This window comes from Streptomyces sp. NPDC057743, from assembly GCF_042798755.1.
Classification (GTDB): domain Bacteria; phylum Actinomycetota; class Actinomycetes; order Streptomycetales; family Streptomycetaceae; genus Streptomyces.
In genome coordinates this window covers 1-110,020 of record NZ_JBHVJX010000023.1, presented here as the reverse complement: position 1 = coordinate 110,020, position 110,020 = coordinate 1, and the positions used below count along the sequence as shown (strand labels likewise).

General features: G+C 72.6%; 104 protein-coding genes (1 of these 104 cut by a window edge). 53 read left to right on the top strand and 51 right to left on the bottom strand.

The genetic code is table 11. The features are described 5' to 3' along the window. The 4 genes from ACFVFQ_RS25680 to fxsA form a co-directional block, all read left to right on the top strand. Nucleotides 1-1,172 carry the 3' portion of an amidohydrolase gene (locus ACFVFQ_RS25680; protein WP_383420043.1) on the top strand. 466 nt of this gene lie to the left of the window's left edge, so 1,172 of the gene's 1,638 nt are visible here — the last part of the coding sequence; the start codon falls outside the window, past its left edge; its stop codon occupies nt 1,170-1,172. A 510-nt stretch (nt 1,173-1,682) separates the two neighbouring features. Then, nucleotides 1,683-3,335 carry an apolipoprotein N-acyltransferase gene (gene lnt, locus ACFVFQ_RS25675; RefSeq protein ID WP_383420041.1) on the top strand — a complete coding sequence of 551 codons (1,653 nt, stop codon included), beginning with the start codon at nt 1,683-1,685 and terminating at the stop codon, nt 3,333-3,335. Continuing rightward, nucleotides 3,332-4,087, top strand: coding sequence for a polyprenol monophosphomannose synthase (locus ACFVFQ_RS25670; protein WP_383420039.1), 756 nt, complete (start codon nt 3,332-3,334; stop codon nt 4,085-4,087). Before lnt ends, ACFVFQ_RS25670 begins: the two co-directional genes overlap by 4 nt. A 34-nt stretch (nt 4,088-4,121) precedes the next feature. Beyond that, nucleotides 4,122-4,691 carry an FxsA family membrane protein gene (fxsA, locus tag ACFVFQ_RS25665; protein WP_383420037.1) on the top strand — a complete coding sequence of 190 codons (570 nt, stop codon included), beginning with the start codon at nt 4,122-4,124 and terminating at the stop codon, nt 4,689-4,691. A 143-nt stretch (nt 4,692-4,834) separates the two neighbouring features. Here the strand turns inward: fxsA and ACFVFQ_RS25660 are convergent, their stop codons facing one another. Continuing rightward, entirely contained in the window at nt 4,835-5,212 is a 378-nt protein-coding gene (locus ACFVFQ_RS25660; protein ID WP_006601711.1) for an RNA polymerase-binding protein RbpA, read from the bottom strand. Nucleotides 5,213-6,061: 849 nt separating this feature from the next. On the opposite strand from ACFVFQ_RS25660, the gene ACFVFQ_RS25655 reads away from it, so the two are divergent. Next, complete coding sequence (locus ACFVFQ_RS25655) at nt 6,062-7,147, top strand: PP2C family protein-serine/threonine phosphatase (protein ID WP_383420035.1); 1,086 nt, start codon at nt 6,062-6,064, stop codon at nt 7,145-7,147. Nucleotides 7,148-7,287: 140 nt separating this feature from the next. Beyond that, entirely contained in the window at nt 7,288-7,443 is a 156-nt protein-coding gene (locus ACFVFQ_RS25650) for a hypothetical protein (protein WP_383420033.1), read from the top strand. Between the two features lie 39 nt (nt 7,444-7,482). Here ACFVFQ_RS25650 and ACFVFQ_RS25645 read toward each other — a convergent pair whose 3' ends face one another. Next, nucleotides 7,483-8,274 carry a glycerophosphodiester phosphodiesterase gene (locus ACFVFQ_RS25645; RefSeq protein WP_383420084.1) on the bottom strand — a complete coding sequence of 264 codons (792 nt, stop codon included), beginning with the start codon at nt 8,272-8,274 and terminating at the stop codon, nt 7,483-7,485. Nucleotides 8,275-8,286: 12 nt separating this feature from the next. Then, on the bottom strand, nt 8,287-8,877 hold the full coding sequence (locus ACFVFQ_RS25640) for a YitT family protein (protein WP_383420082.1): 591 nt from the start codon (nt 8,875-8,877) through the stop codon (nt 8,287-8,289). A 194-nt stretch (nt 8,878-9,071) separates the two neighbouring features. Here ACFVFQ_RS25640 and ACFVFQ_RS25635 point away from each other — a divergent pair, with 194 nt between their 5' ends. Then, nucleotides 9,072-10,577, top strand: a complete 1,506-nt coding sequence (locus ACFVFQ_RS25635; RefSeq protein WP_383420031.1) for a PLP-dependent aminotransferase family protein — start codon at nt 9,072-9,074, stop codon at nt 10,575-10,577. A 91-nt stretch (nt 10,578-10,668) separates the two neighbouring features. Here ACFVFQ_RS25635 and ACFVFQ_RS25630 read toward each other — a convergent pair whose 3' ends face one another. Both ACFVFQ_RS25630 and ACFVFQ_RS25625 read right to left on the bottom strand, forming a co-directional pair. Further along, nucleotides 10,669-12,309, bottom strand: a complete 1,641-nt coding sequence (locus tag ACFVFQ_RS25630) for a hypothetical protein (protein ID WP_383420029.1) — start codon at nt 12,307-12,309, stop codon at nt 10,669-10,671. 189 nt (nt 12,310-12,498) lie between these two features. Next, entirely contained in the window at nt 12,499-12,693 is a 195-nt protein-coding gene (locus ACFVFQ_RS25625; RefSeq protein WP_016576341.1) for a hypothetical protein, read from the bottom strand. Nucleotides 12,694-12,890: 197 nt separating this feature from the next. On the opposite strand from ACFVFQ_RS25625, the gene ACFVFQ_RS25620 reads away from it, so the two are divergent. Continuing rightward, a complete protein-coding gene (locus ACFVFQ_RS25620; RefSeq protein WP_383420026.1) occupies nt 12,891-13,352 on the top strand; it encodes a YchJ family protein in 462 nt (153 codons plus the stop codon). A 4-nt stretch (nt 13,353-13,356) separates the two neighbouring features. On the opposite strand, the gene ACFVFQ_RS25615 is transcribed toward ACFVFQ_RS25620, so the two are convergent. Both ACFVFQ_RS25615 and ACFVFQ_RS25610 read right to left on the bottom strand, forming a co-directional pair. After that, nucleotides 13,357-13,767: an RNA-binding S4 domain-containing protein gene (locus tag ACFVFQ_RS25615; protein ID WP_383420024.1), complete on the bottom strand. Its 411-nt coding sequence runs from the start codon at nt 13,765-13,767 to the stop codon at nt 13,357-13,359. 63 nt (nt 13,768-13,830) lie between these two features. Next, entirely contained in the window at nt 13,831-14,853 is a 1,023-nt protein-coding gene (locus tag ACFVFQ_RS25610) for a Ku protein (RefSeq protein WP_383420022.1), read from the bottom strand. 31 nt (nt 14,854-14,884) lie between these two features. Between ACFVFQ_RS25610 and ligD the strand changes: the two genes are divergently transcribed. The 3 genes from ligD to ACFVFQ_RS25595 all read left to right on the top strand — a co-directional run bounded on the left by ligD (nt 14,885) and on the right by ACFVFQ_RS25595 (nt 17,958). After that, on the top strand, nt 14,885-15,796 hold the full coding sequence (ligD, locus tag ACFVFQ_RS25605; RefSeq protein ID WP_383420020.1) for a non-homologous end-joining DNA ligase: 912 nt from the start codon (nt 14,885-14,887) through the stop codon (nt 15,794-15,796). Nucleotides 15,797-16,240: 444 nt separating this feature from the next. Next, entirely contained in the window at nt 16,241-17,461 is a 1,221-nt protein-coding gene (locus ACFVFQ_RS25600) for a D-alanyl-D-alanine carboxypeptidase family protein (RefSeq protein ID WP_383420018.1), read from the top strand. Nucleotides 17,462-17,745: 284 nt separating this feature from the next. Continuing rightward, nucleotides 17,746-17,958 (top strand): cold-shock protein, encoded by a 213-nt coding sequence (locus ACFVFQ_RS25595; RefSeq protein WP_221910256.1) that lies wholly within the window; start codon nt 17,746-17,748, stop codon nt 17,956-17,958. Between the two features lie 71 nt (nt 17,959-18,029). On the opposite strand, the gene ACFVFQ_RS25590 is transcribed toward ACFVFQ_RS25595, so the two are convergent. From ACFVFQ_RS25590 to ACFVFQ_RS25580, 3 genes are all read right to left on the bottom strand, one after another. After that, on the bottom strand, nt 18,030-18,605 hold the full coding sequence (locus ACFVFQ_RS25590; RefSeq protein ID WP_383420016.1) for a GNAT family N-acetyltransferase: 576 nt from the start codon (nt 18,603-18,605) through the stop codon (nt 18,030-18,032). Nucleotides 18,606-18,666: 61 nt separating this feature from the next. Further along, nucleotides 18,667-18,861: an antitoxin gene (locus ACFVFQ_RS25585; RefSeq protein WP_274912002.1), complete on the bottom strand. Its 195-nt coding sequence runs from the start codon at nt 18,859-18,861 to the stop codon at nt 18,667-18,669. A gap of 63 nt (nt 18,862-18,924) precedes the next feature. Beyond that, on the bottom strand, nt 18,925-19,950 hold the full coding sequence (locus tag ACFVFQ_RS25580) for an alpha/beta hydrolase (protein WP_383420014.1): 1,026 nt from the start codon (nt 19,948-19,950) through the stop codon (nt 18,925-18,927). Between the two features lie 153 nt (nt 19,951-20,103). On the opposite strand from ACFVFQ_RS25580, the gene ACFVFQ_RS25575 reads away from it, so the two are divergent. Beyond that, a complete protein-coding gene (locus tag ACFVFQ_RS25575; protein WP_383420012.1) occupies nt 20,104-20,409 on the top strand; it encodes a hypothetical protein in 306 nt (101 codons plus the stop codon). 15 nt (nt 20,410-20,424) lie between these two features. Here ACFVFQ_RS25575 and ACFVFQ_RS25570 read toward each other — a convergent pair whose 3' ends face one another. From ACFVFQ_RS25570 to ACFVFQ_RS25550, 5 genes are all read right to left on the bottom strand, one after another. Then, on the bottom strand, nt 20,425-23,487 hold the full coding sequence (locus ACFVFQ_RS25570) for an alpha-mannosidase (RefSeq protein WP_383420010.1): 3,063 nt from the start codon (nt 23,485-23,487) through the stop codon (nt 20,425-20,427). A 63-nt stretch (nt 23,488-23,550) separates the two neighbouring features. Then, nucleotides 23,551-24,828, bottom strand: a complete 1,278-nt coding sequence (locus ACFVFQ_RS25565) for a glycosyl hydrolase (protein WP_383420008.1) — start codon at nt 24,826-24,828, stop codon at nt 23,551-23,553. Nucleotides 24,829-24,860: 32 nt separating this feature from the next. Further along, nucleotides 24,861-25,721, bottom strand: coding sequence for a carbohydrate ABC transporter permease (locus tag ACFVFQ_RS25560; RefSeq protein ID WP_383420006.1), 861 nt, complete (start codon nt 25,719-25,721; stop codon nt 24,861-24,863). After that, a complete protein-coding gene (locus ACFVFQ_RS25555) occupies nt 25,718-26,653 on the bottom strand; it encodes a carbohydrate ABC transporter permease (RefSeq protein ID WP_383420004.1) in 936 nt (311 codons plus the stop codon). The genes ACFVFQ_RS25560 and ACFVFQ_RS25555 overlap by 4 nt, the downstream gene beginning before the upstream one ends. Before the next feature lie 8 nt (nt 26,654-26,661). Beyond that, nucleotides 26,662-27,957: an ABC transporter substrate-binding protein gene (locus ACFVFQ_RS25550; protein ID WP_383420002.1), complete on the bottom strand. Its 1,296-nt coding sequence runs from the start codon at nt 27,955-27,957 to the stop codon at nt 26,662-26,664. A 274-nt stretch (nt 27,958-28,231) separates the two neighbouring features. Here ACFVFQ_RS25550 and ACFVFQ_RS25545 point away from each other — a divergent pair, with 274 nt between their 5' ends. Next, on the top strand, nt 28,232-29,317 hold the full coding sequence (locus tag ACFVFQ_RS25545) for a LacI family DNA-binding transcriptional regulator (RefSeq protein WP_383420000.1): 1,086 nt from the start codon (nt 28,232-28,234) through the stop codon (nt 29,315-29,317). A gap of 165 nt (nt 29,318-29,482) precedes the next feature. On the opposite strand, the gene ACFVFQ_RS25540 is transcribed toward ACFVFQ_RS25545, so the two are convergent. From ACFVFQ_RS25540 to ACFVFQ_RS25530, 3 genes are all read right to left on the bottom strand, one after another. Next, nucleotides 29,483-29,932, bottom strand: a complete 450-nt coding sequence (locus tag ACFVFQ_RS25540; protein WP_383419998.1) for a spore-associated protein A — start codon at nt 29,930-29,932, stop codon at nt 29,483-29,485. Between the two features lie 128 nt (nt 29,933-30,060). Further along, entirely contained in the window at nt 30,061-30,936 is an 876-nt protein-coding gene (locus ACFVFQ_RS25535; RefSeq protein ID WP_383419996.1) for a lysozyme, read from the bottom strand. A gap of 335 nt (nt 30,937-31,271) precedes the next feature. Further along, nucleotides 31,272-31,928, bottom strand: coding sequence for a transglycosylase SLT domain-containing protein (locus ACFVFQ_RS25530; RefSeq protein WP_383419994.1), 657 nt, complete (start codon nt 31,926-31,928; stop codon nt 31,272-31,274). 554 nt (nt 31,929-32,482) lie between these two features. Here ACFVFQ_RS25530 and ACFVFQ_RS25525 point away from each other — a divergent pair. Continuing rightward, nucleotides 32,483-32,698, top strand: a complete 216-nt coding sequence (locus tag ACFVFQ_RS25525; protein WP_383419992.1) for a hypothetical protein — start codon at nt 32,483-32,485, stop codon at nt 32,696-32,698. A gap of 129 nt (nt 32,699-32,827) precedes the next feature. On the opposite strand, the gene ACFVFQ_RS25520 is transcribed toward ACFVFQ_RS25525, so the two are convergent. The 5 genes from ACFVFQ_RS25520 to ACFVFQ_RS25500 form a co-directional block, all read right to left on the bottom strand. After that, complete coding sequence (locus tag ACFVFQ_RS25520) at nt 32,828-33,520, bottom strand: transglycosylase SLT domain-containing protein (protein ID WP_383420080.1); 693 nt, start codon at nt 33,518-33,520, stop codon at nt 32,828-32,830. Between the two features lie 447 nt (nt 33,521-33,967). Continuing rightward, entirely contained in the window at nt 33,968-34,861 is an 894-nt protein-coding gene (locus tag ACFVFQ_RS25515; protein ID WP_383419990.1) for an alpha/beta fold hydrolase, read from the bottom strand. Nucleotides 34,862-34,915: 54 nt separating this feature from the next. Then, nucleotides 34,916-36,157, bottom strand: a complete 1,242-nt coding sequence (locus tag ACFVFQ_RS25510) for a beta-ketoacyl-[acyl-carrier-protein] synthase family protein (RefSeq protein WP_383419988.1) — start codon at nt 36,155-36,157, stop codon at nt 34,916-34,918. Continuing rightward, nucleotides 36,154-36,387, bottom strand: coding sequence for an acyl carrier protein (locus tag ACFVFQ_RS25505; protein ID WP_383419986.1), 234 nt, complete (start codon nt 36,385-36,387; stop codon nt 36,154-36,156). The genes ACFVFQ_RS25510 and ACFVFQ_RS25505 overlap by 4 nt, the downstream gene beginning before the upstream one ends. A 299-nt stretch (nt 36,388-36,686) precedes the next feature. After that, complete coding sequence (locus ACFVFQ_RS25500) at nt 36,687-37,202, bottom strand: MarR family winged helix-turn-helix transcriptional regulator (RefSeq protein WP_383419984.1); 516 nt, start codon at nt 37,200-37,202, stop codon at nt 36,687-36,689. 110 nt (nt 37,203-37,312) lie between these two features. Here ACFVFQ_RS25500 and ACFVFQ_RS25495 point away from each other — a divergent pair, with 110 nt between their 5' ends. The 4 genes from ACFVFQ_RS25495 to ACFVFQ_RS25480 all read left to right on the top strand — a co-directional run bounded on the left by ACFVFQ_RS25495 (nt 37,313) and on the right by ACFVFQ_RS25480 (nt 40,223). Then, nucleotides 37,313-37,723, top strand: a complete 411-nt coding sequence (locus ACFVFQ_RS25495) for an organic hydroperoxide resistance protein (protein WP_383419982.1) — start codon at nt 37,313-37,315, stop codon at nt 37,721-37,723. Nucleotides 37,724-37,862: 139 nt separating this feature from the next. After that, nucleotides 37,863-39,227, top strand: coding sequence for a PP2C family protein-serine/threonine phosphatase (locus ACFVFQ_RS25490; RefSeq protein WP_383419980.1), 1,365 nt, complete (start codon nt 37,863-37,865; stop codon nt 39,225-39,227). Between the two features lie 481 nt (nt 39,228-39,708). Then, complete coding sequence (locus ACFVFQ_RS25485) at nt 39,709-39,996, top strand: DUF6400 family protein (protein ID WP_383419977.1); 288 nt, start codon at nt 39,709-39,711, stop codon at nt 39,994-39,996. A gap of 2 nt (nt 39,997-39,998) precedes the next feature. After that, nucleotides 39,999-40,223, top strand: a complete 225-nt coding sequence (locus ACFVFQ_RS25480) for a hypothetical protein (protein ID WP_383419975.1) — start codon at nt 39,999-40,001, stop codon at nt 40,221-40,223. Between the two features lie 49 nt (nt 40,224-40,272). On the opposite strand, the gene ACFVFQ_RS25475 is transcribed toward ACFVFQ_RS25480, so the two are convergent. After that, on the bottom strand, nt 40,273-41,283 hold the full coding sequence (locus ACFVFQ_RS25475) for a S41 family peptidase (RefSeq protein ID WP_383419972.1): 1,011 nt from the start codon (nt 41,281-41,283) through the stop codon (nt 40,273-40,275). A gap of 352 nt (nt 41,284-41,635) precedes the next feature. Between ACFVFQ_RS25475 and ACFVFQ_RS25470 the strand changes: the two genes are divergently transcribed. The 3 genes from ACFVFQ_RS25470 to ACFVFQ_RS25460 all read left to right on the top strand — a co-directional run bounded on the left by ACFVFQ_RS25470 (nt 41,636) and on the right by ACFVFQ_RS25460 (nt 44,521). Further along, nucleotides 41,636-42,505: a hypothetical protein gene (locus ACFVFQ_RS25470; RefSeq protein ID WP_383419969.1), complete on the top strand. Its 870-nt coding sequence runs from the start codon at nt 41,636-41,638 to the stop codon at nt 42,503-42,505. Between the two features lie 417 nt (nt 42,506-42,922). After that, the gene (locus tag ACFVFQ_RS25465; protein ID WP_383419967.1) at nt 42,923-43,672 is read left to right on the top strand and encodes a hypothetical protein; all 750 of its coding nucleotides are present in this window, start codon (nt 42,923-42,925) and stop codon (nt 43,670-43,672) included. A 162-nt stretch (nt 43,673-43,834) separates the two neighbouring features. Next, the gene (locus ACFVFQ_RS25460; RefSeq protein ID WP_383419965.1) at nt 43,835-44,521 is read left to right on the top strand and encodes a pyridoxamine 5'-phosphate oxidase family protein; all 687 of its coding nucleotides are present in this window, start codon (nt 43,835-43,837) and stop codon (nt 44,519-44,521) included. A gap of 189 nt (nt 44,522-44,710) precedes the next feature. On the opposite strand, the gene ACFVFQ_RS25455 is transcribed toward ACFVFQ_RS25460, so the two are convergent. Then, on the bottom strand, nt 44,711-45,412 hold the full coding sequence (locus tag ACFVFQ_RS25455) for a TVP38/TMEM64 family protein (protein ID WP_383419963.1): 702 nt from the start codon (nt 45,410-45,412) through the stop codon (nt 44,711-44,713). Nucleotides 45,413-45,633: 221 nt separating this feature from the next. Between ACFVFQ_RS25455 and ACFVFQ_RS25450 the strand changes: the two genes are divergently transcribed. From ACFVFQ_RS25450 to ACFVFQ_RS25435, 4 genes are all read left to right on the top strand, one after another. Further along, nucleotides 45,634-45,867 carry a hypothetical protein gene (locus ACFVFQ_RS25450; protein ID WP_383419961.1) on the top strand — a complete coding sequence of 78 codons (234 nt, stop codon included), beginning with the start codon at nt 45,634-45,636 and terminating at the stop codon, nt 45,865-45,867. A gap of 107 nt (nt 45,868-45,974) precedes the next feature. Then, a complete protein-coding gene (gene tuf / locus ACFVFQ_RS25445; RefSeq protein WP_383419959.1) occupies nt 45,975-47,150 on the top strand; it encodes an elongation factor Tu in 1,176 nt (391 codons plus the stop codon). Nucleotides 47,151-47,565: 415 nt separating this feature from the next. After that, nucleotides 47,566-48,417, top strand: coding sequence for a patatin-like phospholipase family protein (locus tag ACFVFQ_RS25440; RefSeq protein ID WP_383419957.1), 852 nt, complete (start codon nt 47,566-47,568; stop codon nt 48,415-48,417). Between the two features lie 537 nt (nt 48,418-48,954). Further along, nucleotides 48,955-49,788, top strand: a complete 834-nt coding sequence (locus ACFVFQ_RS25435) for a spermidine synthase (protein WP_383420078.1) — start codon at nt 48,955-48,957, stop codon at nt 49,786-49,788. A 415-nt stretch (nt 49,789-50,203) separates the two neighbouring features. Here the strand turns inward: ACFVFQ_RS25435 and ACFVFQ_RS25430 are convergent, their stop codons facing one another. After that, nucleotides 50,204-51,520 carry an MFS transporter gene (locus tag ACFVFQ_RS25430; RefSeq protein ID WP_383419955.1) on the bottom strand — a complete coding sequence of 439 codons (1,317 nt, stop codon included), beginning with the start codon at nt 51,518-51,520 and terminating at the stop codon, nt 50,204-50,206. A gap of 290 nt (nt 51,521-51,810) precedes the next feature. Between ACFVFQ_RS25430 and ACFVFQ_RS25425 the strand changes: the two genes are divergently transcribed. Both ACFVFQ_RS25425 and ACFVFQ_RS25420 read left to right on the top strand, forming a co-directional pair. After that, a complete protein-coding gene (locus ACFVFQ_RS25425) occupies nt 51,811-52,278 on the top strand; it encodes a DUF4442 domain-containing protein (RefSeq protein WP_383419953.1) in 468 nt (155 codons plus the stop codon). 330 nt (nt 52,279-52,608) lie between these two features. Then, the gene (locus ACFVFQ_RS25420) at nt 52,609-53,271 is read left to right on the top strand and encodes a DedA family protein (protein WP_383419951.1); all 663 of its coding nucleotides are present in this window, start codon (nt 52,609-52,611) and stop codon (nt 53,269-53,271) included. Between the two features lie 129 nt (nt 53,272-53,400). Here the strand turns inward: ACFVFQ_RS25420 and ACFVFQ_RS25415 are convergent, their stop codons facing one another. Then, complete coding sequence (locus ACFVFQ_RS25415; protein ID WP_383419949.1) at nt 53,401-53,610, bottom strand: hypothetical protein; 210 nt, start codon at nt 53,608-53,610, stop codon at nt 53,401-53,403. A 107-nt stretch (nt 53,611-53,717) separates the two neighbouring features. Beyond that, nucleotides 53,718-55,652, bottom strand: a complete 1,935-nt coding sequence (locus ACFVFQ_RS25410; protein ID WP_383419947.1) for an ATP-binding protein — start codon at nt 55,650-55,652, stop codon at nt 53,718-53,720. A 297-nt stretch (nt 55,653-55,949) separates the two neighbouring features. Here ACFVFQ_RS25410 and ACFVFQ_RS25405 point away from each other — a divergent pair, with 297 nt between their 5' ends. The 8 genes from ACFVFQ_RS25405 (at nt 55,950) to ACFVFQ_RS25370 (ending at nt 63,748) form a co-directional block, all read left to right on the top strand. Then, complete coding sequence (locus tag ACFVFQ_RS25405) at nt 55,950-56,963, top strand: alpha/beta hydrolase (protein ID WP_383419945.1); 1,014 nt, start codon at nt 55,950-55,952, stop codon at nt 56,961-56,963. Nucleotides 56,964-57,638: 675 nt separating this feature from the next. Beyond that, nucleotides 57,639-58,847, top strand: a complete 1,209-nt coding sequence (locus tag ACFVFQ_RS25400; RefSeq protein WP_383419943.1) for an ATP-binding protein — start codon at nt 57,639-57,641, stop codon at nt 58,845-58,847. Next, the gene (locus ACFVFQ_RS25395; protein ID WP_383419941.1) at nt 58,844-59,257 is read left to right on the top strand and encodes a roadblock/LC7 domain-containing protein; all 414 of its coding nucleotides are present in this window, start codon (nt 58,844-58,846) and stop codon (nt 59,255-59,257) included. The genes ACFVFQ_RS25400 and ACFVFQ_RS25395 overlap by 4 nt, the downstream gene beginning before the upstream one ends. Then, entirely contained in the window at nt 59,254-59,634 is a 381-nt protein-coding gene (locus tag ACFVFQ_RS25390) for a DUF742 domain-containing protein (protein ID WP_383419939.1), read from the top strand. Before ACFVFQ_RS25395 ends, ACFVFQ_RS25390 begins: the two co-directional genes overlap by 4 nt. After that, nucleotides 59,609-60,199, top strand: coding sequence for an ATP/GTP-binding protein (locus ACFVFQ_RS25385; RefSeq protein WP_383419936.1), 591 nt, complete (start codon nt 59,609-59,611; stop codon nt 60,197-60,199). Before ACFVFQ_RS25390 ends, ACFVFQ_RS25385 begins: the two co-directional genes overlap by 26 nt. 10 nt (nt 60,200-60,209) lie before the next feature. After that, nucleotides 60,210-61,574, top strand: a complete 1,365-nt coding sequence (locus ACFVFQ_RS25380; protein ID WP_383419934.1) for a cytochrome P450 — start codon at nt 60,210-60,212, stop codon at nt 61,572-61,574. A 223-nt stretch (nt 61,575-61,797) separates the two neighbouring features. Beyond that, on the top strand, nt 61,798-62,937 hold the full coding sequence (locus ACFVFQ_RS25375) for a cytochrome P450 (protein ID WP_383419932.1): 1,140 nt from the start codon (nt 61,798-61,800) through the stop codon (nt 62,935-62,937). Between the two features lie 46 nt (nt 62,938-62,983). Next, on the top strand, nt 62,984-63,748 hold the full coding sequence (locus ACFVFQ_RS25370; RefSeq protein WP_383419930.1) for an enoyl-CoA hydratase/isomerase family protein: 765 nt from the start codon (nt 62,984-62,986) through the stop codon (nt 63,746-63,748). An 81-nt stretch (nt 63,749-63,829) separates the two neighbouring features. On the opposite strand, the gene ACFVFQ_RS25365 is transcribed toward ACFVFQ_RS25370, so the two are convergent. Next, entirely contained in the window at nt 63,830-64,405 is a 576-nt protein-coding gene (locus ACFVFQ_RS25365) for a gamma carbonic anhydrase family protein (RefSeq protein WP_383419928.1), read from the bottom strand. 142 nt (nt 64,406-64,547) lie between these two features. Between ACFVFQ_RS25365 and ACFVFQ_RS25360 the strand changes: the two genes are divergently transcribed. Both ACFVFQ_RS25360 and ACFVFQ_RS25355 read left to right on the top strand, forming a co-directional pair. Next, entirely contained in the window at nt 64,548-65,291 is a 744-nt protein-coding gene (locus ACFVFQ_RS25360) for an acyltransferase (RefSeq protein ID WP_383419925.1), read from the top strand. Between the two features lie 60 nt (nt 65,292-65,351). Further along, on the top strand, nt 65,352-65,909 hold the full coding sequence (locus tag ACFVFQ_RS25355) for a YbaK/EbsC family protein (protein ID WP_383419921.1): 558 nt from the start codon (nt 65,352-65,354) through the stop codon (nt 65,907-65,909). A 13-nt stretch (nt 65,910-65,922) separates the two neighbouring features. On the opposite strand, the gene ACFVFQ_RS25350 is transcribed toward ACFVFQ_RS25355, so the two are convergent. The 3 genes from ACFVFQ_RS25350 to ACFVFQ_RS25340 are packed head-to-tail and all read right to left on the bottom strand — an operon-like array spanning nt 65,923 to nt 67,800. Then, nucleotides 65,923-66,438, bottom strand: a complete 516-nt coding sequence (locus tag ACFVFQ_RS25350; protein ID WP_383419919.1) for a GNAT family N-acetyltransferase — start codon at nt 66,436-66,438, stop codon at nt 65,923-65,925. 25 nt (nt 66,439-66,463) lie between these two features. Continuing rightward, on the bottom strand, nt 66,464-66,871 hold the full coding sequence (locus tag ACFVFQ_RS25345; protein ID WP_383419917.1) for a CoA-binding protein: 408 nt from the start codon (nt 66,869-66,871) through the stop codon (nt 66,464-66,466). 50 nt (nt 66,872-66,921) lie between these two features. Beyond that, nucleotides 66,922-67,800: a helix-turn-helix domain-containing protein gene (locus ACFVFQ_RS25340; protein ID WP_383419915.1), complete on the bottom strand. Its 879-nt coding sequence runs from the start codon at nt 67,798-67,800 to the stop codon at nt 66,922-66,924. Nucleotides 67,801-68,023: 223 nt separating this feature from the next. Here ACFVFQ_RS25340 and ACFVFQ_RS25335 point away from each other — a divergent pair, with 223 nt between their 5' ends. Then, nucleotides 68,024-69,412: an MFS transporter gene (locus ACFVFQ_RS25335; protein ID WP_383419913.1), complete on the top strand. Its 1,389-nt coding sequence runs from the start codon at nt 68,024-68,026 to the stop codon at nt 69,410-69,412. A gap of 322 nt (nt 69,413-69,734) precedes the next feature. On the opposite strand, the gene ACFVFQ_RS25330 is transcribed toward ACFVFQ_RS25335, so the two are convergent. Next, nucleotides 69,735-70,559 (bottom strand): SDR family oxidoreductase, encoded by an 825-nt coding sequence (locus tag ACFVFQ_RS25330; RefSeq protein WP_383419911.1) that lies wholly within the window; start codon nt 70,557-70,559, stop codon nt 69,735-69,737. A gap of 134 nt (nt 70,560-70,693) precedes the next feature. Beyond that, nucleotides 70,694-71,458 carry a type VII secretion system-associated protein gene (locus ACFVFQ_RS25325; protein WP_383419909.1) on the bottom strand — a complete coding sequence of 255 codons (765 nt, stop codon included), beginning with the start codon at nt 71,456-71,458 and terminating at the stop codon, nt 70,694-70,696. Nucleotides 71,459-71,695: 237 nt separating this feature from the next. Here ACFVFQ_RS25325 and ACFVFQ_RS25320 point away from each other — a divergent pair, with 237 nt between their 5' ends. Both ACFVFQ_RS25320 and ACFVFQ_RS25315 read left to right on the top strand, forming a co-directional pair. Next, a complete protein-coding gene (locus ACFVFQ_RS25320; protein WP_383419907.1) occupies nt 71,696-72,322 on the top strand; it encodes a YigZ family protein in 627 nt (208 codons plus the stop codon). 163 nt (nt 72,323-72,485) lie between these two features. Next, the gene (locus ACFVFQ_RS25315; RefSeq protein ID WP_383419905.1) at nt 72,486-73,955 is read left to right on the top strand and encodes an APC family permease; all 1,470 of its coding nucleotides are present in this window, start codon (nt 72,486-72,488) and stop codon (nt 73,953-73,955) included. Nucleotides 73,956-74,014: 59 nt separating this feature from the next. Here the strand turns inward: ACFVFQ_RS25315 and ACFVFQ_RS25310 are convergent, their stop codons facing one another. Both ACFVFQ_RS25310 and ACFVFQ_RS25305 read right to left on the bottom strand, forming a co-directional pair. Then, nucleotides 74,015-76,420 (bottom strand): glycoside hydrolase family 65 protein, encoded by a 2,406-nt coding sequence (locus ACFVFQ_RS25310; protein ID WP_383419903.1) that lies wholly within the window; start codon nt 76,418-76,420, stop codon nt 74,015-74,017. Continuing rightward, complete coding sequence (locus ACFVFQ_RS25305; protein WP_383420076.1) at nt 76,417-77,181, bottom strand: HAD family hydrolase; 765 nt, start codon at nt 77,179-77,181, stop codon at nt 76,417-76,419. The genes ACFVFQ_RS25310 and ACFVFQ_RS25305 overlap by 4 nt, the downstream gene beginning before the upstream one ends. Before the next feature lie 235 nt (nt 77,182-77,416). Between ACFVFQ_RS25305 and ACFVFQ_RS25300 the strand changes: the two genes are divergently transcribed. Beyond that, complete coding sequence (locus ACFVFQ_RS25300; protein ID WP_383419901.1) at nt 77,417-78,283, top strand: universal stress protein; 867 nt, start codon at nt 77,417-77,419, stop codon at nt 78,281-78,283. Nucleotides 78,284-78,296: 13 nt separating this feature from the next. Here the strand turns inward: ACFVFQ_RS25300 and ACFVFQ_RS25295 are convergent, their stop codons facing one another. The 3 genes from ACFVFQ_RS25295 to ACFVFQ_RS25285 form a co-directional block, all read right to left on the bottom strand. Continuing rightward, entirely contained in the window at nt 78,297-79,658 is a 1,362-nt protein-coding gene (locus ACFVFQ_RS25295) for a nicotinate phosphoribosyltransferase (protein WP_383419899.1), read from the bottom strand. A 62-nt stretch (nt 79,659-79,720) separates the two neighbouring features. Continuing rightward, nucleotides 79,721-80,020: a DUF1876 domain-containing protein gene (locus ACFVFQ_RS25290; RefSeq protein ID WP_383419896.1), complete on the bottom strand. Its 300-nt coding sequence runs from the start codon at nt 80,018-80,020 to the stop codon at nt 79,721-79,723. Nucleotides 80,021-80,143: 123 nt separating this feature from the next. Then, the gene (locus tag ACFVFQ_RS25285; RefSeq protein ID WP_383419891.1) at nt 80,144-81,013 is read right to left on the bottom strand and encodes a universal stress protein; all 870 of its coding nucleotides are present in this window, start codon (nt 81,011-81,013) and stop codon (nt 80,144-80,146) included. 272 nt (nt 81,014-81,285) lie between these two features. Between ACFVFQ_RS25285 and ACFVFQ_RS25280 the strand changes: the two genes are divergently transcribed. After that, nucleotides 81,286-82,551, top strand: a complete 1,266-nt coding sequence (locus ACFVFQ_RS25280; protein ID WP_383419889.1) for an alpha/beta fold hydrolase — start codon at nt 81,286-81,288, stop codon at nt 82,549-82,551. Nucleotides 82,552-82,648: 97 nt separating this feature from the next. On the opposite strand, the gene ACFVFQ_RS25275 is transcribed toward ACFVFQ_RS25280, so the two are convergent. Next, nucleotides 82,649-83,809: a lactate 2-monooxygenase gene (locus ACFVFQ_RS25275; protein WP_383419887.1), complete on the bottom strand. Its 1,161-nt coding sequence runs from the start codon at nt 83,807-83,809 to the stop codon at nt 82,649-82,651. A 137-nt stretch (nt 83,810-83,946) separates the two neighbouring features. On the opposite strand from ACFVFQ_RS25275, the gene ACFVFQ_RS25270 reads away from it, so the two are divergent. Continuing rightward, nucleotides 83,947-84,990 (top strand): Lrp/AsnC family transcriptional regulator, encoded by a 1,044-nt coding sequence (locus ACFVFQ_RS25270; protein WP_383419885.1) that lies wholly within the window; start codon nt 83,947-83,949, stop codon nt 84,988-84,990. A 188-nt stretch (nt 84,991-85,178) separates the two neighbouring features. After that, complete coding sequence (locus tag ACFVFQ_RS25265) at nt 85,179-86,087, top strand: hypothetical protein (protein ID WP_383420074.1); 909 nt, start codon at nt 85,179-85,181, stop codon at nt 86,085-86,087. Between the two features lie 88 nt (nt 86,088-86,175). Here ACFVFQ_RS25265 and ACFVFQ_RS25260 read toward each other — a convergent pair whose 3' ends face one another. Both ACFVFQ_RS25260 and ACFVFQ_RS25255 read right to left on the bottom strand, forming a co-directional pair. Next, on the bottom strand, nt 86,176-87,891 hold the full coding sequence (locus ACFVFQ_RS25260) for a BCCT family transporter (RefSeq protein ID WP_383419883.1): 1,716 nt from the start codon (nt 87,889-87,891) through the stop codon (nt 86,176-86,178). A gap of 123 nt (nt 87,892-88,014) precedes the next feature. Continuing rightward, complete coding sequence (locus ACFVFQ_RS25255; RefSeq protein ID WP_383419881.1) at nt 88,015-88,170, bottom strand: hypothetical protein; 156 nt, start codon at nt 88,168-88,170, stop codon at nt 88,015-88,017. A 145-nt stretch (nt 88,171-88,315) separates the two neighbouring features. Between ACFVFQ_RS25255 and ACFVFQ_RS25250 the strand changes: the two genes are divergently transcribed. Further along, a complete protein-coding gene (locus tag ACFVFQ_RS25250; RefSeq protein ID WP_383419879.1) occupies nt 88,316-88,849 on the top strand; it encodes a GNAT family N-acetyltransferase in 534 nt (177 codons plus the stop codon). Nucleotides 88,850-88,944: 95 nt separating this feature from the next. Here the strand turns inward: ACFVFQ_RS25250 and ispG are convergent, their stop codons facing one another. Both ispG and ACFVFQ_RS25240 read right to left on the bottom strand, forming a co-directional pair. Continuing rightward, complete coding sequence (gene ispG, locus ACFVFQ_RS25245) at nt 88,945-90,105, bottom strand: flavodoxin-dependent (E)-4-hydroxy-3-methylbut-2-enyl-diphosphate synthase (protein WP_383419877.1); 1,161 nt, start codon at nt 90,103-90,105, stop codon at nt 88,945-88,947. Nucleotides 90,106-90,201: 96 nt separating this feature from the next. After that, complete coding sequence (locus tag ACFVFQ_RS25240) at nt 90,202-91,281, bottom strand: polyprenyl synthetase family protein (protein WP_383419875.1); 1,080 nt, start codon at nt 91,279-91,281, stop codon at nt 90,202-90,204. Nucleotides 91,282-92,248: 967 nt separating this feature from the next. On the opposite strand from ACFVFQ_RS25240, the gene uppS reads away from it, so the two are divergent. From uppS to ACFVFQ_RS25220, 4 genes are all read left to right on the top strand, one after another. Further along, nucleotides 92,249-93,205 (top strand): polyprenyl diphosphate synthase, encoded by a 957-nt coding sequence (gene uppS / locus ACFVFQ_RS25235; RefSeq protein WP_383419873.1) that lies wholly within the window; start codon nt 92,249-92,251, stop codon nt 93,203-93,205. Further along, complete coding sequence (locus ACFVFQ_RS25230) at nt 93,202-94,182, top strand: squalene/phytoene synthase family protein (RefSeq protein ID WP_383419871.1); 981 nt, start codon at nt 93,202-93,204, stop codon at nt 94,180-94,182. The genes uppS and ACFVFQ_RS25230 overlap by 4 nt, the downstream gene beginning before the upstream one ends. Nucleotides 94,183-94,435: 253 nt before the next feature. Next, nucleotides 94,436-95,602 (top strand): exonuclease SbcCD subunit D, encoded by a 1,167-nt coding sequence (locus ACFVFQ_RS25225; RefSeq protein WP_383419869.1) that lies wholly within the window; start codon nt 94,436-94,438, stop codon nt 95,600-95,602. Beyond that, nucleotides 95,599-98,736 (top strand): AAA family ATPase, encoded by a 3,138-nt coding sequence (locus ACFVFQ_RS25220; protein ID WP_383419867.1) that lies wholly within the window; start codon nt 95,599-95,601, stop codon nt 98,734-98,736. The genes ACFVFQ_RS25225 and ACFVFQ_RS25220 overlap by 4 nt, the downstream gene beginning before the upstream one ends. A gap of 26 nt (nt 98,737-98,762) precedes the next feature. Here ACFVFQ_RS25220 and ACFVFQ_RS25215 read toward each other — a convergent pair whose 3' ends face one another. The 4 genes from ACFVFQ_RS25215 to ACFVFQ_RS25200 form a co-directional block, all read right to left on the bottom strand. Then, the gene (locus ACFVFQ_RS25215; RefSeq protein WP_376563775.1) at nt 98,763-99,209 is read right to left on the bottom strand and encodes an Lrp/AsnC family transcriptional regulator; all 447 of its coding nucleotides are present in this window, start codon (nt 99,207-99,209) and stop codon (nt 98,763-98,765) included. A gap of 116 nt (nt 99,210-99,325) precedes the next feature. Next, the gene (locus ACFVFQ_RS25210; RefSeq protein ID WP_383419863.1) at nt 99,326-101,020 is read right to left on the bottom strand and encodes a DUF885 domain-containing protein; all 1,695 of its coding nucleotides are present in this window, start codon (nt 101,018-101,020) and stop codon (nt 99,326-99,328) included. A 70-nt stretch (nt 101,021-101,090) separates the two neighbouring features. Further along, nucleotides 101,091-102,518 carry a GNAT family N-acetyltransferase gene (locus ACFVFQ_RS25205; protein WP_383419860.1) on the bottom strand — a complete coding sequence of 476 codons (1,428 nt, stop codon included), beginning with the start codon at nt 102,516-102,518 and terminating at the stop codon, nt 101,091-101,093. A gap of 83 nt (nt 102,519-102,601) precedes the next feature. After that, a complete protein-coding gene (locus tag ACFVFQ_RS25200; RefSeq protein WP_383419858.1) occupies nt 102,602-104,200 on the bottom strand; it encodes an alkaline phosphatase D family protein in 1,599 nt (532 codons plus the stop codon). 216 nt (nt 104,201-104,416) lie between these two features. On the opposite strand from ACFVFQ_RS25200, the gene ACFVFQ_RS25195 reads away from it, so the two are divergent. Both ACFVFQ_RS25195 and ACFVFQ_RS25190 read left to right on the top strand, forming a co-directional pair. Then, on the top strand, nt 104,417-104,839 hold the full coding sequence (locus ACFVFQ_RS25195) for a VOC family protein (protein WP_383419856.1): 423 nt from the start codon (nt 104,417-104,419) through the stop codon (nt 104,837-104,839). A gap of 57 nt (nt 104,840-104,896) precedes the next feature. Then, on the top strand, nt 104,897-105,820 hold the full coding sequence (locus tag ACFVFQ_RS25190; protein WP_383419854.1) for an RNA polymerase sigma-70 factor: 924 nt from the start codon (nt 104,897-104,899) through the stop codon (nt 105,818-105,820). On the opposite strand, the gene ACFVFQ_RS25185 is transcribed toward ACFVFQ_RS25190, so the two are convergent. Continuing rightward, a complete protein-coding gene (locus tag ACFVFQ_RS25185) occupies nt 105,806-106,468 on the bottom strand; it encodes an aspartate/glutamate racemase family protein (protein WP_383419852.1) in 663 nt (220 codons plus the stop codon). The two genes, ACFVFQ_RS25190 and ACFVFQ_RS25185, sit on opposite strands and share 15 nt — an antisense overlap. Before the next feature lie 380 nt (nt 106,469-106,848). Here ACFVFQ_RS25185 and ACFVFQ_RS25180 point away from each other — a divergent pair, with 380 nt between their 5' ends. Further along, the gene (locus ACFVFQ_RS25180; RefSeq protein WP_383419850.1) at nt 106,849-107,595 is read left to right on the top strand and encodes a GntR family transcriptional regulator; all 747 of its coding nucleotides are present in this window, start codon (nt 106,849-106,851) and stop codon (nt 107,593-107,595) included. Between the two features lie 83 nt (nt 107,596-107,678). On the opposite strand, the gene ACFVFQ_RS25175 is transcribed toward ACFVFQ_RS25180, so the two are convergent. Further along, complete coding sequence (locus tag ACFVFQ_RS25175; RefSeq protein ID WP_383419848.1) at nt 107,679-108,836, bottom strand: ROK family transcriptional regulator; 1,158 nt, start codon at nt 108,834-108,836, stop codon at nt 107,679-107,681. A 172-nt stretch (nt 108,837-109,008) separates the two neighbouring features. Between ACFVFQ_RS25175 and ACFVFQ_RS25170 the strand changes: the two genes are divergently transcribed. Then, nucleotides 109,009-109,605, top strand: coding sequence for a hypothetical protein (locus ACFVFQ_RS25170; RefSeq protein WP_383419846.1), 597 nt, complete (start codon nt 109,009-109,011; stop codon nt 109,603-109,605). Between the two features lie 146 nt (nt 109,606-109,751). Here ACFVFQ_RS25170 and ACFVFQ_RS25165 read toward each other — a convergent pair. Then, on the bottom strand, nt 109,752-110,020 hold a 269-nt coding region (locus ACFVFQ_RS25165; RefSeq protein ID WP_383419844.1), incomplete at its 5' end, for a transposase family protein.

Here is a 110,020-nt window from a genome sequence, read left to right as displayed (position 1 = left end):
TCAGCACCGCCCTGCTCGACCTGGTACCGGGCGTCCGCGAGCAGTCCGGCTTCCACCCCGACGGACCGCTGACCAGCGACGCCCACCACGCCGTACGGGCCGCCGCGTACGCCACCGTCACCCCCGCCCAGCGCGCCGAGGCCCAGGCCGCCGCGCTGGCCCGGGCCGCCTCGCTCGGCATCGGCACCCTCCACGAGTGCGCCGGCCCGCAGATCTCCAGCGAGGACGACTTCACCGCGCTGCTCGCCCGCGCCGCCGAGCAGGACGGCCCGCGCATCATCGGCTACTGGGCCGAACTGATCGCATCCGCAAAGGAAGCCGACCGAATTCGCGAGCTCGGCGCCCACGGCGCCGCCGGCGACCTCTTCGCCGACGGCTCGCTCGGCTCGCACACCGCCCACCTGCACGCCCCCTACGCCGACGCCGACCACACCGGCGCCGCCCACCTCGACGCCGACGCCATCGCCGCCCACGTCGCCGCCTGCACCGAGGCCGGCCTCCAGGCCGGCTTCCACGCCATCGGCGACGCCGCCCTGACCGCCGTCACCGACGGCGTCCGGGCCGCCGCCGACCGCGTCGGCCTGCCCCGCGTCCGCGCCGCCCGACACCGCGTCGAGCACGCCGAGATGCTCACCGACAAGACCATCGCCGCCTTCGCCGACCTCGCCCTGACCGCCTCCGTGCAGCCCGCCTTCGACGCGGCCTGGGGCGGCCCCGACGGCATGTACGCCACCCGCCTCGGCGCCGACCGGGCCGCCGGCCTCAACCCCTACGCCGCCCTCCTCAAGGCCGGCGTCCCGCTCGCCCTCGGCTCCGACAGCCCGGTCACCCCGCTCGACCCCTGGGGCACCGTGCGCGCCGCCGTCTTCCACCGCACCCGCGCCCACGGCATCTCCGCCCGCGCCGCGTTCACCGCCCACACCCGCGGCGGCTGGCGCGCCATCGGCCGCGACGACGCCGGCGTCCTGGTGCCCGGCGCCCCCGCCGACTACGCGGTCTGGCAGACCGGCGAACTGCTCGTCCAGGCCCCCGACGAGCGCGTCGAGCGCTGGTCCACCGACCCCCGCTCCGGCACCCCCGGCCTGCCCGATCTCACCCCCGGCAACGCCCTCCCGCGCTGCCTGCGCACCGTCGTCGGCGGGCGGCTGGTCTTCGACCGGCCGAACGAGTGACATCGCGGGAGCCGGTGGCACCGGACACCGCGCCGCACCGGCTTGCCCTACCTGGGAAGGCTCGGCACTGACCTGGGACGACGCGAAACCGACGCAGAAGTAGCGACTGTTGACAGCAGCCGCCGGTGGGCCGGTAGGTTCGGCCGAGTCCACCACAGGACGTCCGACCGGGACCTCCGCGCAGTCGTCGAACGCAGCTGGGCCATGGGGCGGCGAGCCAACCGGCACACCGCCACTGGGAGCCAGGTCCAGCGCCAGGGCGATGGCTAGGTCGGTCGGCAGGTGCGACCCGGGTGGGGCCCGGCGCTCAGTAGACAACGGCTTTCGGTCGACCCGCAGCCAGCGGGTCCCAGGTCGGCCCGAAGGGCGCCGGGCCCCGATCCGCACCCCCGACGAGGACGGCGCCGCAGGTCGCCCGCCCGTCCCGCTCCGCACACCCCGCACCCGCCCCCGTGGCCCTCCGATGTACGGTCAGCTGACTAACGGACGACCTGTAGGAAGGCCCGCGACGTGCCATCGGGTTCCGAGACAACCGACGCCGCCGCGCCCACCGGCCCGGCGCCGTCCGGCGTGACCGACGCCGGACATCGCCCCGGCCGGGCCCGCCGGCTGGCCGCCCTGGCCCGCCGCGAGGCCCCGCGCACCGCCCTCGCGGCCGCCGCCGGCCTCGCCCTCGGCCTGGCCTTCCCGCCGTACGGCCTGTGGCCGCTGTCGCTGGTGGCGGTGGCCGCGCTGGCGCTGCTGACCCGCGGCCGCCGGGCCCGCCAGGGCGCCTGGACCGGCTTCGCGTTCGGGCTGCCGTTCTTCCTGCTCCTGCTGAAGTGGCTGCATGTGGTCGGCTGGGACGCGGTGGTGGGCCTGTCGATCGCCGAGGCGCTCTTCGTCGTGCTGATGGGGGCGGGGCTGGCGCTCACCTCCCGGCTGCCCGGCTGGCCGCTGTGGGGCGCCTGCCTGTGGGTCGCCCAGGAATGGGCCAGGGACCGGCTGCCGTTCGGCGGCTTCCCCTGGGGCCGGCTGGCCTTCGCCAACACCGGCTCGCCGTTCACCCCGCTCGCCGCGCTCGGCGGCGCCCCGCTGGTGACCTTCGCCGTCGCGCTGGCCGGCGCCCTGCTGGCCGCCGCCGCGGTCGGCCTGTGGGGACTGCGCCGCGGCGCCGGCCAACGCGGAGTAGTCCGGGCGCTGGAGGCGTTCGGACTGGCCGCCGCGATCACCCTCGCCGGCCTGGCGGTCCCGATCCCGACCAAGGCCGACGACACCGTCCGGATCGCCGTCGTCCAGGGCAACGTCCAGCAGGCCGGCATGGACTTCCTGGGCCGCCCCATGAAGATCCTCGACAACCACGCCAGCGCCACCGAGAAGCTGGCCGACGACGTCCGGCACCACCGGGTACCCAAGCCGGACCTGGTCATCTGGCCGGAGAACTCCTCCGACCTGGACCCCTTCCAGTACCCGCAGGCGTACGACCGGATCGACGAGGCGGTCAAGGCGATCGGCGTCCCGGTCCTCGTCGGCGCCCTCATCGACCACCCCACCAAGCCCGGCTACGTCTTCAACGAGGGCATCGTCTGGGACCCCAAGACCGGCCCCGGCGCCTCGTACACCAAGCAACACCCGGTGCCGTTCGGCGAGTACGTGCCCTTCCGGGCCGAGCTCAGCAAGATCATCACGCGCTTCCAGCGGGTGCCCCGCGACTTCTACCCCGGCGACCACACCGGCCTGCTGAAGGTCGGCCCGGCCAAACTGGGCGACGTCATCTGCTTCGAGGTCGCCTACGACGAGATCGTCCACGACACCGTCGGCGCCGGCGCCCGGGCGCTGGTCGTCCAGACCAACAACGCCACCTACGGGCGCACCGGCCAGCCCGAGCAGCAGTTGGCGATGTCCAGGCTCCGGGCCGTCGAGCACGGCCGGGCGGTGGTCACCGCGGCCACCAGCGGCATCAGCGCGGTGGTCGCTCCGGACGGGAGCATTACGCACCAGATTCCCGAATTCACCCAGGGTGTGGTCTCGGCCCGCATCCCTCTGCGCGACGAAACGACGCTTGCCGACCGCGTTGGCGCGGCTCCCGAGTGGGCGCTCGCTATCGTGGGCCTCCTGTCCTGCGGGGCCGCCGTCATCGTCGGCCAGCGCAGGCGAACGAAGGACGAGAAGGGACAGCAGTGACAGACGGTCAGCGGCAGTACGGTCCGCTCGGCAGCACGTTGGTGATCATTCCGACGTACAACGAGGCGGAGAACATCAAGCCGATCGTCTCGCGGGTGCGGTCCTCCGTCCCCGAGGCGCACGTCCTGATCGCGGACGACAACAGCCCCGACGGCACCGGCAAGCTGGCCGATGAGCTGGCCGCCGAGGACGACAAGGTCCACGTCCTGCACCGCAAGGGCAAGGAGGGCCTCGGCGCCGCCTACCTCGCGGGCTTCCACTGGGGCATCGAGAACGGCCACGGCGTGCTGGTCGAGATGGACGCCGACGGCTCCCACCAGCCCGAGGAACTGCCCCGGCTCCTCACCGCCCTCAAGGGTGCCGACCTGGTGCTCGGTTCGCGCTGGGTCCCCGGTGGCCGGGTGGTGAACTGGCCCAAGCACCGCGAGTTCCTCTCCCGCGGCGGCAGCACCTACTCCCGGCTGATGCTGGACGTCCCGATCCGCGACGTCACCGGCGGCTTCCGCGCCTTCCGGGCCGAGACGCTCCAGGGCCTCGGCCTGGACGAGGTCGCGTCCCAGGGCTACTGCTTCCAGGTCGACCTGGCCCGCCGGGCCGTCCAGGCTGGCTACCACGTCGTCGAGGTGCCCATCACCTTCGTCGAACGGGAGTTGGGCGACAGCAAGATGAGCCGCGACATCGTCGTCGAGGCGCTCTGGCGGATCACCTCCTGGGGCGTGGGCTCCAAGGTGAGCAAGATCCGCGGCCGCTGACCCCCTGGTCGGCCCGGCCAGGCACACTGGTGGCATGACGTTCGGAGCCACGCCATCGCCGAATCCCCGCCCGCCCCGCTCGCGCGCCCGCCGGTTCGTCCCGTTGGGCATCGCCGCCTGGATGGTGTTGGAGATCTGGCTGCTGACGGTGGTCGCCGGCGCCACCAACGGCCTGACGGTGTTCCTGCTGCTTCTCGCCGGGGTGCTCGCCGGCGGCGCGGTGATCAAGCGCGCCGGCCGCCGTGCCTGGAAAAACCTCACCGGCGCCCTCCAGACCACCGGCACCCCCGACGCCCCGAGGGAGACCGGCTCCGCAGGCACCGGCAACACCCTCCCGATGATCGGCGGGCTGCTGCTGATCCTGCCCGGCCTGCTCTCGGACGTGCTGGGGCTGCTCTGCCTCTTCCCGCCGACCGGCCGACTGATCCTGCGCCGCGCCGACAAGCTGCTGACCCGCCGCCCCGGCTTCACCGCCGGTTCCTTCGGCGACGCCTACCAGCAGGCCCGCATGCACCGCCCGGACGGCAAGGTCGTCCCGGGCGAGGTGATCCACCCCGACGACCCATCGGCCGCACCCCGCCAGGACCCGCCGCTCACCCGCTGAAACGCCCGTAGGGGGCACCGGACCCGGTGCCCCCTACGGACATTTCTGCCTGTCACGGCAGAGGCAGGCACGGCAAGGGCCGGTGCCACCGTCGGTTGCGGTGGCACCGGCCCTTGCCGCGTGCCGTTGGGCTCGGTCCGCTCTCAGGCGGACTTGCGGTTGGTGTCGCGCGGATGCACGGCGATGTTCATGGTGCCGGAGCGCAGGACTGCCAGCCGCTCGGCCAGCACCTCCTCCAACTCCTCGCGGGTCCGCCGCTCCATGAGCATGTCCCAGTGCGTACGCGCGGGCTTGCCCTTCTTCTCCTCAGGGCCATCCCCATCCACCAGAAGCGAGGGTGCACCGCAAACCTTGCACTCCCACTCCGGCGGAATCTCGGCCTCAACCGAGAACGGCATCTCGAAACGATGTCCGTTCTGGCATGCGTACTCCACCGCCTGGCGCGGGGCCAGGTCGATGCCGCGGTCGGTCTCGTAGCTGGTCACCACGAGGCGCGTGCCGCGGAGAGCTCGCTCACTCATGAATCGTGCCTCCCGGGCTTGTCGCCCACAGGACAGGTGTCGCTGTCGTCGTCATCCGGTCAACGTCCGGTCGGCGGTGAAGATTCCCGTCATCGGGACATACGTCGCCTGCGTCGCCCGTCGTGCCGCCCCTTGTTGTACCCACCAACGCCCGGTTTGTCACATCTGGCAGCAGATGTCACCCAGCGCCTCATGGAGTTGAGCGCGCAGTAACGGTCCGCCTGGTGAGCCAAAGGCGTACACTACCGCCCCGCGCCCCCAACGGCTAAATCCGGTCAGGTATCGGATTCCCGTCCGCCAGGTCCGTAGCGGCTGCGTCCTTGCCGGTGCGGTGTCTTAAGCGCGTCGTACGCGGAAAAATACTCCGCTTCCTTGTCGCGCGGGGGCGGATGGGAGAACAAGGTCAGGGCAATGTCCCGCCATCGTCCGGTGGAGGTCGGCCGCCGCGCGAGCAACGTGCTTTGATCCGGCCCCAGTTCGGCCCTTCCGCGGCGCCCGAGTCGGAACTGGAGTCGGAACCGAAGTGGGGAGGAAGGTCGACACCGCCCCGGTCATTGGTCCCTGCTGGGGGCCGTTATGATCATGGTGCGGCTCCGGCCCCCGGGCGGGAGCGATGCGTCTGTGGTCCAAGGCAAGACGTCCACCAACCGGTGGGAGATGCAGGTGCAAGGCCGGCCAGGCGCTCCATGCAAGGCCCTTCCCTTTCAGGGAGGGGCCTTTTCGCGTCGCGGTTGTTGTCGCCGGCGATGCGCGCACTGTGTCCCGATCTCGCCCCATACGATCGCCACTCGGGAATGAGCCGGCGTTCGTCTGGATTCGGGATCGGGGATGCGGATGGGTCCGTCCACCATGCGTTGGCCCCGGTACGTCTCGTTCATGCCGGCCGCGATGATCGTCGTCGGGGCCCTCTGGAACCTCTTCTCGCCGCGCGAATACTGGGGCGACTACCTGCTGGTCGCGGCCGTGACCGTGGCCGGAGCGCTGCTCTCGTTGCGGCACACGATCGCGGCCGGGGTGGCCATCGTCCTCGTCGAGGCGGGGCTGTTGTTCGTGGGCGGCCATCTCGGCAACGTTGTCGCGTCGGCGATCGAACTGGCCAACCTGGCGTTCACCGCGCTCATCGCCATCGGGGTCAACCGGGTCGTCGCCCGCCACGGGCGCCGGCTGGCGACGGTGCGTTCCGTCGCCGAGGCCGCCCAACGGGCCGTGTTGCCCCCGCCGCCGACGCGGGTCGGCCCGTTGACCGTCGCGGCGGTCTACAAGGCCGCGCAGATCGAGGCGTTGATCGGCGGCGACGCCTACGCGGTGCAGGACACCCCGTACGGCACCCGGCTGCTGATCGCGGACGTGCGGGGCAAGGGGATGGGAGCGATCGGGGCGGTCGCCGCGCTGCTGGGCGCGTTCCGGGTGGAGGTGGACCAGGCGCCCGACCTCGCGGCGTTGGCCGGGCGGCTGGAGCGCGCGTTGCTCAAGGAGGGCGCGTTGCGCGAGGAGGAGGTCCGGACGGAGGGCTTCGTCACGGCGCTGCTCGGCGAGATCCCGCCGGACACCGGCCGGGTGCGGCTGCTGAACTGCGGCCACCCCGCCCCGTATCTCCTCGATGGCGCGGCCGTGTCCGTACTGGAGCCGGCCGATCCGGGGCTTCCCCTGGGCCTGAGCGGCCTCGGCGTGCCACCGGCCGAGCCCGAAACCTGGCCCCTGCCGCCCGGCGGCACGCTCCTGTTGGTGACCGACGGCGTGACGGAGGCCCGGGACCGCACCGGAGCCTTCTACGACCCGGCGCGCGGGCTGAGCGGTCGGGGCCCGTTCCGGCGGCCGGACGAGGTGATCGAGGCCCTCGTCCGCGACGTCGAGCAGTGGACCGGCGGCCCGCGCGACGACGACATGGCGATCCTGGCCGTCACGCGGGGCGACGGCGGGCCGGTTGACTGGTGAGGGTTCGGTGAGGGCATATCAACTTCCCTGTCTTGCTTGACAGTTGTCCGGAGCGGGGTGTGTTGGGGGTGGGGCGGTGGTAACTGATGCGCCCTCACCCCCGCCGGTCCGGTGAGAAGTTGGGAAGTTAGGGTGGCGGGATGTTCCGTCACGATGTCGCGAGGAAGCGGAAGGGGCCGCGCCCGCCGAACGGCGGGCTGTTCTTCTCGGGCGCGGTCGCCATGGCCGCCTGCGTGGGATCGGTCGTCAGGTCGTTCCTGCCGGAGTGGCAGGCGACGGTGGCGGAGCGCCGCTGACGGCCCGACGGGGCCTTGGCGGGCTGGGCGATTCCGCCGCTACTGGTGCCAACACCCCCGCTCCATCAGTACCGTTCGCAGCGTTTCGAGGTCGTCGGTCATGATGCCGTCCACGCCCAGGTCCAGCAGTGCGCGCATCCGGTCGGCGTCGTTGATCGTCCAGACGTGGACCTGCATGCCCAGGGCGTGCGCGGCGCGGAGGAAGAGCGGGTCGACGACGCGGATGCCGGACTGTCGCTCGGGGACCTGGACGCAGACCGCGCTGCGCCGCACCGCCGCACCCAGCAGCCGGTCCAGCGGCAGCGCCCCGCGCCCGTAGGAGCGCAGGCGCAGCCCGGTCACCCCGCGGGTGCCCAGCGAGCTGGCCATCCGGCCGCCGGCCAGTCGCTGCGCCCGGGCCACCCGGGCCTCGGAGAACGAGCCGACGCACACCCGGTCCCAGGCGCCGGTGCGGCGCAGCAGAGCCAGCAGCGGCTCCAGCGCACCCTCCGCCTTGAGGTCGACGTTCCACCGCGCCTCTGGGAACTCCTCCAGCAGCTCCTCGAACAGCGGCAGCGGCTCCTGGCCGGCGACCCGGGCCCGGCGGACCGCCCGCCAGGGGAGGTCCGCGATGGTGCCGCGGGTGTCGGTGACCCGGTCCAGGGTCGCGTCGTGGAAGGCGACCAGGGCGCCGTCGGACGTCGTGTGGACGTCGGTTTCCAGATAGCGGTAGCCGAGGCCCACGGCGCGGCGGAACGCGACGGCAGTGTTCTCCAGGCCGTCCGCGGTGCCGCCCCGGTGGGCGAAGGGCAGCGGGCGGGGGTGGTCGAGGTAGGGATGGCGCAGACGCATCGCAGGGGTCACCTAAGGCAGTATCGCTCCCCTCGGTGACGGCTCGGGGGAGCGGGCCACCACGAGCGACGGCTGCTCGGCCAGCCCCTCGATCGCGAAGCGACGGAGGAAGAACTGCGCCAGCGGCCCGATCGCCAGCGCGTACAGCACGGTGCCGACGCCCACGGAGCCGCCGAGCGCGAAGCCCGCGACCAGGACGGTCAGCTCGATGCAGGTCCGCACCAGCCGGAGCGGGCGACCGGTGCGCAGGTGCAGCCCGGTCATCAGCCCGTCGCGCGGGCCGGCGCCGAAGCGCGCCGAGAGGTAGAGGCCGGTCGCGGTGCCGTTGAGGAGCACCGCGGCCACCAGCAGCGGGATGCGGACGGCCAGCGATCGCACCTCCGGCACGAGACCCAGCGTCGCGTCCATGACGAGCCCGAGGATCACCACGTTCGAGACCGTGCCCAGGCCCGGCCGCTGGCGCAACGGGATCCACAGCAGCAGGATCAGCGCACCGGTGACGATCGTGACGGTGCCGATCGTCAGCCCCGTGTGGCGCGCGATGCCCTGGTTGAGCACGCTCCACGGCTCCAGCCCCAGGCCGGCCCGGACCATCAGCCCCATGCTGACGCCGTACGCCACGAGCCCCACGTAGAGCTGTACGAGCCGGCGCGGTAGGTGCGACCGCCCGACGGCGGACCTCTGGGTGACGGACACGACTCTTCCCCCTTCTGGCAGGATTGGACTGGCGCGTGTCACGATGTGGCATGTCAGGGCTCCGGAAGTAGAGCCAATTCGGGGAAGGTGGACTGATCTTCATGGCCCAGTGGACCTCCGCGGTGGGGGCGCCCCAGCTCGCCCGGCTGCTTCGCTCGCAGGATCCGCGGGCCGCCGAACTCACCGCAAACGGGCGGAAGTTGCCCGCCTACCGCAGCCTCGCCGACGGCGTCCGCCGGCTGGTCCTCGAAGGTCGGGTCCCGGTCGCCGCCCGACTGCCCGCCGAGCGCGAGCTGGCCGCGGCCATCGCCGTCAGCCGCACCACCGTCGCCGCCGCGTACGAGGCACTGCGCGCCGAGGGATTCCTGGAGTCCCGGCGCGGCTCCGGCAGCTGGACCGCCGTCCCGGCCGGCAACCCGCTGCCCACCCGCGGCCTGGAACCGCTCCCGCCGGAGGCCGCCGGCTCGATGATCGACCTCGGCTGCGCCGCCCTGCCGGCCCCCGAGCCCTGGCTCACCCGCTCCGTCCAGGCCGCCATGACCGACCTGCCGCTGTACGCCCACACCCACGGCGACTACCCGGCCGGCCTGCCCGCCCTCCGTCAGGCCCTCGCCGACCGCTACACCGCCCGCGGTATCCCCACGATGCCCGAGCAGATCATGGTGACCACCGGCGCGATGGGCGCCGTCGCCGCGATCTGCCGGCTGTGTACGGGCCCCGGCGAGCGGGTGGCCGTCGACTCGCCCTCGTACGCCAACATCCTCCAACTGATGCGGGACGCCGGCGCCCGGCTCGTCCCGGTCGCCCTCGGCGAGCAGTTGACCGGCTGGGACATTCCGGTCTGGCGACAGGTGATGCGCGACGCCGCGCCGCGGATGGCCTACGTCGTCGCCGACTTCCACAACCCCACCGGCTCCCTCGCCACCGAGGACCAGCGCCGCCGCCTGGTGGACGCCGCTCGCTCGGCCGGCACCCTGCTCGTCGTCGACGAGACGATGACCGAGATCGTGCTCGATCCGGACACCGAACTGCCCCGCCCGGTCTGCGCGTTCGACCCGGCCGGCAGCTCGGTGATCACCGTCGGGTCGGCCAGCAAGGCGTTCTGGGCCGGCATGCGGATCGGCTGGGTGCGGGCCGCGCCCGACATCATCCGCAGCCTGGTCGCCGCCCGCGCCTACTCCGACCTCGGCTCGCCCGTCCTCGAACAGCTCGCCATCGCCTCTCTGTTGGAGACCGGCGGCTGGGAGGAGGCCGTCGCGATCCGCCGAGAGCAGGCCCGGGAGAACCGCGCCGCGATCGTCGAAGCGCTCCACCGCCACCTGCCCGACTGGGAGTTCAGCGTCCCGCGCGGCGGCCTCACGCTCTGGGTCCGCACCGGCGGCCTCTCCGGCTCCCGGATCGCGGAGGCGGGGGAGCGGCTGGGGGTACGGGTGCCGTCCGGCCCGCGGTTCGGCGTCGACGGCGCCTTCGAGGGCTTCGTGCGACTGCCGTTCACGGTCAGTGGCGCCGTCGCCGACGAGGCGATCGTGCGACTGGCGCGGGCCGCCGAGCTGGTGGCCACCGGAGCCCCGATCGAGGCGGAGCCACTGCCGGCGTTCGTGGCCTGAGGAGCGCAAAGCACCGGCACGTTCTGGTCAACTCCGCACGCTTAGCGACAAGTTGACCTTGCGTACAGGTTCTCGAATCGCTGACGTGGCATCAATCCGAGGTCGGGGCTTCCGCGTTACGGCCGCCCACCGGCGTCGCCGCCGGGCCGGGCTTCGCGAAGGACACCGGCCGGGGCGCGGTGGCGGTCCGCTCGGTGGCGTCCGCCGGCACCGTGCGTTCCGGCAGGAGCGCCAGCACGGCCCGGCGGTGCGCCTCGCCGGTGGCGTCGTCGAACGGGTCCGGGGTGGCGGGCACTTGGAGCCGCAGCACCGGGCCGGTGCCCATGCGCGCATAGCCGCGGCCCGGCGGCACCTGGGGCAGCGGCGTGGTGTGCGGCGGCGCGCCGAGCACCGCCTGCACCTCCTCGGCGGTCGCCGGGCCGAGCACGACCCGCGCCTTGGTGTGGGCCCGTACCGGATCCGTCAGCAGCTCCGCGGTCTCGAACTGGTCGGCCACCACCACCGTCACCTGGGCCGCCCGCCCGTGCCGCAGCGGGACCTGGAGCAGTCGCTGGGGATCGTCCTGCCCCTCCACCGCCGCCAGATGGGACAGCGCCGTCAGTCGGTCCGCGATGATCCACAGCGGCCGACGGGCGTCCGCCGGCGCCGGCTGCCCGGCCTGCTGCGCCCGGTTGGTGGCGACCAGTCGGCGCTCGGTCTCGTGCGTCGCCCACTCCAGCGTCGCCAGCGCACCGGCCAGCCCGCTCTCCACGGCCAGCACCCCGCGCCGTCCGGCCAGACACCCGAACTCCCCGGTCCCACCACCGTCGATGACGACCACGTCGCCGTGGCGCAGCGCCTGGATCGCGAGCGAGCGGAGCAGCGTCGTCCCGCCGGCGCCCGGCTGCCCCAGGGCCAGCAGGTGTGGTTCGGTGGACCGCCGGCCGGTGCGCCAGACCACCGGCGGCTCGTCCCGGACCTCGCCCCCGCAGATCACCGGAAGCGTCCGCTGCACCGACTCGGGGTCGGTGAACCCGAGCACCGTCTCGCCCGGCGAGGTCACGAAGCGCTGCGTCGCCAGGTCCGTCGGCAGCGGCCCGAGCGCCGTCATCGTCAACTGGTTGGCCTCCTCGTCCCAGTCGAAGCGGTACTCCCGGCCGCGGCCGGACTTGGCGTGCAGCAACTGCTCGACGCGGACCCGGGAAGCGTCCTCGCCGTCGGGGAAGTACGCCGGGTACGTCAGCCGCAGCCGGGTCGGCCGCCCGCCCTCGTCGAAGGCGTACGCGGTGAACGCCCGCTGCCAGTCCCCGTCGTGGGCGTAGAGCGGGGTGGGGTCGGCGTCGGCGGAGAAGTGCGGCACCAGCGCCTCGTACAGCGCCTGCAGGCGCCCGGTCTCCGCCTCGCTCGGGCCGCTGTCCGCCACGGCCGGCGTCCGGTCCCGGCCGACCCAGGCCGCCACCCCCGTCACCGCGATCACCGCGAGCAGCGGACCGTACGGCACCAGCGCCACGATCAGCACCCCGGCGCCGACGAGGAAGCACAGTGGGCCGCGCCGCTCCCTGGGGGTCGCGGCCCAGCGTTCCCGGCCGGCCGTCACCAGGCGGTGCAGGCCCCGGCTGATGGTGATCAGCGGGTGGAGCACGTCGGTGGCGCCGTCGGCCGCGGTCCGCGCCAGTTCGCGGCCGCGGGCGATCGGGGCACTGCTGGTCAGGGCGTTGCCGGTGAGGATGCGGGGGAGGGGGCGCCGGGCCACGGCTTCTCTCCTGGTGCTCGTAGGGACGGCGGGCCGGCTCGGTGGGGGCGACGAGCCGGGGGATCTCGCGCGGCGCCGCCCGGACGGGACGGGGCGGCCCGTGCGGGCGGTACGCGCGGGCGCCGCGCTGCTGGCGGAGTGGCTAGGGCCTATCCGACCCTGACCCATCGGGGACCCATCGGGCAGGCCCTAGAGCTTGATCCCACCGAGCAGGCTGGCCAGGCTCGCGCCGCCGGCCTTGATGCTGGGCGCGATGGCCGAGCCCGCGAGATAGAAGCCGAAGAGTGCGCAGATTAGCGCGTGGGACAACTTCAGGCCGTCCTTGCGGAAGAAGAGGAAGACGATGACACCGAGCAGGACGACGCCGGAAATGGACAGAATCATGAGGTTCTCTCCTGGGTGTGGGGACGGTCACCGTGAGTTCTTCCAGCCTCACCGCCGGTATCAAGCCAAGAAAAGCTGCAAATGGCGGATTTGTCGGGGAAATCCCTCAAACGGTCCAGTGGCCGCGTGAAACCGGCCCCGCCCCAAGACCACGGCCCGCCGTGCCCGCCGCCCGCCGGACCCGGCACAATCGTGAGGTGTCAAAGCCCAGGAAGCCGTCGAGAACCGTCCCGCAGCGCGGCCGGCGCACGCCGCCCGCGCCGGCCCCCGTCACCGAGGACGCACCCTGCCCGTGCGGCCGCGAGGCGAGCTACGGGGAGTGCTGCGCCCCGTTCCACCAGGGCCAAGCCGCCGCCCCGACGGCCGAGCGCCTGATGCGCTCCCGCTACAGCGCCTTCGCCATCGGCGACTCCGCCTACCTGCTGCGCAGTTGGCACCCGGCGACCCGCCCCACGTCCCTCGAACTCGACCCCGCGCAACGCTGGACCGGCCTGGAAATCCTCGCCACCACCGGCGGCAGCGCCTTCCACCAGGAGGGCACGGTCGCCTTCCGCGCCCACTACGAGGTGCGCGGCCGCGCCGGCGACCAGTACGAGAACAGCCGCTTCGCCCGCCAGGACGGCCACTGGGTCTACGTGGACGCGCTGCCGGACGCCTGACCGCTCAGGGCCGGTCGCCCTCCGGCCCCATGCCGAGCCGGCCGCGCAACTGGTCCAGCTCCCGGCGGTCGCGCTTGGTGGGCCGGCCCGCGCCGCGGTCCCGTACGGCGGTTACCGCGACCGCCTCGCGCGGCGGTGCCGGCGGGCTGTTGTCGACGTAGCACTCGACGGCGACCGGCGCGCCGACCCGCTTGCGCACCAGCCGCTTCACCACCACGATCCGCTCCCGGCCGGCGTGCCGCAGCCGCACCTCGTCGCCGGGCCGCAGGGCGTGGGCGGGCTTGACCCGCTCACCGTTGACGCGCACGTGCCCGGCCCGGCAGGCCGTTGCGGCCGCGGAACGCGTCTTGGTGAGCCGCACCGACCAGATCCAGCTGTCGACCCGGGCGGTGGTCATCCCCTCGTCTGAAGCCATGCTGCGACTCTAGAGGAACGGCGGGCCCGGTCGGTGGGGAGAGCCGCGGCCGGCCGGCGCGGATCAGGTCGCGGTGGTCTTCGACGCCCGCTTCGCCCGCGACGACTTCTTCGCCGCGGTCTTCCCGGAAGTGGCCGAACTGCCGCCCGCCTTACCGGTGTTGGTCTTGCCGGCCTTGCTCGTCGTGCCCTTCCCGCCCGTGGTCGCGCGGCGTGACTCCCCCTTGGCCGCCGCCTTCTTCGCCGGGGCCTTCTTGGTGGCTGTGCCGCGGCCCCGGATCGGGGTGACCGAGGCGGCCTCCCCGTCCGCGTCGGCGCCGCGGGCGGCCCGCACGCTCTTCTCCAGGGCCGCCGTCAGATCGATGACCCGGGCGCCGGGTGCGGTGGTGTCGGGGGCGGTCGGGGCGCCACCCGCCAGCTTGGCCGCGACGAGTTCCTCCACCGCCTCGCGGTAGTCGTCGTGGAGTTCGGCCGGGTCGAGCGTGCCCAGCGAGTCCATCAGCGTCTCGGCCAGCTTCATCTCGTTCTCGCGGATCTTCACGTCCTCCGGCGCGATCCCCTCCGCGGGACGGACCTGGTCCGGCCACAACAGCGCGTGCATCACCAGCGCCCCGTCGTGCGCCCGCAGCATGGCCAGCGTCTCCCGCCCGCGCAGCGCCACCTTGCCGATCGCGACCTTCTCGTGGTGCTCCAGCGCCTCCCGCAGCAAGGTGTACGGCTTGACGGCGGAGGCCCCGTTGGGGCCGAGGTAGTACGCCTTGTCCAACTGGAGCGGGTCGATCTCGGCGGGGTCCACGAACGCGAGGATCGACAGCGTCTTGGCGGTCGGCATCGGCAGCCGGGAGAGGTCCTCGTCGGTGATCGGCACGACGGTGTCGTCGCCGGGCGGCTGATACCCCTTGCCCACCTCCTCGTTCGGCACCTCCTCGCCGTCCAGTTCGCAGACCTTGCGGTACTGGATCGGTGCGCCGTCCGCCTCGTGGATGCGGACGAAGGAGACCGACGCGGTGCGGTCGGTGGCGCTGTAGGTCTTCACCGGGATCGTGACCAGGCCAAACGAAATGGACCCGTTCCAGATGGATCGCATGGTTCGTCCCTTGTGTGGGATTCTCAATGGTATGTCGCCGATCACCGTCGTGGAGGGGCGGCGCCTGACGCTGACCAACCTCGACAAGGTCCTCTATCCCGAGACCGGCACGACCAAGGGTGAGGTGCTGCACTACTGCACCACCACCGCGGACGCGCTGCTCCCACACCTCCACGACCGGCCGGTGTCCTTCCTCCGCTATCCCGACGGGCCCGACGGCCAGCGCTTCTTCACCAAGAACGTGCCACCCGGCGCGCCCCCTTGGGTGGCGAGCTGCGCGGTCCCCCATTCGAGGTCGGGGCCCGCCCGCCAGGTGGTGCTCCAGGACCTCGCCTCGCTGGTCTGGGCGGCCAACCTCGTCGTCGAGCTGCACACCCCGCAGTGGACCTGCGACGCCCCGGGCCTGGCCGACCGGCTCGTCTTCGACCTGGACCCGGGCGCGCCCGCCACCATCGTCGAGTGCTGTGCCGCCGCCCGGTGGCTGCGCGACCGGCTGGCCGCCGACGGCCTCGACGCCTACGCCAAGACCAGCGGCTCCAAGGGGCTGCACCTCGTCGTGCCGGTCGAGCCCACCCCCGCCGACCAGACCACCGCCTACGCCCGGACGCTCGCCGTCGAGGCCGGTGCGGCCCTGGGGGAGCTGGTCACGCACAAGATGGACCGGGCGCTGCGGCCCGGCAGGGTCTTCATCGACTTCTCGCAGAACGCCGCCGCCAAGACCACCGCGGTCGCCTACACCCTGCGCGCCCGCCCCCTCCCGACCGTCTCCACCCCGGTCACCTGGGACGAGGTGGCCAACTGCACCGCGCCCGACCAACTCACCTTCCTCTTCGGCGAGATCGCCGCCCGCCGCGAGCGCTACGGCGACCTCCACGCACCACTGCTCGATCCGTCCAGGGCCCGCCCGGTACCCCGCGGGACCCGGCACCGACACTCCGCGTAGAACGGCAAACGTGGCGACGAGGGTGGACGATGGGCCGCCTCCGTGCCAACGAGCAGGCGCCAATGTGCGGACAGAGCAGGCCAGTTGATCGACACCCCTGCACTCCTCTTCCCTCGCCCGCGGGCTGAACATGGGCCTGTCGCCGGGCGGCGTGGTCCCCAACTCCCGGAAAGCCTGGCCCTGTTGTTGCTCGTAGACAGGGCTGACGGCCCCGGAACCGTTCACCCTGCCGCCCGACCTCGCCCGTGGTGCGTGCCGGGAACCGGGCGTCCGGGCCGTGGTTGACGAGGTGTCGTACCCGATACCGAGGAGGTGTGACCGGTCCGGTCCTGACGGCGTGTGGGACGGCGGTCGGAGTCGTGGGACGGTCCGCTCCGCGCCGCCCCGGAACCGTATGGAGTAGGCCAACCGGCGCGGCGCCCGCGGCGTTCTTAGCGTGGCCACATGTCGACAGCGAGTTGGTCCCCCGTCAGAGCCCTGACCGCAGCGGCCGTCTGCGCCGCGAGCCTGCTGGCCCTGTGTGGCCCGGCGGTTGCCGATGGCCCGTACGGCATCGACGACCTGCGCGGCGCACCGCCGGCCCCGACCGAGAACCTGCTGGACGAGCACGGTGTGCAGTTCCTGCCCAGACGCGGCGTCCCCGAGCCGCCACGGGTGTCGGCGCTGTCCTGGGTCGTCACGGACCTGAGGAGCCACCGGATCCTCGCGGCCAAGGACGCCCACCGGCAACTACCGCCGGCCAGCACCCTCAAGACCCTCTTCGCGTTGACGGTGCTGCCGAAGTTCTCCCAAGGCGCGGTGCGCACCGTCTCCAGTGCCGACCTGGCCGGCATCGAGTCCGGCAGCGCGCTCGCCGGTATCAAGGAGGACATGCCGTACCGCGTGGCGGACCTGTGGCACGGCGTCTTCCTCAGCTCCGGCAGCGACGCGGTGCACGCCCTCGCCGCGATGAACGGCGGCTGGACGAAGACCATCAACGACATGCAGGCGACCGCGGAGCGGCTGGGCGCCCGCGACACCACCGTCGAGTCCGCCGACGGCTTCGACACGCCCGGCCAGTTCTCCTCCGCCTACGACCTCTCCCTCTTCGGCCAGGCCGGGCTCACCAACCGGGACTTCGCCCGCTTCGCCGCCACCAAGACCGCACAGTTCCCGGAGGACGCCGGCCCGGACGGGTACGGCATCCAGAACACCAACCGGCTGCTGGTCGGCTCGCACGGGGTGACCCCCTACGAGGGCCTCATCGGCGTGAAGAACGGCTACACCACGCACGCCGGCAACACCCTGGTCGCCGCCGCCCGACGAGGCGGCCGGACGCTGCTGGTCACCGTCATGAACCCGCAGTCCGGCGCCGAGAACGCGGTCTACGAGGAGACCCGCGCCCTGCTGGACTGGGGGTTCGCCGCCGCGCCCCGTGCCGCCGCGGTCGGCGTGCTGCCGGCTCCGGCCCCCGACCGGCGCGCCCCCGGCACCGAGCGGGCCGCGCACCAGGCATCGGGTACCGCGCTGCACCAGGCGTCGACGACCCGGCCGGCCGGTCACCAGGACGACGTCGTCCTCTTGTCGTTCTCGGCAGTCGGGGTGGTGGCGCTGACCGTGCTGGGCACCGCGCTGTGGTGGCGTCGGCAGCCGGCCGGCCCCGACGGCGGCGGACCGGAGAACTGACGGGCCGTCCAGGTCTCGTACAGATGTCTGATCGGTCGGGGATACGGAGGACCCGGTGTGGCCTTGCCCGGTGAAGCACGACGCGTTTGCCATGGTTTGTGATGACTGGCGGGCCTGGTCGGTGTAGCGTCCTGATCAGCTGTCGTGGTTCCGAAGTGCCGGGCGCCCGTGGAGCATTCACGGGCGTTCTTGCTGTCCGGTACGTCTCCGGACCAGGGCGATCACCTCCGGGTTCCGCGGGGTGCGGGAGCCGATTCGGGCCCATAGAGCGAAGGAGACGCAACATGGCTTCGGGCACGGTCAAATGGTTCAACTCGGAAAAGGGCTTCGGCTTTATCGCGCAGGACGACGGCGGCGCCGACGTCTTCGCGCACTACTCCAACATCGACGCCACCGGCTACCGCGAGCTGCTGGAGGGCCAGAAGGTCACCTTCGAGGTCACCCAGGGTCAGAAGGGTCCGCAGGCGGAGAAGATCCGGGTGCTGGCAACCCCGTGATCGCGGCCCCGCCGCACCTGACGGCGCCCGCCCCCACGCACGGGGGCGGGCGCCGCCGTATGTCGACACGCCTACGGGCGGCGGTCGTTGAGGATCTTCTGGAACAGCCGGTGGTCCCGCCAGGCGCCGTTGATGTGCAGGTACTTCTCGGCCGTGCCGTAGAGGGTGAAGCCGCAGCCGGTCAGCACCCGCTGCGAGGCCACGTTGTCCACCAGGGTGCCGGCCTCCAGCCGGTGCAGGCCCAACTCCCCGTCGGCCGCCGCGCAGACCGCGCGCAGCGCCGCGGCGGCGAGCCCGCGGCGCACCTGACCGGCGTCGATCCAGTAGCCGACGCTGGCGCTGTGCAGCGGCCCGTAGGTGATCCCCGACAGGGTGATCGCGCCCGCCACGTCCGGCTCCGCTGAGGCGTCGTCCGACGCGCGGACTAGGACCCAGAGCGCCAGGCGCCCGGCCGCCTGCTCGGCAAGCTGCGCGCGGAGCCGCTCCACCTGGCCGGTCGGGGTGTAGAACGCCTCGCCGCGGTCCGGTTCGGTGCGGCGGAGGTGTTCGCGGCTGCGCTGGTAGGCCCGGGAGAACCCGGCGGCGTCGGTGAGCTCGGCGGGGCGCATCAGGACATCCGGGGCGAGCCAGGCGGACGTGGTGATCATCCGTTCAGGCTAATCCCGAAGAGTTCCCTTGTCCCCGGCCGAGCGGGGAATTACCGAGCCGTCACTGCGGCGGTTGGTCCGTGTCCCGGTCCGTTCCGCCGAGCTGCTCCTTGAGCTTGTCCTGGGCGGTGTCGATCTGGCCCGAGTACTTGCCCTGGGTCTTCTCGTCGGCGTAGTCGCCGGCCTTGTCGATGCCCTTGCCGGCCTGGTCCTCGTGGCCCTTGAGCATCTGCTTCAGCTTGTCCAGAACGGACATGGAACACCCTCCTCAGCACGGCCCCCCTCGACACCAGCATCGCCCCCGAACGGGCGATCTGCATCAGGAAGAGCTGGGAATCGGGGCCTTGAGCTGGTCGCTGATGAATTTGATGGAGCTGGCGTCCATGCCCTTTTGGTAGTCCCAGGCATTGTGCCGGCCGCCGGGAATCATCTGGAGCGCGGTGTGGATCGGGCCCTTTCCGTACTTCTCCCGGAAACGCTTCACGGGGTTGATGACCGAGGCGCCTTCCTTGGTGCCGGCCTGGAAAGCCAGATAGACGTCGGGCCCGCCCTTCTTCAGCAGCTGCGCCGCCAGCTTCTCCGGATTGTTGGCGTCCTTCTCCTTCTGATGGCCGGCCCACATCGGGGAATCCGGGACGATGTCCGGGCCGCTGGCTATCGCCGCCTTGAACTTCTCCGGGTACTTCAGCACGGACTTCAGGCTCGCGAAGCCACCCGAGGACGAGCCCATGAAGGCCCAGCCGTCGCGGGAGTTGAAGGTGCGGAAATTGTCCTTGACCAGATTGACGACGTCATCGGTCAGCCAGGTCCCCATCTTCGCCTGACCGGGAATGTCACTGCCGTCGTGGTAGCGGGTATCCGGATTCAGCATCGGCATCACCACGAGGAACGGCAGGCTCTTGCCCTCCTCGGTCCATTTGGTGAGGTTCTCCTGCAACTTGATGTCGCCACCGACCCAGTAATTGGTGACGCCGCTCTTGTCCTTCGGGCTGCCCAGGCCGCCCGGCAGGGCTATCAGCACCGGGAAACCGCTCTTGGCGTATTTGGGGTCCTGGTATTCCTTGGGGGCCCACACCCAGACGCTGCCGGTGACTCCGGACTTCGCGCCCTTGAGCGTGGTCCGGGCTATGTGCGTGCCGTCATCGAGGGTGCGGGTGATCCGGAACTCGCTCTTGGGCCCGGTGGGCATGCGGGTGTCCCGGTCGACGGGCTTGGCCGGGGCGGCCGCGCTGCCCGGGGCGCCCGCGTTGAAGTCGACCGGCTTGCCGTTCTCCGAACAGCCGGCGAGAAGGGCGCAGGACGCGACGGCGAGGGCCGTGAGCGCGCGGGCATGGGGGTGTTTCAACGGTGGCTCCGCTACTGGTGGATCACGTGCGAGTGACCATGACGATCAAGTGCAAGTAACCATAAAGAGGTAATTCGGGCGCCGCTGGTTCCGTGGTGCGCCCATCGGCCCGCTCGACGGGCAGCGCCCCCCGGTCCGGCCGAGAATGCAGCGGTGACCGATGAACACCGCGGTGCCGATGACACCGCCCCCCGCGCGGTACCGGGCGACGAGGAGCGACGGCTCGCCAGGAAGGCGCTGGCCGGCCGTGCGCGGGACGCGGCGGATCTGTCGTTGCTGATGGACATGTTGGGGTTGGACCCCGGCCGGGATCCCGACCGGGACCCCGGCCAGGGGGCGGCGCCCGGCCCCGGTCCGCGGCGCGGCGGCCGTGGACGCGCCACCGGCCGGGACCGGCGGCACGGCGCCCGCCGGGACAGCTGCCGCGGCGCCCGCACCCCCTTTGCCGACCCCGGCTAAAAGCCCCGCGCCCGGTCAGCCAGTCGGGTGCCCGTCGGCCGCCCGGCGCAGCCGCAGCGTCACGATCTGGAACGGCCGCAGCGCCATCGTGACCGCGTCGCCCTCCCGCTCCAGGGCCGGACCGTCTTCCGTCGGACGTTCCAGAAGGTCGGTGGCAACCGCCCCGGCCAGCGCGAAACCGGTGGTCAGCGTCGTCCGGGCCCGTCCGCCGCGGGACTCGTGGAGGCGCACCACCACATCGCCGCTGCGGTCGTCGGCCAGCTTGACCGCGGTGACCACCACCGCGTCGTCGTCCACCGCCACCAGCGGCGGCACCGCGCCGGACCCGGTCACCACCCGCTCCGGCAGATTGATCCAGTGCCCCTCGCGCACCGCGTCCCCCAGGGTCGCGCCCGGCACCAGCGCGTAACGGAAGCGGTGGCTGCCCTGGTCCGTCTCCGGGTCCGGGAAGCGCGGGGCGCGCAGCAGGGACAGTCGGACGGTCGTGGTGGTGCCCCGCTCGCCGCCGGCCGTGCCCTCCCGCACGGTGCGGGTCACGTCGTGCCCGTACGTCGCGTCGTTGACCAGCGCCACGCCCCAGTCCGGCTCCGCCGCGTGCACGAACCGGTGCGCGCACGCCTCGAACTTGGCCGCCTCCCAACTGGTGTTGGTGTGCGTCGGCCGGTACAGGTGCCCGAACTGGGTCTCCGCCGCGTACCGCTCGGCGTGCAGGTCCAGGGGGAAGGCGGCCTTGAGGAACTTCTCGGTCTCGTGCCAGTCCACCTCGGTGTCGATGTCCAGCCGCCGCTGCCCGCGCGCCAACGTCAGCGTCTGCACCACCCGCGAGGCGCCGAAGCGCCGGACGACGCGGACGGTCGCGGCCCTTGGGGACGACTCGGCGAGCGCGACCTCGTCCGCGTCGGTCAGGTCGGTGACCACCTCGCGGTAGAACGCGTCCACGTCCCAGGCATCCCACATGTTGGGGAAGTCCGGGTGGAGTTGGAGCAGGTTCGCGGCCGCGCCCGGTGCGACGGCCTCCCGGCCCGCGGTCTCGTCGTACGCGGAGACCACCAGGCCGCGGCCGTCGATCTCGATCCGCAACAGGTCGTTCCGGAGGACGAACCCGCCGCCCGGGCGCGGTCCGGCACCCACCGGGGCACCCTCGACGACCGCGGCGGCCAGCGCGCCCGCCGGCACCCCGCCGCGGGCGTGCGGCGCGGAGTTGGCCACCAACGGGCCCTCGCCGCAGCCGGCGAGGGCCGTCAGCGCCGCGGCGATCAGCTCCTCCAACTCGGCGGCGACGGCGGCGTAGGTACGTTCGGCCTCGCGGTGCACCCAGGCGATGGACGAGCCGGGCAGGATGTCGTGGAACTGGTGCAGCAGCACCGTCTTCCATATCCGGTCCAACTCCTCGTGCGGGTAGGGGAGTCCGGTGGTGACGGCGGCGGTGGCCGACCACAGTTCTGCCTCCCGCAACAGGTGTTCGCTGCGGCGGTTGCCGCGCTTGGTGCGGGCCTGACTGGTGAGCGTCCCGCGGTGCAGTTCGAGATAGAGCTCGCCGACCCATACCGGGGCGGCGGGGTGCTCGGCCTCCGCCCGGGCGAAGAAGTCGGCCGGCTTCTCCCACCGCACCACCGGCGAGCCCTCCAGGCTCCGCAGCCGGCGGGCCTTGGCGACCATCTCGCGGGTGGTGCCCCCGCCGCCGTCGCCCCAACCCGTCGGTGCCAGCGAGTGGCGGGCGGTGCCCTTCTCCTTGAAGTTCCGTGCCGCATGGGCGAGTTCGGCGCCGGAGAGCTGGCAGTTGTAGGTGTCCACCGGCGGGAAGTGGGTGAAGATCCGGGTTCCGTCGATGCCCTCCCAGCGGAACGTGTGGTGCGGGAAGGAGTTCACCTGGCTCCAGGAGATCTTCTGCGTCAGCAGCCACTTCGCCCCGGCCGCCTTGATGATCTGCGGCAGCCCCGCCGCGAAACCGAAGGTGTCCGGCAGCCACGCCTCGTCGTTCTCGACGCCGAACTCCTCCAGGAAGAACCGCTTCCCGTACACGAATTGACGGGCCATCGCCTCCGAGCCAGGCATGTTGGTGTCCGACTCCACCCACATCCCACCCGCCGGAACGAACCGGCCCTCCGCCACCGCCCGCTTGACCTTGGCGTAGACCTCCGGCCGGTGCTCCTTGAGCCAGGCGTACTGCTGTGCCTGCGACATGGTGTAGATGAACTCCGGCTCGTCCGCCAGCAGTGCCGTCATGTTCGCCGTCGTCCGGGCCACCTTCCGTACCGTCTCGCGCAGCGGCCACAGCCACGCCGAGTCGATGTGCGCATGCCCCACCGCGCTGATCCGGTGCGCGGATGCCTGTGCCGGCGCAGCCAACACCTCCCGCAGGTGTCTGCGCGCCTCCGAGGCCGTCGCCCCCACGTCCTGGAGGTCAACGGCGTCCAGCGCCCGGCCCACCGCCCGCAGCACCTCCCACCGCCGCGGCGCGTCCACCGGCAGCTCCGCCATCAACTCGCCCAACACCTCAAGGTCCAGGGCAAGTTCCCACACCTCGGCGTCGAACACCGCCAGGTCCATCCGCGCCAGTCGGTACAGCGGCGCGCTGCCTGCGGTCTCCGGATCGCCCAACGCCGTCGGCTGGAACGGCGGGACGTCGAGGATGACAGGGTTGGACGCGGCCTCCAGGTGCCACTCGACGCGCTCGCCACCGCGCGCCGGCTCCCCGACCCGCACCCACTGGTTGCGCGGATTGAGGCCCTTCACCGGCGTCCCGTCCGGCAGGTACACCAGCGCCTCGCACTGGAAGCCAGGCATCCGCTCGTCGAACCCCAGGTCCAGCACCGCCTCCACGGTCCGCCCCGCCCACGCCTCGGGCACCGCGCCCCGCACCCGGAACCACGTCGTCGCCCACGGCGCACCCCAGGCATCCCCCACCGCGACGGGGGTGTGCGCGGCCCCCAACCCCTCGGTCACGGAGACCGGTTCACCCGGCGCCACCCAGGCAGCCACCTCCAGGGGCACCGACTCCGGGTACACGGCGGGCCGGATGCGTTCATTGAGCACCCGCTTGAGACGGGCTTCGACCAGTGCGCGATCGTCATGCATGGCTTACGGCTCCAGAGGTCGGGAACGGGGCAGGACGGCTGGCCGGGCGGGGCATGGGCGGCCCTAGCGCGAGGGGTGCCCCACCTCCTCGGGAGTGCACACCTCGGTGATCCCACGTGACGTCAAATGGTCGGTATCCGCGGCTAGTTCGGCCAGAACCAGGGCGGGCCGGGCGCCCTGTCCGGCCAGCTCCGCCCAGGCTTCGAAGACCGGGCCGCCGGGCGCGCACACCGACCTGTGCGGCGCCGCCTCGGCGTCCCCGACGTCGACGACCAGCGCGGTGGTGCGCGTCGGCGGCCGGTGCGCGCGGCCCCGCCAGTGCGCCGCACGTTCCGCGAGGGCGCGCCCCACCGGCTTGACCGCGCGCTCCTCGGTGAGCAGGCCCAGCCCGTACTCCAACTCCGGGAAGTCGGCCAGGGACCGCGGGACGTCGTACGCGCACCACCACGTGACGCCCCAAACGCCCTGACAGTCAAGGGCGTTGGTGACGGTCGTGGTGGTGAAGTCGGGCGCGTCAGCCGGGGGGATGTGCGGGGCCGGGGCGCCGACCTCCTGGAGCCAGACCGGGCGTCGCGGGTCCTGCGCCCATGCCTTGGTCAGCTCGATGAGATAGGCGGCGTGCTGCTCGGTGGCGACCCCCTTCGGGCCGTGGCGCTGCGCGGTCCCGTTGAACACCCAGGAGTGCACCGCAGTCATGGCGCCGAGCCGGGCGGCGTGCGCGGGGGTGAAGGGGTGGCCGTCGCGGTACCAGGCGACGTCGTACGCGGCGTGCAGATGCGGGCGGCCCGGTGCGCCGCGCTCGCAGGCAGCCAGCATCCGCTCCAGCCAGGCCGTTGCCTGCGCGCGGGTGATGCGGTCCGGGTCCGGATGCGGGGCGTCCGAGAACTGGTTGATCTCGTTGCCGAGGGTCATGCCGAGGAAGCCCGGCCGGTCGGCGAGCGCGGCGGCCAGCGTCCGCAGGTACTCTTCCTGGCCCGAGAGCACCTCCGGGTCGGTGAAGAGGTTGCGGCGGTGCCAGGTCCGCGTCCAGGCCGGCAGGAAGTCGAAGCTGGACAGATGGCCCTGGAGGCCGTCCACCGCGACGTCCAGCCCCCGCTCGGCCGCCGCGTCCGCCAACTGCACCAACTGCTCCACGGCGCGCGGCCGGATCAGGGTGCGGTTGGGCTGGAACAGTGGCCACAGCGGGAAGACCCGGACGTGGTCCAGGCCGAGGGCGGCGACGGCGTCCAGATCGGCGCGCACCGCGTCCAGGTCGAAGTCCAGCCAGTGGTGGAACCACCCCTGACTGGGCGTGTAGTTGACGCCGAATCGGATCCGGTCGGGCTCCTGGGATACGGGCATCGGTGGTCCTGTCCCTCCGGGTGGGTGTGGGATCAGCCCTTGACGGCGCCCTCGCCGACGCCGCGGAAGAAGTAACGCTGGAGGCAGGCGAACAGCACGATCAACGGGAGGACGGCGATCACCGAACCGGCCGCCACCAGCCGTTGGTTGTCCGCGAAGGTGCCGTGCAGATAGTTCAGCCCGACGGTCAGGGTGAACTTCGACTGGTCGCTGAGCACGATCAACGGCCACAGGAAGTCGTCCCAGGCACCGATGAACGCGAAGACCGCGACCACCGCGAGGGTGCCCCGAACCGACGGCAACGCGATCCGCACGAAGCGCTGCCAGGCATGGGCGCCGTCCACGAACGCCGCCTCCTCGACCTCGTACGGCAGGGCGGCGAAGGCGTTCCGCATCAGCAACACGTTCATCGCGCCGATGCAGCCGGGCAGCACCACCCCGAGCAGCGTGTTGTTCAACTGCAACTGACGCATCGTCACGAACTGGGCGATCATGATGCTTTCGACCGGCACCAGCATCGCCGCGACGAACACCACCACGGCCACCCGCCGACCCCGAAACCGCAACCGGGCCAGCGCATAGCCCGCCAGCGCCGCGCCCACGCAGTTGGTGAGCACATTGGTGGCGGCAACCCTGAGCGAGTTCAGCGCGAACTCCCAGACCGGGATGGTCTGGGCCACCGCGGCGTAGTTGGCGAGCGTGGGGTGGTGCGGCACCAGGCTCGGCGGATAGCGGTAGATGTCCTCGCCCGGCCCCTTGAGCGACGTCGACAACTGCCACAGGAACGGCCCGACCGTCAGCGCCAGCACGGCGAGCAGCAGCAGATAGCGGACCGCCAGCGACCAGCCGCGGCCGCGCCGCCGGCGCCGGTTCCGGTCGACCCCGGCAGTCATCGGTCCTCCCGGCGATTGGCGCGCAACACCAGCAGCATCAGCCCCAGCGTGAGCACGAAGACCACCACCGACAGGGCCGAGGCGTAGCCGATGCGGCCGCTGAGCCCGGTGCCGGCCTGCTGGACGAGCATCACCAGCGTCGTGTCCTCCCCGCCCGGCCCGCCCGTCGCCCCGGCGATCAGATACACCTCGGAGAACACCTTGAACGCATTGACCGCGGACAGCGCGGCCACCAGCACCATCGTCGAGCGCACCGCCGGCACCGTGACGGTCAGGAAGCGCCGCACCGGCCCGGCCCCGTCGACCGCGCACGCCTCGTGGAGCTCCCGCGGCACCTGCGTCAGTGCCGCCAGATAAATGATCATGTAGTAGCCGAGGCCCTTCCAGACCGTCACCGCCATCGCGCTGAGCAGCAACAGCCAGGGATCGCTGAGGAAGCCGGCCCGCCCGAACCCCAGGGCGCCCAACAGGGCGTTGATCAACCCCCGGTCGTCCAGCAGCCACACCCAGATCAGCCCGACCACCACGACCGACGCGACCACCGGGAGGTAGAACGCGGCCCGGAAGAAGGCGATCCCCGGGACGCTCCGCCGTACGAGCAGGGCCAGCAGCAGCGGCAGCACCACCAACGGTGGCACCACGCCCAGGACGTAGAGCACGCTGTTGCGCAATCCCGTCCAGAACATCGGGTCTTGAACCATCTCCCGGTAATTGGTGCCACCGGTGAAGCGCCCGGCTGTCAACGTCCTGGCGTCGGTGAAGGAATTGACCACCGTGCTGACGAACGGATAGAGACTGAATCCGCCCACGGCCAACAACCCGGGAGCCAGGAAGAGCCAGGGGCTGGACGGCAACTGCCTACGAACTCCCTTATCCAGGCCGCGATGCCGAACGCCACCACCCGCCGCGGCCTTCCGTATTCCCCTTCCCATCCCCGGCCTCAGCCGGTCTTCAGCAGGCGGTTGCACTCACCCGCCGCGGAATCCAGCGCCTGCTGCGGCGACTCCTTGCCCTGGAGAGCGCGGGCGACCGCGTTGCGCAGTACCGTCTTCATCTGGTCGCTGAGCAGCACCGGGGTGTAATTCACCGCGCTCTTCAGGGATTTCGCCGCCGCCACCCGTACCCGGGTGGCATCCGTGCCGTCCTCCTTGGTGAAGTACGGATCGTCCAGCGCCCCCGTGTTGCTGGGGAAGACGGTGACCTGTTTGGCGAACGCCATCTGGTGCCGCCGGTCGGTCACGAAGTGCGCGAACGCCACCGCCGCCGGCTTCACCTTGCTCTGTGCGCTCACCATCAGGCCCTGCACATACATGTTGGCCTGGTCGGTGTTGTTGACCGCATCGGTGATCCCGATGTTCTTGTAGAGGCTCGGCGCGTCCCGTTTGAAGTGCGCCAGGTCCAGCGCGCTGCCCGGATTCATCGCCACCGACTGCTGCTCGAACTTCCGCCCCGCCGACTCGGCGACGGCGGTGAGCGCCTGCGAGTCCAGCGCCCCGGCCGCGTACAACTCCTTGTAACCTGTGAGGAGTTGGACGCCTCTGGGCTCGTTGAAGGTGAACGCGGTGCCCTGCGGGTTCATCAGGTGGACGCCGTAGCGGCCGAAGTCCTCGATCGACGGCGTGCTGGCCAACATGGCGATCTTCCGGTCACTGTTGCGGGCCATGGTGAGGGCGTCCGCGAACAGCCGGTCGTAACTGGTCGGCGGTTTCTCCGGATCCAACCCGGCCTTCCGGAAAAGGTCCTTGTTGTAGAACATCGGGCCGGTGTTGAGATACCACGGGAAGGCGTAGACGCCCGACAACCCCGGCATCTCGTTGCTCTTCCAGGCGCCGTCCAGATACTCGCCCCGGTATTTCCCGGCCGCCTTACCGACGTTGAGCGCCAGCCCGGCCTTCGCCAGCGGATAGGCCAGGTCCGGCGACACATTGACCACATCCGGCAGCGTGCCGGCGGCCGCGTCCGCGCTCAACTTCTGCGGATACCCCTCGGCCGGCTGATCGATCCACTTCACCGTGGTGCCCGGGTACTTCTTCTCGAACTCCGCGATGACGCCGTCGAAATACCGCTGAAAACGCGCCTTGAGATTCCACGTCTGGAAGGTGACCTGCCCCGCCACCTTTCCCGACGCACTGTCGGTGCCCCCACCACCGTCCGCGGCACCGCAGCCGGACAGTAAAAGCGCCGAGGAGGCGAGGACCGCGGTGGCGGCGGGTGCCCGACGGGAATGACGATGCATGGCCGGCTCCTTGGCTACGAGTGCTCGGAAGTGCTCGGACCAGATATCTGTCGCAGGTCATCGCGGCGCCGAGACCCGGTTCCCCGCCACGGTTTCCACGGTTCCGGATCGCACCGCGGCCGACGCTACTAATGCGATTTAGTAGGTGTCAACACCCCGGTACCACAAGGCTTTTGAGGAGCACCAACCCGGCCCGCCGAGCATTGTTTGACAGCCCCGGCCGCCCTGATCAGACTGTCGGCACCCCCTGCGGTTCGGCCCCGAGGAGCCCGCGATGACAGCGCCCGGTGAGGCGGCCCGCCGCAAGCCGGCCCGCCGCCCGACGATCAAGGACATCGCCCGGCGCGCCGGCGTCTCCGAGAGCGCGGTCTCCTTCGCCCTCAACGACCGGCCGGGCGTCTCCGACGACACCCGCGCCCGGGTCCGCCGGGTCGCCGACGAACTGGGCTGGCAGGCCAACAGCGCTGCCCGCGCCCTCTCCGGCGAACGCGCCGGCTGCCTGGGCCTGGTGCTGGCCCGCCCGGCCCGCACCCTCGGAGTGGAGTCCTTCTTCCTCCAACTCGTCTCCGGCATCCAGGAAGTGCTCTCCGTCCGACGGACCGCGCTGCTCCTCCAGGTCGTCGAGGACCTCAACACCGAGTGCGCGCTCTACCGACGTTGGTGGGCCGAACGCCGGGTGGACGGCGTGCTCGTCGTCGACCCCCGCACCGACGACCCCCGCCCCGCACTGCTGGCCGCGCTCGGCCTACCCGCCGTCGCCATCGGCGGCCCCGCTCCGGAACCGCCCGAGCCGACCGCCGCCCCCTTGCTCTCCACCGTCTGGGCCGACGACGCCGCGGCCATGGCCCGGATCCTGGACCACCTGCACGGCCTGGGCCACCGCCGCATCGTGCACGTCGCCGGCCTGCCCGAACTCGCCCACACCGCCCGCCGGATCCACTCCCTGCGCACCGAGGCCACCCGCCGCGGCCTCGACGCGACACAGGTCCGCTCGATCACCACCGACTACTCCGACGCGGAGGGCGCCGAGGTCACCCGCCGCCTGCTCGACGCGGCCGCGCCCCCCACCGCGATCGTCTACGACAACGACGTGATGGCGATCGCCGGTGCCTCGGTCGCCGCCCGCCGCGGCATCCCCGTCCCGGGCCGCCTCTCCCTCGTCGCCTGGGACGACTCGCTGCTGTGCCGCGTCGCCCACCCCCCGCTCACCGCGCTGGTCCGCGACACCGCGGGCTTCGGCCGACTCGCCGCCACCGAACTCCTCACCCTCCTCGACGGCGGCCCACCCCGCACAACCGAGGGCGAACTCCCGTACCTGGAACCCCGGGAGAGCACCGGGCCAGCGCCCGGTCCCCACTGACGTCACCTACCGTTGGCGACCGAAGGCACCGCACAGACACCGGCGGGCCGCACCCTGGTCACGCCGGGACTGCGGGACCGTTCCCAGGCCACCGCCTTCACCGACGAAACCGCACGGGTGCGACCCACCGGCCAGCTAATGAACTCCCTTACCCATCCGATCAGTTCAGTGACTGGCCACAATCCCGGGCGCCAGCCGCCCGCAGTTCGAGTCGGTGACGCTCACGTTCACCTTCTCGATCGTCCCGCCCCAGTCCACGCACCGCCCCTTCGCCGCGAGATACACCGGCCCGGCGTACGTGGTGTACTGCCCGCTGTCGACCACCGGTTGCGAACTGTGGTCCGACGGCCCGAGGGCGGCGCGCACCAACACCGGTTTCCCAGGCGCCTTGCGGATCGTCACCACACAGTTCTTGCCGGTCTTCGCGCTGTACGTGAGATACACGGTCCCCTTGCCGGCGACCGGTACGGAATTCACCACGCCGTACCCGCTGCCGCACGCCCCGTTGTACGCGCCGGGTGCCGGCGCGGCCGAGGCGGTGGTGGCCAGGCCCATGGTGGCGACGCCCGCCAGGGCCAGGGCCGCGGAACCGGCGATGAGAGATGAACGCTGCATGGAAAACCCCCGTCAGGTGGTGTCCTTCGCATGGTCGTGCACCGCTGTGATGGATGCACCGTGTTGGACACCGGCCGGACGGGGATGGTTGTACGCGCCTTCCGCCAGTACAGATGTGCCTTTTCGGCTCAGTCGTCGTCCTCGCCGTTGGCCAGCACCTTCAGCCTGCTGAACGGGCCGTTGAACCGGTTGTGGTCGCCGACGGTGTGCCCCGAGGAGGTGTGCTGCCAGATGCTGTGGAACCGCCACCCGGCCGGCAGGCTCCCGACGGACGAGCCGTAGCGCGGGATCCACAGCGGGTTGGTCCGCCCGAACCGACTGGAGTTGCCGGTGCACCGCTTCCACCAGTTCGTCGAGGTGTAGATCACCGCGTCCCGCCCGGTCTCCGCCCGGTAAGCACGCACGAAGTCGGCGATCCAACGGACCATCTCCCCATGGGACTTGCCGTAGCAGGTCGCGCCGTAGGGGTTGTACTCCATGTCGAGCGCGCCCGGCAGCGTCCGGCCGTCCGGGGACCAACCGCCGCCCTGGTGCGCGAAGAACCGTGCCTGGGAGGCGCCGCCGGAGTGGTCCGGCAGCGCGAAGTGGTACGCGCCGTGGATCATGCCGGCGTGGTACGAGCCGCGGTACTGCTGGTTGAAGTAGGGGTTCTTGTAGCTGGTCCCCTCGGTGGCCTTGACGTAGGCGAACCGCACGCCCATCCGTCGCAGCTTCCCCCAGCTGACGTTGCGGTTGTGACTGGAGACATCGACGCCGGCCACGGACTTGTGCGACCAGGCCCCGCGCGGTTCCGAGCCGCCGGCGCGCTCGACGCCCTCGTGCTCGGTGATGGTCGAGCCCATCCAGTCCTGCTCGGGGTGGGCGGGGGTCTTCCCGGCGTCCGGCGTGGCGGTCGCGGTGCCGGGCAGCGTGAGGGGCAGTGCGAGCACGGTGACGAGTGAGACGAGAGAGCCGGTCGCCAGGCGGACCGTACGCCGGGCCGGTGCAGATCTGCGCAAGGGCATCGCGTGCCTCCGAAGGACTTCGGTCGAGTCAGTTCCGGCAGCTTTTGAGCAGGAATCTGCCGATGAAATGACTTATACGCTGAAATGGCAGGTTCCATGGCTCAACAGGCTCGCGGTCCGCCGTCCGGCCGGGCTATCTCACCCGTCTGGGCGGCCTCCGCGGGCCCTTGATGCGGGCGCTGTGGCACATGGACGAGGGTCCCGGCAGTTGCCTGCCGGGACCCTCGTCCGCTCAGCGGCGAACGCGCCATGTCGCCGCTTCGCCAGCTCTCTATCGACCCTGCCGGGTCACCTTGTCGTGCGCGTGGTGCGTCACGTCCCTCGTCGACGGTGGCTCAGTACGCCGAGTTGACGTTGTCGATGGAGCCGTAGCGGTGGGCCGCGTAGTTGGCGGCGGCGGTGATGTTGGCCACCGGGTCGGTGAGCTTATCCGCGGTGCCGGCCACGTGGTAGGTGTCGAACGTGGGCTGGATCACCTGGAGCAGGCCCTTGGAGGGGATGCCGTTCTTGGCGTTGATGTCCCAGCCGTTCTCGGCGTTGGGGTTGCCGCTGGACTCCCGCATGATGTTGCGGTGCAGGCCCTCGTAGCTGCCGGGTATGCCCTTGGACTTCATGATGTCCAGGGACTGGCGGATCCAGCCGTCGAGGTTGTCGGAGTACTTCTTCGGGGTGGACGCGCGGTCGTCGGAGCGGCTGGCGGCCTGCTGGGCGGCGCGGTCCTGCTTGGCGACGGCGGTGACCTTCGCGCTGTCCGCGACGGAGGCGCGGATCGGGCGCTGGGTCGCGCTGTCGGCCTTGGCGGGCATTCCGTTGGCGTTCACCGGCTTGACCGCGGCGGGGGCGTGCGCGGCCGTGCTCGTGGCGTTGCCCGGGGCCGCGGTGACGGCCAGACCCGTGGTGGCGCCGGCGGCGGCCAGAACGGCCACGGCGACCTTGTGGGTACGGGTGATGCGGGTGATTCGGGCAGCGCGGGGCAGGGTGAAACTGGGCATGCGGGGGTGACCTCTTCCAGGTACGGGGAACGGGGAGGCGGCCATCGTTGGCGCGTTCGGACCGGAGGTTCTCGGCCGCGGTGTGCCCTTGGGGGCGGGAGGTGCGGCGCGCTCTCGGTGCGACGAGATCCATGGTTAACGGGCAACCCGACGGGTGGCAATGACCCCCTGTACTACCCCTCTTCGTGAGATGAGGCGCGATGTCCGAAATGCGGTGGTTTTAGGCCGTTGTTTATGGGGCGGGGCCGCCTCGGTGTCGACTAGTGGGCCTCGTACGTGACGTGCGTCGCGTGCCCGGGGTCACCTCCAGGGGGCCTCACGGACCCCCCTTGAACCCCTTGCGAGTTGCCTGGGTCACACCGCGAAGTGCCGTTCGCGGACCCCTACTTCGCGCCCTGTGGAGGGCCGGAAGTGTGGTCGCGGTCACGCGTCCATCGATGCGGCGGCGTCGCTGGTCCGTTCGTAGCAGCCGCCGGGCTGTCGGAAGGCGGCGGGACGGCGGGTCCCCGAGAGTGAGACCACCCACAACCGCCACTCACCGTAGGGAAGTGCTCATGCTCCGTCGCGCTACCGTCGTGCTCGCCGGCCTCGTCACCGCCGGATTCCTCGCCACCGGCGCCGCCGCCGCGGCTCCCGTCGACCATCACCGCGAACACCGCCACCACCACCAACACCGCCTCACGCCCCGGGAGCGCGAGGGGCTCCGCTTCGCCGGGCACGTCCTCGACGTCCTCTTCGGCGGCCCGTCGCGCCGTGACCACATGTACTGATACGCGACAACGGCAATGGCCCTGCCCGCGAAGTGCGGGCAGGGCCATTGCCGTTGGGGTGTGTGCGCGCCGATGCGGCGCGGGTGCCGGCCGGGAGCCGCCTGGGGCGTCCCGGCGCTAACTCATGCCTCAGTAGGCGGAGTTGACGTTGTCGATGGAGCCGTAGCGGTGGGCCGCGTAGTTGGCGGCGGCGGTGATGTTGGCCACCGGGTCGTACAGGTTATGCGGCGTGCCCTTGACGTGGTACGTGTTGAACGTGGGCTGGATCACCTGCAGCAGACCCTTGGAGGGTATGCCGTTGCGGGCGTTGATGTCCCAGTTGTTGATCGCGTACGGGTTGCCGCTGGACTCCCGCATGATGTTGCGGTGCAGGCCGTTGTAGCTGCCGGGGATGCCCTTGGACTTCATGATGTCCAGGGCCTCGCGGATCCAGCCGTCGAGGTTGTTGGTGTACTGCTTCGGCGCGGCGGCCTTCGGCGCCTGCTTGGTGATCTCCTTGCGCTCCGTGGAGCGGTTGGCGGCCTGCTGCGCGGCGTGACCCTGCTTGTCGAGCGAGGTCACCTTCAGGCCGTCCGAGACCGACGCGGTGATCGTCTGCTCCTGGGCCTTGTCCTGACCGGCGTTGTCCTTCGCGACGACCGGCAGGCCGTTGGCGCCGACCGGCTTCACGACGGAGGAGGCGCGCGCGGCGGGGGCGTCAGCGTGGCTCGGGGCCGCCGTCATGGCCAGCGCGGCAGCGCAGCTCGCGGAGGCCACCAGCGCCGCGGAGATCTTGTGCGTGCGGCTGAGGCGGACGGTACTGGGCAGGGAGAACTGGGGCATGGGCATGCGGAGGTGACCTCTTCCAGGGCTTGGTGGCGGGGGGAGATGGCCATCGGTGGCTTCTCAGGGACCGAGGGTCAGTCCCGCGCTCGCCGCTCTGGCGGAGTCCGCAGGCTCGTTCTCGGTGCTACCGGAAACATGGTTAGCGCCGGCCCGGGATGGAGGCAATGATGCCGAGTACTACCCATCTTCGTGCGTTCGGGCGAGATGTCCGCTATGGGGCTTGAAATTCCGGGACCGGGCCGCCGCGCACTCGACTAGCCCGGGTCGTACGTGACGTGCGTCGCGTGCCCGGCATCACCGCCGGAGCCCCTCAAAGACCCCTCGGAACAGGGTGGTTTGTTGTCTGGCTCACAGCCCGGCGGGGTCGGTGCGCCACCCCGGGCGACACCGACCCCGCCGCTACGCGGTCACCTGGCTACGATCCGTCGCCGCCGGGCCCGCTCCTCAAGCGCAGACCGCGTCCGCGACCGTCCCCGCACTCCCCGTGTCCACCGGGCCCACCGCCTCCAACGGCCGGTCCGTGAAGAAGCGGGCCACCAACTCCGCCACCTCATCCGGACGTTCCAGTACCACCCAGTGGTCCGCGTCCGGAATGGCCAGAAAGCGGCTGCCCGCGATTGTCGCCGCGAAGTCGCGCTGCCGGGCCGGCGAGGTCACCGTGTCGTGCTCACCACTGAAGACGAGGGTGGGGATGCCGAACAGGCCCCCCGAGAAGTCCGGGCGGTCGGTCAGCGCCCGGCGCAGCGAGTCCACCGCGTGCGGGGAGTGCAGCGCCGCCTGGAGCATCGACCGCCGCACAGAGCGGAACGCCAGCTCCCGCCGGGCGACCGGCCGGCCCTCGTCCCGGCACAGCAACCCCTCGGCCACCATCGTCGCGAAGGCGCCGGTGTCCCCCTCCGTCAGGCGCGCCGAGGCCCGCCGCCAGTGCGCCAGCTGCGCCTCGCCGATGTGCGCCGGCACCCCGCCCAGCGCGAGCCGGGCGATCCGCGCCGGAAACCGCCGGGCGCACCCGAAGGCCAGCCCCGCCCCGTAAGAGAAGCCGAAGAGGTTGATCCGGGGGACGTCGAGATCGTCGATGATCCGCAGGATCGCCGCGCACAGCACCTCGACGCTCGGCCCGGGCGGCAGCGGCTCCGCACCGCCCATCCCGGGCAGATCCGCGGTCACCACCTCCGCCACCGGCCCCAGCCGGTCGTCCATCTGCGGCCAGCCGAACATCCCCTGCAACGCGCCGCCCAGCACCACGACGGGCCCGGTGCACCGCTCCGGCCGCCGCAGCATCCGGTAGGCATACGACACCCTGCCCACCGGCAAGGAGCGGATCACTTCCTCGGACATGCTGCTTCCTTCTCGGAGAGGCTCGATGCGAACGGGCCCCCGCCCGTTTACCGGCTAGCCGCGGGTCAACACGAGCGCCGCATTGTGGCCGCCGAACCCCAGGGACGTCTTGACCGCGCAGTCGAACGCCGCCTGACGGGCCTCGGCGTGCACCACATCGACCGGGATCCTCGGGTCGGGCACCGTGAGGTTGGCGGTCGGCGGCACCAACTGCTGCTCCAACGCCAGCACGGTCAGCGCGGTCTCGATGCCGCCCGCGGCGCCGAGCGTGTGCCCGGTCATCGCCTTCGTCGACGTCACCAACGGCTGCTCGCCGAGCACCCGGCGCAACATCACCGCCTCGATCCGGTCGTTCAACACCGTCGACGTGCCATGCGCGTTCACATGCCCCACCTCGCCGGGCCGGACGTCCGCGTCCGCCAGCGCGCTGCGCAACGCCCGCTCGATGCCCTGCCCCTCCGGGTCCGGCGCCACCGCGGCGTATGCGTCGCTGGACGCTCCGTAGCCGGCGATCCGTGCGCGGACCGACGCCCGCCGGGCCTGCGCGTGCTCCGGCCGCTCCAACACCAGCAGCCCCGCGCCCTCGCCGACGACGAAACCGTCCCGGTTCACGTCGAAGGGGCGGCAGGCCGCGGTGGGGTCGTCCCGCCGGGTGGAGACCGCCTTCATCTGGCAGGCGCTGGCGATCAGCAACCTGGAGAGCACCGACTCCGCACCGCCCGCGATGGCGATGTCGCAGGCCCCGGCGCGCAGCAACTGGTGCGCGGTGCCCACCGCGACGGTCCCCGACGAACAGGCCGTCGCCACCCCCAGGCTGGGGCCGTGCGCCCCAAGGTCCATGCAGACGCTGCTGGCCGCGCTGTTGACGACGGACAGCGGGGCCAACTTGGGGGAGACCCGGCGGGCGCCGTGCCCGGCCATCGTCGCGGACTGCTGGTCGTAGAACGGCAACCCGCCGTGGGCGGAGCCGATCACCACCGCGACCCGGCTGCTGTCCCAGGTCTCCGGGTCCAGCCCGGCGTCCTCGACCGCCTCCCGGGCGGCGATCACGGCGAGTTGGGAGAAGCGGTCCATCAACCTCTGGGTGGCCACCCCGAGCAGCGCGGTGGGATCCAGATCCGCCGCCGTGTACATGAAGTCGCAGGGCAGATCGGCCAGTTCGGCCTGGTGCGTCACATTGCTGGGCACCACGTCATGGGTGACCGAGTGCCAGGTGGCCTTCGTTCCCACGCCCGCCGCGGTGACCAGTCCCAGCCCGGTCACGGCCGCGGCGAACGGCTTCTGACGGGCCGTCACGCCGCGACTTTGTCGTCGACGGCCGCCACCAACTGCCCCACGGTGTCGCGCGAGGTCAGCGACACCTCTTCGAGGTCGATGTCGAGCCGCTCCTCGATGAGCACCCGGAGCTCCTCCAGGGCGAGGGAGTCCAGCCGCAGGCTGCGCAGCGCGGTGTCCGCGGTGAGCTCGGCGCGCGCGACCCCGAACCGCTCCTCCAGCAAGGTGTTGACGACTTCTGCCGCGTTCACGTGGCGCTCCTCCGCTGCTCGTAGGCGTTGCTGCCAACCGTGTCCTGGGCGGGAATTCGCCGGTGGCTCCGGCTGGTTTGGCCACCCTTTATACGCCTTTGTGCCAGGCGCTCCCCAACCGCGGTAACTCGATGGGGTGATGGGCGCGCCGGAGTGAGGGAGAGGCCCTTTCCGGGTCGCGCGCACCGCGGGCGGCCCGCTGTCTAACGCCGCAACCGTCCGCGGGGCACGGGCTGAACGCAGATCGGTGCGGGGCGTCGTCAGCGGGCGCTCGCCGATGCCGGGTTCCTCGGGTTTCGTCAGGATTCGCCGACCGGTGCCTCGTCCAGTGCGCCGGTGACCCGTCCCAACAGGCCACGCAGGGTGCGCAGTTCCTCGACGGTGAGGCCGGTGGCGGCCAGCATCCGACGCGGGACCGGCAGCGCCCGCTCGCGCAGCTCCGTGCCGGCCCGGGTCAACCGGATGATCACCGACCGCTCGTCCTCGGGGCTGCGCTCCCGCTCCACCAGGCCCGCCGTCTCCAGGCGCTTGAGCAGCGGGGAGAGCGTCCCGGAATCCAGCCGCAGCCGCTCGCCGATGCGCTTCACCGGCTCCGGCCCGTGCTCCCACAGCACCAGCATCACCAGGTATTGCGGGTAGGTCAGCCCCAGCTCCTTGAGGGCATCCCGATAGACGCTCCCGAACGCGCGCGAGGCGGCGTGCAGGGAGAAGCAGACCTGGTGGTCCAGGCGAAGAAGCTCGGAGTCGGGGATGCCGGGGAGGTCGGTGATGGGGGGCTCGGGGGCGGGTGCGGGTGCGGGCGTGGGCCTGGTCATGGTTCCCAGGGTAAGCCCCGCAGGCGATTGAATTGTGTGCAACTTAGTTGCACACAACTCAATGACGTGTCACTGTTGGTCTTCTTCGTCTCCTCCTGAAGGGATCTCTCATGGACGCGCTCTACACCGCCGTCGCCACCGCCAACGGGCGCGAGGGCCGGGCCGTCAGCTCCGACGGCCAGCTCGACCTCGCCCTGGCCATGCCGCCGGCTCTTGGTGGCGACGGCGCCGGCACCAACCCGGAGCAGCTCTTCGCCGCCGGCTACGCGGCCTGCTTCGCCAGCGCGATGGCCAACGTCGGCCGGCAGATGAAGCTGGACACCAAGGACGTCTCGGTCACCGCCGAGGTCTCCCTCGGCAAGGACGCCACCGGCTTCGGCCTCGCCGTCGTCATGCGGGTCGAACTCCCGGACGCGCTGGCCGGCGAGACCGGCCGGCAGCTCGTCGAGGCGACGCACCAGTTCTGCCCCTACTCGAAGGCCACCCGCGGGAACATCGAGGTTGAACTGATCGTCGAGTAGCGGGTCGTGGGGGAGTGGCGGCGGCCGGGGCGGGTGGGGCGTTCGGCGTTCGGTTCGGGGCTGATGTCGGGATCAATCCGGCGAGTCGGATCAAGCAATCCATCCGGGCATTTATCCCATCTCAGTGCAACCATGGTGCATGCCCTCTCGACGGCCGACGCGCCTGCGCCAGCGACCGGAACCGCGCCACGTCCTGATGCTGATCCCGGTCGGGCTCATCGTCGGGATCTGCGTGGCCGACGTCGTCGCTCCGTCGTCCATCCACCTGGGCCCGCTCCTGGTCGCCGCCCCCGCCCTCACCGCCGCCTTCGCCGGCCCCGCTGCGACCGCCGCGATCGGCGGGCTGGCGGTCGCCGCCCAGGTGGGCATCGGCCTGGCCCGCGACGTCCTGTTCACCGAGAACCTCTTTGCGCAGATCAGCGCCCTGATCGTGGTCTCGGCGCTGGTCTTCCTCTTCACCGTCGTACGGGAACGCAACGAACGGCGGCTGTCCCGGAGCCGCTCGGTGGCCGGCGTGGCCCAACAGGTCCTGCTCCGGCCGCTGCCGGCACGCAGCGGCGACCTGGAGATCGCCTCGCTCTACCTCCCGGCCGAGGAGGAGGCAGAGATGGGCGGCGACCTGTTCGCGGCGGCCCGCACCTCGGCCAGCACCCGGCTGATCATCGGCGACGTCCGCGGCAAGGGCCTCCCGGCCTACAGCCACGCGGCCCTGATCCTCGGCGCGTTCCGCGCGGCCGCGCACCGTCAGGCGACCCTGCCCCGCCTCGCCCGGCACCTCGACGGCGCGGTGCGCTGGGACAGCAGCCAGTGGCGAACTGCCGCTACCTCGCTGGCCGATGTCGATGGTGACTCTGGTGCGGGTGCGGGTGCGGGTGCGGGTAACGGAGCTGATGTCGTCGATGGCGATGGTGGCTCTGGTGGTGATGTCGGTGGGGCGGATGGGGGTGGGGGCGCCCCTGGTGGGTCTCCTGCCGCGCCCCAGCCGGACGTTGGGCTCGACGCGGGTCCCGCCTCCGACGCCAATCTCGTCGACGAAACCTTCGCCACCGTCGCCCTCTTCGACATCCCCGACCGGCGCCCCGAACTGAGCGTCGTCAGCTGCGGCCACCCGCCCGCGCTCCTGTTGCGCGACGGTCGGGTCCACGTCCTTGATCCCCCGTGCTCCGCCCTCCCCATCGGCCTCGGCCCCCTCGCCGGGCCGCCGGACTACGAGGTCGAGACCTTCCCGCTCCACCCCGGTGACCTGCTGCTCCTCTATACGGACGGGGTGACCGAGGCGCGGAACGCCGACGGCGATTTCTATCCGTTGACCGAGCGGGCCGGCGCCTGGAGTCGGAGCAGCCCCCACCATGCGCTCCGGCGGTTGCGTGAGGAGTTGTTCGCGCACACCGGCGGTCGGTTGGCCGACGATGCGGCGGCGGTCGCGGTCCGTCGTCTGCCGAGTGGTTCGGGGCGTGCCCAGCGTCGCCGCCGTCATCGGGGTGTGGGGGATGGTGGCGCGTAGCCGGGGCGTGGTGAAGGGGGCGGGGGTTGGCGGTGGGGGCTTTGGGGAGAGGCCGGGTGTGTTGGGTGTGTTCTGCCGCTCGGTGGCGGGGTCGGCTCGGTCTGGCGCGGGTGGGCCGTGCGCATCCCCGGGCCAGTGGCCGTGGCCATGCCCGTCGAGGCTCGGCGGGCGTGTGGGTCGGCGCGCGGCGGGTGGGCAGGCCGGGATCGGGCGAGTGGGGCGGCCGGAGGGTGGGGGCGGCGATCACCGCGCAGCCTCTTCGGGCGTGGCGTGTGGCCCCTGTCTCTGAGCATGAAGTCCGTCACGCCCGAGGGGCCCGGCGTGCCGCTCCACCCCGAGATATCGGGCTTCCTGCGCCCCTCCGAGGTTGCAACCGGAGGGGCCATCCGACTGACGCTTCCTCAAGCCTGTCCTGCTTGCTACACACGTCCGATCGGGGTTACTCGCCCGAATCGTCCGCAAGTGGCACAGGAAGCGCAGCATGACCGAGCCCATCAGCCCCACCGGCCCCGGAGCCGACATATCCCACGTCACCGGGATCTCCGCCGACGGCGCCAGCGGAAACTTCGAGTTCGACCTCGCCGGCCACGAGGCCCGGCGGCGGGCCGAGGTGCTGGCCGCCCTCGGGGACACCTGGGACCCCGCCGCGGCGCTGGCCGACGAGACAGCGGCCCAGCGACTCCTCTACTCCGGCCTCGACGCCGACCAACAGGCCACCTACGCCATGCTCGTTGCCGCCGGAGTGCTGCCGGCCGCCGGCCGGGACTGAGCATGCTGCCGCTCGACCCCACCGCCGACATCGGCCGCCGCGCCTGGGTCCCGTGCCCTCGCTGCCAGGACCACCAGGACTGCCGGACCTGCAACGACGGGCGCACCTGCGGCGACCACTGGCGCTACCTGCTGTCCAACAAGGGCAGCCTGCTGCACCTCCAGTGCCCCAACTGCGCCCACCTCTGGGCCTGGGACTCCGGCTTCGGCGCCGGCACCCGTCGCTGACACACACCCCTGATGTAGGGGCTCGCCGCTGGGTGCTGGCCTCCCCACACTAGACAGCGCCCCGCCTTGCCTCCTCGTGTGCCACCTCCAACGCCCGCTCCGCCGGAACGGCGCGATCCGGTCGTACGCCCACCCCCTCCCAGTTGGTCCCCGTCACCGCGCTCACCGTCCGCGCGGTCGGCACCGTGACCGTGATGTGCTCGGTCACCGGATGCCGATCGGTCGGGTGCGCGCCACCCCGGGTGGTCTCGCCGACGGCCACCGCCCGCCCGTGCGCCTGAAGGGTGTACGCCACGTCCTCACCGCCGGAGAACGTCGTCGCGCTGGTCAGCGCGTACACCGGGCGGTCGAGGTAGCGGGGCGCCGGCAGATGCGACGCCGTCCAGTACTGCCGGGTGGAGTCGGTGGCCCGCGCGTAGATGTCGTTCAGGTGTACCTGGTCGTCGGGGAAGAAGTAGCTGCACCACAGGGCCGCGCCCTCGGGCGAGCCCCCGCGGCACCCCCGCAGGTCGAGCACGAGCGCACGGGTGTTGGCGACCAGTTCCATCGCCGCGCCGATCGCCCGGCCGCCCTCGCCGGCATCCGCGATCCGCCGGATGTCTATCCGCCCTATGTTCCCGTCGAGTTGCTCCACGGCGCGGATGCCCTGGTTCTCGGCCCGCAGCAACGCGAGGAAGGCAGCCCGTCCCGCGTCGTCGTCCTCCGGTGCTATGGACTGCGGCTCATCCCGCCACAGCAACCTGAGGTGCCTGTCCGGGCAGACCTCCTGGAGGTGCGCCGTCACCGCCGCACACAGCCCCGGCCCGTCCAGCGCGTCGTACTCGCCCGCCGCCAGCCAACTCCGTATGGCCGTCTCAATCGTCGCCGCCCGCTCCGGGAACACATACCCCGCCACGATCCGGTCGAGCGCCACCCCGACGACCCGCGCATTCCGCAGAGCGTCCACCGCCCCGGGGCCCTGTGCCCGCTCCTTCTTCCGTTGTCCCTCCGCCTGTTCCGCCTGTTTCGCTTTCTCCTCCGTCACCTTCACATCCGCCCCCGCGTCTCGTCGCACGGTCATCGACTCGTTCCCCTCTCCGGCCGACCCATGGTGGGCCGGATAACGGCCGGTGGGCTCAGGCGTCGGCCGCCTTGTACACCGCCCCTATGCCCTCTCCCTCTCCCTAATCCCGCTTTCCCTGCAGCCCTGCCCGTACGGCGCTAGCGTGCACACGACATACGCGACAGACGCGACGCACAGGCACGACATGCACGTTTCTCACGCCACGCGACACACGGCACTCATGGCACTCACGACACTCACGTGAGGAACGAACATCCCCCCGACGGGGCTCAATTGCATACCTCCCATTCGTCACCCGCCCCTGCCTCCCACCCCGCCTCCCGCCCCCTCCCGACGAGTTGAGCCGTCCATGGAACCGCGCACCGCACAGCGCGCACGATCGCTTTGGCTGGCGACCGAACCGCTGCACGCGGTCTGCTACTTCGACGACAACTGCCGGTCACTGGGCAAGGCCCTCGGCCTCAAGGGCTTCTGGATGGGCTACTTCGCCACCCGTACCGCGCCCCTCGGCGCCGTCGCCCCCGCGGTCGCCACTTCCGTACTCGGGGTGTTCGCCCCGAGCATGGTGGCCCGCGCACTGCCCGCCGCCTGGGACATCGTCAGCCCCGACCGCCTCCTCGACGAACGCGGCGCCCGTGCCGCCCGAGCGCTCCGCACCCTCGACCCGGGTCTGGACCGGTCCGCCATCGCGCTCCTGCCCCGCCTCCAGGCGCTCGTTGACGACGCTCCCGACACCGCACGTCCGCTCTTCGCCGGCAACCGCGCGCTGCGCGACCAGGCCGACCCCGTGGAGCGGCTGTGGCAACTGACCACCACACTCCGGGAGTTCCGGGGCGATGCGCACCTGGCCGTGCTCGCCGACCGGGAGTTGGATGCCTGTGAGGCGCTGGTGTTGGCCGCCGCCACCGGGCGCGTGCCACGGGACACGATGCGGGTGGACCGTGGCTGGACCGAAGAGGAATGGGCCGCCGCCACGGACCGCCTGCGCGCCCGGAACCTCGTCGATGCCCACGGCGACGCCACCGCCCTCGGCCACAGCGAACGCACCCGCATCGAGGAGGACACCGACCGCCTGGCCGCCCGCCTGCTCCGCCCCCTCCCGCCGGCGGAGAGCGATCACCTTCTGGAGCTGCTGACCCCCATCGCCCGCCGCGTCCTCGCCGCGGACCTGCTGCCGTTCCCCAACCCCATCGGGCTGCCGCGCCCGGACGCGCCGTAGCGGCGCCCCGCCCTGCGTCACCGCCACGCACTGCCGCTTGCCACCGGAACATCCGATATCCCCCTTCGCTCGTCGGTACGACCGCTTCGAGCCGCCGACCTCGCACGATCCGACTGATTCCGAAGGTAACTCCCCGCACTGACAATCGACTTCCGGCGGCGCCGCGGCCCCGCTGAAGGACGAGGTGATTGTCAGCTGGGCTACGACGTGATTGTCATCTGGTGGTTCGATGGGTGCTTTGGAGTGCTTTGCGGCGACAGATCGGATCACCTCCGACGGAAGCGACGTTGTCTGAGTATGGATCCGAGAGAATTGTGGGACCGCAACGCCGTACTGGCAGAAGCGTTCTGTCTTGGAGACGAACGTGTCCGGGAAGCGCAGGCCAGACTTGACGAGGCGCAGGCCGATCGCTCTCGCGTGCTGGCGGCATTCGCGGTCACGGTGGGCAGTACGGGCGCGGTGGCCGGGCTGTTCGGGCTCAACGAACGGGAAGTCCGGGTCGCCCGGCGCACGGTGGGCAAGGACGACGCCCGAGCCGTCGCCGAGGAACTGCTGTCCACCGTCCGTACGCCGCCCAAGGAACCGGAGGAGCCCGCCCCGGCGCCCGACTACTCCGCGGACTACGCGGCCGCGGCCTCCGCCCAGCAGGCGTACGCCGCACCGGCGCAGCCGACCGGCAACCGCCAGGCCGCTGCGCCCCCCGGTTTCGCCACGGACCAGAACTGGTCACCCGCCATGGACGCGGTCCTGATTGGAAGTTGGCAGACCGGAGTGGACCTGCGCGAACTGGCCGCCGAATTCGGCCTGGACCTGTCCCGCCTGATGGCGCGCGCCCAGCAGCTCTCCGCCCAGGGCCGGTTCTACCCCGGGCCCACCGAGACCCATGCGGGGCGTCACCGTCGCGGCCCCGGCGAGGTGCAGGACAGCGAATACACCATCCCCGCCCAGCAGACGACGTCCTGGAACACGGCGCCGGCCGCCCACCACATGACGTCCGCCGCCTGGCAGACGGGCGCGATGCCCTACACCGAACCCGTTACCGATGTCACCGCCCTCGCCTCCGAATGGGACAGCGCCCTCGCCCCCTGGGGCAACCTCACCCCGGCCGCCCACGAGGAGCCCGCGCCCGCGCACCAGCCCTGGGCCCAGTACCACCTCAGTTCCTAGCGTCACCGGACACGAAATCAGTTGTCATGTGACCTCTCAATGACTAATTCCGTGAGATACCTAGCCTGAATATTGTGAAGTCGTTACTCTGACGGGCAGTTCCGCTGGGCTGCCCGGTCGTGCGCGCAGCCCCGAGCAGACCGGCAGAGAGCGCAGACAGCCATGACCTCGTCCGTACCCGCCCAGAGCCGCACCCTGGCCGAAACCGATCGCACCCGGCACCGTCGACTCCGCGAACAGGGCAGCCTCGACCGCGCCGAACTCGACGCCATCCTGGCCGCCGGCTTCGTCTGCCACCTCGGAGTGAACATCGACGGCAGCGTGCGGGTGGTCCCCACCGTCTACGGCTCGGACGGCGCCACCCTCTACTTCCACGGCTCGGTCGCCAGCCGCAGCCTGGTGGCCTCCCCGGGAGCGGAGGTCTGCGTGACCGTCACCCACGTAGACGGCCTGGTGCTGGCCCGTTCGGTCTTCGAACACGGCGTGAACTACCGCAGCGCGATGATCTACGGAGTGCCCCGACTGATCACCGACGACGAGGAGAAGCTGGCCGGCCTGCGCCGCCTCACCGAGCAGTCCGCACCCGGCCAGTGGCAGTACGCCCGCCGCCCCAACCGCAAGGAACTCGCCGCCACGGCCCTGCTCGCCCTCCCGCTCGACGAGGCATCGGTCAAGATCCGGACCGGCGCTCCCGACGACGGCGACGGCCCCGACGCCCAACTGGGCCTGTGGGCGGGCGTCCTCCCGCTCCGCACCACCTGGGAAGCGCCCCAACCGGATCCCGCCCTGGGGCCGGAGATTGCCGTGCCCCCGCACATCGCCGTACGGGCGGGTACGGCTGCGTTGTAAGGGCGGTGGCGGTGGCGTGACGGCCGCCCATGGGGCTGGCTATGGGCCGGCTCCGGGGGACGGGCGACGAACTGTGGAGTCGGAACTCGACCCGGACGTGCGCCAGTCAGGGCGTGCGGTGCGGCAGCCAGGGCGTGGGAGTCGCGGTCAGGCACGGCACGGGAGGCCGCAACCGCCCGCGCCCGTCGGTCAGTTCCCCCGCAGGGCCTTGCGCTTGTGCCAGGCGACGACCAGCGCGGCCAGGCCGCTGACCGCGATGAAGCCCATGGCCAGGAGGAACGCCGGCGACGTGGGCGTCGACGCCCGGGCGCCCGCGACCGCGTAGGCCGCCGTATTGGGGACGCTGCCCACCGCCGTGGCCAGGAGGTACGGGCCCCAGCGCATCCGGGAGACGGCCGCCGAGTAGTTCATGGCCGCGAACGGCAGTCCGGGCATGAGCCGGATCGCCAGGATCGAGCGGAAGGCGTGCTCGCTCAACTGCCGGTCGGCGGCGGTCAGCCAGCGATGCCGCAGCAGCGGCCGCAGCGCCTCCTGCCCGAGCAGCCGCCCGAGCCCGAACGCCAGCCCGGCGCCGAGCACCGTACCGGCCAACGCGGTCACCAGCCCCGCCTGGCTACCGAAGAGCGCCCCCGCGACCAGGTTGAGGACCGGCCGTGGAACGAAGGCGGTGGTGCACACCCCGTAGGCCAGCGTGAAGACCACCAGGGCCGCCGGGCCCGACAGTTGCGCCGACCAACCGCCGGCCAGTAGGCGCTGCGGATGCAGCAGCAGCATCGTGGACGCGGCGGCAGCCAGGAGGGCCAACAGCAGGGCCAGGCGTGACCGGGGGGAGAGCAGCACGCGCGTGCAGCGCGCGGCGAGCCCGTCGGGCGGTGCGGCGGGGGCAGGCATCCCGGGAGCGTAACCGACGAGAGTGACGCGCGGCCGGAATCCGGGCCGCTGGGGCGTGAACTGGGCGATCCGGCGCCGGGGGGATGCACCGACCGCGGCCTGGTGCTGTGAGACTGGCGCCCGCTCACCGGGCCGGGGGCCGTGTCCCGGTACCGGGGCCCAGATCCGCGCGCACCGTAAATGGTTCGACGCCGGCCCCGCGCCCCGGCACCATATGACGCATGCTCCGGCACGCCTTCCTCCCGATGCCGTCCGCGGTGGCCGTCGCCACCATGGACGCGCCGAAGGCTGCCACCGGATTCCTCGCCGCGGCCCCGGCGATCGACGGCACCGCACCCACCGCCGTCGTCACCGGCACGGCAGCCCTCGCGCTCGCCGCCGCACCCGTCACCGCACCCGTGCCCGCCGCCGCAGCCCTGCCCGCTGCCGCCGCGAAGCACGGCACGCGAAGCTGACCCTCTCCGGATCGTCCGGCGGACCCCGTAGGGGGAGGGTCGGAGCGGGCCAGGGGTCCCCACGGCGCCAAGTCGCCGTCAACACCGCACTCTTGCGAGGAAACCCCATGCCCAAGACGGCATATGTCCGGACCAAGCCGCACCTCAACATCGGCACCATGGGCCACGTCGACCACGGCAAGACCACGCTCACCGCCGCCATCACCAAGGTCCTCAGCGACCGGGGCACCGGCACCTTCGTCCCGTTCGACCGCATCGACCGGGCCCCGGAGGAGGCCGCCCGCGGCATCACCATCAACATCTCGCACGTCGAGTACGAGACCGACACCCGGCACTACGCCCATGTCGACATGCCCGGCCACGCCGACTTCATCAAGAACATGGTCACCGGCGCGACCCAACTGGACGGCGCGATCCTCGTCGTCTCCGCGCTCGACGGGATCATGCCGCAGACCGCCGAACACGTCCTGCTGGCCAAGCAAGTTGGCGTACGGCACCTCGTCGTCGCGCTCAACAAGGCAGACGCGGGCGACCCCGAACTCACCGACCTGGTGGAGTTGGAGGCGCGCGAACTCCTCACCGCGCACGGCTACGACGGCGAACACCTCCCCGTCGTACGGGTCTCCGGCCTCCGCGCCCTGGAGGGCGACCCGCGGTGGACGGACGCCATCGGCGCCCTACTGGACGCCGTAGACACCTACGTCCCGGTACCCGACCGCTACGTGGACGCCCCGTTCCTCCTCTCCGTGGAGAACGTGCTCACCATCACCGGGCGCGGCACCGTCGTCACCGGAGCCGTCGAGCGCGGCACGGTGCGCTGCGGCGACCAGGTCGCCGTGCTGGGCGGCGAGACGGTGCACACCGTCGTCACCGGGGTGGAGACCTTCGGCAAGCCCATGGAGACCGCCCAGGCCGGGGACAACGTCGCGCTGCTGCTGCGCGGGCTGCACCGCGCGCAGGTACGCCGCGGGAACGTGGTCGCCGCCCCAGGCAGCGTCACCCCTCGACGCCGTTTCACGGCCGAGGTGTACGTCCTCTCCACCGAGGAGGGCGGCCGCCGCACCCCGCTGTCCACCGGCTACCGGCCGCAGTTCTACCTCCGCACCGCGGACCTGCCCGGCGTCGTCGACCTCGGCGAACGGGCCGTCGCCCGCCCCGGCGAGACGGTGACCGCAACGATCGAACTGGGCCGCGCCGTCCCCCTGGAGCCCGGCCTGGGCTTCGCCATACGGGAGGGCGGCCGCACCATTGGAGCGGGCACGGTGCGCACGGTCGAGGAGTAGGCGCACGGGGAGTTAGGCGCCCAGGGAGTAGCCGCACGGTGCCAACGGGGCCTGCCTGTAACGGGGTCTGCTAACGGGGCCTGCCTGTAACGGGGTCTGCTCGGCCAACCAGGCCGGGCAGGCCCTCTGTTCACGTCGAGGGCGCGCCTCTACGATCCCGCCGGGGCCGGGGCCGGGGCCGGGGCCGGGGCCGGGGCCGCGGTTCGCGCCTCGACGCTCCTGCCAGGCGCTGCCCGCAAGTTGTACAGAGCCGCTGCACAACGCGGCTGCACATGGCGGCTACACAGAGCGGCTGCAAGACGAAGAAGCTGCGAGGAGAGGAAGAGCAGTTGCAAGGCAAAGCAGCTGTAGGGCAGAGAAGTTGCGAGGCAAAGTAACTGCGCGAGGAAGCTGCACAACGGCGAAAGGGCAACGCATGTCGCGGCGAACGGCGCTGGTCCTCGGCGGCGGAGGGCTCACCGGCATCGGTTGGGAGGTCGGCATGCTGGCCGGACTCGCCGAGGCGGGAGCCGACCTCTCCGACGCCGACGTCATCATCGGCACCTCCGCCGGATCGATCGTCGGGGCGCAACTCGCCTCCGACCGCTACCCGTTGGAGGAGCTGTACCGGCGCCAACTGACCGCACCCAACGGGCGGTCGGTCACCGCCCGTATGGGCCCGGCGACCTTCGCGCGCTTCGCGGCCACCGCGCTGCGTTCCCGTGACGCGGTGTCGTTCGGCGCCCGGATGGGGCGGCTCGCGCTGGCGGCGCGCACCGTGCCCGAGGCGGATCACCGCGCGGCCATCGCCCGCACCCTCGGCGTGGACGGCTGGCCCGACGGGCGGCTACGGGTCACGGCGGTGGACTCGTTGACGGGAGAGCGGACCGCGTTCGACGGTACGGGCGGGGTCCCGCTCCTCGACGCGGTGAGCGCAAGCTGCGCGGTGCCGGGCGTCTATCCGCCGGTCACGATCGACGGGAGGCGGTGGGTGGACGGCGGCGTGCACTCCAGCGCCAACGCGGACCTGGCCGCGGGCTACGACCGGGTCGTGGTCATCGCCCCGATCGCCGTCGGTGGCGGACCGGTCGCCGCGCCGCGCACCCAGGGCTCCCGTTTGGCGAGACGGGGCGCCCAGGTCTGCGTCATCACCCCGGACCGTTCCTCCAGAACGGCCTTCGGACGCAACGTCCTGGACCCGGCCAAACGCCCCGACGCCGCCCGCGCGGGCCACCGCCAGTCGACCCTCCACGCCGAGGAGGTCCGCGCCCTCTGGACTACCGCCTGACTCACCGCTCTCTCATGCCCCATCTGCGCCCTGCTCCCTCGGATTCCCCTGATTCTCCGCTGGATTTCCCTCTGGTTGCTGGTTGCTGGCTGCGCTGACTTCCGGTTTCTTCTTGCTCCCTCTCGCTCCTTCTCGCGTCTCCCGCGCCCCGCTGCTCCTCTCCGCCCCCCTGCTTCCCCTTGATCTCTCCCGCCCCTGCCGATCTCTCCCATCTTGATGCGCCCGGCCGCCCCAGCTGTCTTACTTACCTCACCTGTCCCACCCGCCCCATTCACCTAGCCTGTTGCGACCGCGCTCAGACGTCCCGGCCGCCCAGCCCCACCCGCCCGTCACAATGGCAGGGTGCACAACGAACCAACGGCCGCTGACGCGCCGGATGTCCAGGAGCCCGGCATCCCGGCAGCGCACCAGGCCGCCCCGGGGTCGGAAGCCACCTCAACCGCCTCAACCACCTCGACTTCCTCGGCTTCCTCCACCGCCTCACCCCCCTCCACGACGACCGCCTCCCCCCTCACGACCGCCTCGACCGAGGACCCGATCCCGGTCACCCGTGCCGTCGACCACGGCACCGCCAAGCTCCTCCCCGACGTCGACCGCCCCCGCGCTTGGCTGCTCACGGTGGACGGCGCACCGCAGTCGTACGTGGACCTCGACGAACCGACCCACCTGGAGTTCGAGTACGTCCGCAGGCTCGCGCACGTCCTGGACGAGGCCGCGCCTCCGGGCGAGCCGCTGGACGTGCTGCACTTGGGCGGCGGCGCGTTGACCCTGCCCCGCTACCTCGCCGTGACCCGTCCGCACTCCAGGCAGGACGTGGTCGACGCGGACCGAGGCTTGCTCGCCCTGGTGGCGGAGCACCTCCCGCTGCCGAACGGCTCCGGGGTCCGGCTGCACGCCCAGGACGCCCGAGAGGCGCTGGAGGCGGCGTCGGAGGGCAGCGTCGACGTGATCGTCGCGGACGTCTTCAGCGGTTCGCGCGTGCCCGCCCAACTGACCTCCGTCGAGTACGCGACGGCCGCCGCCCGTGCCCTACGCCCCCGCGGTTGCTACGCCGCGAACCTCGCCGACAGCGCGCCGTTCGATTTCCTCCGCCGCCAACTCGCCAATTTCGCGGCGGTGTTCGCGCACTTGGCGTTGATCGCCGAGCCGTCGGTGCTGCGCGGCCGTCGCTTCGGCAACGCCGTACTGCTCGCCTCCCAGGCTCAGTTGCCCGTCGCGGGGCTGGCTCGACGGGCGGCGGCCGATGCCTTTCCCGCCCGGGTTGAGCACGGTGCGGCGCTTCGGCGCTTGATCGGCGATGCCCGCACGGTGCCCGATACCGAAGCGCTGCCGTCTCCCGTACCGCCGGAGGGCACGTTCAGTGTCGGCTGAGCGGTTGGCAGTGGAGGAAATCGAGTTGACGGATGCCCGGTGTCGCCAATGCCTGGTGTTGCCAGCTGCCTGCCGAGCTCCCGTCGCGCCTCCTCCGTCTGGTGCCCCCGGCGTGCCCCGTTGGCTGTTGCGTCCCGTTGGCTGAGGCGGGCCTGGGGCCGCAGAAAGCCGGCGCGGCCTGGTGAGCAGGGCCTTGGGTACCGTGCGGCTTGGGTACCGTGCGGGCGGTTGGAGCGCGGCTGCTTGCTCGGTTCCTTGGTCGGAAGGTCGGGCTTGCTCTGCGTTTCGCCTCGTTTCGCCTCGCGCTTTCGCCTTGTGTGACAACTCGCCTCCGCGGTCCTTGTCTCCGGTCCTTGTCTCCGTGGTGCCTCCCTTGCCTCCCTTCCTCTTTTACGGCAACGATTACGGAGAGTGATTAGTTCCCCGCGTTGTGTTGGGGCCTTGAGCTGGTGCTTTGGGTGGGGTTGTTGGGCGTGCGGCTGGTGGGAGGTTCTGGTTGGTGTGGGGGATGGGGAGTGGTGGTTGGGTGGCGGGTGAGGTGGCGGACGTCGGGGATGAAGAGGACGGCGGTTGTGAGGAGGATGATCAGGGCGGCGCAGGACCACAGGGCGGCGGGGCGGCCGATCAGGTCCTGGGTCGGGCCGGCCAGCGAGGTGGCGATCGGGGCCATCGCCAGGGAGCCGAGCCAGTCGTACGAGGAGACGCGGGAGAACTTCTCCTCGGGGATCTCCTGGTGGAGGGCCACCATCCAGGACACCGCGAAGATCTCGATCGAGATCCCGGTGCAGAACATGATCGGGGGGAGCCAGCCGGCCGGTACCGGGATGGCGAGCGCGGCGGCCGGCAGGGCGAACGGGAAGACGCCGAGCGTGCCTGTCAGGAGGATGCGGCGCGGTTTGAGGCGCGTCATCAGGAGGGCGCCGGCGGCGGTGCCCGCGCCGAAGGCGGCCAGCGCCAGGCCCCAGGGGCCGGCGCCGCCCAGGTGTTCCTTGGCCACCAGTGGCCCGTAGACCGAGTGCACCGTGATCATCACGGCGTTGACGACGGAGAACTGCACCACGATCGCCCAGAGCCACGACCGGGACACGACCTCCCGCCAGCCGTCCCGCAGGTCGTCGAGTATTCCGCCGCCCGCGGCCCGCTTCGGGATGCCGCTGACGTCGAGGAACGCGCGTAGCGCCCCGGCGGCGGCGAAGGCGACGGAGTCCGCCGCCAGCACCCACCCCGGGCCGACGGCGGCCACCAGGGCGCCGCCGAGGGCGGAACCGCCGATGGCCGCGCCGTTCGCGCCGATCCGGAACACCGCGAAGGCGCGGCCGGCCTGTTCGCCGGGGACGCTGGCGAGCACCATGCCCTCGGAGGCCGGCGCGAAGAACGCCTGCCCGGTGCCGCCGAGCGCTGCCAGCAGCGCCATCTCCCACAGGTGCGCCGTCCCCGAGAGGATGACCAGCGCGAACGCGCCCTGGGAAACGCAGTTGACGCTGTTCGCCGCGACCATCACGCGGTGCCGCGGGAGCCGGTCGGCGACCGCACCCCCGATCAGCAGGAACAGGATGAGCGGGACCGTGCGGGCGGCGGCGACCAGTCCGACGTCGGCCGCGGAGCCGCCCGCGTCGAGGACCGCGAACGAGGTGGCGATCATCGCTCCGTTGTTGCCGAGGCCGGCGATCACCGTGGCGGCGCTCAGCAGGACAAAGTTGCGACCTGCCCACGAGGGTCGGGCCGCCGCCATCAGGAACGGGTCTTTCGGGCCGGCACCCGGTGGGAGGGGCTTGTCCTGAAGGGCGGGGGAGGGAGGGGCTGAGGAGCGGGCTGGGGGTGAAGCGGCGTTTGGTGTGGGGTTTGGTGTGGTCGGTGGGTGTGGTTGGCGGGCCCCCGTAGCGTCATGGGCGTTGACGATATGGGGAGTTGGGGAGGGGGGACAGCTGGTTTTCGGCAGGAGGGCGGGGGTGGGGCAGGGGGGCGGTGGGCGTGGCGGTGTGGGGCTTCCCAGCTAAGCTACCGGTAGGTAACATGGCGGCCATGTCCTCAGACTCCCTGCCGTCGATCGGCGACATGATGGCGGCATCCGTGCCGATGGTCCGCACCCTGAACCTGGAGTTCACGGAGACCACCGCCGAGCGCGCCGTGGTCCGCATGCCCGACCAGCCCGACTTCCACAATCACGTCCAGGGGCCGCACGCCGGCGCCATGTTCACGCTCGCCGAGTCGGCGAGCGGCGCGATCGTGATGACGGCCTTCGGCGATCAGCTGGGCCGTGCGGTCCCGTTGGCCGTGGGCGCGGAGATCGGCTACAAGAAGCTGGCCATGGGGGCGATCACCGCCACCGCCCGGCTGGGGCGTCCGATAGCCGAGGTGATCGCCGAGCTGGACGCCGGCGAGCGCCCGGAGTTCCCGGTGCAGGTCGAGATCACCCGCGACAAGGACGGTGCGGTCACCGGCGAGATGACGATCGTGTGGACGCTGCGCCCCAACGACCCCGGCAAGTGACCGTAAGCGGCAAGTGAGCGTGAGCGACGAGTGAGCGTGAACGAGTCGCGCGACTCCGCTGAGTGAAGCGCAACGGCCCCAAGTGCGCGGTGAGCGGCCCCCGTTCCGCGGGTGACCTGCGGTTTCGTGAGGAACCGGTGGCCCGGCCCGGTCCGTTCTCACCGGGTGCATCCGGAACGCACCTGCGTGCGATCGGAATCGTGGTCCGGGTGGCTCGATCGAGTACGCTTCCCGGACGCGCTGGTACAGCGCGTCAGGGGAAACGACCGATCGGTGCCCACGGCGCCGACACCGGCCCACGGGGGCCCTACACCAGCGGAGGAATCGGCCTTGCACATCCAGGAGTGGCTGGCGACGGTACCCGCCGTGAGCGTTTACCTCCTCGTGGGGTTGGTGATCGGGCTGGAGAGCCTGGGCATTCCGCTCCCGGGCGAGATCGTCCTCGTCAGCGCCTCGATCCTGGCTGCGACCCAGGACCACATCAACCCTTACGTGCTGGGCGCCTGCGCCACGGCGGGTGCGATCGTCGGTGACTCCATCGGTTACCTGATCGGCCGCAAGGGCGGTCAGCCGCTGCTGGACTGGGCCGGCCGGAAGTTCCCCAAGCACTTCGGGCCGGACCATGTCGCCATGGCCGAGGAGAAGTTCGACCGGTGGGGCATGTGGGCGGTCTTCTTCGGCCGCTTCATCGCGCTGCTGCGGATCTTCGCCGGGCCGCTGGCGGGCGTGCTGAGGATGCCGTACTGGAAGTTCCTGATCGCCAACGTCCTCGGCGGCGTCATCTGGGCCGGTGGTACCACCGCGCTGATCTACACCGTCGGCCTGGTCGCCGAGCCCTGGCTCAAGCGCTTCTCGCTGTGGGGGCTGGCCGCCGCGGTGCTCTTCGGCGTCGGGTCGTTCCTGCTGATGAAGTACCGGGCGAAGAAGGCCGCGGCGAAGCGCGAGGCGGCCCAGGCGGCGAAGTCGCCGGTGGCCGCGTCCCCGGTCGACTGAGTCCACGGCCCGCGGCCGACGACGAACGAACGGTCCGGACGTCCTGTGTGAACAGGGCCTCCGGACCGTTTCGTTGTGCAGCCGTGCAGCCGTGCAGCCGTGCAGCCGTGCAGCCGTGCAGCCGTGTCGTCAGGGCATCAGCCAGGTGTCCGGTCCGCCGGCGCGCCACTCGATGAGGCCGGTGTCGTCCCAGCCGAAGCGGGTGGTGGGGAAGCCGGCCCGGCGCAGGATCGCGGCCACGTCGCCGGGGCGCCGTGCGCGGCCGAGGTCCTGTCCGTGCAGCGTGACGCGGCGGCCGCCGGTGGACGGCGGATGCACGATGACGGGGGCGCGCTGCATGCGTCCAGGATGCGACGGGCTCGGTGGCCGCGCATCCTGACCGGAGTTGTCGCGTCACGTACGGTGCGGAGGAGTCGGGGGTCCGAGCCGATGTGACCCGGATGTCTTCACGGGCCCGTGCGCAGGCGGGAGAAGAACGGTTGGCGGTGGGGGCCGGCGGTGCCGCGGCGCCACCAGCGGGGCTCGGTGGTGCCGGGTGGGCGGTGTGACGTGCCGGTGCCAGGGCCGTGGCGCAGGCCGGCGAGCAGGGTGCGGGCGCCCGCGATGAACAGCGGGTCGCCGATCAACTTCTTGGCTACCAGGGCCTTGCGGCAGGCCCGGAGGGCGGCGGTCGGGTCGCCGTGGGCGCGTTCGATGAGCGCGTGGGCGTAGAGGACCGTGGAGTGGAGCCAGAAGTCGCTGTCGGCGTGGCGGGTTTCCCAGGCGCGGCGGGCCGCGGCTTTGGCCCGGGCGGCGTCGAGCGGGGCGAGCGCGATGGCGAGCAGGGCCCAGCTGTGGGCGGGGCCGGGGCCGAACCACGGGTCGCGGGAGGCGTGTTGGGCGGCCTCCTCCAGGCAGGCCACGGCGGTGGCGGTGTCCTCGCGGTAGAGCGCCAGCACCGCGTGGGCGTGGGCGATCCGGGCCAGGCCGTCGGCGTCGGCGTGCATCACGGCCGCGGTCCAGGCCCGGGCGAGCAGGGTTTCGGCGGCGTCGGGGGCGTTCTCCTGGGCGGCGAGGTAGCCGGCGAGCCAGAGGGCGCGGGCCCGTAGTGCGGTGTCCTCCGGGGCGAGCAGGAGGAGGTGGTCCAGGTGGGCGCGGCCCTCGTGGCGGTAGCCGCAGGCGGCCCATTGGAACCATAGGGAGACCGCGATCTCCAGGGCGCCGAGGGCGTCTTCGGCGTCCAGTGGGGGGCGGGTCAGCGCCGCGTCGAAGTGGTGCCGTTCGTCCTCGACGAGGCGGACCGCGAGTTGCTGGCCGGTGCCCTGCCAGGTGATCTGGGCCTCGGCCGCGAGCGCCGCGCACGCCTGGCGGAACCGGCGCAGCGCCCCTGCCTCGTCGCCCGTCCCGCACAGTCGGGCCCGGCCGAACTCCCGGGCGCCGCGCGGCAGTCGGTAGCGGGGCGGCAGTGCGGCGCCGGTGTCGGGGGCGGTTTTGGCGTCCCGTACGCGTTCGAGGACGGAGGCGGTGCACAGCCGCTCCAGGGCGCCGTCGACGGCGGCTGAAGGAACGTCACTGCTGGCGCAGACGCACCCCGCCAACCAGGGGTCGAAGTCCCCGGGGAGCACCGAGAGTCGGGCCCAGATGCGGCGGTCCAGAGGGGAGCACAGGGCGTAGCCGGCGGCGTGCGCGGCGTGGAGGGAGGTGTGGCGGACGGTGCGGGAGGGGCCCGAGTAGTGCAGTGAGCCCTCCGTTTTGAGGCGGGAGGCCAGTTGGGGCAGCGTCATGCGGTCCAACTGGCGGGCGGCCAGCCCGATCGCGAGCGGGCAACCCTCCAGCGCCCGGCAGATGGTGACCAGCAACTCCGGGGCGGCCGGGCCGGTATGGGACGCCAGGAGCTCGACGGCCGGGCCGGCGTCGCCCTCGCCCACCGTCACCGGGAGCGGGGCGAGCGCGATGACGCGTTCCGAGGGCAGTCCCAGGGGGCGGCGGGCCGTCGCCACGATGCGCAGCGCCGGCGCGGCCCGCAGCAGTCGACGGGCCAGGGCCGCGCAGGCGTCCACCAGCGGGTCGCAGTCGTCGAGGAGGACGATCGCCCGGTGGGCGTCGCAGTGGGTGGCGAGCTCTTCGGGGGTGGACCGGGGGGCGAGGCCGGCCGCGTCGAGCAGGGCGCCGAGGAGGCCGTCCGCCGCCAACCCCTCCCAGCAGGTGATCCGGACGACGGTGTCCGGGCGGCCGGCGGTGCGTTCTTCGAGGACGGCCCGGGCCAGCAGGCTCTTGCCGACGCCGGCCGGTCCGGTGAGCGTGATCGGCGCGGCCCCGTCCAGCAGCCCGGCCAGCTGCTCGTGCTCGGCTGCCCGGCCCACTACGCCGGGCAGCGGCCCGTGTTCGGCCCACGCGGTCATCGGTCATCCCCAACCACGGCACTGCGCCGCGCACTTACCTAGGAGCGACCCACGATGCCAGAACCGACCGTCGGGTAAACAGCGGGTGGGCTGCACCGTTAGGGGGAAACGCGTGCGGTGCGCTTGACGCGGCGGGTTCGTCTTCCTGGTGACACGGAACGGTAAACCCCAGGTCACGATGGACGGGGTCGGCGTCGGGTGGCGGACCGGGCGCTCTTAAAGTGGTGCCTTTCGACCGGATGCGCGGTGCCGTCGCGGTGCTCGGCCGGCCCCAAGTGCCTTGAGGAGAACGACCCGATGAAGTCCCTGCGCGTCAGAGCTGCGGTGAGTGTGGTGGCCCTGGGGCTGCTGGCCGGGTGCGGCGGACCGAGCCAGGACGTCGTCGACGCGTCGAACGTCCCGAAGCTGCGGGCGCGCACCGCGGACACCCGCAACGGCAAGCCGCGGACGGTGTTCCCGCAGGGCCCCCGCTCGGCGTTCACCACCTACCGCACGACCGGGAACGACGGGACCCGGGTGCAGCACACCAAGTGGCATGGCCGCGCCTCCGGTTACACCGGTGACATCTGGACCTGGGTGCCGCCGCAGTACAACCAGCCCAAGTACGCCCGCAGCGGCTTCCCGGTGCTGATCGCGCTGCCCGGCGCCTGGGGGTACCCGTCCAACTACTGGGCGGACGCGCCGTTCGCGCTGGAGGAGCGGCTCGCGCAGTGGGCGGACCAGGGCAAGACGCTGCCGTTCATCCTGGTGATGCCGGTGCTCAACCCGCGCAAGACGTACTACGACGGCAGCGACATCCCCGGCCAGCCGAGGATGGGGAGCTGGCTGACCCGGGACGTGCCGGACTTCGCCCGGGCCAACTTCCGTACCTATGCGTCGCGGGACGGCTGGGCCTTCATGGGGTCCTCGTCGGGCGGGTTCGCGGCGCTGAAGGCGGTGCTCAAGGAGCCGCAGCGGTTCAAGGCGGCGATCGTCAACGGCCCCGACACCGCGCCGGATTCGCCGCTGTGGAAGGGGTACCCGGCCCAGAAGCTGGCCAACGACCCGCGGCACCTGGCGCGCCAACTGGCCGCGCGCGGCGGGCCGCAGGTCTACCTCGCCTTCGAACTCGGCAGCAAGGAGGACGCGGTGCCCGACGTGAAGCGCTTCGTGCGCGGCTTCACCGACGGGGCCCGCGGGCCGATCCACTCCACGCTCTTCGAGATACCGGACGGCGTGCACAGCGGTCACACCTACATCCAGCGGATGCCGGAGTCGTTGCACTGGATCAGCGAGCAGTTGCAGGGGCCGGTGGCGGCGCCTTCGGTCTGACGGGCGAGGGGTGCTGCCGGTCGCCCCTCGACGACTTTCGACTGTCGCCGACTGCCCCTGGAATGCGGTCAGTTGAGCCGATTCCCGCTCGGGCGAGCGGTCCGTTGAGCGTTCCCGGCCCCTTCCTCTTCCTCGCAGGCTTGCGTACCCCGACGCCCGCGCGCCACCGAGGGCGCGCGGCGCCCGCGCGACCGGCCCCCTCCCCGGCCTCCGTGCCCCTGACCTCCCGCACCCCGATCCCGCCTGCGGATTCGTGGGTGCATTGTGCCCGTTACTTTCTGGTCGCTATGCGCTAACGGACCGTCAGGAAGGGGTCCGAACGGTTGCGTACGAGGCGGGCGTCAAGAGCCAATAGCCCCAAAGGGGTGCCCTGTTGAATCTCCGTCAGGTTGCAGAAGGTTGCAGTTCACTGTTGGACCGTGGCCTATGCCGTGATGCTAAGATCATCGCACTTGCCAACCGGGTAGTCACCTGCTATGGCAAAAGGGAATTCCGCGCATCGGCCTGAGATAAAACGCCACCCCGGGGAGAGCTATGCCATTAGCCGGGCCCTCAGAGGCATTCTGGCAGCGACCGCGCGCGGCCGATCGTCTATTGTCTGGTGGCCGCGCGTGAACGTCCGTACGGCAGCCGGGCATTCGGCACCTGGTGGCTTCGTCGTCCGAAGAGAGACTTATGACGCAATACTTCCAGGACCCAGCGCTGTGGGCTTTGGTCGCTGGTACACCTGTCGCCGCAACCGCGATCATTCGTGGTCGGAAGAAGATTTCGGAGCTGAGGAAAGAAAAGCTTGAGCTGAAGCAGCACTACGCGCAGCTGGAGGAGCACTACTCGGAGGCCGTGGAGGAGGCCAAGGAGCGTGCCGAGGAAGCCACCAAGAACACCCTGAAGACCGCCATGCGGACCCTCCAAGGTCTGGCGAGCGAACAGCAGTTGACGATCTCCAAACTCCAGGAGACGTACGGCGAGCATAAGATCCTGCAGGACCTGCTGGACATCGACCACATGAACTCGCAGTTCGCGCGGCGGGCCCAGTCCATCGCCGTGCTCTGCGACGGTTGGCTCGGCCGGAGGCGAAACGATGCCTCACTCTACGACGTGGTCCGCAGCGCCAAGGGTCGTATTCGTCATTTCACCCGGGTCGAGATCCGGTCGCAGAGCAATTTCGCCATCGTCAGCCGCGCGGTGGAACCGGTTGCCCTGGTCCTCGCCGAATTGCTGGACAACGCCACCAGTTATTCGGCGCCGGAGACGGCGATCGAGATCAACATCCGCCCGGTGCCCAAGGGCGTCTGCATCATCGTCGACGACGCCGGTGTCGGCATGAACGAGGAGGAAAAGGCGCGGGCCGGTCAGCTGCTTTCCGGCGGCACTTCGGCCAGCGTGTCCAGTCTTGGCAATCCGCCGCAGTTCGGATTCACCGTCATCGGTGTGCTCGCCGCGCGTTACGGCTTCACGGTGTCGGTCGACTCCACCTCGCCGTACGGCGGTGTGCGCGCGGTCGTCCTGCTCCCCGACGAGCTGCTCACGTCCCTGCACGAACCCGAGGAGGGTCCCGCCGTGGCCGCGTCCATCCCGTTGCCGCCCGAGAACCCTTCTGGTCAGCAGGGCGCCGCGGTCCCGGGGCGCCATCGGGCGGCGACCGAGACCGGCCCCCCGGACGAGGACGCCGGCCGCCCGGCCATCGTCGAGACGACCGCCGGCGGTCTGCCCAAGCGCCGTCGCCGCGGCGCGATATCGATCGTGCCGTCGGAGACCGAGAGCACTCCCACTCCGGCTCGCGACAGTGCCCGAACGGCGTCCGCGATGGGCGCATTTCAGCGTGGTACGCAATCGGGCCGTCGTTCCACCCAAGCAAGCAGTGAAGGGCATGAGGTTCCGTGAACTACGATCTGTCGTGGATGCTTGACAGTGCTCTGGAATTGCCTGAAGCGCAGCATGCCATTCTCGTTTCCGCCGACGGGCTGTTGATGGCCCGTTCGAAGGAGGTCGGCCGGGACCACGCGGACACCGTGGCCGCCGCGATGAGCGGAATGCAGTCGCTGAGCCGCACGGTCTCCGATTTCTGCAACAGTGCCGGGCCCAACGCGCGTCCGCAATGGCGGCAGACGTTGGTGGAGTTCGACCACGGCTGGGTCTTCCTCATCTCGGCCGGCGAGGGTGCCTATCTCGCGGTCTCGGCGTCGCCCGACGTCGACATGGCGGAAATCTCCTTCCGGATGCAGCAGTTGGTCGGCCAGCTCGGCAAGGCGCTCACCAGCCCGCCGCGGGAGAGGGCCGATATCCAACCATGAGCACCGATGACGAGCCGGAACTGGTACACGAAGCAGCGGAATTAGTACGGCCGTACGTCATCACCAACGGCCGGGACCTCGTCGACGACAGCGCCTTCTCGCTGCTGACGCTGGTCACCATCGCTCAGGAGCCGCCCCGGACCACGCCGCTCGACCCGGAGAAACAGCGCGTGTTGGAGCTGTGCGCCGGGGGTTTTCTGTCGATCGCCGAGATAGCCGGGCACACCGGCCTGCCGGTGGGCGTCGTCAAAATTCTGGTGTTCGATCTCACGGAGGAGGGCCATCTCTATGTGCGCGCGCCCATCCCCAGCGCTCAGCTTGTCGAACGGCAAATCCTTGAGGAGGTGCTGAATGGGCTCCAGGCTCGCTTCGGCTGACGGCGTGTATCTGCGGAATTCCGTGCAGACCGCCGCGAAGATCCTGGTCGTCGGGCACTTCGCGGTGGGCAAGACCACGTTCATCGGCACCATGTCGGAGATTCCGCCGCTGCGGACCGAGGAGGTCATGACGCAGGCCAGCGCGGGAATTGACGATCTTCGCGCGGTGCCGGAGAAGACCACCACGACGGTCGCGATGGACTTCGGCCGCCTGACGCTGAGCGAGCGGCTGGTCCTCTATCTGTTCGGAACCCCCGGTCAGCAGCGCTTCGTTCAGGTGTGGGAGGACATGGCGCGCGGGGCGCTCGGGGCGCTGATCCTGGTCGATCCGCAGCGTCTCCAGGAGTCCTTCCCTGTCATGGACCTGGTAGAGCAGTACGGCATCCCGTACGCCATCGCCGTGAACCGCTTCGACGGCACTCCGGACCATGCGCTCGACGAGATCCGTGAGGCGCTCGATCTGCTCCCGGAGACGCCGGTGGTCAATTGCGATGCGCGTGACCAGAAGTCGTCGGCGGATTGTCTGATCACGCTGGTCCGCTATCTCCAGTCCCGTCTCAACTAGGAGTTGATCCATGCAATCACGTTCGGAATTCGAGACTCCGCCGCCGGGTTGCCCGGCACATGCCGACGGCATACGGACGTCCCTGCACGGCCCGGAATTCGCCGCCGCCCCGCACGCGATCTATGAACAGCTGCGGCAGTACGGCCCGACCGCCCCGGTCGAACTGGCCCCCGGCGTCGAGGCGGAGCTCGTCACCGATTACGGGACGGCGTTGCAGATCCTCCAGAACCCGGACGCCTTCGCGCGCGACCCGCGCCGCTGGCGGGCGCTCAACGAGGGCCGGGTGCCCCTGGACAGCCCCGTGCTGCCGATGATGATGTACCGGCCGAACACCATGTTCTCCGACGGGGCCACGCATCTGCGGCTGCGTCAGGTGGTCACGGACAGCCTCGCCAAGGTCGATGTGCACCGGGTCAGCCGGCATGTGGACCGGGTCGCGGCGTACCTCATCGACCAGTTCAGCGTTCGCGGCAAGGCGGATCTGATCGGCGACTTCGCGCAGGTCGTGCCGCTGCTGGTGTTCAACGACCTGTTCGGCTGCCCCGCGGAGCTCGGGGACCGGCTGATCGTCGCGATCTCCAACCTGTTCGACGGCATCGACGTGGAGCGGTCCAACGAGGAGATGGCCGGGGCGCTCTTCGAACTCGTCGCGCTGAAGCGGGCGTTGCCGGAGGACGACATCACGTCCTGGATGATGCAGCACTCCGCCCAGTTGACGGACGAGGAGATGGTGCACCAACTGGCGCTGCTCATCGGGGCCGGCACCGAGCCGGTGCAGAACATCATCGGCAGCGCGCTGCGGCTGCTGCTCTCCGACGAGCACTTCGCCGACGGGCAGCAGGGCGCGGGCGTGCTGGTCGAGGACGCCATCAACGAGGTGCTCTGGAGCAGCCCGCCGATCGCCAACTACGCCACCCACTACCCGGTTCGGGACGTGGAGGTCTCCGGGAGCAAGCTGCCCGCGGGCTCCCCGGTCCTGATCAGCTTCGCGGCGGCCAACGCCGACCCGACCCTGTCCGCCGGCCGACAGACCGTCAGCAAGCGGGCACACCTGGCGTGGGGCGCCGGCCCGCACGCCTGCCCGGCCAAGGACCCCGCGCTGCTGATCTCGATCCGGGCGATCGAGAAGCTGCTCAACACCCTGCCCGACGTCGAACTGGGCGTTCCGCTGCACTCGTTGACCTGGCGGCCCGGACCGTTCCACCGGGCGCTCAATGCGCTGCCCGCCCGATTCACTCCGGTACGGGCCGATCGGCGCTCGTCCGTCGGGAGTCCGACGCGGGAAGCAGCGGAATCCCACGGCCCCGTTCCGGAGCAGGGCAAACGCAGGAGGAACGGTTGGTGGAGCGGATTCCTGAACTGGTGGAAGGTGTGAGCCGTGCGACAGCGTAGATGTTCTTTGTCCGCATGAACGTTCCCGCGGAGGGGTATGCAGCGCTGGCGATTACTGTGTGATCCTTCTGAAAAGGGAGTCGCCCGTGGAGCCCGCCCTGGCTGCCGCACCCGTCGACCGACGCAGCGTTGTTGCGCTTTTCTCCCGACTGCGTTCGGTGCGAGGACAGTCGTATCCATTGCCGTTCTACACGAAACTCCGGACCATGGGGGAAATGGTTCCGGCGCCGTGGGGCGGGCACTTGGCGACCTCTTACCGGCTCTGCCACCAGGTGTTGCGCAGCCGGGACTGGCGCGTGCCCGACAGCGCCTGGCGGGCCTCCCAGACCGACGCGGCGCGCTGGCACGCGCCCGCGGCGCGGCAGATGGGTGCCACGCTGCCGATGCTCAACCCGCCGCATCACACCCAGATGCGGCGGCCGTTGGGGAACGTATTCGACCGGGCCTCACTGGAGGAAATGCGGCATTCCGTCGAGCGAAATGCCGAACGGCTCGTGGACGCCTTCGTCGATGAACTCCGGGGCGGCCCCGCCGACTTCTGTGCACGGGTCGGTGACGAACTCCCCGTCATTACCATCGGGGAATGGCTCGGCCTGCCCGCCGCGGATTATCCCCTGCTCCGCTCGCTCACCCACGACCAGGTGCACACCCAGGAACTCTTTCCCACACCCAGCCAGCTCGCGATATCCGACTCCGCGACCCGGCGTTTGCGCGAGTACTTCTCCGACCTGATACGAGAACGGAGAAAGTCGCCCGGCAACGACCCGATATCGTCCTGGCTCAGTATGTGGGACGCCATCGAACCCGACCGGGACGCCGCCGACGAGGCGGTCTACGCCCTCGCCCTCTTCATGGTCCTGGCGGCGCTGGAGACCACCTCGCACCTGCTGACGACCATGGTCTGGCTCCTCCTGGCGCACCCCACGCAGCTGGAACTGCTGCGCACCCACCCCGAACACCTGCCGGGCGCGATCGACGAAACGTTGCGCTACGACGCCCCCATCCACATGATCAGCCGCATCGCCCCCGAGGACACCGAACTGGCCCAAGTGCCCGTCCGCAAGGGGGAGATGGTGCAACTCATGGTCGGAGCCGCACACCACGACCCGGCGCAGTACGTCGCCCCCGAGGTCTTCGACATCCGCCGCAAGGCCCCCCACCTCAGCTTCGGCGGCGGCATCCACTACTGCCTCGGCAACGCCCTCGCCCGCATGGAAGCCGACTGCGTCCTCACCGCGCTGCTGCGTCGCCTGCCCGGGCAGGCGCTCCGCCTCGCCGCCACTCCCACCTGGGAGTCGAGGGTGGCCTTCCGCCGGCTCAGCGAACTCCCCGTCGTCCGCGCCTGATTGGGGACCTCCCGCAGGCAGTGTGGCTCGATCACCAAGGAACACCATGACGCACGACTACAAGAACCTGCTCGTCACGCAGGAGGGACCCGTGCTGCGGGTCAGGCTGAACACGCCGGAGACCGGCAATGCCGTCTCGGGGCCGATGCTGGACGAACTCCTCGCCGTGCTCGGCGCGTTGGACGACGACCCCGGCATACGGGTGCTGATCCTCTCCGGCGAGGGGGCGGACTTCTGCCTGGGCGGGGACCGCAGCGAGTTCCCCGAGCTGCTCGCCGAGGAGTCCGGCGGGCTGGCGCTGCGCGCCCTCGGCAACAAGGCCCGCCGGGTGTGCGACGCCCTGGCGACCACGGAGGTGGTGACCATCGCCCGGCTCCACGGCGGCGTGGTCGGTGCCGGAGTGGGCCTGGCGCTCTTCTGCGACCTGCGGGCGGGGGCCGACAGCTGCCGCTTCCGGCTGCCGGAACTCGGCCTCGGCGTGCCGCCGGCCTGGGGCGGCATCATGCCCCGTCTGCTGCACGAGGTGGGCGCCGCCAAGGTCCGCGAACTCGTCCTCACTGCCAGCAACTTCGACGCGGCGACGGCCATGGAGCTGTCGATCCTGCACACCGTCGTCCCCGAGGACGCGCTGGACGCCGCCCTCGCCCGTTGGACCAAGCCCCTGGTCCGCCGGTCGCCCACCGCGCTGCGCACCGCCAAGCTGATGATGAACGCCTACGGGAACGCCCACCGCCTGGCGGACGCCACGCTCTTCGACGCGGAGCTGCTCTCGTCCGCGCTGAGCGCCGCCCAGCAGACCCGGCGGGGCTGAACCCCCGCCCGTAGCAGGGGGAAAGCGGCCTTCTGCCGGTGCGGCCCTGACCAGGCCGCACCGCCGCACGAACGGGACCGCTCAGTCCCCGGCCCCGCCGGCCCGACCGGCGTCCTCGCCACCCGCGTCGACCGGGACCGCCGCACGGTGCCGGGCGGCCAACTCCAGGTACATCGCGGCGTTGAGTTTGATGGACTCCCGCTCCTCTGAGGTCAGTTCGCGCTTGACCTTCGCCGGCACGCCGGCGACCAGCGAGCCCGGCGGCACCCGCATCCCCTGCGGCACCAGCGCCTGGGCCGCGATCAGCGAACCCGCCCCGATGTGCGCGCCGTTCAGCACCGTGGCGCCCATCCCCACCAGTACGTCGTCCTCCACGGTGCAGCCGTGCAGCACCGCGTTGTGGCCGACCGAGACCCGCTCGCCGACCGTCACCGGGAAGCCCGGGTCCACGTGCACCGTGCAGTTGTCCTGGATGTTGCTGTCGGCGCCCAGCGCGATGGGGCCACAGTCGGCGCGCAGCACGGCGTGGTACCAGACGCTCGCCCCGGCGGCCAACGTGACGTCGCCGACGACGACGGAGGTGGGTGCGGTGTACGCCCCGGGGTCGATGCTCGGCGCCTCGCCGCCCACCGCCGCGATCACTGCCCGCTCTGCCATCTGTGCCTCTCCTCGCCTCTCGGGTGCCGCGCCACCAGCACCGTAGACGACCAGGGGTGGGCGGCGGGGGCGGTCGCGGGTGGGGCGAAGATCACAGCCCGGGGCGCGGTCGGCGGCCGGAAGCGCTGAGTACCGTGAGCGGGTGCCGATAGACAAGAACGTGTTCTCGTCCCTGACGGCCTGGCGGCGCCGCGCGGTGTCGCGGGCCGTCCACCGCGGGGCGCACTGGGTGCGCCGGGCCGCGGCCGTCACGGTCGAGCGCCCCGGCCCGTACCGCTTCCGCCGGATCGGCACCGGCACCCGGCTGGCGTTCCCGCAGGGCACGATCTTCGGCGACCCCTGGATCGAGGTGGGCGAGCACTGCATCATCGCCCAGGACGTCACCCTCACCGCCGGCATGATGCCGGACCTGGACCTCGGCCCGGAGCCGATCCTGACGCTGGGCAACGGCGTGGTCCTGGGCCGCGGCAGCCATGTGATCGCGGACGTCCGGCTGACCATCGGCGACGACTGCTTCTTCGGCCCCGGCGTCTACGTCACCACCACCAACCACAGTTACGACGACCCCGAGACGCCGGTCGGGAAGCAGTGGCCGCGCAGCGCGCCGGTCGCGATCGGCCCGGGTGGCTGGATCGGCACCGGCGCGGTGATTCTCCCCGGCGCCCGGCTGGGGCGGAACGTGGTGGTGGCGGCCGGTTCGGTGGTCCGCGGAGAGGTCCCGGACCACGCCGTGGTGGCCGGGGCGCCCGCCCGGATCGTCCGCCGCTGGGAGCCGGGCGAGGGCTGGCGGCCGCCGCTGCGGACACCGGCACCGGTGCCCATCCCGGAGGGCGTCACCCCGGAGGAACTGCTGGCCCTGGGGGAGTGGGAGAAGGCGGAGGGGTAGCGCCGGCGGCCGCTTCATCCGGCGGCCCACCGACCGTGCGGCGACTGCTAACTTGACGGTATGCCCGTGCCGATGGATGCCTTCGATGTTGTCCGGCCCGCCACCGAGTGCCTGGACCTGTTGACCGAGCCGGTGGTCGCCGCGCTGCGCGCCTGGCGCGGCTCCGTCCCCGTCGAGGAGTTCCTCTTCGTCGACACCGACCCGGCCATCGCGGACACCGAACGCCTCGTCGCCCACTACGGCGACTGGCTGCTTGAGCAGTCCGCGAACTGCGTCGTGGTGGCCGGCAAGCGCGGCGGCGAGGTCACCCTCGCCGGCTGCGTGGTGCTCTCCACCACCCGCGTCGACGTCAACGGCGTGGTCCGGCGCCATCTGGGCGCCCGCAAGGCGTCGTTCGCGCCGATGGACACCGCGGTCGGCGAGAGCGGCATGGAGTACGGCGGCATCACCCCGGTCGGCCTGCCCGCGGCCTGGCCGCTGTTGGTGGACGCCGCGGTCGCCGACACCCCCTACGCCCTGATCGGCAGCGGCAGCCGCCGCGGCAAGCTCATCGTGCCCGGCAAGGCACTGACCGAACTGCCGGGCGCCACGGTCCTGGAGGGTCTGGGCGTCGGCTGACCGCCCCGGCCGGTCAGCCGGCCCGCGCCTCGCGCCAGCGCCGCAGGTCCAACGACAGCGGCGTGGCGTGCTCGGTGAACCCCAGGCTCCGGTAGAGCCCCTCGGCCTCGTCCGTGGCGTGCAGATCGACCCGGCTGAGGCCCTGCTCGGCGAACCATCCCAGCAGCGCCTCGGTGGCCGCCCGGGCGTAACCCCGGCCGCGGTAGCGGGGATCGGTGCAGACGTTGAAGACGAAGCCGCACTGGCCCGTCGGGTTTACCGGCGACGGCAGCCGCTCGTCGATCGTGCCGAGCGCGCACGCCGCCAGTCGCGGCCCGGCCGCCCCTGGGGTGCCCCCGTCCGCGTCCGCCTCCACCACGAAGCCGACCAGCCGGCCGTCCGATCCGGCCAGTTGCCGGCGGGCCGCCGCCTGGGCTGCCCGCTCCCAACTCCCGGGCTCGTCCCGCCCGTTCATCGCCAGGTACATCAGCCGGCGCAGCCGGACCAGCTCGGCGGCGTCCTCGGGGCCCGCGACACGTGGTGTGATCATGCCGGCAAGCTAGCGCACCCGGAGCTCAGCCCAAACGGGGAATCTCAAGGGCCGGACAGCGGTCCATCACCATGTCGAGACCGGCGGCCCGGGTGCGCCGGTACGCCTCGTCGTTGATGACGCCGAGCTGGAACCAGACGGCCCGGGCGCCGATCGCCACCGCCCGGTCGGCGACGTCCCCGGCGAGCTCGCTGCGGACGAAGACATCGACGACATCGACCGGGAACGGCACCTCGGCCAGGGACGGGTAGCCCTGCGCGCCGTGCACCGTCTCGGCCTTGGGGTGCACCGGCACGATCCGCTTGCCGTAGCCCTGGAGCACCTCCGCGACGTGGTACGCGTCGCGCTGCCGGTTCGCGGACAGGCCCACGATCGCCCAGGTGTCCCCGAGTTCGGTGAGGATCGTGCGGACGGTTGCCTGGTCGCTGCGCATGGGCCTCCTGTCGTCGGTGGTGGGGGCAGCGTACGCCCGGCGGGCGGCCGCTACCGCCCGGCCTCCTCGGCGAGCGCGCGCTCGGCGGGACTGGCCATGTCCAACAGCACCATCGCGTCGTGGTCCGGGGTGCCCGCCGGCGCCTGGTACGTGACCAGGCGCTGGCCGTCGGTGCGGAAGATCTCCATCACCTCGAAGCTCAGGCACATCGCGCCGACCTCCGGGTGGTCGAAGTGCTTCTGCCCGCCGCCGCGCAACCGCACCTCGTACCGCTCCCACAGGCGGGCGAACTCCGGGCTCTTGACGACGAGTTCGCCGACGAGCTGGGCCAGTTCCGGCATGTCCGGGTCGGCGCCGGCCATCGCCCGCAGATGGGCCGCGCTGTGCCCGGCCATCTCCTCCCAGTCACGGTAGAGCCGGCGGCCCATGGGGTGCAGGAAGATATAGCGGGTGAGGTTGCGGCGCTCCGGCGGCCAGTTGGTGATGCCGGGGAAGAGGCGCAGGCCGGGGCGGTTGGCGGCCAGCAGGTCGTTGGTGCGGCTGACGACGCACGCCGGGTGCGGGCGCAGCGACTCCAACAGGGCGCGCACCGACGCCCGGACCCCGCGCGCCCCGCCCGGCTCCGACGGTGGCGGGGGTGCCTGGCCCGCGGCGAGCGCCGCCAACTCGTGCAGGCGGCCCAGCGCCTCGGGGGCCAGGCGCAGTGCCTGGCCGAGCGCGGCGATCACGGCGGGTGAGGGGCGGGTCTCCCGGCCGCGCTCCAACCGCGTGTAGTAGTCGACGCTGACGCCGGCCAGCGTCGCCAACTCCTCGCGGCGCAGCCCCGGCGTGCGGCGGATGCCCGTGCCGGCGGGCAGTCCCACGTCCTGCGGGCGGATCAGCCCGCGACGGGCCCGCAGGAAGCGGCCCAGTTCCGTGCCTTGGCTCATCCGACCATTGTCGCAAGGCGGGGCGCGCGGTGGGGGGCCGTGTCAGGGCCAGGCACGACGCTCCCCCGCACCGCCCGGCCTGTTGGGCACCGGGCCGGCCGAGCAGGCTGCTGTCCGAATCCGGCGTGTGAGGGCGCCGTGCGGGGGCAGGGCCACCGCACGACGGGACGGCACGGCGGGACGACGGACGAGGGGATGGCGGCACGGTGAGGAGCGACGCGCGATGAGCGGTACACGAGCCTTTGCGGGCACGGGAGTTGAGGGGGAGGCGGGGGCCCCGACAGGGCCGGGTTCCGTCGTCGCGGCCCTGGTCGCCGGCGTGCTCGGCTTCTTCGTCATCACCGTCGACGTCTCCGGCGTCAACGTCGCGCTGCCCGCCGTGGGGCGGGAGCTGGGCGGCTCGCTGGCCGGGCTGCAATGGGTCGCCGACGCCTACACGTTGATGTTCGCCGCGCTGATGCTCTCCGCCGGCGCGCTCTCGGACGCGGTGGGCGCGCGGCGCGCGTACGGCTGGGGGCTGGCCGGCTTCACCCTCGCCTCGCTGGCCTGCGGCGCGGCGCCGACACTCGGCGCGCTGACCGCGGCGCGCGTCGTCCAGGGCAGCGCGGCGGCGGTGATGGTGCCCGCCTCGCTGGCGCTGATCCGGCAGGCGTTCCCCGACGCGGGCGCGCGGGCGCGGGGGGTCGCGCTGTGGACGCTCGGCGGCGCGGTGGCCATCGCCGCCGGGCCCGTCCTGGGCGGGCTGCTCACCACGACCTGGACCTGGCGCGCCGTGTTCGCCCTCAACGCCCCCGTGGGGGTGGTCACTTGGCTGATCCTGCTGCGGACGGCGCCCTCCCCGCGGTACCGCGCGGCGTTCGACCTGCCGGGGCAGGCGATGGCGGTGCTCGCGCTGGCCGGGCTGACCTTCGCGGTGATCGAGGGCGGGCACCGTGGGCTCACCGGCACCGTGTGGGCCGCGGCCGGCGTCGCGGTGGTGTCCGCGGCCGGCTTCGTGGCCGTCGAGGCGCGGCGACGCGCGCCGATGCTGCCGCTGGGGCTGTTCCGGCTGCGCGGCGTCGCCGTGCCGGTCGTCGCCGGCTTCACCACCAACGCCGCCTTCTACGGCGGGGTGTTCGTGCTCAGCCTCTTCTTCCAACAGCAGCGGGGCCAGTCGGCGCTGTCGGCCGGGTTGATGTTCGTGCCGATGGCGGCGGCCACCGCGCTGCTCAACTACCTCTCGCCGCGGACGGTTTCCCGCTTCGGCCCGCGCGCGGTCATCGTGGTGGGGCTGCTGATCGTCGCCATGGGCTGCGGTGCGCTGCGCACCGTGGGCGTCACCACGCCTGCCTGGGCGATCGCGTTGGTGATGATCCCGTTGGGCGCCGGCGGCGCGCTGGCGATGCCGGCGATGACCTCGCTGCTGCTCGACAGCGTCGCCGCCGAACGGGCCGGGACGGCGGCGGCGCTGCTCAACACCAGCCGCCAGACGGGCGGGGCGCTCAGCATCGCCGTCTTCGGCGCGCTCCTCGCCGGCGACTTCGCGACCGGCATGCGGGAGAGTCTGCTGGCCGGCGCCGGCCTGTTGGTGGTCATGGCGCTGGTCGCGGGGGCGTTGCTGCCGCGCCGGTGAGTGGGCCCGGGGCGGGTCCGGGCCGCCGCGTCCCACCAGGTAGATTCCGGGCGAGGTAAGCGGAAACTCCCCGCCCTCCCACGGGACCACCCCCGACGCACGGCACGGAAGGCGCAGCGGAGCATGGGCGCACGGTCGTTGCCCAGCCTGGCGTCGTAGTCGACCGGGTGGCTCCTGGGTGCTCCAGACTCATCGATCCCGCGTCGCGGGGGGAATGTGACGAGGAATGCGACCTCGTGCGAAGGAGTATTGCGAGCACCCGGAAGAAAGACCAACGAGCAGTTTTCGACGGGCAGTTGAGGAAAATCCGACGGGCGACCGGCTACCGGCTGCGCAGGAACTCCCGGGCGCCGCGCAGCCGGGTCCGCAGCCGCCGCCGGGTGGCGCGGCTGTCCAGGCGGACGTCGAGGGCGCCGGGCAGGGCGGAGTCGGCGCGCCGCCCGGCGGCCAGCCGGTCCGGGTCGAGGCCGTCGCGCCGGGCGATCAGCACGCCGAGCTCGTGCCGGCTGAGGGCGTCGGCCCCGCCGAGGTGGCAGACCCCGGCCCGCTCGGACGCGGCCACCTCCCACAGGGCCGCGGCCAGGTCCCGGACGTGCACCGGGCAGCGGACCTCATCGGTGAACAGCACGCCACCGCGCCTTCCGGCGGCCACCGTGTGCACCAGGCGTTCGTGGACGGACCCGCCGTCCCCGAGGATCAACGAGGTGCGGGCCACCACGGCGCCCGGCACCAGCAGCCGAACGCCACTCTCCGCGGCCGCCTTCGCCGCGCCGTACGGCGTGACCGGATCCGGCGGGCACCCCTCGTCGTAGTGGACCCGGGCGCCGGAGAACACGGCGTCACTGGAGACGTGGACCAGCCGGCAACCGCGCCGCGCCGCCGCCAGCGCCACCCGGATCGCACCGTCGGCGGTGACCGCCCAATCCCCCTGCCCGCTCGTCGCGTTGATGACGACCCGCGGGGCGACCGCGGCCAGCGCCTCCTCGATATCCCCGGGGGCGCGCAGGTCCAGCCGGCGCCAACAGACCCCGGGCAGCCAGCCGGGTCGGGAGCAGAACGTCGCGGCCGTCTCCCGGCCCGCCGCCGTTGCCTGGCGCACCAGCTCCGTCCCCAGGAACCCGCTGCCGCCGATCACCAAGACCGTCATGCCCGCACCGTAGGGCAGCCGGGCCCGGGGCGAACGGGCAGAACCGGACGTCCTTGTGCGCTCCGCCCCGGCCCAGGCAGTAAGGCGCCCCGCCCGAAGGGGAAGACGGGCGGGGCGGGTTCAGGGGGCGGCGGTCAGCCGGGGCGGCCGGCGCCCACGACGCGGGTGCTCGCCGAGCGGGCCGGCTTGCCGATCGCCCGGCCGCTGCCCACCGGCTCGGGTGCCCCGGCGCCGGTCCCCGGGCGCAGCGCCGCGACGGCCGCCTTACGGGAGCGCGGCCCCACACCGGCGCCCTCGGCGGCGGCCAGCGCCGCGCGCAACGGCTCCGGCTCCACGATCCTGCTCACCGCGCCGGCCGGATTGAGGTACAGGGCGTGCCCCGGCGGCAGTTCGTCGAGCAGCTCGGCGGCCGGCCGCCGGTCGTAGAGCAGCCGACCCGCCGACTCCAGTTGGGCCTCGCAGGTGTAGACGGGGAGCACCGGGGCGCCCTCGGGGGAGGCGGCGGTGAGCGGCGCGCCGGTCGCGGTGACCAGGACGGCGACCTCCGCCCGCGCCAGCTCCGCGCAGACCGCCTGCTCCGGGCCGTAGCCGGTGGCCGCCAACTGCACCGCGCGGTCCACCGGGTCGGTGGGGTCCGCCCAGTCCAGCATCTGTGGCGACGGCCGGTACTCCGGGTTGTCCCGCCACTCCACGATGTCGCCGTCCGACCCGGAACGCCACTGGCCGATCACCGCCCACAGCGGCGGGGCGCCGTCGCCCGCCCAGGTCAGGTCCACCATGGCCAGCCAGTGGTCCGGCGCCTCGCGGGCCGCCTCGACGACCTCCGGCGGCGGCGTGGGCATCTCCTCGCCGGTCACCGGAGGGCCGGCCGTCATCGCCGCCTGTGTGCTGTCGTCCATCGAGCCCTCCGCCGAGCTGCCGTTCCGTTCCGCGGGCCCCCGACCGCCGTGCGGCGCCGGGCCCGCCCGCGGCCCACAGTGCCCATGGGCCCCGCGGACGTCTCCCCGACGCACCGTGCGGACGGCCCGGGTACGCCCCCCGGAGTGCCCCCTGCGCCCGTACGGCGGACAGTGCCGGGCAGTACGGGAGCGCGGGGGCCCGGACCGCCCGGCCCGGTGGCCGCATAGGCTGGGCGGATGCAGGAGCAGTACCGGACGCTGGCCCGCGAGGGCGTCCACGAGATCGAGATCAACAAGTCCCGCTTCATCTGTGCGCTCGCGCCGGTCGCGACGGAACAGGAGGCCCAGGACTTCATCGCGCGCATCCGCAAGGAGCACCCGACGGCCCGGCACAACTGCTTCGCCTACGTCCTCGGGGCCGACGGCGGCGTCCAGAAGGCCAGCGACGACGGCGAACCGGGCGGCACGGCCGGGGTGCCGATGCTCCAGATGCTGGTGCGACGCGAGATGCGCTATGTGGTCGCCGTGGTCACGCGGTACTTCGGCGGGATCAAGCTGGGCGCCGGCGGGCTGATCCGGGCCTACGGGGGCGTGGTCGGCGAGGCGCTGGACGCGCTGGGGACGGTCACCCGGCAGCGGTTCCGGCTGGCCACCGTCACCGTGGACCACCAGCGCGCGGGCCGGCTGGAGAACGACCTGCGGACCACCGGGCGGGCGGTGCGCGAGGTGACCTACGGGGCCGAGGTGCGCATCGAGGTGGGGCTGCCGGAGGCGGACCTGGAGGGCTTCCGGGCCTGGCTGGCGGACGTCACGGCCGGCACCGCCCAGTTGCAGCTCGGCGGCGAGGCGTACGGCGAGGCTTAGGGCCTGCCCTAAGGGCCTGCCCTAGGGCCCGGCAGGCGCCTACGGGGGCCGGGGCGGGGCGAGTTCGGTCCGTACCGGTGCGCGGGGGCGCGCGGCGTGTCAGCCTGGCCGGCGGAACGGGCCGCGACCGGCGTGCCCGCCGGCACGGGAAGGGGCTGGGCGCATGCCGGACCTGCTGGGGGAACGGGTGGGATTCGCCCGCCGGATCGGACTGTTCCAGGCCACCGCCATCAACATGAGCCAGATGTGCGGCATCGGCCCGTTCGTGACCATCCCGTTGATGGTGACCGCGTTCGGCGGCCCGCAGGCCCTCATCGGCTTCGTGGCGGGCGCGGTGCTGGCGCTCGCGGACGGGCTGGTGTGGGCGGAGTTGGGCGCCTCGCTGCCCGGCGCCGGCGGCAGTTACGTCTATCTGCGGGAGGCGTTCCAGTACCGCACCGGGAAACTGATGCCGTTTCTCTTCGTCTGGACGGCCATGTTGTTCATCCCGTTGGGGATGTCCACCGGTGTCATCGGCTTCGTGCAGTACCTGGGGTATCTGTGGCCGGGGATGAGCCAGGGGCAGGGGGACGCGGTCGGGCTGGTGGTCACGGTGGGGATCGTGGCGCTGCTGTGGGGCCGGGTGGAGCGGATCGCGCGGCTCGCCGTCGTGCTGTGGGCGGTGATGATCGCCGCCGTCGGCCTGGTCATCGTCGCGGCGTTCACCCACTTCAGCCCGGAGCGGGCCTTCACCTACCCCGCCCACGCCGTGGACTTGACGTCCAGTCAATTCTGGATCGGGTTCGCCGGCGGCCTCACCATCGGCCTCTACGACTACCTCGGCTACAACACCACCGCCTACATGGGTGCCGAGATCAAACGGCCCGGCCGCACCCTGCCGCGCGCCATCCTCTTCTCCATCGCCGGCATCATGGCGATCTACCTGCTGCTCCAGATCGGCACCCTCGGCGTCGTCGACTGGCGCGAGATGCTCGACCCGCACAGCGCCGCCGGCTCCTCGGTCGCCTCCGCCGTCCTGGAACGCACCTGGGGCAAGACCGCCGCCGACGCCGTCACCGTGCTCATCCTGATCACCGCCGTCACCTCCGTGATGGCCGGACTGCTCGGCGGCTCCCGGGTCCCGCACGACGCCGCCCGGGACCGGGTCTTCTTCCGCCCCTACGGGACGCTGCACCCGCGCCACCGCTTCCCCGTCCTGGGCCTGTTGACCATGGGCGGCATCATGGCCGCCGGCTTCCTCCTCGGCCGGCACACCGATCTGGCCACCGTGATCCAGTTGTTGACGACGGTGATGGTGCTGGTGCAGTCGCTGGCCCAGGTCGCCGCGGTCACCGTGCTGCGCCGCCGCCAGCCGACCCTGTACCGCCCCTACCGGATGTGGCTCTACCCGCTGCCCAGCCTCGTCGCCCTGGTCGGCTGGCTGTTGATCTACGGCTACGCGGACCGCAACGCGCCCGGCCGGCACCCCATCGAATGGTCGCTGGCCTGGGTCGCCGCGGGCGCCGTGGCGTTCCTGGGGTGGGCCCGCTACGAGCGGGAGTGGCCGTTCGGACCGAAGCGGATCAGCGAGGAGTACCTGCGGGGCGGGGAGCCGGACGGGGTGGCGGAGGGGGAGGGCGCGCCGGTGCCGTGAGCCCTGAGTCCTGAGTTGTGTGGTGACGTGGCGTCAAGCCTCGTTGGATGTCTCGGCGTTCAGTCGTCGGGGAGATCGAAGTGGCGGGTGGTGCCCGGGGCCACGGTGTAGGGGCGGCCGCGCAGGCGGACGCGGATGGCCGCCTGTTCGGACTCCGGGACGGTGATCTCGACCCGGTGGGTGCGGATGCGCAGGTCGATGTCCCGGTGCCGGCGGTAGCGGATCCGGACGCCGAACTTGGAGAGTTGGGGGAGCGGCGCTGGGTCCAGCCACAGGGCGCGGGCCCGGGTCTCCAGGCCGGTCATCCCGCGCTGCACGAAGTCCAGGGTGCCGGCCATCGCCCCCAGGTGGATGCCCTCCGCCGTGGTGCCGCCCTGGACGTCCGCGATGTCGCCGGTCAGCGCCTCCGCGCAGTAGCCCCAGGCATCGTCCCGGCGGACCCGCGCCAGCACCCAGGCATGGACCACGGCGCTCAGCGTCGAGCCGTGACTGGTGCGGGCCAGGTAGTGGTCGACGGTCGCCCGCCAGGTCTCGTCGTCCAGGCGATAGCCCAACTGCTCGAAGAGGGCGGTCAGTTCGGCGGGGGAGAAGAGGTAGCCGAGCATCAGCACGTCGGCCTGTTTGGACGCCTGGTAGCGGTTGACGGTGTCGCCCTCCGCCTCCAGGATGCGGTCCAGTCGCCGGATGTCGCCGTAACGGGCGCGGTAGCCCGCCCAGTCGAGCTCGGTGAGGTGCTCGTAGCCGGCGAACTGGCTGATCACGCCCCGGTGGTGCGGGACGTACAGCCGGTGTGCGAGGTCGTCCCAGCGCTGCCGCTCGTCGTGCGAGAGCTCCAGCCGCTCGAACAGCGGCCGCCGGCGCGCCTCCGGCAGCGTCCGGCACAGCTCCAGCGCCCGGGACAGCACCCAGGCGGCGGTGACGTTGGTGTAGGCGTTGTCGTCCAGGCCCGGCCGGTCCGCCCCCGGATAGCCGTCGTGGTACTCGTCGGGGCCGACCACCCCGCGGATGCGGTAGCGGCCCAACCCCGGGTCCCAGTCCGCACTCGACGCCCAGAAGCGGGCGATCTCCAGCAGCATCTCCGCGCCCTTGGTGTGCAGGAACCCGGTGTCGCCGGTGGCCTGCCAGAACTGCCACACGTTGTAGGCGATCGCCGAGCCGACGTGGTGCTGGAGGTGCGAGTGGTCCGGCAGCCAGCGGCCCGAGCGCGGATTGAGGTGCACCAGCGGGGCCTCCTCGCGGCCGTCGCTGCCGCTCTGCCACGGGTACATCGCGCCCGCCCGGCCCGCCTCCAGCGCCGCCCGGCGGGCCGCCGGCAGCCGCCGGTGGCGGTAGGACAGCAGGGCCCGGGACACCTTCGGGAAGTGCAGGTTCAGATACGGCAGCACGAACAGCTCGTCCCAGAAGACGTGCCCCCGGTACGCCTCGCCGTGCAGCCCGCGCGCCGGCACGCCCACGTCCAGCCGCGCGGTGTGCGGGGAGAGGGTCTGCAACACGTGGAAGACGTGCAGCCGCAGGATCCGGCCCGACTCGCCGGGGACGTCCAACCGCACCCGGTGCCACAGGTGTTGCCAGGCGCGGTGGTGCGAGGCCAGCAGCCGGGGCACCGCCGGCGCCCGACGGATCGCCGCCAGCGCGCCGGGCAACGGCGCGGTGCGCGCCAGGTCCTGGGAGGTGTGCAGCGCCACCGTCTTGTCGACGGTGGCCGGGGTGCCCGGCCGGACCGGGACGGTGAGCAGCCGCCAGGCCCGGCGGTCCGCGATCCGGGTGCGGGCGGTGCCGCCGCGCGGCGCCGTGTGGATGCGGGCGGCCAGCGCGACGCTGATGCCGGAGGTGAGGGTGGCACAGCGCAGCCAGAACACCCCGTCGCCCTCGCCGCCGGTCTCCCAGTCGGTCAGATGGGCATCGGCCAGGTCGCGGTAGCGCGCCACCCCCCGGTTGCGTACGTCACCGTCCAGCCCGGCCGCGACCTCCACCTCGCCGGACCAGCCCTCGGCGGTGAACACCGTGCGCTGCACGGCGAGATCGGGCTCCGCCATGTGCACCAGCCGGCGCTCGGTCACGGTCAGCCGCCGCCCCTGGGCGTCCTCGTAGGACGACCAGCGGGTCAGGGTGCCGCGGCGCAGGTCCAGGGTGCGGCGGTGGTCGGTCAGTTGGGGGTGGTCGGGGGAGAGCCAGGGGCCGGGCGCGGGGGCGTCGTCGGGGCGGATGCGGTAGCGCAGCGGCAGCCAGTCGGGCAGGTTGACCAGGTCCTCGTTCTCCACCGCGCGGCCGGCGACGGTGGAGGTCAGCCGGTCGTAGACGCCGGCCGCGTAGGTGCCCGGGTAGTGGGCGGGGCCGGGCGGGGTCTCCGGGGCGGCGCCGCGGGTGGCGAACCGGCCGTTGCCGAGCGTGCACAGCGCCTCCCGCAGCCGCTCGTCCTCGGGGTCGTACCCCTCGTACGTCCACGTCCAGGCCCGCGCCGTCATCGGGCCGTCCCGGGCACCAGCAGCTCGGCGAGGTCGGCGACCACCACGTCGGCGCCGCGGCGGTGCAGCTCCGCCGCGCGCCCGCCGGTGCCGCTCCGGTCGACGCCGACGACCAGGCCGAAGCCCCCGCGGCGGCCCGCAGCCACGCCGGCCAGCGCGTCCTCCACCACCGCGGCGTCCCCGGGCGGCACGCCCAGTCGCCGGGCCGCCTCGACGAACAGCGCCGGGTCCGGCTTGCCCGGCAGCCCCAGCCGCGCCGCCTCGTTGCCGTCCACTACCGCGGCCAACAGCCCGCGCAGGCCCGCCCGTTGGAGCAACTCGGCGGCGTGCCGGGACGCGGACACCGCGGCGCACGCCACGCCCTCGTCGCGCAGCGCGTGCAACAGCCGCACGCTGCCCGGCCAGACCTGTGCCCCCCGCTCCCGCAGCAGCGCGGTGAACACCTCCTCCTTACGGGCCGCGACCGCCGCCACGCTGCCGGTGCCCGGCGCGTCCCCCGGGGAACCGGGCGGCAGCTCCACCCCTCGGGCGGCGAGGAACGCGGCCGCGCCGTCCAGCCGGGACCGGCCGTCGACGTGCCGGAGGTAGTCGTCCACCGGGTCGAAGGGCCGCTGCCCGCCCACCGCCGCCAGAGCGGCGTCGAACGCCTCCCGCCAGGCCGCGGCGTGCAGCCGGGCGGAGTCGACGAGCACGCCGTCGGTGTCGAGGACCACGGCCCGCATCGGGCGCAGACACGCGGCCAGCGGCGACGCCTCGGCCATGACGGATCCCTTCGGCATCCCCCGATCCGACTCGTCCCTCCATGGCACCACGACATCCCGGGCGGGGCCGCTCGTGGCCGCGCCCCCGAACCTGGCGTGCTCCGGGGGGCCGGGCACACGATGGAAGGGAGCCGAGGCGCATCCGGTCGCCGCGGCCGACGCCCCGCACCGCCGGCCGCGCACGCAGCGGCGCCCGGCCCGGCCACGAACCGAGCGGCGGAAGGCGGTGGGGACGATGGAACTCCCCTTGGTCGTAGGCGTGGACGGATCGGACGCCGGGCTGCGCGCCCTGGACTGGGCGGTGGACGAGGCGGCCCGCCACGGGCTGCCGCTGCGCCTGGTCCACGCCTGCCAATGGGAGCGCTACGAAGGCGTCGCCCCACCGGAACACGCCCCCGCGGAGCAGGCCATCGCCGACAGCGTCGTCGGCAACGCCGCGGACCGGGCCGCCCGCCGCAACCCTGAGGTGGAGATCTCCGTCCAGGTGCTGGCCGACGACCCGGTCACCGCGCTGCTGCGCGAGGCGCCCTACGCCACCGCCGTGGTCCTCGGCTCCAAGGGCCGCGGGGAGTTCGCCGACCTGCTGCTGGGTTCGGTCAGCCTGTCGGTGGCCGCCCGCGCCACGCACCCCGTGGTCGTCGTCCGCGGCGACAAGGCCGGACTGGAGAGCGGCCACGACCGGGTGCTGCTCGGCGTCGGGGACACCGCGCAGGGCTCCCCGGCCGTCCGCTTCGCCTTCCGGGAGGCCGAGGCTCGCGGCTGCGTGCTGGACGCCGTCCGCGCCTGGCGCTGCCCCGCCTACGAGACCGCCGACCGTGCCGAGCGCGCCGCCGGGCCCGCGCACCACTACGAGCAGCAGGCGTCGGCGCTGGTCGACGCGGCGGTGGCGGAGGAGGCCGAGGAGCACCCGACGGTGCACGTCCGCCGCACCACCGTCGAGGGGCCGGCGCACAAGGTGCTGATCCGCCGGTCCGCCGCCGCGGACCTGCTGGTCCTCGGCGCCCGCCACCGGCACGGCCACTTCGGGCTGCAACTCGGCCGGGTCGGGCACGCCGCGCTGCACCACGCCGCCTGCCCGGTCGTGGTGGTCCCGCGCCGCTGAGCCGGGCCGGCGCTCACGCGGGGTGCCCGTACGGCGCCAGCACCGCCCGCTCGATCCGCCGCCGCACGTCCGCCGCCAGCGCGGCCAGCGGCGCGGAGACCGAGGCCGTCACCGGCACCGGCGACCGGATCGCGCGGGCCGCCGGCGGCAGCTCCGCGAGGTCCGCCGCCAGCCGCGCCCGGGCCTGGGCCAGCGACGTCCGCGGCGCACAGCGCACCCCGTCCCGCAGCAACGTCTCCAGCAACGGCACGCTGCCCGCCGGTGCCACCTCCTCGGCCAGCCCGATCACATCCCGGCAACCCCGGTGCCGGAACACCTGCTTCCGGCCCGGCGCGGTGACCTTCGCCGACGACAGCTTCATCACCGGCCGCCCGTCGTAGGCGACCAGCTTGTACGCCGAGTCCAGGTACGGCGCATCGGCGCTCACCCCGACCCGGGTGCCCACCGCGAACACGTCGATCGGCGCCCCGGACCGCACCAGGTCGTCCACCGCGAACTCGTCCAGCCCGCCGCTGACCACGATCCGCACCCCCGGCAGCTCGGCCCGGTCCAACATGGCCCGCGCCCGGACCGCCAGCGCCCCCAGGTCGCCGCTGTCCAGCCGGATCGCGGAGCCCTCGGCGCGGCCTTGGGCGTGCAGCACCCGGGCCGCGGCCGCCACCCCGGAATCGACGTCGTAGGTGTCCACCAGGAACGTCACCGGACCCGGGTGGGCCCGCGCGAAGGCGGTGAACGCGGCCTCCTCGTCCTCGAACGCCTCGACGTAGGAGTGCGCCATGGTGCCGACCGCCGGCAGCCGTTCGGCGTGCGCCGCCGCCACGTTGCTGGTTCCCGCGAAGCCCGCCATCGCCGCCAGCCGCGCTGTCCGCAGCCCCGCCTGTATCCCGTGCGTCCGCCGCAGCGAGAAGTCCACCACCGGCCGGCCGCGGGCCGCCAACACGCACCGGGCGCACTTGGACGCCACGGTCGTCTGGTGGCTGAGCTGGTTCAGCACGAAGGTCTCCACCAACTGCGCCTGCGGCAGCGGCGCGGTGACCTCCAGCAACGGCTCACCCGCCAGCACCACCCGCCCCTCCGGCACCGCCCGCACCTCGCCGGTGAACCGCATCCCCAACAGCGGAGCCACATCGACGGTGGGCCGGCGAAGCGCCTGCGCGAACACCTCGACGTCCTCGGGCCCGACCCGGAAACGGCTCAGGAAGTCGAGCACCGACTCCACCCCGGCGGCGACCAGGAACCCGCGGTCGGCGGGCAGTTCCCGGACGAAGCAGCTGAAGGTGGCCGGCCCGGTCATCCCCTCCCGCAGATACGACAGCGCCATGGTCACTTCGTACAGGTCGGTCGTGGTCGGACCGGCCGTCGTCGCCTCCGGCATCGCCGGCTCCTTCCCGGGCCCCTCGCGCCGGCGGACGCCTCCGCACGGCCGGCGGCCGGACGTCAGGCCAGCTCGTCCGTCCAGCCGTAGAGGGCGTGCCGCTCGTGTCCCGGGGGCGCGGCGCCGACGCCCGCCAGGTCGCGGTCGGCCAGCTTGATCAACTGCCCGGCGAGATCCTTCATCGCCCGGCCGGCCGCCAACTCGTCGCCGATCACCGGGACGTCCGGATCGGCGGGGTTGCAGCGGGCCCGGCCGTGCCCGGTCAGCGTCCGGGTCCCGGTGTCCAGCTCCGCCCGTGCCCGGGTCGTCCCGTCCTCCTCGGTGAGGACCAGCCGGACCGGCCACTCGGTGGTCTTCGCCATGGCTCACCTCCACGGTGTCCGCCGGGGCGCCCCGTCTCCTCGCCCCTGCACCCATTGTTGGGAGAAACGGGGCGGGGCGCCTGTCCGCGCGATTGGACAGGACCTGGGGCCGAGACGGTCCGCCTACTCATGCGGCACGATCGCCACCGGGCACGGCGCGTGGTGCACCGCCGCGTGCACGACGTGCCCGATCCGCGGCGCCGGGAAGTGCAGCTTGTGCCGGCGCCCGACGACCAGCAGCGCGGCGTCCGTGGCGTCCCGCAGCAGCGCCCGCGCCGGGCCCTCCAACTCCACCCGGGGGTCCACGGACACCTCCGGGAACGTCTCCCGCCAGGGCCGCAGCGCCGCCCCCAGCTCCTCCCGGGCGTCCGCCGCCGTTTGCTTGGCCACGATCGGCTCGACCCCGCCGCCCCGGTTGTACGCGAACGACGGCAGGTGCCGGCCGTGCACGACGCGCAGTGGGGCGCCCCGCTGCGCCGCGCTCTCGAACGCGAACTCCAGCAGCGCCGCACAGGGCTCGTGCAGGCTCAGCCCGACCGCCACCGGGGCGTTCGGATCCGGCGCCGCCGCGCCCTGCCGGGACCGCACCAGCACCGTGGGGGTGCGGGTGTGCGCCACCACCTTGAGGCCGATCTCGCCCAGCACGTACCGCGCCACCGCGCCCAGGTCCCGCGAGCCCAGGACCAGCAGGCTCGACTGGTCCGCCGCCTCCTCCAGGGCGAGCTGCGGGTCCTTGCTCACCAGCGACTCGTCCACCGGCAGGTCCGGGTGGCGGTCCCGGACGGCATCGCGGACGTCGCCGAGGATCCGGTGCGGCCAGTAGTTCTGCTCGTCCTCGCCGGTATTCCCGTCCTCCGGTTCCGGTGCCAGCAGCACCCAGGCGTGCAGCAGGCGCAGCCGCGCCCCCCGCAGCCGCGCCTCGTCCGCCGCCCAGAGCGCGGCCGCCGTCGCCTCGGGCGTTCCGTCGACGCCCACGGTGATCACGTCCTGCATGACCTCACCTCGTTCCCGGTCCGCCCACCGCCGACGGACGCCGTGGCACTCCCCACCACGGCCCGCGGTGCGCCGCACCTCCAGTCTCCGTCGAACCGCGCCCACTCGCCGGACCTACCGTGACCGCGGTGCGTGCGCCCCGCGTGACGGACGGTGGCGCCCGCCACGGACGCGGCCCCCGGGCCCGAGAATGGCCGGCAGGCCGCGCCAACCCACCACGGCCCGCCGGCCATTGAGCACACACCCACCACAACCCCCGGGAAACCGCCACGATGAACCCCGCATACGCCACCACCGACCACGTCTTCACCGTCCCCCTGGACCACGCCGACCCCGACGGCGCCACCCTCCAGGTCTTCGCCCGCGAGTGCGTCGACCCCGCCCGTGTCGGCGAGGAACTGCCCTGGCTGCTGTACCTCCAGGGCGGCCCGGGCGGCAAGTCGCCCCGCCCGACCGGCACTTCGCCCGGCTGGCTGGCGCACGCCCTCAAGACGCACCGCGTCCTGCTCCTCGACCAGCGCGGCACCGGCCGCTCCACGCCGCTCACCGCCCGCGCCGCCGCCCGTTTCCGCGACCCGGCCCAACTCGCCGCCCACCTCGGGCACTTCCGGGCGGACTCGATCGTCGCGGACGCCGAGCTGATCCGCCGCGCGCTCAGCCCCGACCGCCCCTGGGAGACCCTCGGCCAGAGCTACGGCGGCTTTCTCACCCTCACCTACCTCTCCCGCGCCCCCGAGGGGCTCCGGGCGTGCTACGTCGCCGGCGGCCTGCCGGGCCTGGCCGCGACCGCCGACGAGGTCTACGCCCGCACCTTCCCCCGGGTCCGGGACCGGGTCCACGCCTTCTACGCCCGCTACCCCGACGACGCCGGCCGCCTGCGCCGCATCGCCGACCTCCTCGCCGCCCGGGACGTCCGACTCCCCGACGGCGACCGGCTCACCGTCCGCCGCCTGCGCACCCTCGGTCTCGTCCTCGGCATGGGCGACGGCTTCGAGCGCCTGCACTGGCTCCTCGACGAAGCGCTCGACGAGGACGGCGAGTTGACCGACACCTTCCGCTACCAGGCGATGACCCTGACCGGCTTCACCGACAACCCGCTCTACGCCGTCCTCCAGGAAACCCTCTACGGCCAGGGCGCCGGCCCCACCGCCTGGGCCGCCGACCGCACCCACGCCGCCCTCCCCGCCTTCGCCGAGGACGCCGACCCGCTGCTGCTCACCGGCGAGATGGTCTACCCCTGGATGTTCCAAGACGTTCGCGGCCTGCGCCCGTTCGCCGAGGCCGCGGAGCTCCTCGCCCGGCGCGCCGACTGGCCGCCGCTGTACGACCCGGCGCGGCTGGCCGCCAACACCGTCCCGGTCGCCGCGGTCGTCTACCACGACGACATGTACGTGGACGCCGGCCTCTCCCTGGACACCGCCCGGGCCCTCGGCGCCACCCGGGTCTGGGTCACCAACGAGTGGGAGCACGACGGCCTCGCCGCCTCCGGCGACCGGGTCCTCGCCCGCCTGATGGACCTGGCCGCGGGGCGCGCCTAGGGTCTGTCCGATGGGTCGGGTCCTGGGCCTACCCGACCCTGACCCACCGGACAGACCCTCAGCCCGTCGGGCGGGGCGGGGGGCCGGTCCGTCCGCGTCAGCGGAGGCGTCGGAGCGCGTCGGGCGTGAGGTCGGCCAGGGTCGGGTAACCGTCGACGGCCATCAGGAGATCGGCCTCGGCGAGCAGCGAGCGCAGGACGTGCACGATGCCGTCGGCACCGCCCAGGGCCAGGCCGTAGGCGTAGGGGCGGCCGACGCCGACGGCGGACGCGCCCAGGGCGAGCGCCTTGACGACGTCCGCGCCGGAGCGGACGCCGGAGTCGAACAGGACGGGCAGCCCGTCCGCGGCCTCGACCACGCCGGGCAGGCAATGCAGCGCCGGCAGGCCGCCGTTGGCCTGCCGGCCGCCGTGGTTGGAGCAGTAGATGCCGTCCACGCCGGCGTCCTTGGCGCGGCGGGCGTCGTCGGGGTGACAGATGCCCTTCAGGATCAGCGGCAGGTCGGTCAACGACCGCAGCCAGGGCAGGTCGTCCCAGGTGAGGGGGTTGCCGAAGAGCTGCGCCCAGCGCAGCACCGCGGCCGCCGGGTCGTCCTCGGGGGATTGGGCCAGCAGGGCGCGGAAGACCGGGTCGCTGGTGTAGTTGGCCAGGCAATGGCCGCGCAGCTGGGGGAAGTTGCTGACCGCCAGGTCGCGGGGGCGCCAGCCGGTGACCCAGGTGTCGAGGGTGACCACGATGCCCCGGAAGCCGGCGGCCTCGGCCCGGCGGACCAGGCTCTGCGTCAACTCCCGGTCGGTGGGCGGGTAGAGCTGGAAGAAGCCGGGGGTGTCGCCGAACTCGGCGGCCACCTCCTCCATCGGATCGACGGTCAGCGTGGAGGCGACCATCGGCACACCGGTCCGGGCGGCGGCCCGCGCGGCGGCGAGGTCCCCGTGGCCGCCCTGCGCGCACAGCCCGAGCACGCCGACCGGGGCCATGAACAGTGGCGAGGGCAGGCGCAGGCCGAACAGCTCGACGGACAGGTCCCGTTCGCTCGCCCCGACCAGCATCCGCGGCATCAGGCCCCACTCCCCGAAGGCGGTGGCGTTGGCCCGCTGGGTCTGCTCGTCCCCGGCGCCCCCGGCGACATAAGACCGCACCGACGGGGGCATCGCCGCCTGCGCCAGCGGCTCCAACTCGGCGTAGCTCATGGGCAGTCGCGGTACCACCCCGCGCAGCCCGTCGAAGTAGATCTCGTTCTGGTAATCGGCGAACGCCACGATCCGCTCCTTCTGGTCCCGACTTGCTGACTTCCGCGGCCGCCCGTCCCATGCGAGCGGGCCCGCTGCTCCCTACAGTGCGAGACTGATCATCGAGAAGAGGGAAATCGCAGGAATCTCGCCAAGAGGCAGCCACAATGCAGGAAGATGTCACGGACGCCGCGCCACTCAGCGAGGACGATCTCGCGCTGATCCACGCGCTCCAACTACGGCCGAGGGCCTCGTGGACCGAGCTCGGCCGCGCCCTCGCCGTTGACCCGGTCACCGTCGCCCGCCGCTTCCACCGCCTCACCGAGCAGGGCACGGCCTGGGTCGGACTCTCGCCCGGCCCGCGGATGTTGGACCGGATGTGCGTCTGCTTCGCCCAGATCGACTGCGCCCCCGGCGCCACCGCAGCCGTCGTCCGGGCCCTCGCCGACCACCCCCACATGCTCACCATCGAGCGCTCCGCCGGCGCCCACGACATCCTCGCCACCGTCGCCACCCGCGACCTGCCGGCCCTCTCCCGCTACACCCTCGACCTGCTCCCGCACGTCCCCGGCGTCACCGCCGTCGACGCCCGGATCGTCACCCACATGTTCACCGAGGGCGGCCGCTGGCGCATCGCCGCCCTCGCCCCCGAGCAACGCGCCCAACTCGCCACCCCGCCCCCGCCCCCAGCGCCCCGGCGCGGCCCCGGCGACCTCACCACCGCCGACCGCGCCCTGCTCGCCTGCCTGGCCCGCGACGGCCGCGCCTCCTACCAGGCACTGTCCACCGCCCTGGGCGTCAGCCTCTCCACCGCCAAGCGCCGCGTCGAGCAGCTGACCCAGCTCGATGTCCTGCGATTCCGCTGCGACTTCGCCCGCCCCCTCGGCGGCTGGCCCGTCGCCCTCACCTTCTGGGCCAAGGTCCCGCCCGCCGACCTGCCGGCCGTCGGCCACGCCCTGATCCGGCTGCCCGAGACCCGCAACTGCGCCGCCGTCAGCGGCCCCCACAACCTCGTCGTGCAGGCCAGCCTCCACTCCGTCACCGACGCCCTGCGCCTGGAGACCCAACTCGCCACCACCCACCCCACCCTCGACATCGTCGACCGCGTCCTCACCCTCCGCCACGACAAACTCCTCGGCCGCCTCCTCGATGCCCACGGCCGCTCGACCGGGGTCGTCCCACCTGACGTCTGGACCGAGCCGCACATGTGACGCCGCTATGTGACGCCGCGTTATCGCGGGCGGGCCGTTCGGCGGGCGGGCACCGGCGGGTGGGCGGACGTTGCGCTGTCTGCCGCGCCGGGGTAGCGGCTCGCGCCCGAGTGGGGCCGGATGGGGTGGTGATCGGTCGTGTGCGCGCTTGGTGGGCGGCGCTGCCGCCCGGCGCCGGTGCCGCGGTGATGGCCACCGGCGTCCTCTCCGTGGGTCTGCACCTCATCGGCCAGGAGCCGCTCTCCCGGATCGCGTTGGGCCTGGCGGCCGCGCTCTGGCTGCTGCTCGCCGCCGACTTCACCGCCCGGCTGGCGGGCGACCGGGTCCGCTGGCGCGCCGAGGCCGACACGCCGCCCGCCCTGACCGCCGTCGCCGCCACCACCGTGCTGGGCACCCGGCTGTGTCTGCTGGGGTGGCGAGTGCCGGCCGCCGTGCTACTCGTGCTGGCCGTCGCCCTGTGGTCGGGGCTGCTGCTCGCGGTCGTACGGCACTGGCGGCGGCGGATGCCCGGGTCGGTCTTCCTGGTGTGCGTGGCCACCGAGGGGCTGGCGGTGCTGACGGCCAGGCTGTCCCTGGCCGGCGCCGGCGACTGGCTGGGCGCGGCCGGTGGGGTGCCGTTCTGGCTCGGACTGCTGCTGTACGTACCGGCGTTGGCGCGCTTCGACCTGCGACAGGTGGGCACCGGCGCCGGGGACCAGTGGGTCGCCGGCGGCGCCCTGGCGATCTCGGCGCTGGCCGCCGCCACGCTCGCCGCCTCCCCGCTGCGGACGGGCGCCGCGCACCGACTGCTGTGCGCGGCCGCCCTGGTGCTGCTGACGCTCAGCCTCGTCTGGTGCGCGGTGCTCACCGCCGCGGAGCTGATCCGGCCGCGGCCGCGCTACGACGTGCGGCGCTGGTCCACCGTCTTCCCGCTGGGCATGACCGCGGTGGCCGCGCTCGCCACCGCCACCGTCACGGCCGCGCCCGCGCTGCACACCCTGGGCCGGGTCCTGCTGTGGATCGGGGTCGGGGCCTGGCTGCTCACCGCCGTGGGACTGCTTGCGGGACTGCACGCGGGGCACGGCCGGGGCCGGGCACATGGCGACCTAAGTCGCTGACGGTGAGGGGAAGTTGAGAGGTTCGACGGTGCGGCACACCCGCGGGACGGGCCCTAGGCGTGCCGCACCGTGCGGCGCATCGGGGCCGTCACGGCATCCCGTCGTCGTCCCCGTCCCCGTAGCCGCCCTCGCCGCGTCGGGTGTTGGCCGTGCGGCGCAGCCGTTGCAGGCGCGGGTGTTGGGGCCGGCTGTGCTCGGTGACCGCCTCGCCGACCATGGCCGTCACCGCGTCCCGCAGTCCGTGCAGGGCGTGCCGCGGGGCACCGGCGCCCGGGTCCTCGCGCAGCTCGGCCAGCAGCGACCAGCACAGCGCCAGCATCACCAGGACGAACGGCAGCGCCACCAGGATCGTCGCCGTCTGGAGCGAGCTGAGCCCGCCCGCGATCAGCAACACGGCCGCGACCGCGGCCATCAGCACGCCCCACAGGACGACCAACCAGGTCCGCGGGTGCAGCGCGCCCCGGCTGGTCAGCGAGCCCATGACGAGCGAGGCGGAGTCGGCGCTGGTCACGAAGTACGTCATCACCAGCACCATCGCCACCCACGAGGTAAGCGTGCCGAGCGGGAGGCTGTCCAGCAGCCCGAACAGGGACGCCTCGGCGCCCTTGGCGACCGTCGAGGCGAGCTCGGCCCGGCCGTTCGCGTCCTGGCGGATCGCGCTGCCGCCCATGACGGAGAACCAGACCATGGTCGCGCCGCTGGGAACCAGCAGCACTCCGACGAGGAACTCGCGGATGGTCCTGCCGTGCGAGATGCGGGCCAGGAACGTGCCGACGAACGGCGCCCAGGACAGCCACCACGCCCAGTAGAAGATCGTCCACTGGCCCAGCCAGGTGGGGTCGGTGAAGGCGCCGGTCCGCGAGGCCATCGGCAGCAGTTCGCTGAGGTAACCGCCCAGGCTCGCCGGAATGGTGTTCAGGACGTACACGGTCGGGCCGACCACGAAGACGAAGAGCATCAGCAGCGCCGCCAGCGCGATGTTGAGGGTGCTCAGCCACTTCACCCCGCGGTGCAGCCCGGAGAAGGCGGAGGCCACGAAGGCGGCCGACAGCGCGGCGACGATGATCAGCTCCAGGGTCCGGGAACTGGGGGCGCCCGCCGTCAGGTTGAGGCCCTCGGCGACCTGGAGGGTGCCCAGGCCCAGGCTGGTCGCGGTGCCGAAGACGGTGGCGAAGACGGCCAGCAGATCGATCACCTTGCCCGGTCCGCCGTTGGCCCGCCGCTCGCCGATCAGCGGGACGAAGGCCGAACTGAGCCGGTTGCCGCGGCCCTTGCGAAAGCCCGCGTAGGCCAGCGCGAGTCCGGCGACGCCGTAGATCGCCCAAGGGGTGAGCGTCCAGTGGAAGAAGGAGTACTCCATGGCCGTGCGGGCCGCGGTCAACGTCTTGGCGTGCGCGCCGGATCCGGGCGGTGGCGACACATAGTGCTGGAGCGGTTCGCCCACGCCGTAGAACATCAGGCCGATGCCCATGCCGGCGCTGAACATCATCGCGATCCAGGCGAGGTTGGTGAATTCCGGTTCCGCGTCGTCCCGGCCGAGCCGGATCGCGCCGAACCGGCTGAACGCGATGACGACGCACAACACCAGGAAGAAGTCGGCGCCCACCACGAACAGCCAGCCGAAGTTGGCGAGTACCCAGTGCAGCGCGGTGTCCGAGACGGTGGCGAAGTTGTCCTTCCCGAGGGACGCCCACCCCACCACGAGCAGGACCACCACCACGCCGATGGTCACGATCGTGGGGTCCGGGGGTTGTTGCGGGGGCTTCTGGTCAGGGGCGACGGGATACGAGGGCTCCGTGCTCATGGCGCCCCACTATGGTGCGGAATGAGATGATTCGCCGGGCTGGCGCGCCGTTCGGGCCGGTGCGCACCCAATCTGGCCAGCGGTCGGGGCGCCCGCCCGGCCGACGCCCCGCGGGCGTGCGGTTCAGGGGCGGCGGGCCGCCCAGGCGATCCGGCTGCCGTGGACGCCCAGGTCGTCGCGGTGCGGCACGGACTCCGGGGCCTCCGCCGCCAGGCCGTGGCGGCCGATGCCGGGGCCGTCGGGGAGGAAGCGCGGCATACCGCCCCGCTCGACGACCACCAGCAGCACGATCGCCCGCGGGGCGGTGGTCGTCTGGCCGGGGCCCAGCCGGTGACCTCGTCGAGGAACGGACCGAGCACCTCCGCGTCGAGGTCCAGACGACGTGCGCGCGGCCCTCGCCGCGGGACCTGTCTAAGCTGCCCCCGTGAACGACGACACCACACGAGGGATACGGATCAGGCCCGGCGAACTGTCCGACGCGCCGGCCGTCTTGGGCATGCTCGACCGCGCGGTGGCCTGGATGAACGCGCGCGGCAACACCGAGCAGTGGGGCACGACCCCGTATTCGCAAAAGCCCGGCGGGGTGGCGCGGGTCGAGCGGTACCTGACCGAAAACGACCCGCACATTGCGGAGTTGGACGGGGTGCCGGTCGGGACCCTGGTGCTGGGCACCGGCCCCAACCCGCAGGTGTCGATCCCGTTGGCGGACGAAGACGAGCGGTTCGTCCGCCTGTTGGTCTCCGACCGGCGGCATGCCGGACGAGGCGTCGGGGCGGCGCTGCTGGCGCACGCCGTTGCGGAGACCCGGCGGGCCGGTGTGGCGCTGCTGCGGGTCGACTGCTGGGCGGGCGGCGGGGGCGAGCTGGTCGCGTACTACGAGCGCAACGGCTTCACGCCCACCGTCCCCTTCCTCGCCGGGAGTTGGCCGGGCCAGGTACTGGCGATGCGGCTCGACTGACGCCACGGGCACGCGCGGGTATGGGCGCGGGCGCTGGCGGTGCGGCGGGGCGGCCTCTCGGGTTCACGGGTTCACGGTGCCTGGCCGTGCCCTCGTCAAGGCGACGCCTTCGGCGGGGGCGCAGGCGGTGACTGCGGCGGGACGAGACGCAGGGCCTCCTCGACGAGCGTGTCCGCGATCTTCGACTCGGGCACCGTGCGGACGACTTCACCCCGGACGAAGATCTGCCCCTTGCCGTTGCCGGCCGCCACGCCGAGGTCCGCTTCGCGTGCTTCCCCGGGCCCGTTGACGACGCACCCCATGACGGCGACCCGCAGCGGGTGCGGGAACCCGTCGAGGGCGGCGCTGACCTGTTCGGTGAGGCGGTAGACGTCAACCTGGGCGCGCCCGCAGGACGGGCACGAGACGATTTCGAGCCGGCGGGGGCGAAGACCCAGGGACTGGAGGATCTGCTCGCCCGCCTTGACCTCCTCCACCGGCGGGGCGGACAGCGACACGCGAATGGTGTCGCCGATGCCCTCGGCGAGAAGCACACCGAAGGCCACGGCCGATTTGACCGTGCCCTGGAGCGTGGGCCCGGCCTCGGTCACCCCGAGGTGCAGCGGATAGTCGCAGGACGCCGCGAGCAGCCGGTAGGCGGCGATCATCGTGCGCGGATCGTGGTGCTTGACCGAGATCTTCAGGTCCTGGAAGCCGTGTTCCTCGAAGAGCGAGCACTCCCACAGCGCCGACTCGACGAGCGCCTCGGGCGTGGCCTTGCCGTGCTTGGCCAGCAGGCGCTTGTCGAGGGAGCCCGCGTTGACGCCGATGCGCAGCGGGACTTCGGCCGCGGCGGCGGCCTGGGCGATCTCGCGCACCTTGTCGTCGAACGCCTTGATGTTGCCGGGGTTGACCCGTACCCCGGCGCAGCCGGCGTCGATGGCGGCGAAGACGTACTTGGGTTGGAAGTGGATGTCCGCGATCACGGGGATGGGGGACTTGGCCGCGATGGCGGGCAGCGCGGCGGCGTCGTCCTGGGTGGGCACCGCGACCCGGACGATCTCGCAGCCGGCCGCGGTGAGTTGGGCGATCTGCTGGAGGGTGGCGTTGACGTCCGCGGTGACGGTGGTGGTCATCGACTGCACGGAGACGGGGGCGTCGCCGCCGACCGCCACCGCGCCGACGGCAACCTGTCGACTGCGGCGCCGTGGTGGGGTGGGTGAGGTGTCGTGTGCGGTGGACCGGCGTGCGGTGGGCATGCCGAGTTCCGTGGCCATCTGAGCTCCGTCCTGGCCGTCACCGACTGATGAGGGCCGACTGTGGGAAGGTGAGGTGCGCGGGGCTGCGGTCTCGGCGCGGCGCGGGGTGGGGCTTCATTTCGTGCGGCGGACGCTGGTGGCGGCGATCCGGCGCAGGACGGCGTCGACCCGGGGCGGGAAGGCCGCCCGGTCGAGGGCGGCGAGGGCGGCGGCTTGCCGGTCGGTGATCATTGTTTCGACGGCGGCGCGGGCACCGGTCTGTTCGAGGATCCGGCGCATGCGGGCCGCGCCGTCCCCGTCCAGCCGCGGATCTCCGAACAGCTCGGTGAGCTGCCTGAGTTGGGCCCGGTCGGCGCGGCGCACGGCCAGCGCCACCAGCACGGTGGCCTTGCCGGACCGCAGGTCCTCACAGTCGGATTTGCCGGTGACGTGCGGATCGCCGAAGGTGCCGAGGAGATCGTCCCGTAACTGGAACGCCTCGCCCAGCGGCAGGGCATAGGCCGAGCAGGCACGCAACACGTCCGGGCCCGCGCCGGCCAGGGCCGCACCCACCTGTAGGGGCCGTTCGACGGTGTACTGCGCGGTCTTGAGGCGGTTGACGGTCAGGGCGCGCTCGATGTCGTCGGTGACCGTCCCCGTTGACAGCAGGTCCAGGTACTGGCCTCGGATGACGTCGTTGCGCATGGCGTCGAGCAGCGGGAGCACGGCCTCGCTCTGCTGTGGTGTCAGGCGTGCGGCATGCAGTATCTCGTCGGCGCGGACGAGGGCGAGGTCCCCCAGGAGGATGGCCGCGTTGGTGCCGAAAGCCTCGGAGTCCGCCCGGTCGGCGTGCCGGGTGGCGAAGGAGCGGTGCGCGCTGGCCCGGCCGCGGCGGGTGTCGCTGGCGTCCATGATGTCGTCGTGGATCAGCGCGAAGGCGTGGAACAGCTCCAGGCTGGCGGCCAGTTGCCAGAGCCGTTCCTCGGCACCGCTCCCACCGCCCGCGTGCCAGCCCAGCACGCACAGCAGAGGCCGGATGCGTTTTCCGGGGGCGAGGACGAAGTCGGCGAGCGCCGTCGAGAGCTCGTCCGCCTGCCCGCGTTGGGCCGGGACGGTCGTGGGCTCGCGGCGGAGGGAACCGGCGAGGACGGTGTCGATGCGCGTGCGCAGATCGGCGAGGTCGAGGGCGTTGGGGGTGACGGCGAAGGGGGCCACCGGAACTCCTTTGCGGTGGGGGAGGAGAGGGGCGCGGGATGCCGCTTTGCGGATCGTGGCCCGGTGACGGACTCGGGTGTTCCGAACCGCCGGATTGCGCGTGTTGATGTCGCGGAGTGCCGAGGAGGGGAACTCCACCGGATGACGAGAGGCCGGCCGGCGGAGCGCTCAAAGGTCACCATCGAAAGCTCGGTTCGATGTCGTTCCCCGACTGGCACCATGCTTTCCTCTGGGACGCCTGGGAAACGCGCACGGTGCAGAATTTCCTCGACCGAGGGAGCGCGATGCCAATAGTCCCTATGCGCCCCGGTATACATCTATCGCAGACTTGAAACTTCTTCAGGTGCGCATCGGAGAGGTGCGGATGACCGCGACAACTGACGTGAATTCATTCGGACTTATATGAGCATGGCGGAGATTCGTCGTCGCCTGGTCGGGAGGGGTGTGCCGGTTCGGTGCCATGGGCGCCGCCCGAGGTTCTCCTGGTGGCCGCGAGGGGGGTGAACGGCCGGTTGGCTGGAGTTGATAAGTGTCGGATTCGTCAGCATGGGCGTCCCAGGAAGGCGATACGTTTCTCTGGGCATCGGACGTCATCGGACGCCGTCAGCGTTTCTCGATGTATGCGAAGGGCGCGAAGTACGCCCCCGCTCCGGTGTGATGGTGCAGCCGGGAGGCGCTCGGTTGCGAGGAGCACCCACGCGTCTTCCGTGGGAGTATTGTCGGTGTCCGGAGTCCTCGATCGAGAAGTAACGATAATCCGGGGCGCGTTACCGCGTTCACGCCACCGCATTGACGCGAAGGAAGCGAACGGCCAGCTGTCTCAAGCGACTTGGCGAAAGCGGCAGTTCGCTTTCGTCGGGCTCCGGGTGATCCGCGCGAAGAATTCCGCCGCGAAGAGTATGCCGTATCGACCCGGGCGAACGCCCGGTGGGATCCACTCGTTGCACATGGGCCCTTAGGAGGGTTGATGGTAACTGCCGCTCCCGTTAGGCATGTCGCCGTAATCATGGACGGTAATGGGCGATGGGCCCAGCACCGCGGGCTGGATCGGCCCCACGGATATATAGCCGCCCGGACCGCCGTCGAGGAGGTCGTGGACGGCGCGTTGGAGGCGGGGGTCGAGTGGTTGACGCTGTTCGCCTTCTCCACGGAGAACTGGTCGCGCCCGGAGGAGGAGGTCAGCTTCCTCATGCGTTTCCTCGCCCAGCACGCCGTCGACCAGCAGTCACGGCCCCTGCACGACCGCGGCGTGCGGCTGCGGCTGCTGGGCAGCGACGATCCCCGCATTCCGGTGGAGGTGATGGCCAGGTTGCGCGCCGTCGAGGAGACGACCCGTCGCAACGACACGCTCCAGCTGGTCCTGGCCTTCAACTACGGGGGCCGTCAGGACATCTGCGAGGGCGCGCGTTCCCTGGTCACCGAGCAGGCGCCGGCCCAGAGCATCACCACCGACACCGTCACCCGGCACCTGCAGATGCCCGAACTGCCCGACGTGGACCTGCTCGTGCGCACCGGCGGCGAGTACCGGCTGTCCAACTTCCTGCTGTGGCACAGCGCGTACGCCGAGTTCGTCTTCCTCGACGTGCTGTGGCCCGACTTCCGCGCCACGCACTTCCGCCATGCCCTGGAGCTCTACTCCCAACGAAGGCGTCGTTTCGGCGCGGTGGACCCAGTGGACGCGGCGGACCCGACCGGCCCGGCCGAAGCCGCCGGCCCGGCAGCGGCCGGCAGCCCCGCCCGGCCGCCGGGCCTGCCGCCCCTGCCTGCCCTGCCGCGCCCGACGGCGTTGCTCGGCCTGCCCACGGCGGTCGCCTCGCACCTGGGCTCCAAGCTGTGGGACGGACTGCGGGAGACCGCCCACTTCGCCCTGGACCGACTCATCGCAGATGCGACGAAGGCCGATCCGCCGGACCGACTCATATGACGACGCCCGGCCTGCCGCCGCTGCGCCGGCTCGTCTCGCACGCCACGCCCTGGCAGCGCACGCTGCGCCTGGCCGGGATCGAGCAGGGTCGGCTCCGCGACGACTACACCGCAGCGGCCCTGCTGGTGGCCCGCAGGTATCCGGTCGTGTACCCCTTCGTCCGCCTGCTGGCCCCGGCAGCGCTGCAACCGCACCTGTGGGCGTGCACCGCCTTCGGGGTCTACGCCGACCGTCTGGTGGACGTGCCGGTGCACCGGTGCGAACCGGCCAGGTTCCACGCGTGGGGCGAACACGTCCGGTCCGGGCTGGTCACGGGCCGGGCTGCCCAGCCCTTCCTGCGCGCCTTTCTGCACACCATGCAGGAGCGGCCCATCGACCCGGCCGACGTGCACGCCTACCTGGCAGGGCAGGCCGGCCGCCTGGGCGTCACCGGCTACACCACCGAACAGGACCACCACGACAACATCGACCGCAGCACCATGCCCGCCGTCCGCATCCAGCTCGCCACGTGCCGCGTCCCCCTGCACCCCCGCAACGAGACCGCGGCACGACTGGCCATCGACGCCGCGCAACGCTGGGACGATCTCGCGGACTTGGCCGACGACCTGCAAGCGGGCCTGCTCACCATCCCCGAGACCGAGCTGTTGCGCTTCCGCGTGCCCCGCGCCGACTTGGAGGCGGGCCGGGACACCCCGGCCGTCCGAGCGCTCCTCGCCGACGCGTGCGGCAGGACCCGCTCCGCCTTCCAGGTGGCCCACGATGCCCTCGACGACGCCGACGAAGCGGTCCAACTCCTCTACCGCGCCATCCTGATACTCCTCGCGCAGGGCATGAACGGCCTCGAACACCAGGGTGCCGCCCTGCTCCGGCCCAGCCGCCTGTGGCGCGTGCGCCCCTCGCCCACCCAACTGCTCAGCGACACCCTCCGAGCCTTCCGATCCCTGCGGACCCTCCAACACGGCACGCACATCGGCTGACCGGCGAGCCGGTGATCAGGTGCCGGCCGGCGGCGGTCGGCCGAGGGCCGCGGAGCCCTGCGCGGCAGATCACGGGTTGGCATCCACGATCACCTGGCCTCGGGCACGGATGCGAGAATGAGGTCCGTGAGCGACGGGGCGCTCGGCGCGACCAGCGTGCGCAGGGGGACTCAGGGACTCGCGTCGGAGGTGCTGGCGCGGGAGGCGGCTCAAAGCCCATGGAGAGGGAGAAGATGCAGGTCGGAGCGGTTTCGTGAGGTTTCTGCACACCTCCGACTGGCATCTGGGGCGGTCCTTCCACCGCGTGAACCTGCTCGCCGCCCAGCGCGCGTTCCTCGATCACCTCGTCGAGACCGTGCGCACCCGGGACGTCGACGCGGTGCTCGTCGCCGGCGACGTCTACGACCGCGCGGTGCCGCCGCTGGCCGCCGTCGAGCTCTTCGACGACGCCCTGCACCGACTGGCCGCGCTCGGCGTCCCCACCGTCATGATCTCCGGCAACCACGACTCCGCCCGCCGGCTCGGCGTCGGCTCCGGACTGATGCGACGGGCCGGCATCCACCTGCACACCGACCCGGAGGAGTGCGGCACGCCCGTCCTCCTGGCGGACGCGCACGGCCCGGTCGCCTGCTACGGGCTGCCCTACCTCGAACCGGCCATGGTGCGCGACGCCCTCGGCGCCCCGCGCGCCGACCACGCCGCGGTGCTCGGCGCGGCCATGGACCGGGTCCGCGCCGACCTCGCCGGCCGGCCCGCCGGCACCCGTTCCGTGGTGCTGGCGCACGCCTTCGTCACCGGCGGCACCGCCAGCGACAGCGAGCGGGACATCACCGTCGGCGGGGTCGCCTCCGTCCCCGCCGCGGTCTTCGAGGGCGTCGACTACGTGGCCCTGGGCCATCTGCACGGCTGCCAGACCCTCACCGAGCGGATCCGCTACTCCGGATCGCCGCTCGCCTACTCCTTCTCCGAGGCCACCCACCGCAAGTCGTCCTGGCTGATCGACCTCGACGCGGACGGCACCGTGCACGCCGAGCGGGTGGACTGCCCGGTGCCCCGCCCACTCGCCCGGCTCCGCGGCCCCCTCCAACACCTCCTGGACGACCCGGAGTTGACCCGCCACGAGGGCTCCTGGGTCGAGGCCACGCTCACCGACCCCGCCCGCCCGGCCGAGCCGATGGCCAAGCTCGCCAAGCGCTTCCCGCACACCCTCAGCCTGGTCTTCGATCCCGACGCGTCCCCGGAACGCCCCGCCGCCTCGTACGCCCAGCGGCTGCGCGGCCGCAGCGACCAGGAGATCGCCGAGGACTTCGTCGCCCACGTCCGCGCCGGCCGCGGCGCCGACGACGACGAGCGGGCCGAACTGCGCTCGGCCATCGACGAGGTACGGACCGCCGACGCGGCCGCGGAGGTGGCGCGATGAGGCTGCACCGGCTGACCCTGACCGCCTTCGGCCCGTTCGCCGGCAGCCACACCGTCGACTTCGACCGGCTCGCGCGCGACGGGCTGTTCCTGCTGCACGGCCCCACCGGCGCGGGCAAGACCTCGGTCCTGGACGCGGTCTGCTTCGCCCTCTACGGCTCGGTGCCCGGCGCCCGGCAGAGCGGCCAGGCACTCCGCAGCGACCTGGCGGACCCGGCCACCCCCACCGAGGTCGTCCTCGAACTGACCGTCGCCGGGCGGCGGTTGGAGATCACCCGGCTGCCCGAGCAGCCCCGCCCGAAGAAGCGCGGCGCCGGCACCACCAAGGAGAAGGCGGCCAGCCGGCTGAGGGAGTTCACCCCCGCCCCGGACGGCGACCCGGCCGCCGGTGCCTGGCGCGCGCTCAGCCGCTCCCACCAGGAGATCGGCGAGGAGATCGGGCAACTCCTCGGCATGAGCAAGGAGCAGTTCTGCCAGGTGGTGCTGTTGCCGCAGGGCGACTTCGCGCGCTTCCTGCGGGCGGACGCGGAGGCCCGCGCGAAGCTGCTGGGCCGGCTCTTCGACACCCGGCGGTTCGCCGCGCTGGAGGACCAGCTCACCGCCCGCCGCAAGGCCGCCGCCGACCGGGTCGCGGCCGGCGACGAGCGCCTGCTCGCGCTCGCCCACCGGATCACCCAGGCCGCCGGCGACACCCCCGACCTCGACGACCCGTCCGTGCCGGCGCCGGTGGCCCGCGCCGCCGTACCGGCCCAGGCCGGACCCGCCGGCCGCGGCGGACGCACCCCGCGCAGCGCGCCGCCGACCGCCTCCGCCGACGGGGACGCCGCCGCGCCCGGACCGGGCGAAGTAGGCTTCGCCGACGCGGTGTTGGCCCGCGCCGCCGTCGCCCGGGTCGGCGCCCGCGAACGCCTGGAGGCCGCCCGCTGCGCGCTGGCCGCCGCCGAGGCCACCGAACGCGCCGCCGCCGACCGCTGGGAGGAGGTCCGCGAGCGCGACCGCCTCCAGCGCCGCCACGCCGAGGCCCAACGGCGCGCCGAGCAGCTCGCCGCCCGCGTCGACGAACGCGACCGCATCCAGGCGCAGTTGGAGCGCGCCCGCGCCGCCGCCGAGGTGGCCCCCGCGCTCGCCCTCCGGGACGCCGCCCAGCGGGAACTGGCCGCAGCCCAGGACGCCGAACGCCGCCACCGCGCCCCGCTGCCGCCCGCCCTCGCCGACGCCGGGGCCGACCACCTCGCCGAGCAGGAGCGCCAGGCACGGGCCACCCTCGGCTCCCTCGCCGCGGCCCGCCGGACCGAGCGCCGCGCCGCCGAACTCGCCCGCGAGTACGCCGACGTGGACCGCGAGGCGCACGCCGACGAGCAGACGCTGCTGGACGCCGCGGAGTGGCTGACCGGCTGGGACGCCGCGCGCGACGCCCACCAGCGCCGGATCGACGAGGCCCAGGAGGCCGTCCGGCGCGCCGAGCAGCTCGCCGGGCAGCTCGCACCGGCCACCGAACGGCTCTCCGCCGCCCGCCGCCGCGACGACCTGGCAGGCGAACTCGCCGACGCCGAAAAGGAGTTGCTCGCCGCCCGGGAACGCGCGGCGGCCGCCCACGAGCACTGGCTGGACCTCAAGGACCGGCGACTGCGCGGCATCGCCGCCGAACTCGCCGCCGACCTGACGGACGGTCAACCCTGCGCCGTGTGCGGCTCCATCGCGCACCCGGATCCGGCCCGCCCCGGCGCCGGCCACGTCGACCGGGCGACCGAGGACGCCGCCCAGGCCGACCACCGCCGCGCCGAGGAGGCGCGCCGGCGCGCGGAGGACCACCACCAGGCGGTCAAGGAGGCGCTGGCCGCCGCCGGCGCCGCGGCCGGCGACACCCCGACCGTCGAACTCGCCGCCCATGTCGAGGAGTTGACGCAGGAGGCGGCCCGCGCCCACAGCGCCGGCGCGGCACTGCACGGCGCCCGCGAGGCGCTGGCCCGCGCCGAACGGGAGTATGAGCGGCGCCGCGACGACCAGCAGCACGCCGAGCGCCGGGCCGCCGCCCGCGCCTCCCGCCGCGAGGCCCTGGAGCGCGAACGGGCCGCGCTGGAGGACGAGTTGACCGAGGCCCGCGGCGACTGCGACAGCGTCGCCGAGCGGGCCGACCGGCTCGAACGCCAGGCGGCGCTGCTCTCCGCCGCCGCCGAGGCGGCCCGTACCACGGAGGCCTGCGCCGGGCGCCTCACGGACGCCGACGCCCAACTCGCCGACGCCGCCCACCGCGCCGGCTTCGCCACCCCCCAGGAAGCCGCCGACGCAACCCTCCCCGAGGCCGAACGCCGGGCGCTGCAACGGCAGTTCGACGACGGGCAGGCCGAGGCCGCCGCCGCGGCGGCCGAACTCGACCGCCCCGAACTCCGCGCCGCCGCGGCCCTCCCGCCCGCCGCCCCGGAGACCGCCCGCGCCGCCCATCAGGCCGCCGCCGCCCGGCTCCGTACCGCCACCGCGACCCTCACCGCCGCCGTCGAACGCTGCGCCGCCCTCGACCAGCTCTCCGCCGAGGCCACCACCGACGCCCGCCACCTCGCCCCGCTGCGCGCCGCGCACGAGCGCATCGCCCGGCTCGCCACGCTCACCGCCGGCACCTCCGCCGAGAACGCCCGCCGGATGCGACTGGAGTCCTACGTCCTGGCCGCCCGCCTGGAGCAGGTCGCGGCCGCCGCCACCGCCCGCCTGCACCGGATGTCCGCCGGCCGCTACACCCTCGTCCACTCCGACGAACGCGCCGGCGGCGCCCGCCGCTCCGGCCTCGGCCTGCACGTCGTCGACGCCTGGACCGGCCGCGAACGCGACACCGCCAGCCTCTCCGGCGGCGAGACCTTCTTCGCCTCGCTCGCCCTGGCCCTCGGCCTCGCCGACGTGGTCACCGACGAGGCCGGCGGCACCCGCCTCGACACCCTCTTCATCGACGAGGGCTTCGGCAGCCTCGACGAACAGACCCTCGACGAGGTCCTGGACGTCCTGGACGGCCTGCGCGAACGCGACCGCAGCGTCGGCATCGTCAGCCACGTCGCCGACCTCAAGGCCCGCATCCCCGCCCAGTTGGAGGTCGTCAAGGACCGCACGGGGTCCCGGGTGCGGCACCGGGGGCCGGGCGGGGCCTGACGCCCGCCGGGTGACCCGGCCAGGGCTCAGGTACTGACCGGCCGGCGGGGGAGTGGCGAGGAGTACACCACGCTCGTGGCCACCTCGCCCAGGGCGCCGATGCGGCCCGAGACCTCCTCCAGGTGCTTCATGGAGCGCGCGGCGACCTTGAGGAAGAGGCAGTTCTCGCCCGTGACGTGGTGGGCCTCCAGGATCTCCGGGGTGGCCGCCAGCAGGTCCCGGAAGGGCTTGCCGTTGCCGCCGGAGTGACGCAGCCGGACGAAGGCCAGTACCGGCAGCCCGACCCGCTCCGGCTCGATCACCGCCGCGTACCCGGAGATCACCCCGGACTCCTCCAGGCGTCGCACCCGCGTGGCGACCGTGCTCGGCGACACGTTCACCGCCCGGGCCAACTCGGCGCGGCCCACCCGCCCGTCGTGCTGGAGGACGTCGAGGATGCGCCGGTCGACGGCATCAGGGGAGTATCCGGTCATCCCCGCTGTCTAGCAGGGAATTCGCCGGCCGGGCAAGGGTCTTGGGGTACCCCTGACGCGGCCGCGGCCGACCACCCCTCGCAAGGCGGGCGACCGGCCGCGGCGGATGGCCGTCGTCAGAGCGCCGAGAGTTCGGTCAGCAGGTCGTCCAGGCCGAGCGAGCCCTGGGACAGCGCCGCCATGTGCCACGCCTTGAGGTCGAACTCCGCGCCGTGCCGGGCCCGGGCGGCCTCCCGGCCCTGGAGCCAGACCCGCTCGCCCAGCTTGTAGCCGATCGCCTGGCCGGCCATGCCCTGGTAGCGGATGATCTCGCTCTCGACGAAGTCGGCCGGCCGGCTGCTGTGCGCGGCCATGAACGCATGGGCCAGCTCCGGCGTCCAGCGCTCGCCCGGGTGGAAGGGGGAGTCGGCCGGGATCTGGAGCTCCAGGTGCATGCCGATGTCGATGATGACCCGGATCGCCCGCATCATCTGCGCGTCCAGGTAGCCCAGGCGCCGCTCCGGGACGGTCAGGAAGCCCAGTTCGTCCATGAGGCGCTCGGCGTACAGCGCCCAGCCCTCGGCGTTGGCGCTGACCATGCCGACCGTCGTCTGGTAGCGCGAGAGCCGGTCGGCGACGTACACCCACTGCGCGAGCTGGAGGTGATGGCCGGGCACGCCCTCGTGGTACCAGGTGGAGACCAGGTCGTAGGCCGGGAAGCGGGTCTGTCCCATGGTGGGCAGCCACGTACGGCCGGGCCGGGAGAAGTCCAGCGACGGCTGGGTGTAGTACGGGGCGGCGGCGCCACCGGGCGGGGCGATCTTCGACTCGACCCGGCGGACCGGCTCGGCGAGGTCGAAGTGGGTGCCGTCCAGCGCGTCGATGGCCTCGTCCATCAGCGACTGGAGCCACTGCCGGGTCTCCTCGACGCCCTCGACCGCCTCGCCGTGCTCGTCGCACCAGGCCAGCGCCTCCCACGGCGTCTTGGCGCCGGGCAGCACCTTCTCGGCCTCGGTCGTCATCTCGGCCAGCAGCCGGTGGAATTCGGACCAGCCGTACGCGTATGCCTCCTCCGGGTCGATGTCGGCGCCGTTGTAGTAGCGCGCGAGCCGGGCGTACCGCTCGCGGCCCACCACGTCCGACGCGCCCTCGACCGCCGGGCCGTAGACGTCCCGGAACCAGTCGCGCAGCTCCACCAGGGCGCCGGTGGCCACCTCGGCGGCCGCGTCCAGTTCGGTGCGCAGCGCCTCGGGGCCGGGGGCGGTGAAGTCGGCGAACCAGCTGCGCTCGGTGCCGATCCACTCGCCGAGCTGCCCGATGACGGTGGTGACCTGGAGCGGACCGCCGGGCAGGCCCTTGTCCAGGCCGGCCTGGAGGGCGGCGCGGTAGCCGGTCAGCGCGGCGGGCACGGCGCGCAGCCGCCGGGCGACCGCCGCCCAGTCCGCCTCGGTCTCGGTGGGCGTGAGGTTGAGGGCCTCGCGCACGTGGTGCAGCGGCGAGCTGATGTTGCTGACCGTCCGCAGCCCCTCGCCGGCGTCGTGGACCGCGAGCTCCGCGGAGAGCCGTTCGCGCAGCAGCCGCGCACAGACCTTCTCGGCGGCGTCGTCCGCGCCCGGCCGGGCCTCGGCCGCCGCCAACTCGTCCAGCGTCGTGCGGGCGAGCCGGGCCACCGCTTCCTGGCCCTCGGGCGAGAAGTCGGGGAGCTTGCCGAAGCTCTCGGGGATGCCGAGGTACGTGCCGGTGATCGGGTCCAGTTCGATGAGCGCATCGACGTAGGCGTCGGCGACCTGGCGGGGCAGCGGACCGCCCGTGGGGGTAGTGGTGTTGGACATGCGGGCCATCCTCGTATGGATCAGCCCGCCGCGTCACCATCATTCCGGCTGACGTTGCTGACGCGTCCCCTCAGCCCCGGCGGGACCCGTTCCGGACCCGGAGCGCCTCCCGGGACTCGCGGGGCTCCCGGTGGGCCGGGACGCCCGTCGGGCGCGCCGTGATCACCAGCGTGCCCTCCTCTATCTGGTAGTCCAACGGCAGCCCCAGCCCGCGCATCGCCGTCACCATGCCGGTGTTGGACGCCTGGGTGACCGCGTAGACGCTCTTGCTTCCGGTCTCGGCGGCCATCCTGACCAGCCGGCGCAGCAGTTCCGCGCCGATGCCGCGCTGCTGCCAGGCGTCCTCGACCAGCAGTGCCACCTCGGTCTCGTCGCCGTCCCACAGCAGGTGGCCCAGCGCGACCAGCCGCCCGGAGGCGGTCTCCGCGGCCAGCGTGCGGCCGAACCGCGGGCTGAGCAGATGGTCGAGATAGCGGTCGGCGTCCCCGATCGGGCCGTGGTAGCGCCGCGTCAACGTCCCTTCCGAGCAGCGCAGGTGCATCGCGCGGGCGGCCGCCAGGTCGCCGGGGCCGGCGCGGCGGACGGTGAGCTCATTGCCCTCGGGCAGCGTGAGCACGTCGCGGCGCGGCGGGACGCGCTGGCCGAGCCGGGTGTCCAGCTCGACCAGTGCGCGCACCCGGGCGAACTCGGTGGGGGTGAACGGCAACTGCGGCCTTTCGATGGTGAGCGAGCCCCCGGAGGGATCGCGGAACTTCATGGTGTGCTCCTCCAACACGCCCTCGGCGGGCACGGCTTCGGCCAGCGGCTGACCGGTCAGCGACCGGGCCGGCACCGAGTGGAGGGTGCAGCGGCCCAGCAACTGCCGGAGTGCCAACGGGAGTTCTGCGGAATCCAGCGCGGTCCGGGTGGCCAGGCTCAGCATCCGGGTCGGCGCGTCGACCAGGTCGTGCGCGTCGGCCCGCTCCAACCAGGTCTGCACGCCGCCCGCGTCGGCCACCGCGGCCGTCAGCTCCCGCGGCGCCAACTCCGCCGGGGCGCGCAGCAGGAACTCGTCGACCGTCCCCGAGGACAGCGGGTGGGCCTGGAGGCTGAGGATGTCCACCCGGTGGGCGGCCAGCACCGTGCACAGGGCGGCCAGGCTGCCCGGCTCGTCCCGGACGGTGGTGCGCATCCGCCACAGCGTCGCCTCCCGGGCATCGCGCGGGGGAGCCGGCGCGGCGGCCCCCGTGGCGGTCGGCCCGTGGGCGGCGGCCGTATCCCCGGTATCCGTCGGCGGTGGGGCGTGCTCATGACGGCGTGCCCACCAGACGTGGAAGCCGGCCGTGGCCAACAGCGCGCCCGCGCCCGCGCACAGCATCACCGGGCCGGAGGGGCCGTGGGCGATGGTGTTGGCGGCGGCGTCGGCCACCGCCACGGCCGTGAACAGGGCGGCCAGTTCGACGACGTCCCGACGCCAGTGGTGGCGCCGGGGGGAACGGACGGAAGTCGCATCAGTCATGCGGACAGCCTCGCGGAACGGTGTTGCCTGGTCGCCAACACCTTGTGTCGGGCGGGTAAAAGACACAATGGGCGCATTGGTCGCTACTGCCCCACCCGTCCTGGTTGCAGCGTCTTGGTGAACAAGATCCCTCCGCCTTCCTGACGCAGTCGCACCGTCAGTTCCCCGCTTCCCCCGTCGATCGCCACCTCGCCGAAGAACTGCGGGCTCTCCGCCGGGGAGACGTTCGCACGCTCCGGTGCCTTGATGAACGGCTGCTTGGGCCCGAACGTTCCATCCAGCTTCACGGCCGGGAAACCACCCGCGTGCAGCGGCCCCGACACGAACTCCCAGAACGGCTCGAAGTCCGTGAACGCGGCCCGCTCGGGCGCGTAGTGCTGCGCCGAGGTGTAGTGGACGTCGGCGGTCAGCCAGAGGGTCCCGGTGATCCGCCGGTGCTTGATGTGCCGCAGCAACTCGGCGATCTGCAACTCCCGCCCCAGCGGCGCGCCCGGGTCGCCCTGCGCCACCGCCTCGAAGTCCGTCGGGCCGTCCGTGACAACCAGCCCCAGCGGCATGTCCGCGGCGATCACCTTCCACACCGCCCGCGAGCGCGACAGCTCCCGCTTGAGCCAGCGCAACTGCTCGGCGCCCAGGATGCCTTGCGGGTCGTCGGTCTGCCGGTCGGGCGAGTTGGCGTTGCGGTATCGGCGCATGTCCAGCACGAAGACGTCCAACAGCGGGCCGTGCCGCAGCACCCGGTACACCCGGCCTTCCCCGTCCGGGCGGAGCGTGCGCAGCGGGAAGTACTCGCCAAAGGCGCGCAGCGCCCGCCGGGAGAGCACGTCGACGTCCTTGACGCGGTACCGGTCGTCGTCCAACACCTGGCCCGGATACCAGTTGTTGTGCACCTCGTGGTCGTCCCACTGGGTGATCGTCGGCACCTGGGCGTTGAACCGCCGCAGGTTCGCGTCCAGCAGGTTGTAGCGGAACGCGCCCCGGAACTCCGCCAGCGTCTCGGCGACCTTGGACTTCTCCTCGGTCGTCACGTTCCGCCAGATCCGGCCGTCCGGCAGGGTCACCCGCTCCTGGATCGGGTTGTCGGCGTAGATGTTGTCGCCGCTGCACAGGAAGAAGTCCGGATCCAGCCGCCGCATGTCCTCGTAGACCCGGTAGCCGCCCCGTTCCGGGTTGATGCCCCAGCCCTGCCCGGCCAGGTCGCCGGACCACAGGAACCGGACGCCCGCGGGCCGCCCGCCGCGGCGGTCCGGCGCCGTGCGGAACGTGCCCGTCACCGGCTCCCCGGCGTGCTCGGGGTGGTCCGGATCGGCCAGCAGCACCCGGTAGTGGACCTGTTCGCCGGCCGGCAGCCCGTGCAGCGCGGTCACCCCGGTGAAGTCCGTACCGGGGCCGAGCAACGGCCCGTGCCAGGTACGGGCGTTGCGGAACGCCTCGGTGGCCGCGGTCTGCACCACCATCCGGGCCGGCCGGTCGGACCGCGCCCACACCAGGCCGGACGACGCGGTCACGTCACCGGCCTGCACGCCCCAGGAGGCGCTCGGCCGCCCGCGGCGCACCAGGGCCGGCGCGGCCCCCGCCGGGACGGCACCGGTCACCGCGGGCAGCACCAGTCCCGCGGAGCCCGCCGCCGCCCCCTGGAGGAGCGACCGCCGTCCGAAGCCTCTGCCGGCACCCTGCGCCATCGTGCTACCTCCGTGCTGCCTCGATCCCGTTCGTTACGCCCCCGTTCGTATCGCCACCCGGTGCCGCGCGGGCGAACTCCCGGTGAACTACGCCCATATGAGGCGGGAGAGGGGACCAGAGTCGCAGGACCACCGGCCGATCGCGAGGTACCGGCCCAAACGTCTACGCTCCGCTAATCCGCCGCCGCCCGGCCGGCCCCATGGAAGGCGACCGCCATGCCCACCCTCGGTTCCGCGCACCTTAGGGTCGCCCGCCCGTCCGGCGATCTGAGTGCCGCCGGCCGCTTCTGGCGCGACGGGCTGGGCCTGCGCGAACTCCACCGCCACACCGCCCACGAGGGCGAGCACTCTCTCCTCATGCTGGGCTGGCCGGACGCCACGTGGCACCTGGAGCTGACCCTCGACCCCACGGGCACGCTCCGCCCGACCCCGACACCGGACGACCTCCTCGTCCTCTACCTGGACGGCCCGGTCCCCGACGACCTCGTCGCCCGGTTGGAACGCCGCGGCGGCACCCGCGTACCGGCCCACAACGCCTACTGGGACGCCTGGGGCGTCACCATCGAGGACCCTGACGGCTACTGCCTGGTCCTGTGCACCCGCGACTGGAACAACGCACGGGTCCTGGGCGCCACCTGAACCCCGGCCGCCCGCACGCCACTTGACGGTCACCCGCCCTCCCGGCTGGACAACGCGATGCCCGCCCGGTGGGATAGAACGGTGCTGACCGATCCCGCCGACGACGCCACCACCGTCTTCGAGGCCCACCGCCCGCTGCTCCAGGCAGTGGCCTACCGGATGCTCGGCCGGGTGGTCGACGCCGAGGACGTGGTCCAGGACGCCTGGTTGCGCTGGTTCGCCGCGGACCGGACCCAGGTGCGCGAACCGCGCGCCTATCTGGTCCGCATCACCACCCGGTTGGCCATCGACCGGCTCCGTCAACTCCAGTCGCGCCGCGAGTCCTACGTGGGTCCCTGGCTGCCCGAACCCCTCGCCACCGATGTGCTGGTCCCCGGGCAACCCCTCCCGAACGGCGCCGAGCGGGCGGTCTTCGCCGAGACCGTCACCCTCGCCGTCCTCGTCGTGATGGAGGCGCTCTCCCCGTTGGAGCGCGCGGTGTTCGTGCTGCGCGAGGCGTTCGGCTACCCGTACGCGGAGATCGCGACCGTCCTGGAGCGCAGCGAGGCCGCGGTGCGCCAACTGGCGGGCCGGGCCCGGCGCCACGTGGCGGAGGGCAGGCCGCGGTACGACGTCGACCCGGACCGGCAGCGGGAGTTGACCGAGCGGTTCCTGTCGGCCGCCGCCGGCGGCGACTTGGAGGGACTGCTGACCATGCTCGCGGCGGACGCCCGGCTGGTCGGGGACGGCGGCGGCAAGGCCAAGTCCTCGCTGCGGATCATCGAGTCCGCCGACAAGGTCGCCCGGTTCCTCATCGGTGTCATCGCCATGCTCCCGGCCGGCCTGGAGCTCGACTTCCTCGAACTCAACGGCGGGATCGCGCTGCTCGCCCGCGTCGACGGGGCCCCGGACTCGGTGGTCCAACTCGGCATCCGGGACGGCCGGATCGAGACCGTCTACCTCATGCGCAACCCGGACAAGCTGGTCTCACTCGCCCGCTAGCCGGGCCGCCGCACGCAGGCCGGTGCGCGGACTCGCCAGCACCGGCACCGCGTTCCCGCCCGGCCCGTCGGCCGCGAGCCGGTCCGCTACGGGTGCCATGGACGCCTGCGCCAGGACGAGGACATCGGCCCGGCCGCCGTCCCGTTCCCGCCGCGCCGCATCGGCCACCGCCGCCAGATAACCCGCCTGGTCACCGGCCTCGAACCGCTCCCAGGCACCCGCGACGAGCACGTGGTGCACCCGCGCAGGGCGCCCGGCGCGGCGGGCCTCCTCGGCGATCAGCTCCGCGGTGGGCGCCAGGGTGCTCTCCAACGCGGCGAGCACCGCGATCCGGGGGCCGTGCGCGACGGCCGCCGCGGCCATCGGCCGGTCCACCCGCAGCACCGGCAACCCCGCCGCCGACCCGGCCGCCTCGGCCACCGACCCGAGCGTGGAGCAGGTGCACAGCGCCGCCCGGGCCCCGCCACGGACGGCCTCGCCGAGCGCCTCGGCGACCTCGCGCGCGACCCCGTCGGGCCTCGACTCCCGTGCGCGCGCCAGGAGTTCGGGCCGGACCAGGTGTCGCAGCGGCAGCCCGGGCGCGTCCGCGTCGCGCAGCGCATCGAAGACGGGGACGTGGACCGGCGAGGTGTGCAGCAGGGCGAGCATGCCCGCGAGCCTAACGGCCGCCTCCGGCTCGGCGGACGGCCGGTTGCCGCGTGGTGCGGAACGGTGCTGGCGGCCTCGTGAAGACGCGGTGAGCGGGCGGAAACGGATGGGGGATTGGTCTTGACCAAGGGTGGGGGTGGTCATATCGTCGAGATACTGCAACAACCTTTAATAAAGAAGCGCGCATTACTCGGGGCTGCTGGGGACCGGGTGTCGCTGGCCCGTTGGGGCCACGTGCCACCGCCCTGTTGGAGCCCAGGTGTCACCGGCCCTTGAGACACTGGGTGGGTGCCATCGGACCCGTTCGCGGGTCGGTTTTGTTACGTCGTCTCGTTACGCATCAGCAGGGGGCCCGCGCGGCGGGCCCGCGGCCTCGGGGGGTGGGGATCACGCAGCTCGAAACGGCTCCGGAGCCTAAGTACTGGCATCTCAAGACCGTGCTCAGCGACGCGCTGGACAAGGAGTTCACGGTCGGGGAGATCCTGCCCAACGAGCGGGATCTGGCGGCGCGCTTCGGCGTCGCCCGGGCCACGCTCCGACAGGCGCTCGAACAGCTGGAGTTGGAGGGCCGGCTCCAGCGCCGCCGCGGCGTCGGCACCACCGTCGCACCGCCCCGGGTCGGCGTCGCCGTCGAGCCCGCCCGCCACACCTGGCCGGGCGCCGTCGGCGACGACTGGCAGCCGGTCGACGCGAGCGAGACCGACGAGGTGCCCACCGCGGTGGCCCGCCTGTTGGAGACCGCCCCCGGCGAGGCGGTCCACCTGGTGCGCCGCAGCCGGGTCTCGGCCCAACAGCCGGTCGCCGCCGAGCTGTTGTACGTCCGGGCCGACGCGGTACCGGCCGGCGGCGACGCGCTGCCCCTCGACACCGGCGCCCGCGCCCGCGCCGTGCTCGGCGCCCTCCAGTTGCTCGACCTGGATGGCCAGGACCGCACCGTCGAACTGGGCTCGGCCCGCGCCGAGGACGCCAAACAGCTGGACCGTCTGCCCGGCGCGCCCGTTCTGGTGGTCACCACCCGCTACGTCTCCCGAGGCCGGGCCGTCGCCGTCGCGGTCTCCACCTACCGCGCCGACACCTGCCGGCTCACCTTCGGGGAGCGCGAGACGGAACCGCTGCTCGCGAGCTGACCCGCCGGCCGCGCCATGTCGGACGGGCCCGCACCGGACGCCCCGGTGCGGGCCCGCCGTCGTTCGCCGCCCGGGGCGCGCGGTCACCGCCGCGCGGTCACCGTGCCCTCCACGGCGAAGAGTTCGCCCTCCACGTGGTCCAGCGCCAGCCGCAGCGCGCCGGTGGCGATCGCGGCCTGCCCCAGCCGCGACAGCACCACCTCCGGCGGGCGCAGGCAGTAGCGCGCCAACTCCCGCCGCAGCGGCGTCAGTACGCCCGCCAGACCGGACGCCCAGCCGCCGACCACCACCAACTCCGGGTCCAGCGCCAGCACCAGCGCGGCCACGTCGTGCACCAGCCGCCGCAGGAAGCGGTCCACCGCCTCCCGCGCCTGTGCGTCCCCGCCCCGGGCCGCCGCGAACACCGTCGCCACCTGCGCCTCGTCCAGCGGTTGCAGCGGCTCCCCGGTGGTCGACAGCAGCGTCTCGGGCTTCGCCTCCCGCCCCAGCAGGTGCAGCGCGCCGATCTCCCCGGCGGCGCCGCCGAAACCGCGGTGCAGCCGCCCGCCGATCAGCGCCCCGGCGCCCGGGCTCAGCCCCGCCAGGACGAACACCACGTCATCGGAAGCGGTGGCCGCGCCCTGCCAATGCTCCGCCACCGCCGCGGCGTTGGCGTCGTTCTCCACCAGCACCGGGCAGCGGAACGACCGTCGCAGCCGCTCGCCGAGCGGCAGCCCGGTCCAACCGGGCAACGCGGTGCCCAGCCGCACGGTGCCGTCCGCCTCCACGATGCCCGGACTGGCCGCGCCGACCGCCCGCAGCGAACTGCGGGCCACGCCCGTCCGGCGCAGCAGTTCGGAGACCACCGCCCGGACCCGCTCCAGCCGCTCGTCGGCCGGCGCGGACTCCGCCACGTCGCGCTCCGCCGCATCCACCACCTGGCCACTGAGGTCGGCAAGGACCACCGCGACCCGGTGCGCGCCGATCTCGATGCCCAACAGGTGCCCGGCCTCCGTGACGAACCGGAACCGTCGGGCCGGCCGGCCCTGCCGCCGGATCTCGCCCTCCTCGGCGGGCGCCTCGGCCACCAGCCCGGTTTCGATGAGCCCCTCGATCACGCCCTCGACCGTCGGCCGGGACAGGCCGGTCACCTGGACGAGATCGGTGAGCGTGGGGGAGTCCGCGGCGCGCAGCGCGTGCAGCACCACCGCGGAGTTGATCCGTCGCAGCAGAGAGGGGTCCCCGCCGGTGAGCCGACCCAACGTCCGTCTCCTCGCCTCGCCTGTCTGGCGGATCGTAGCCGGTCAGCGGGTGTGCGGCGAGTCCCACGAACCGTGTGCCTCCCGGGCCTTGGACGGCCCGACGGCGCTGGCCCGAACCGGCCTCACCCCGCGAGGACGGCCAATTGTCAGTCCCCAGCGGTTTACTGACGGTATGACGCCACAGCAGCCGGAACCACAGCACAGCAAGCAACCCACCCCGACGATCCCGCCGCCCCGCACACCGACCGCACCCACCGCGTCGGCCACACCTACCGCGTCCGCCGTGCCCACCGCGCCGCACGGGCCCGAGCCGCCCGGCGGGCCGCCCACCGCGCTCGCCCGGCTCGACGCGCTGGCGGCCCGCCCGTTGGCCGGCGAGGGCGGACCGTGCTTCCACGTGGCGCCGCTGTGGGCGAGCGGCCCGCTGTGGGACGCGGACCCGGCGGACGCCGCGTCGGCCCGCGAGGAGTGCACGGAGCAACTCGCCGCGCTGGTCGCGGTGGTGTCCTTACGGTGGGGCGAGCCGGTCGTCCACGACCTGACGGAGGCGCTGGAGCACAGCGCGCAGGGACTGCCCGTCCCGGCTCCGCTTGACGTGCTGTGCACCCTGGTGCCGCGGGTGTACGCCTGGCGGGACGGCGGCCGCTGGATCGCGGTCGGTGCCGGGCCGTTGGAGCCCGGGCAGCCGCGCCAGGTCGTGGGCGCGGTGGCGGCGCGGCCCCCGGGGGAGGGCGAAATACCGGGCGGGGATGAGGTATCCGCGCCGTAGCCCGGAGCCGCCCGGGCGCGCCCGGGCTCAGCCACCCCGCGCCCACCCCGACGTCCGTCGTCCCGTTCCGTCAGGACTCGGTGAACGCCGCCGTGCGCAGGCGCCCGTACTCCTCCGCCATGGTCGCCAGCGTCCACTGAGCTTCTTCAGCGGTGCTGCTCCAGGGTGAGGACCGGTTTGGTCATTGACGTCAGTCGGTTGGGGCTGCAGCGGGCTTGGCGGAAGAGCCGCCAGGTCTTCAGGCGGGCGAAGGCCTGCTCAACAGGGCTGCGTAGTCGGGAGTGTGCACGGTTGACGGCCTTCTGTGCGGTGGTGAGCTTGTGTCCGCAGTGTCGCTTGAAGGGGGTGCAGACGGTTCCGCCGGCGCCCTGGTAGGCCTTGTCCGCGAGGACGGGGATCTTCAGACGTTCACAGA

What these genes read in the sequence shown, in the direction of transcription:
- ACFVFQ_RS25305 (WP_383420076.1), bottom strand. Translation starts at nt 77,181, where the DNA reads ATGGCCGAGGCGTCGCCGCTGGCCGCGTGTCTGCGCCCGATGCGGGCC.
- ACFVFQ_RS25315 (WP_383419905.1), top strand. Translation starts at nt 72,486, where the DNA reads ATGCCGGACCTGCTGGGGGAACGGGTGGGATTCGCCCGCCGGATCGGA.
- ACFVFQ_RS25655 (WP_383420035.1), top strand. Translation starts at nt 6,062, where the DNA reads ATGCGTTGGCCCCGGTACGTCTCGTTCATGCCGGCCGCGATGATCGTC.
- ligD (WP_383420020.1), top strand. Translation starts at nt 14,885, where the DNA reads ATGTCGCCGATCACCGTCGTGGAGGGGCGGCGCCTGACGCTGACCAAC.
- ACFVFQ_RS25555 (WP_383420004.1), bottom strand. Translation starts at nt 26,653, where the DNA reads ATGGGAAGGGGAATACGGAAGGCCGCGGCGGGTGGTGGCGTTCGGCAT.
- ACFVFQ_RS25595 (WP_221910256.1), top strand. Translation starts at nt 17,746, where the DNA reads ATGGCTTCGGGCACGGTCAAATGGTTCAACTCGGAAAAGGGCTTCGGC.
- ispG (WP_383419877.1), bottom strand. Translation starts at nt 90,105, where the DNA reads ATGGCCACGGAACTCGGCATGCCCACCGCACGCCGGTCCACCGCACAC.
- ACFVFQ_RS25645 (WP_383420084.1), bottom strand. Translation starts at nt 8,274, where the DNA reads ATGCGTCTGCGCCATCCCTACCTCGACCACCCCCGCCCGCTGCCCTTC.
- ACFVFQ_RS25375 (WP_383419932.1), top strand. Translation starts at nt 61,798, where the DNA reads ATGGGGGAAATGGTTCCGGCGCCGTGGGGCGGGCACTTGGCGACCTCT.
- ACFVFQ_RS25260 (WP_383419883.1), bottom strand. Translation starts at nt 87,891, where the DNA reads ATGAGCACGGAGCCCTCGTATCCCGTCGCCCCTGACCAGAAGCCCCCG.
- ACFVFQ_RS25440 (WP_383419957.1), top strand. Translation starts at nt 47,566, where the DNA reads ATGTCGCGGCGAACGGCGCTGGTCCTCGGCGGCGGAGGGCTCACCGGC.
- ACFVFQ_RS25410 (WP_383419947.1), bottom strand. Translation starts at nt 55,652, where the DNA reads ATGACCGCGTGGGCCGAACACGGGCCGCTGCCCGGCGTAGTGGGCCGG.
- ACFVFQ_RS25500 (WP_383419984.1), bottom strand. Translation starts at nt 37,202, where the DNA reads ATGACCAGGCCCACGCCCGCACCCGCACCCGCCCCCGAGCCCCCCATC.
- ACFVFQ_RS25400 (WP_383419943.1), top strand. Translation starts at nt 57,639, where the DNA reads ATGACGCAATACTTCCAGGACCCAGCGCTGTGGGCTTTGGTCGCTGGT.
- ACFVFQ_RS25210 (WP_383419863.1), bottom strand. Translation starts at nt 101,020, where the DNA reads ATGTCCAACACCACTACCCCCACGGGCGGTCCGCTGCCCCGCCAGGTC.
- ACFVFQ_RS25345 (WP_383419917.1), bottom strand. Translation starts at nt 66,871, where the DNA reads ATGCGCAGCGACCAGGCAACCGTCCGCACGATCCTCACCGAACTCGGG.
- ACFVFQ_RS25615 (WP_383420024.1), bottom strand. Translation starts at nt 13,767, where the DNA reads ATGGCTTCAGACGAGGGGATGACCACCGCCCGGGTCGACAGCTGGATC.
- fxsA (WP_383420037.1), top strand. Translation starts at nt 4,122, where the DNA reads ATGACGTTCGGAGCCACGCCATCGCCGAATCCCCGCCCGCCCCGCTCG.
- ACFVFQ_RS25545 (WP_383420000.1), top strand. Translation starts at nt 28,232, where the DNA reads ATGACAGCGCCCGGTGAGGCGGCCCGCCGCAAGCCGGCCCGCCGCCCG.
- ACFVFQ_RS25570 (WP_383420010.1), bottom strand. Translation starts at nt 23,487, where the DNA reads ATGCATGACGATCGCGCACTGGTCGAAGCCCGTCTCAAGCGGGTGCTC.
- ACFVFQ_RS25485 (WP_383419977.1), top strand. Translation starts at nt 39,709, where the DNA reads ATGACCGAGCCCATCAGCCCCACCGGCCCCGGAGCCGACATATCCCAC.
- ACFVFQ_RS25185 (WP_383419852.1), bottom strand. Translation starts at nt 106,468, where the DNA reads ATGCTCGCCCTGCTGCACACCTCGCCGGTCCACGTCCCCGTCTTCGAT.
- ACFVFQ_RS25290 (WP_383419896.1), bottom strand. Translation starts at nt 80,020, where the DNA reads ATGGCGAAGACCACCGAGTGGCCGGTCCGGCTGGTCCTCACCGAGGAG.
- ACFVFQ_RS25635 (WP_383420031.1), top strand. Translation starts at nt 9,072, where the DNA reads ATGGCCCAGTGGACCTCCGCGGTGGGGGCGCCCCAGCTCGCCCGGCTG.
- ACFVFQ_RS25650 (WP_383420033.1), top strand. Translation starts at nt 7,288, where the DNA reads ATGTTCCGTCACGATGTCGCGAGGAAGCGGAAGGGGCCGCGCCCGCCG.
- ACFVFQ_RS25475 (WP_383419972.1), bottom strand. Translation starts at nt 41,283, where the DNA reads ATGACCGTGCGACGAGACGCGGGGGCGGATGTGAAGGTGACGGAGGAG.
- ACFVFQ_RS25390 (WP_383419939.1), top strand. Translation starts at nt 59,254, where the DNA reads ATGAGCACCGATGACGAGCCGGAACTGGTACACGAAGCAGCGGAATTA.
- ACFVFQ_RS25415 (WP_383419949.1), bottom strand. Translation starts at nt 53,610, where the DNA reads ATGCAGCGCGCCCCCGTCATCGTGCATCCGCCGTCCACCGGCGGCCGC.
- ACFVFQ_RS25525 (WP_383419992.1), top strand. Translation starts at nt 32,483, where the DNA reads ATGCTCCGTCGCGCTACCGTCGTGCTCGCCGGCCTCGTCACCGCCGGA.
- ACFVFQ_RS25370 (WP_383419930.1), top strand. Translation starts at nt 62,984, where the DNA reads ATGACGCACGACTACAAGAACCTGCTCGTCACGCAGGAGGGACCCGTG.
- ACFVFQ_RS25230 (WP_383419871.1), top strand. Translation starts at nt 93,202, where the DNA reads ATGACGACGCCCGGCCTGCCGCCGCTGCGCCGGCTCGTCTCGCACGCC.
- ACFVFQ_RS25455 (WP_383419963.1), bottom strand. Translation starts at nt 45,412, where the DNA reads ATGCCTGCCCCCGCCGCACCGCCCGACGGGCTCGCCGCGCGCTGCACG.
- ACFVFQ_RS25280 (WP_383419889.1), top strand. Translation starts at nt 81,286, where the DNA reads ATGAACCCCGCATACGCCACCACCGACCACGTCTTCACCGTCCCCCTG.
- ACFVFQ_RS25430 (WP_383419955.1), bottom strand. Translation starts at nt 51,520, where the DNA reads ATGGCGGCGGCCCGACCCTCGTGGGCAGGTCGCAACTTTGTCCTGCTG.
- ACFVFQ_RS25560 (WP_383420006.1), bottom strand. Translation starts at nt 25,721, where the DNA reads ATGACTGCCGGGGTCGACCGGAACCGGCGCCGGCGGCGCGGCCGCGGC.
- ACFVFQ_RS25335 (WP_383419913.1), top strand. Translation starts at nt 68,024, where the DNA reads ATGAGCGGTACACGAGCCTTTGCGGGCACGGGAGTTGAGGGGGAGGCG.
- ACFVFQ_RS25520 (WP_383420080.1), bottom strand. Translation starts at nt 33,520, where the DNA reads ATGCCCCAGTTCTCCCTGCCCAGTACCGTCCGCCTCAGCCGCACGCAC.
- ACFVFQ_RS25215 (WP_376563775.1), bottom strand. Translation starts at nt 99,209, where the DNA reads ATGACCGGATACTCCCCTGATGCCGTCGACCGGCGCATCCTCGACGTC.
- ACFVFQ_RS25285 (WP_383419891.1), bottom strand. Translation starts at nt 81,013, where the DNA reads ATGCAGGACGTGATCACCGTGGGCGTCGACGGAACGCCCGAGGCGACG.
- ACFVFQ_RS25385 (WP_383419936.1), top strand. Translation starts at nt 59,609, where the DNA reads ATGGGCTCCAGGCTCGCTTCGGCTGACGGCGTGTATCTGCGGAATTCC.
- ACFVFQ_RS25535 (WP_383419996.1), bottom strand. Translation starts at nt 30,936, where the DNA reads ATGCCCTTGCGCAGATCTGCACCGGCCCGGCGTACGGTCCGCCTGGCG.
- ACFVFQ_RS25590 (WP_383420016.1), bottom strand. Translation starts at nt 18,605, where the DNA reads ATGATCACCACGTCCGCCTGGCTCGCCCCGGATGTCCTGATGCGCCCC.
- ACFVFQ_RS25220 (WP_383419867.1), top strand. Translation starts at nt 95,599, where the DNA reads ATGAGGCTGCACCGGCTGACCCTGACCGCCTTCGGCCCGTTCGCCGGC.
- ACFVFQ_RS25200 (WP_383419858.1), bottom strand. Translation starts at nt 104,200, where the DNA reads ATGGCGCAGGGTGCCGGCAGAGGCTTCGGACGGCGGTCGCTCCTCCAG.
- ACFVFQ_RS25480 (WP_383419975.1), top strand. Translation starts at nt 39,999, where the DNA reads ATGCTGCCGCTCGACCCCACCGCCGACATCGGCCGCCGCGCCTGGGTC.
- ACFVFQ_RS25460 (WP_383419965.1), top strand. Translation starts at nt 43,835, where the DNA reads ATGACCTCGTCCGTACCCGCCCAGAGCCGCACCCTGGCCGAAACCGAT.
- ACFVFQ_RS25600 (WP_383420018.1), top strand. Translation starts at nt 16,241, where the DNA reads ATGTCGACAGCGAGTTGGTCCCCCGTCAGAGCCCTGACCGCAGCGGCC.
- ACFVFQ_RS25355 (WP_383419921.1), top strand. Translation starts at nt 65,352, where the DNA reads ATGCCCGTGCCGATGGATGCCTTCGATGTTGTCCGGCCCGCCACCGAG.
- ACFVFQ_RS25340 (WP_383419915.1), bottom strand. Translation starts at nt 67,800, where the DNA reads ATGAGCCAAGGCACGGAACTGGGCCGCTTCCTGCGGGCCCGTCGCGGG.
- ACFVFQ_RS25515 (WP_383419990.1), bottom strand. Translation starts at nt 34,861, where the DNA reads ATGTCCGAGGAAGTGATCCGCTCCTTGCCGGTGGGCAGGGTGTCGTAT.
- ACFVFQ_RS25425 (WP_383419953.1), top strand. Translation starts at nt 51,811, where the DNA reads ATGTCCTCAGACTCCCTGCCGTCGATCGGCGACATGATGGCGGCATCC.
- ACFVFQ_RS25585 (WP_274912002.1), bottom strand. Translation starts at nt 18,861, where the DNA reads ATGTCCGTTCTGGACAAGCTGAAGCAGATGCTCAAGGGCCACGAGGAC.
- ACFVFQ_RS25170 (WP_383419846.1), top strand. Translation starts at nt 109,009, where the DNA reads ATGACGCCACAGCAGCCGGAACCACAGCACAGCAAGCAACCCACCCCG.
- ACFVFQ_RS25660 (WP_006601711.1), bottom strand. Translation starts at nt 5,212, where the DNA reads ATGAGTGAGCGAGCTCTCCGCGGCACGCGCCTCGTGGTGACCAGCTAC.
- ACFVFQ_RS25540 (WP_383419998.1), bottom strand. Translation starts at nt 29,932, where the DNA reads ATGCAGCGTTCATCTCTCATCGCCGGTTCCGCGGCCCTGGCCCTGGCG.
- ACFVFQ_RS25550 (WP_383420002.1), bottom strand. Translation starts at nt 27,957, where the DNA reads ATGCATCGTCATTCCCGTCGGGCACCCGCCGCCACCGCGGTCCTCGCC.
- ACFVFQ_RS25195 (WP_383419856.1), top strand. Translation starts at nt 104,417, where the DNA reads ATGCCCACCCTCGGTTCCGCGCACCTTAGGGTCGCCCGCCCGTCCGGC.
- ACFVFQ_RS25265 (WP_383420074.1), top strand. Translation starts at nt 85,179, where the DNA reads ATGGCCACCGGCGTCCTCTCCGTGGGTCTGCACCTCATCGGCCAGGAG.
- ACFVFQ_RS25365 (WP_383419928.1), bottom strand. Translation starts at nt 64,405, where the DNA reads ATGGCAGAGCGGGCAGTGATCGCGGCGGTGGGCGGCGAGGCGCCGAGC.
- ACFVFQ_RS25295 (WP_383419899.1), bottom strand. Translation starts at nt 79,658, where the DNA reads ATGCCGGAGGCGACGACGGCCGGTCCGACCACGACCGACCTGTACGAA.
- ACFVFQ_RS25625 (WP_016576341.1), bottom strand. Translation starts at nt 12,693, where the DNA reads ATGATTCTGTCCATTTCCGGCGTCGTCCTGCTCGGTGTCATCGTCTTC.
- tuf (WP_383419959.1), top strand. Translation starts at nt 45,975, where the DNA reads ATGCCCAAGACGGCATATGTCCGGACCAAGCCGCACCTCAACATCGGC.
- ACFVFQ_RS25310 (WP_383419903.1), bottom strand. Translation starts at nt 76,420, where the DNA reads ATGACGGCGCGGGCCTGGACGTGGACGTACGAGGGGTACGACCCCGAG.
- ACFVFQ_RS25330 (WP_383419911.1), bottom strand. Translation starts at nt 70,559, where the DNA reads ATGACGGTCTTGGTGATCGGCGGCAGCGGGTTCCTGGGGACGGAGCTG.
- ACFVFQ_RS25490 (WP_383419980.1), top strand. Translation starts at nt 37,863, where the DNA reads ATGCCCTCTCGACGGCCGACGCGCCTGCGCCAGCGACCGGAACCGCGC.
- ACFVFQ_RS25495 (WP_383419982.1), top strand. Translation starts at nt 37,313, where the DNA reads ATGGACGCGCTCTACACCGCCGTCGCCACCGCCAACGGGCGCGAGGGC.
- ACFVFQ_RS25640 (WP_383420082.1), bottom strand. Translation starts at nt 8,877, where the DNA reads ATGGGGCTGATGGTCCGGGCCGGCCTGGGGCTGGAGCCGTGGAGCGTG.
- ACFVFQ_RS25205 (WP_383419860.1), bottom strand. Translation starts at nt 102,518, where the DNA reads ATGACTGATGCGACTTCCGTCCGTTCCCCCCGGCGCCACCACTGGCGT.
- ACFVFQ_RS25450 (WP_383419961.1), top strand. Translation starts at nt 45,634, where the DNA reads ATGCTCCGGCACGCCTTCCTCCCGATGCCGTCCGCGGTGGCCGTCGCC.
- ACFVFQ_RS25270 (WP_383419885.1), top strand. Translation starts at nt 83,947, where the DNA reads ATGCAGGAAGATGTCACGGACGCCGCGCCACTCAGCGAGGACGATCTC.
- ACFVFQ_RS25320 (WP_383419907.1), top strand. Translation starts at nt 71,696, where the DNA reads ATGCAGGAGCAGTACCGGACGCTGGCCCGCGAGGGCGTCCACGAGATC.
- ACFVFQ_RS25530 (WP_383419994.1), bottom strand. Translation starts at nt 31,928, where the DNA reads ATGCCCAGTTTCACCCTGCCCCGCGCTGCCCGAATCACCCGCATCACC.
- ACFVFQ_RS25190 (WP_383419854.1), top strand. Translation starts at nt 104,897, where the DNA reads ATGCCCGCCCGGTGGGATAGAACGGTGCTGACCGATCCCGCCGACGAC.
- ACFVFQ_RS25565 (WP_383420008.1), bottom strand. Translation starts at nt 24,828, where the DNA reads ATGCCCGTATCCCAGGAGCCCGACCGGATCCGATTCGGCGTCAACTAC.
- ACFVFQ_RS25405 (WP_383419945.1), top strand. Translation starts at nt 55,950, where the DNA reads ATGAAGTCCCTGCGCGTCAGAGCTGCGGTGAGTGTGGTGGCCCTGGGG.
- uppS (WP_383419873.1), top strand. Translation starts at nt 92,249, where the DNA reads ATGGTAACTGCCGCTCCCGTTAGGCATGTCGCCGTAATCATGGACGGT.
- ACFVFQ_RS25470 (WP_383419969.1), top strand. Translation starts at nt 41,636, where the DNA reads ATGGAACCGCGCACCGCACAGCGCGCACGATCGCTTTGGCTGGCGACC.
- ACFVFQ_RS25350 (WP_383419919.1), bottom strand. Translation starts at nt 66,438, where the DNA reads ATGATCACACCACGTGTCGCGGGCCCCGAGGACGCCGCCGAGCTGGTC.
- ACFVFQ_RS25300 (WP_383419901.1), top strand. Translation starts at nt 77,417, where the DNA reads ATGGAACTCCCCTTGGTCGTAGGCGTGGACGGATCGGACGCCGGGCTG.
- ACFVFQ_RS25325 (WP_383419909.1), bottom strand. Translation starts at nt 71,458, where the DNA reads ATGGACGACAGCACACAGGCGGCGATGACGGCCGGCCCTCCGGTGACC.
- ACFVFQ_RS25610 (WP_383420022.1), bottom strand. Translation starts at nt 14,853, where the DNA reads ATGCGATCCATCTGGAACGGGTCCATTTCGTTTGGCCTGGTCACGATC.
- ACFVFQ_RS25380 (WP_383419934.1), top strand. Translation starts at nt 60,210, where the DNA reads ATGCAATCACGTTCGGAATTCGAGACTCCGCCGCCGGGTTGCCCGGCA.